83 protein-coding genes, 5 tRNA genes and 3 pseudogenes are annotated in these 90407 nt (G+C 53.2%); 69 read left to right on the top strand and 22 right to left on the bottom strand.

The features are described from left to right. Nucleotides 1–84 precede the first annotated feature (84 nt). A tRNA-Trp gene (locus ACLJPE_RS21460) sits at nt 85–160 on the top strand. Between the two features lie 102 nt (nt 161–262). On the opposite strand, the gene hdfR is transcribed toward ACLJPE_RS21460, so the two are convergent. Continuing rightward, complete coding sequence (hdfR, locus tag ACLJPE_RS21465; protein WP_001541181.1) at nt 263–1111, bottom strand: HTH-type transcriptional regulator HdfR; 849 nt, start codon at nt 1109–1111, stop codon at nt 263–265. 106 nt (nt 1112–1217) lie between these two features. Between hdfR and maoP the strand changes: the two genes are divergently transcribed. Then, nucleotides 1218–1556, top strand: coding sequence for a macrodomain Ori organization protein MaoP (gene maoP / locus ACLJPE_RS21470; RefSeq protein WP_000840996.1), 339 nt, complete (start codon nt 1218–1220; stop codon nt 1554–1556). Between the two features lie 24 nt (nt 1557–1580). Here the strand turns inward: maoP and ACLJPE_RS21475 are convergent, their stop codons facing one another. Next, nucleotides 1581–3101, bottom strand: a complete 1521-nt coding sequence (locus ACLJPE_RS21475; RefSeq protein ID WP_000050218.1) for a YifB family Mg chelatase-like AAA ATPase — start codon at nt 3099–3101, stop codon at nt 1581–1583. Nucleotides 3102–3452: 351 nt separating this feature from the next. Here ACLJPE_RS21475 and ilvL point away from each other — a divergent pair, with 351 nt between their 5' ends. The 9 genes and pseudogenes from ilvL (at nt 3453) to ACLJPE_RS21520 (ending at nt 11035) form a co-directional block, all read left to right on the top strand. Next, nucleotides 3453–3551, top strand: a complete 99-nt coding sequence (gene ilvL / locus ACLJPE_RS21480) for an ilv operon leader peptide (protein ID WP_001311244.1) — start codon at nt 3453–3455, stop codon at nt 3549–3551. Between the two features lie 86 nt (nt 3552–3637). Beyond that, a complete protein-coding gene (gene ilvX / locus ACLJPE_RS21485) occupies nt 3638–3688 on the top strand; it encodes a peptide IlvX (protein ID WP_192930503.1) in 51 nt (16 codons plus the stop codon). 2 nt (nt 3689–3690) lie between these two features. After that, nucleotides 3691–5337 carry an acetolactate synthase 2 catalytic subunit gene (gene ilvG / locus ACLJPE_RS21490; protein ID WP_023233058.1) on the top strand — a complete coding sequence of 549 codons (1647 nt, stop codon included), beginning with the start codon at nt 3691–3693 and terminating at the stop codon, nt 5335–5337. Then, the gene (gene ilvM, locus ACLJPE_RS21495) at nt 5334–5597 is read left to right on the top strand and encodes an acetolactate synthase 2 small subunit (RefSeq protein ID WP_000983260.1); all 264 of its coding nucleotides are present in this window, start codon (nt 5334–5336) and stop codon (nt 5595–5597) included. Before ilvG ends, ilvM begins: the two co-directional genes overlap by 4 nt. Nucleotides 5598–5614: 17 nt before the next feature. Then, the gene (ilvE, locus tag ACLJPE_RS21500; RefSeq protein WP_000208528.1) at nt 5615–6544 is read left to right on the top strand and encodes a branched-chain-amino-acid transaminase; all 930 of its coding nucleotides are present in this window, start codon (nt 5615–5617) and stop codon (nt 6542–6544) included. A gap of 157 nt (nt 6545–6701) precedes the next feature. Continuing rightward, nucleotides 6702–8552, top strand: coding sequence for a dihydroxy-acid dehydratase (gene ilvD / locus ACLJPE_RS21505; RefSeq protein WP_023213942.1), 1851 nt, complete (start codon nt 6702–6704; stop codon nt 8550–8552). Between the two features lie 2 nt (nt 8553–8554). Further along, entirely contained in the window at nt 8555–10099 is a 1545-nt protein-coding gene (gene ilvA, locus ACLJPE_RS21510) for a threonine ammonia-lyase, biosynthetic (protein ID WP_023213943.1), read from the top strand. A 281-nt stretch (nt 10100–10380) separates the two neighbouring features. Then, a pseudogene (locus ACLJPE_RS21515) lies at nt 10381–10697 on the top strand (type II toxin-antitoxin system RelE/ParE family toxin). Then, complete coding sequence (locus ACLJPE_RS21520; protein WP_000560831.1) at nt 10694–11035, top strand: helix-turn-helix domain-containing protein; 342 nt, start codon at nt 10694–10696, stop codon at nt 11033–11035. The pseudogene ACLJPE_RS21515 and the gene ACLJPE_RS21520 overlap by 4 nt, the downstream one beginning before the upstream one ends. A gap of 2 nt (nt 11036–11037) precedes the next feature. Here the strand turns inward: ACLJPE_RS21520 and ilvY are convergent, their stop codons facing one another. Beyond that, on the bottom strand, nt 11038–11925 hold the full coding sequence (ilvY, locus tag ACLJPE_RS21525) for an HTH-type transcriptional activator IlvY (protein WP_000365797.1): 888 nt from the start codon (nt 11923–11925) through the stop codon (nt 11038–11040). 164 nt (nt 11926–12089) lie between these two features. Between ilvY and ilvC the strand changes: the two genes are divergently transcribed. Next, entirely contained in the window at nt 12090–13565 is a 1476-nt protein-coding gene (gene ilvC, locus ACLJPE_RS21530; protein WP_023233060.1) for a ketol-acid reductoisomerase, read from the top strand. Nucleotides 13566–13656: 91 nt separating this feature from the next. Here the strand turns inward: ilvC and ppiC are convergent, their stop codons facing one another. Next, nucleotides 13657–13938: a peptidylprolyl isomerase PpiC gene (ppiC, locus tag ACLJPE_RS21535; RefSeq protein ID WP_001096806.1), complete on the bottom strand. Its 282-nt coding sequence runs from the start codon at nt 13936–13938 to the stop codon at nt 13657–13659. A 193-nt stretch (nt 13939–14131) separates the two neighbouring features. Between ppiC and ACLJPE_RS21540 the strand changes: the two are divergent. From ACLJPE_RS21540 to rep, 3 genes and pseudogenes are all read left to right on the top strand, one after another. Further along, a pseudogene (locus tag ACLJPE_RS21540) lies at nt 14132–14287 on the top strand (Crp/Fnr family transcriptional regulator); the annotation flags it as partial. Next, nucleotides 14239–14363, top strand: a pseudogene (locus ACLJPE_RS21545) (nicotinamide riboside transporter PnuC); the annotation flags it as partial. The pseudogenes ACLJPE_RS21540 and ACLJPE_RS21545, both read left to right, overlap by 49 nt. Before the next feature lie 99 nt (nt 14364–14462). Then, entirely contained in the window at nt 14463–16487 is a 2025-nt protein-coding gene (gene rep / locus ACLJPE_RS21550) for a DNA helicase Rep (RefSeq protein ID WP_023233062.1), read from the top strand. Between the two features lie 39 nt (nt 16488–16526). Here the strand turns inward: rep and gppA are convergent, their stop codons facing one another. Both gppA and rhlB read right to left on the bottom strand, forming a co-directional pair. Continuing rightward, the gene (gene gppA / locus ACLJPE_RS21555; RefSeq protein WP_001089447.1) at nt 16527–18008 is read right to left on the bottom strand and encodes a guanosine-5'-triphosphate,3'-diphosphate diphosphatase; all 1482 of its coding nucleotides are present in this window, start codon (nt 18006–18008) and stop codon (nt 16527–16529) included. A gap of 118 nt (nt 18009–18126) precedes the next feature. Continuing rightward, the gene (gene rhlB, locus ACLJPE_RS21560) at nt 18127–19392 is read right to left on the bottom strand and encodes an ATP-dependent RNA helicase RhlB (RefSeq protein WP_000047524.1); all 1266 of its coding nucleotides are present in this window, start codon (nt 19390–19392) and stop codon (nt 18127–18129) included. Nucleotides 19393–19535: 143 nt separating this feature from the next. On the opposite strand from rhlB, the gene trxA reads away from it, so the two are divergent. The 20 genes from trxA to ACLJPE_RS21660 all read left to right on the top strand — a co-directional run bounded on the left by trxA (nt 19536) and on the right by ACLJPE_RS21660 (nt 36039). Further along, nucleotides 19536–19865, top strand: a complete 330-nt coding sequence (trxA, locus tag ACLJPE_RS21565; protein ID WP_001280776.1) for a thioredoxin TrxA — start codon at nt 19536–19538, stop codon at nt 19863–19865. Nucleotides 19866–20112: 247 nt separating this feature from the next. Beyond that, entirely contained in the window at nt 20113–20196 is an 84-nt protein-coding gene (locus ACLJPE_RS21570; protein WP_134820045.1) for a rho operon leader peptide, read from the top strand. Nucleotides 20197–20283: 87 nt separating this feature from the next. Beyond that, nucleotides 20284–21543, top strand: coding sequence for a transcription termination factor Rho (rho, locus tag ACLJPE_RS21575; RefSeq protein ID WP_001054532.1), 1260 nt, complete (start codon nt 20284–20286; stop codon nt 21541–21543). A gap of 229 nt (nt 21544–21772) precedes the next feature. Continuing rightward, on the top strand, nt 21773–22876 hold the full coding sequence (gene wecA, locus ACLJPE_RS21580) for a UDP-N-acetylglucosamine--undecaprenyl-phosphate N-acetylglucosaminephosphotransferase (protein ID WP_000771937.1): 1104 nt from the start codon (nt 21773–21775) through the stop codon (nt 22874–22876). Between the two features lie 11 nt (nt 22877–22887). Further along, nucleotides 22888–23934: an ECA polysaccharide chain length modulation protein gene (gene wzzE / locus ACLJPE_RS21585; protein WP_000193413.1), complete on the top strand. Its 1047-nt coding sequence runs from the start codon at nt 22888–22890 to the stop codon at nt 23932–23934. A 55-nt stretch (nt 23935–23989) separates the two neighbouring features. Beyond that, complete coding sequence (gene wecB / locus ACLJPE_RS21590) at nt 23990–25120, top strand: non-hydrolyzing UDP-N-acetylglucosamine 2-epimerase (protein WP_000866682.1); 1131 nt, start codon at nt 23990–23992, stop codon at nt 25118–25120. After that, nucleotides 25117–26379: a UDP-N-acetyl-D-mannosamine dehydrogenase gene (gene wecC / locus ACLJPE_RS21595; RefSeq protein ID WP_000011234.1), complete on the top strand. Its 1263-nt coding sequence runs from the start codon at nt 25117–25119 to the stop codon at nt 26377–26379. Before wecB ends, wecC begins: the two co-directional genes overlap by 4 nt. After that, nucleotides 26379–27446 (top strand): dTDP-glucose 4,6-dehydratase, encoded by a 1068-nt coding sequence (rffG, locus tag ACLJPE_RS21600; protein ID WP_000822143.1) that lies wholly within the window; start codon nt 26379–26381, stop codon nt 27444–27446. The genes wecC and rffG overlap by 1 nt, the downstream gene beginning before the upstream one ends. Next, a complete protein-coding gene (locus tag ACLJPE_RS21605; RefSeq protein ID WP_223148968.1) occupies nt 27389–27703 on the top strand; it encodes a sugar phosphate nucleotidyltransferase in 315 nt (104 codons plus the stop codon). The genes rffG and ACLJPE_RS21605 overlap by 58 nt, the downstream gene beginning before the upstream one ends. Further along, nucleotides 27681–28358: a dTDP-4-amino-4,6-dideoxy-D-galactose acyltransferase gene (rffC, locus tag ACLJPE_RS21610; RefSeq protein WP_001145152.1), complete on the top strand. Its 678-nt coding sequence runs from the start codon at nt 27681–27683 to the stop codon at nt 28356–28358. Before ACLJPE_RS21605 ends, rffC begins: the two co-directional genes overlap by 23 nt. A 4-nt stretch (nt 28359–28362) precedes the next feature. After that, nucleotides 28363–29493: a dTDP-4-amino-4,6-dideoxygalactose transaminase gene (gene rffA, locus ACLJPE_RS21615; protein ID WP_000612080.1), complete on the top strand. Its 1131-nt coding sequence runs from the start codon at nt 28363–28365 to the stop codon at nt 29491–29493. 1 nt (nt 29494) lies between these two features. Beyond that, nucleotides 29495–30745, top strand: a complete 1251-nt coding sequence (gene wzxE / locus ACLJPE_RS21620) for a lipid III flippase WzxE (protein WP_023233063.1) — start codon at nt 29495–29497, stop codon at nt 30743–30745. Next, nucleotides 30742–31821 carry a TDP-N-acetylfucosamine:lipid II N-acetylfucosaminyltransferase gene (locus ACLJPE_RS21625; RefSeq protein ID WP_023233064.1) on the top strand — a complete coding sequence of 360 codons (1080 nt, stop codon included), beginning with the start codon at nt 30742–30744 and terminating at the stop codon, nt 31819–31821. Before wzxE ends, ACLJPE_RS21625 begins: the two co-directional genes overlap by 4 nt. Continuing rightward, nucleotides 31818–33176: an ECA oligosaccharide polymerase gene (gene wzyE / locus ACLJPE_RS21630; protein WP_000055605.1), complete on the top strand. Its 1359-nt coding sequence runs from the start codon at nt 31818–31820 to the stop codon at nt 33174–33176. Before ACLJPE_RS21625 ends, wzyE begins: the two co-directional genes overlap by 4 nt. Further along, the gene (gene wecG / locus ACLJPE_RS21635; protein WP_000183617.1) at nt 33173–33913 is read left to right on the top strand and encodes a lipopolysaccharide N-acetylmannosaminouronosyltransferase; all 741 of its coding nucleotides are present in this window, start codon (nt 33173–33175) and stop codon (nt 33911–33913) included. The genes wzyE and wecG overlap by 4 nt, the downstream gene beginning before the upstream one ends. 206 nt (nt 33914–34119) lie before the next feature. Further along, nucleotides 34120–35505, top strand: a complete 1386-nt coding sequence (gene thrP / locus ACLJPE_RS21640) for a bifunctional threonine/serine APC transporter ThrP (protein WP_000818378.1) — start codon at nt 34120–34122, stop codon at nt 35503–35505. 102 nt (nt 35506–35607) lie between these two features. Then, nucleotides 35608–35684 (top strand) — tRNA-Arg (locus ACLJPE_RS21645). A gap of 54 nt (nt 35685–35738) precedes the next feature. After that, nucleotides 35739–35814, top strand: a tRNA-His gene (locus ACLJPE_RS21650). Nucleotides 35815–35834: 20 nt separating this feature from the next. Next, nucleotides 35835–35921 (top strand) — tRNA-Leu (locus tag ACLJPE_RS21655). Between the two features lie 41 nt (nt 35922–35962). After that, a tRNA-Pro gene (locus ACLJPE_RS21660) sits at nt 35963–36039 on the top strand. Nucleotides 36040–36620: 581 nt separating this feature from the next. On the opposite strand, the gene hemY is transcribed toward ACLJPE_RS21660, so the two are convergent. Genes hemY through hemC form a run of 4 tightly spaced genes read right to left on the bottom strand, consistent with a single transcriptional unit; the run spans nt 36621 to nt 40689 of the window. Beyond that, nucleotides 36621–37817, bottom strand: coding sequence for a protoheme IX biogenesis protein HemY (hemY, locus tag ACLJPE_RS21665; RefSeq protein WP_001546072.1), 1197 nt, complete (start codon nt 37815–37817; stop codon nt 36621–36623). Nucleotides 37818–37819: 2 nt separating this feature from the next. Next, nucleotides 37820–38989, bottom strand: a complete 1170-nt coding sequence (gene hemX, locus ACLJPE_RS21670) for a uroporphyrinogen-III C-methyltransferase (RefSeq protein WP_039514526.1) — start codon at nt 38987–38989, stop codon at nt 37820–37822. Between the two features lie 21 nt (nt 38990–39010). After that, nucleotides 39011–39751, bottom strand: coding sequence for a uroporphyrinogen-III synthase (gene hemD, locus ACLJPE_RS21675; protein ID WP_000025495.1), 741 nt, complete (start codon nt 39749–39751; stop codon nt 39011–39013). Next, the gene (gene hemC / locus ACLJPE_RS21680) at nt 39748–40689 is read right to left on the bottom strand and encodes a hydroxymethylbilane synthase (RefSeq protein ID WP_001521319.1); all 942 of its coding nucleotides are present in this window, start codon (nt 40687–40689) and stop codon (nt 39748–39750) included. The genes hemD and hemC overlap by 4 nt, the downstream gene beginning before the upstream one ends. A 376-nt stretch (nt 40690–41065) precedes the next feature. Here hemC and cyaA point away from each other — a divergent pair, with 376 nt between their 5' ends. Next, a complete protein-coding gene (gene cyaA, locus ACLJPE_RS21685; protein ID WP_000281719.1) occupies nt 41066–43612 on the top strand; it encodes a class I adenylate cyclase in 2547 nt (848 codons plus the stop codon). 77 nt (nt 43613–43689) lie between these two features. Here cyaA and cyaY read toward each other — a convergent pair whose 3' ends face one another. The 3 genes from cyaY to ACLJPE_RS21700 all read right to left on the bottom strand — a co-directional run bounded on the left by cyaY (nt 43690) and on the right by ACLJPE_RS21700 (nt 46460). After that, the gene (gene cyaY / locus ACLJPE_RS21690) at nt 43690–44010 is read right to left on the bottom strand and encodes an iron donor protein CyaY (protein WP_000999926.1); all 321 of its coding nucleotides are present in this window, start codon (nt 44008–44010) and stop codon (nt 43690–43692) included. A gap of 69 nt (nt 44011–44079) precedes the next feature. Next, nucleotides 44080–44469, bottom strand: a complete 390-nt coding sequence (locus tag ACLJPE_RS21695; protein WP_001528941.1) for a DUF3021 family protein — start codon at nt 44467–44469, stop codon at nt 44080–44082. Beyond that, on the bottom strand, nt 44448–46460 hold the full coding sequence (locus ACLJPE_RS21700) for a hypothetical protein (RefSeq protein WP_031602114.1): 2013 nt from the start codon (nt 46458–46460) through the stop codon (nt 44448–44450). The genes ACLJPE_RS21695 and ACLJPE_RS21700 overlap by 22 nt, the downstream gene beginning before the upstream one ends. Nucleotides 46461–46645: 185 nt before the next feature. On the opposite strand from ACLJPE_RS21700, the gene lptM reads away from it, so the two are divergent. The 8 genes from lptM to corA all read left to right on the top strand — a co-directional run bounded on the left by lptM (nt 46646) and on the right by corA (nt 53749). Further along, complete coding sequence (gene lptM / locus ACLJPE_RS21705) at nt 46646–46849, top strand: LPS translocon maturation chaperone LptM (RefSeq protein WP_000799903.1); 204 nt, start codon at nt 46646–46648, stop codon at nt 46847–46849. Nucleotides 46850–46885: 36 nt separating this feature from the next. Further along, a complete protein-coding gene (gene dapF, locus ACLJPE_RS21710; protein WP_001160671.1) occupies nt 46886–47710 on the top strand; it encodes a diaminopimelate epimerase in 825 nt (274 codons plus the stop codon). Beyond that, nucleotides 47707–48414 (top strand): DUF484 domain-containing protein, encoded by a 708-nt coding sequence (locus ACLJPE_RS21715; protein WP_039514524.1) that lies wholly within the window; start codon nt 47707–47709, stop codon nt 48412–48414. The genes dapF and ACLJPE_RS21715 overlap by 4 nt, the downstream gene beginning before the upstream one ends. Next, nucleotides 48411–49313: a tyrosine recombinase XerC gene (gene xerC / locus ACLJPE_RS21720; RefSeq protein ID WP_031602147.1), complete on the top strand. Its 903-nt coding sequence runs from the start codon at nt 48411–48413 to the stop codon at nt 49311–49313. Before ACLJPE_RS21715 ends, xerC begins: the two co-directional genes overlap by 4 nt. After that, nucleotides 49313–50029: a 5-amino-6-(5-phospho-D-ribitylamino)uracil phosphatase YigB gene (gene yigB, locus ACLJPE_RS21725; RefSeq protein ID WP_001213560.1), complete on the top strand. Its 717-nt coding sequence runs from the start codon at nt 49313–49315 to the stop codon at nt 50027–50029. Before xerC ends, yigB begins: the two co-directional genes overlap by 1 nt. A 135-nt stretch (nt 50030–50164) precedes the next feature. After that, complete coding sequence (uvrD, locus tag ACLJPE_RS21730) at nt 50165–52327, top strand: DNA helicase II (RefSeq protein ID WP_000383436.1); 2163 nt, start codon at nt 50165–50167, stop codon at nt 52325–52327. A gap of 259 nt (nt 52328–52586) precedes the next feature. Further along, nucleotides 52587–52643, top strand: a complete 57-nt coding sequence (gene ysgD / locus ACLJPE_RS21735; RefSeq protein WP_213083418.1) for a YsgD/CorL family protein — start codon at nt 52587–52589, stop codon at nt 52641–52643. A 155-nt stretch (nt 52644–52798) separates the two neighbouring features. Next, nucleotides 52799–53749 (top strand): magnesium/cobalt transporter CorA, encoded by a 951-nt coding sequence (gene corA / locus ACLJPE_RS21740; protein WP_000947139.1) that lies wholly within the window; start codon nt 52799–52801, stop codon nt 53747–53749. Nucleotides 53750–53796: 47 nt separating this feature from the next. Here corA and ACLJPE_RS21745 read toward each other — a convergent pair whose 3' ends face one another. Continuing rightward, nucleotides 53797–54177: a hypothetical protein gene (locus tag ACLJPE_RS21745; RefSeq protein ID WP_000619299.1), complete on the bottom strand. Its 381-nt coding sequence runs from the start codon at nt 54175–54177 to the stop codon at nt 53797–53799. Nucleotides 54178–54351: 174 nt separating this feature from the next. Here ACLJPE_RS21745 and ACLJPE_RS21750 point away from each other — a divergent pair, with 174 nt between their 5' ends. After that, on the top strand, nt 54352–54648 hold the full coding sequence (locus tag ACLJPE_RS21750) for a hypothetical protein (protein WP_031602145.1): 297 nt from the start codon (nt 54352–54354) through the stop codon (nt 54646–54648). Between the two features lie 39 nt (nt 54649–54687). Here the strand turns inward: ACLJPE_RS21750 and rarD are convergent, their stop codons facing one another. Together rarD and yigI are read right to left on the bottom strand one after the other, a co-directional pair. Continuing rightward, nucleotides 54688–55575 carry an EamA family transporter RarD gene (gene rarD / locus ACLJPE_RS21755; RefSeq protein WP_000339081.1) on the bottom strand — a complete coding sequence of 296 codons (888 nt, stop codon included), beginning with the start codon at nt 55573–55575 and terminating at the stop codon, nt 54688–54690. Between the two features lie 43 nt (nt 55576–55618). Beyond that, nucleotides 55619–56086 carry an acyl-CoA thioesterase YigI gene (gene yigI, locus ACLJPE_RS21760; protein WP_001277136.1) on the bottom strand — a complete coding sequence of 156 codons (468 nt, stop codon included), beginning with the start codon at nt 56084–56086 and terminating at the stop codon, nt 55619–55621. Nucleotides 56087–56250: 164 nt separating this feature from the next. On the opposite strand from yigI, the gene pldA reads away from it, so the two are divergent. The 3 genes from pldA (at nt 56251) to rhtC (ending at nt 59717) form a co-directional block, all read left to right on the top strand. Further along, entirely contained in the window at nt 56251–57120 is an 870-nt protein-coding gene (pldA, locus tag ACLJPE_RS21765) for a phospholipase A (protein WP_001201692.1), read from the top strand. 83 nt (nt 57121–57203) lie between these two features. Further along, a complete protein-coding gene (gene recQ, locus ACLJPE_RS21770; RefSeq protein WP_039514528.1) occupies nt 57204–59033 on the top strand; it encodes an ATP-dependent DNA helicase RecQ in 1830 nt (609 codons plus the stop codon). A gap of 63 nt (nt 59034–59096) precedes the next feature. After that, a complete protein-coding gene (rhtC, locus tag ACLJPE_RS21775) occupies nt 59097–59717 on the top strand; it encodes a threonine export protein RhtC (RefSeq protein WP_039514522.1) in 621 nt (206 codons plus the stop codon). A 39-nt stretch (nt 59718–59756) separates the two neighbouring features. Here rhtC and rhtB read toward each other — a convergent pair whose 3' ends face one another. Then, the gene (rhtB, locus tag ACLJPE_RS21780) at nt 59757–60377 is read right to left on the bottom strand and encodes a homoserine/homoserine lactone efflux protein (RefSeq protein ID WP_000142520.1); all 621 of its coding nucleotides are present in this window, start codon (nt 60375–60377) and stop codon (nt 59757–59759) included. Between the two features lie 110 nt (nt 60378–60487). Between rhtB and pldB the strand changes: the two genes are divergently transcribed. The 3 genes from pldB (at nt 60488) to ACLJPE_RS21795 (ending at nt 63300) form a co-directional block, all read left to right on the top strand. Then, the gene (gene pldB, locus ACLJPE_RS21785) at nt 60488–61504 is read left to right on the top strand and encodes a lysophospholipase L2 (RefSeq protein WP_000487685.1); all 1017 of its coding nucleotides are present in this window, start codon (nt 60488–60490) and stop codon (nt 61502–61504) included. 15 nt (nt 61505–61519) lie between these two features. After that, on the top strand, nt 61520–62320 hold the full coding sequence (gene yigL, locus ACLJPE_RS21790; RefSeq protein ID WP_000285334.1) for a sugar/pyridoxal phosphate phosphatase YigL: 801 nt from the start codon (nt 61520–61522) through the stop codon (nt 62318–62320). A gap of 80 nt (nt 62321–62400) precedes the next feature. Beyond that, complete coding sequence (locus ACLJPE_RS21795) at nt 62401–63300, top strand: carboxylate/amino acid/amine transporter (RefSeq protein WP_001196255.1); 900 nt, start codon at nt 62401–62403, stop codon at nt 63298–63300. Here ACLJPE_RS21795 and metR read toward each other — a convergent pair. Further along, nucleotides 63188–64141 (bottom strand): HTH-type transcriptional regulator MetR, encoded by a 954-nt coding sequence (gene metR / locus ACLJPE_RS21800; RefSeq protein WP_000569786.1) that lies wholly within the window; start codon nt 64139–64141, stop codon nt 63188–63190. The genes ACLJPE_RS21795 and metR overlap by 113 nt on opposite strands. Before the next feature lie 248 nt (nt 64142–64389). Here metR and metE point away from each other — a divergent pair, with 248 nt between their 5' ends. Continuing rightward, nucleotides 64390–66654 carry a 5-methyltetrahydropteroyltriglutamate--homocysteine S-methyltransferase gene (metE, locus tag ACLJPE_RS21805; RefSeq protein ID WP_000154178.1) on the top strand — a complete coding sequence of 755 codons (2265 nt, stop codon included), beginning with the start codon at nt 64390–64392 and terminating at the stop codon, nt 66652–66654. 334 nt (nt 66655–66988) lie between these two features. Next, entirely contained in the window at nt 66989–68332 is a 1344-nt protein-coding gene (locus ACLJPE_RS21810; protein ID WP_023377101.1) for an anaerobic sulfatase maturase, read from the top strand. Nucleotides 68333–68411: 79 nt separating this feature from the next. On the opposite strand, the gene ACLJPE_RS21815 is transcribed toward ACLJPE_RS21810, so the two are convergent. After that, entirely contained in the window at nt 68412–69224 is an 813-nt protein-coding gene (locus ACLJPE_RS21815; RefSeq protein WP_000213959.1) for a dienelactone hydrolase family protein, read from the bottom strand. 258 nt (nt 69225–69482) lie between these two features. Here ACLJPE_RS21815 and udp point away from each other — a divergent pair, with 258 nt between their 5' ends. From udp to tatD, 9 genes are all read left to right on the top strand, one after another. Continuing rightward, complete coding sequence (gene udp / locus ACLJPE_RS21820; protein WP_000045169.1) at nt 69483–70244, top strand: uridine phosphorylase; 762 nt, start codon at nt 69483–69485, stop codon at nt 70242–70244. Between the two features lie 139 nt (nt 70245–70383). Further along, nucleotides 70384–71814: a DNA recombination protein RmuC gene (gene rmuC, locus ACLJPE_RS21825; RefSeq protein ID WP_000355562.1), complete on the top strand. Its 1431-nt coding sequence runs from the start codon at nt 70384–70386 to the stop codon at nt 71812–71814. Nucleotides 71815–71909: 95 nt separating this feature from the next. After that, the gene (gene ubiE / locus ACLJPE_RS21830; protein ID WP_000229009.1) at nt 71910–72665 is read left to right on the top strand and encodes a bifunctional demethylmenaquinone methyltransferase/2-methoxy-6-polyprenyl-1,4-benzoquinol methylase UbiE; all 756 of its coding nucleotides are present in this window, start codon (nt 71910–71912) and stop codon (nt 72663–72665) included. A 9-nt stretch (nt 72666–72674) separates the two neighbouring features. After that, nucleotides 72675–73280 (top strand): ubiquinone biosynthesis protein UbiJ, encoded by a 606-nt coding sequence (ubiJ, locus tag ACLJPE_RS21835; RefSeq protein ID WP_023212417.1) that lies wholly within the window; start codon nt 72675–72677, stop codon nt 73278–73280. Continuing rightward, on the top strand, nt 73277–74917 hold the full coding sequence (gene ubiB / locus ACLJPE_RS21840) for a ubiquinone biosynthesis regulatory protein kinase UbiB (protein WP_000187559.1): 1641 nt from the start codon (nt 73277–73279) through the stop codon (nt 74915–74917). The genes ubiJ and ubiB overlap by 4 nt, the downstream gene beginning before the upstream one ends. 206 nt (nt 74918–75123) lie before the next feature. Next, complete coding sequence (gene tatA, locus ACLJPE_RS21845) at nt 75124–75378, top strand: Sec-independent protein translocase subunit TatA (protein ID WP_000508972.1); 255 nt, start codon at nt 75124–75126, stop codon at nt 75376–75378. A 3-nt stretch (nt 75379–75381) separates the two neighbouring features. Further along, nucleotides 75382–75930: a Sec-independent protein translocase protein TatB gene (tatB, locus tag ACLJPE_RS21850; RefSeq protein WP_000459615.1), complete on the top strand. Its 549-nt coding sequence runs from the start codon at nt 75382–75384 to the stop codon at nt 75928–75930. 2 nt (nt 75931–75932) lie between these two features. Continuing rightward, entirely contained in the window at nt 75933–76712 is a 780-nt protein-coding gene (gene tatC / locus ACLJPE_RS21855; protein WP_000257554.1) for a Sec-independent protein translocase subunit TatC, read from the top strand. A 41-nt stretch (nt 76713–76753) separates the two neighbouring features. After that, nucleotides 76754–77536 (top strand): 3'-5' ssDNA/RNA exonuclease TatD, encoded by a 783-nt coding sequence (tatD, locus tag ACLJPE_RS21860; RefSeq protein WP_000459642.1) that lies wholly within the window; start codon nt 76754–76756, stop codon nt 77534–77536. Nucleotides 77537–77543: 7 nt separating this feature from the next. On the opposite strand, the gene rfaH is transcribed toward tatD, so the two are convergent. Then, nucleotides 77544–78032, bottom strand: a complete 489-nt coding sequence (gene rfaH / locus ACLJPE_RS21865) for a transcription/translation regulatory transformer protein RfaH (RefSeq protein ID WP_001192410.1) — start codon at nt 78030–78032, stop codon at nt 77544–77546. Between the two features lie 185 nt (nt 78033–78217). Between rfaH and ubiD the strand changes: the two genes are divergently transcribed. From ubiD to ACLJPE_RS21880, 3 genes are all read left to right on the top strand, one after another. After that, a complete protein-coding gene (ubiD, locus tag ACLJPE_RS21870) occupies nt 78218–79696 on the top strand; it encodes a 4-hydroxy-3-polyprenylbenzoate decarboxylase (protein ID WP_000339760.1) in 1479 nt (492 codons plus the stop codon). Between the two features lie 85 nt (nt 79697–79781). Then, complete coding sequence (gene fre, locus ACLJPE_RS21875; protein ID WP_000209831.1) at nt 79782–80483, top strand: NAD(P)H-flavin reductase; 702 nt, start codon at nt 79782–79784, stop codon at nt 80481–80483. Nucleotides 80484–80736: 253 nt separating this feature from the next. Next, the gene (locus tag ACLJPE_RS21880; protein WP_000669888.1) at nt 80737–82560 is read left to right on the top strand and encodes an aryl-sulfate sulfotransferase; all 1824 of its coding nucleotides are present in this window, start codon (nt 80737–80739) and stop codon (nt 82558–82560) included. A gap of 196 nt (nt 82561–82756) precedes the next feature. On the opposite strand, the gene fadA is transcribed toward ACLJPE_RS21880, so the two are convergent. After that, nucleotides 82757–83920, bottom strand: a complete 1164-nt coding sequence (gene fadA / locus ACLJPE_RS21885; protein WP_000438778.1) for an acetyl-CoA C-acyltransferase FadA — start codon at nt 83918–83920, stop codon at nt 82757–82759. A gap of 9 nt (nt 83921–83929) precedes the next feature. Then, complete coding sequence (gene fadB, locus ACLJPE_RS21890) at nt 83930–86119, bottom strand: fatty acid oxidation complex subunit alpha FadB (protein WP_039514519.1); 2190 nt, start codon at nt 86117–86119, stop codon at nt 83930–83932. Nucleotides 86120–86308: 189 nt separating this feature from the next. Between fadB and pepQ the strand changes: the two genes are divergently transcribed. From pepQ to hemG, 4 genes are read left to right on the top strand one after another with little or no spacing between them, the layout of a single operon-like run. Continuing rightward, nucleotides 86309–87640: a Xaa-Pro dipeptidase gene (pepQ, locus tag ACLJPE_RS21895; RefSeq protein ID WP_023233071.1), complete on the top strand. Its 1332-nt coding sequence runs from the start codon at nt 86309–86311 to the stop codon at nt 87638–87640. Further along, on the top strand, nt 87640–88254 hold the full coding sequence (locus tag ACLJPE_RS21900; protein ID WP_023233072.1) for an IMPACT family protein: 615 nt from the start codon (nt 87640–87642) through the stop codon (nt 88252–88254). The genes pepQ and ACLJPE_RS21900 overlap by 1 nt, the downstream gene beginning before the upstream one ends. 38 nt (nt 88255–88292) lie before the next feature. After that, on the top strand, nt 88293–89744 hold the full coding sequence (gene trkH, locus ACLJPE_RS21905) for a Trk system potassium transporter TrkH (RefSeq protein ID WP_000545688.1): 1452 nt from the start codon (nt 88293–88295) through the stop codon (nt 89742–89744). Between the two features lie 11 nt (nt 89745–89755). Continuing rightward, nucleotides 89756–90301: a menaquinone-dependent protoporphyrinogen IX dehydrogenase gene (gene hemG, locus ACLJPE_RS21910; RefSeq protein WP_000853983.1), complete on the top strand. Its 546-nt coding sequence runs from the start codon at nt 89756–89758 to the stop codon at nt 90299–90301. Nucleotides 90302–90407: the final 106 nt, after the last annotated feature.

A 90407-nucleotide genomic window follows, 5' to 3' on the forward strand; every position in this document is an offset into this window, starting at 1 on the left:
GAGCGGTAGTTCAGTTGGTTAGAATACCTGCCTGTCACGCAGGGGGTCGCGGGTTCGAGTCCCGTCCGTTCCGCCACCCTAATTAGGGGCGTAGTTCAATTGGTAGAGCACCGGTCTCCAAAACCGGGTGTTGGGAGTTCGAGTCTCTCCGCCCCTGCCAGAAATAATCCTTAGCATCTGCTAAGGATTTTTTTTTTGCCTGAAATTACCTGATTATCTGATCAGGTAATCGTAAGTTCCCTTCTTTTTCTTTTCATCATTTTCATTGTTCATCCAGCACATCCGTTTTTAACAGATCGCAGATCAGCGAGTATTTATCGCTGTTTTGCAGCCAAATGGCGTATAGCGGCCGTGAAAGCGTTGCGCTGTCGGCAACGGTATGTAATCCGCCCTTTTCATTTGCCCAGTTTACAGGAAGCCAGCTACAGCCATTTAATGCGCTAAGCTGCTGTCGGGCGAGTTCGGCTGAGCTGGTTGTTAATACCGGCACTTCATCTGCTGCGATCAACCCGGTTTCATGCTGTTGGAAGTCTGGGCCCCACTCCAGCCGCAGATAATTGAGTTCTGATTTCTTACGGGCAGGGCTGCTGCAATATAACGCCAAAGTGAAGTGCCCTAACAGCTGACTGCTGAACTCATCCATTTTGGGCGCTTCGGTAGTAATGAGGAGATCAAGCTGGCGTTCATGAAGTTGCTTCACAAGCGATTGCCGTTGAGCGATTCTGGCTTCGAATTGCAGGCCGCTTTGCGGCTCCTGTAGTTGGTACAGTCGCCCCAGCCAGGCGTTAAGCATACACTCCCATAAAGACGCGCTGGCGCCGATGGAAAACTCGTTATGGCGTGAGGTATGCGCCACCTCTTTACGTGCCGCCTGCCACGTATTCATCAGCGTTTCCGCATACGGTAAAAGTTTTTCGCCAGCCGTGGTTAAACGGATATTGTTTCTGTGCCGCGTAAAAAGGTTTACGCCCAGTTGATTCTCCAGTTGCCTGATACGAAAGCTCACCGCGGATTGCGTCAGGTAAAGTGCTTCTGCGGCCCGCCCGAAATGGCGTGTCCGGCTAACTTCCAGGAAAGTTTTTAACAATTCCGTATCCACTGTGCTCTCCACAAAATTATTTGTCGTTATGATTTAAATGTTTTGTTTTACACTCTGTCAAGCGTAACTAATACTCCGCGCCATAAATAGCTCAGACAAAGAATTAGGAGCGTGCAGGATGGCGGAAAGCTTTACGACGACTAATCGATATTTTGACAATAAACATTATCCACGTGGATTCTCTCGTCACGGTGATTTCACGATTAAAGAGGCACAACTGCTTGAGCGTCATGGTCATGCCTTTAATGATCTGGATCTTGGCAAGCGTGAGCCTGTGACTGAAGAAGAGAAGCTGTTTGTAGCGGTATGTCGCGGCGAACGCGAGCCGGTAACGGATGCAGAACGCGTCTGGTCCAAGTATATGACGCGTATCAAGCGTCCAAAACGCTTCCACACCTTGTCTGGCGGCAAGCCGCAAGTTGAAGGCGCAGAAGACTACACCGAAGCTGATGATTAATAAAAAGGGCGTAATGCCCTTTTTTTACGCCAACAGCTTTTGCAAATGAATTAACAATCTGTCTATCGCCCGATAGCTTACCGCCTCCTGCAAATGCTGACGCGAGATCTGGTCAGCCAGTTCTATGTCGGCAATGGTTCTGGCCACTTTTAGTAAACGCTGCCAGGCGCGAATGGATAATCCAAGATGCACCAGCGTGTCTTCAAGCCAGCGGGCGTCATCGTGATGCAAAATACAATATTTTTGGATTTCGCGACCCTCCAGACGCGCGTTTAACTTCTTCTGCCGTCGGTACTGCCGTTCATGGGCGGCGATGACCCGCTTTTTTACCGTAGCGCTGCTCTCACCCTTTGAGGCGTGTTGGCTAAGAATCCCGGGCGGTGGAAGCGGTATCTCAAGCGAAAGGTCAAAACGATCAAGAAACGGGCCTGACAACCGATTAAGGTAACGTAGTGTCTGTTCTGGCGTGCAGCGATTATGGTTTCCCTGATAATGTCCGGTCGGGCTGGGATTCATTGCGGCGATTAACTGGAACCTGGCAGGGTACGTTATTTTCGCTCTGGTACGGGATAAATGAATTTGACCGGATTCTATAGGTTCACGTAGCGCATCCAGTGTGCGTCGTTCAAATTCAGGCAATTCATCAAGGAACAAAATTCCGTTGTGCGCCAGCGATATCTCTCCCGGGGCGGGTATTGCGCCGCCGCCGACCATAGCAGTAAGTGAGGCGCTATGATGAGGTGAGCGAAAGGGACGTTGCTGCCATCGTTTTTGTACCGTATCGGCATTAACCAGACTGAGGATCGCGGCGCTTTCCAACGCCTCTTCATTGCTTAATGGTGGAAGAATCCCGCTCAGTCGACTGGCCAGCATGGTTTTACCCGTACCCGGCGGGCCGATCAATAGCAGATTATGTCCCCCTGCCGCTGTAATCTCCAGGCCGCGTTTACCCTGCTCCTGACCGATCACATCGCGAAGATCGGCAGTTGCGGTAGACGATGCCATATCCTGAGCTAAAGGTCTTTCCAGGGCGTGTTTCCCTTCCAGAAAGGCGCAGACGGTTTGTAGATGATCGGCGATAAAACATCCTTCTTTGCTGATAAGCCCAACCTCCGCCGCGTTCTCTGTTGCGACGATAATATTTCTGCCGGCCCTGATGGCTTCCGTTGCACTTGATATTGCGCCAGGAACGCCGCGTAATGCGCCTGTAAGCGCTAACTCACCCACCAGCTCATATGCCTCAAGATTCGACGCTGTAAGCTGCTCAGACGCGGCCAGAAGCGCAACAGCAATAGGCAGGTCATACCTTCCGCCCTCTTTCGGTAGATCGGCTGGAGCAAGGTTAATGGTTATTTTTTTAGCCGGAAATTCATATCCGCTATTAATAATCGCACTACGTACCCGGTCACGCGCCTCTTTTACCGTGGTTTCCGGTAGGCCAACCATGGTTAATCCCGGTAATCCATTACTGATATGCACCTCTATAGTGATAGGCGGCGCATTGACGCCAAGTGCGGCGCGAGTATGAACAATCGCCAGTGACATAATCCCTCCTGTTACGTGGATTATGCGGGATAGAAGAGAAAATCGAATTACTGACTTTTTGTTTTTTAGCGGCTGCTTCCTGAATTTTGGCGTCATTTTCAGGTAAGAAACATCAAACTGGAAGAACGCTCGCAGAAGCGAAAAGAAGGAAAACAGGGTGTAAAGCGCGCCAAAAGGGGGAGGAAAACGTGAAAATTTTTCAGTTGCTAATTTTTCTTATAAAAAACAAAGCACTTTTAGGCATTCACCTGCATTATCTGAAACGTGGTTAAAAAAATATCTTGTGCTATTGGCAAAACCTATGGTAACTCTTTAGGTATTCCTTCGAACAAGATGCAAGAATAGACAAAAATGACAGCCCTTCTACGAGTGATTAGCCTGGTCGTGATTAGCGTGGTGGTGATTATTATCCCACCGTGCGGGGCTGCACTTGGACGAGGAAAGGCTTAGAAATCAAGCCTTAACGAACTAAGACCCCCGCACCGAAAGGTCCGGGGGTTTTTTTTGGCCTGAAAAACTTAAGCGAGGAGCAGAATGTGAATAACAGCATAAAATTCTGTTTCTCAAGATTTACGACGGGGATGTAACTATGAACGGGGCACAGTGGGTGGTACATGCTTTGCGAGCGCAGGGGGTGAAAACCGTATTTGGTTATCCTGGCGGAGCAATTATGCCGGTTTACGACGCGTTGTATGACGGTGGTGTGGAGCATTTGTTGTGCCGACACGAACAGGGTGCGGCAATGGCGGCAATCGGTTATGCCCGTTCTACCGGCAAAACCGGTGTTTGTATCGCCACTTCCGGCCCTGGCGCCACTAACCTGATCACTGGCCTGGCGGATGCGTTGTTAGATTCGGTCCCCGTCGTCGCGATCACGGGTCAGGTTTCCGCCCCGTTCATCGGCACTGATGCGTTCCAGGAGGTGGATGTGTTAGGCCTGTCGCTGGCCTGTACCAAACACAGCTTCCTGGTGCAGTCGCTGGCAGAGCTGCCTCGTATCATGGCAGAGGCTTTTGAAATTGCCAACGCTGGCCGTCCTGGCCCGGTTCTGGTGGATATCCCGAAAGATATCCAGTTGGCCAGCGGTGAGCTGGAACCCTGGTTTACTACCGTTGCTAACGAAGCGACCTTCCCGCAGGCTGATGTGGAACAGGCGCGCCAGATGCTGGAACAGGCGAAAAAACCCATGCTGTACGTCGGCGGTGGTGTTGGTATGGCGCAGGCGGTTCCGGCGCTGCGTAAATTTATCGCGGTAACGCAAATGCCAGTTACCTGCACGCTGAAAGGGCTGGGGGCTGTTGAAGCTGATTATCCGTACTATCTGGGCATGCTGGGAATGCACGGTACTAAAGCGGCTAATTTCGCGGTGCAAGAGTGTGATTTACTGATCGCAGTGGGTGCGCGTTTTGATGACCGGGTGACCGGTAAGCTGAATACTTTCGCTCCTAACGCCAGCGTAATCCATATGGATATCGACCCGGCGGAAATGAACAAACTGCGTCAGGCACACGTCGCGTTGCAGGGCGATTTAAATTCGCTGTTGCCGGCATTACAGCAACCGCTGAAGATCGACGCATGGCGTCAGTCCTGTGCAGAGCTGCGCGCAGAACACGCCTGGCGCTATGACCATCCTGGCGAGACTATCTATGCGCCGTTGTTGTTGAAGCAATTGTCGGAACGCAAACCCGCAGACAGTGTGGTGACGACGGATGTTGGGCAGCATCAGATGTGGTCAGCCCAGCATATGACTTACACCCGCCCGGAGAATTTCATCACTTCCAGCGGTCTGGGGACGATGGGATTCGGCTTACCGGCGGCCGTTGGCGCACAGGTAGCGCGACCGAATGATACCGTTATCTGTATCTCCGGTGACGGCTCCTTCATGATGAATGTTCAGGAGTTGGGCACCGTAAAACGCAAGCAGTTACCGTTGAAGATAGTCTTACTCGACAACCAGCGGTTAGGGATGGTTCGACAATGGCAGCAACTGTTTTTCCAGGAGCGATATAGCGAAACCACCCTGACCGATAACCCCGATTTCCTCATGCTGGCCAGCGCCTTCGGCATTCCAGGCCAGCACATTACTCGTAAAGACCAGGTTGAAGCGGCACTCGACACGATGTTGGCAAGCGAAGGGCCGTACCTGCTTCACGTCTCAATCGACGAACTTGAAAATGTCTGGCCGTTGGTGCCGCCTGGCGCCAGTAACTCTGAAATGCTGGAGAAATTATCATGATGCAACATCAGGTCAATGTATCGGCACGCTTTAATCCAGAAACCTTAGAACGTGTTTTACGCGTGGTGCGCCATCGTGGTTTTCAGGTGTGCTCCATGAATATGGAAGCCGCCACCGATGCGCAGAATATAAATATTGAATTGACCGTTGCCAGTCCCCGGTCGGTCGACTTACTGTTTAGTCAGTTAAGTAAACTGGTAGATGTTGCGCATGTCGCAATCTGCCAGAGCGCTGCCACATCACAACAAATCCGCGCCTGAGCGCAAAAGGAAGAAAAATGACGACGAAAAAAGCTGATTACATTTGGTTCAATGGCGAGATGGTGCGCTGGGAAGACGCGAAGGTTCACGTAATGTCTCACGCGCTGCACTACGGTACGTCGGTATTTGAAGGGATTCGGTGCTACGACTCTCACAAAGGCCCGGTAGTGTTTCGTCATCGTGAACATATGCAGCGCCTGCGCGACTCAGCAAAGATTTATCGTTTTCCGGTTTCCCAGAGTATTGATGAGCTGATGGAAGCCTGCCGCGACGTAATTCGTAAAAATAATCTGACCAGCGCCTATATCCGTCCGTTGGTATTTGTAGGCGATGTCGGTATGGGCGTTAACCCGCCCCCGGGATACACCACTGACGTCATCATCGCCGCGTTCCCGTGGGGGGCATACCTGGGCGCCGAAGCGCTGGATCAGGGGATCGATGCGATGGTTTCTTCCTGGAATCGCGCTGCGCCGAACACCATTCCGACCGCCGCGAAAGCGGGCGGGAACTATCTTTCCTCACTGCTGGTGGGTAGCGAAGCGCGCCGCCACGGCTATCAGGAAGGCATCGCCCTGGATGTAAACGGCTATATCTCCGAAGGCGCAGGCGAAAACCTGTTTGAGGTAAAAGATGGCGTGCTGTTTACTCCGCCGTTTACCTCTTCCGCGCTGCCAGGCATTACTCGCGACGCGATCATCAAACTGGCGAAAGAGCTGGGTATTGAAGTGCGCGAGCAGGTGCTGTCCCGTGAATCGCTGTATCTGGCCGACGAAGTGTTTATGTCCGGAACCGCGGCAGAAATTACTCCGGTACGCAGCGTTGATGGTATCCAGGTAGGTGAAGGCCGTTGCGGCCCTGTTACCAAGCGTATTCAACAAGCCTTCTTTGGTCTCTTCACTGGAGAAACCGAGGATAAATGGGGCTGGTTGGATCCGGTAAATTCATAATAAATAAAATTAATATTTTCCTAAATAATTTGCGTCACAGGAAGGCGGCAACGCAGCGAATCCCCAGGAGCTTACTGTAGAGTGACTGGGGTGAGTGAGGCAGCCAACGCACCTGTGGCGTGAAGTATGAAGGGAAAAGATGGGGAGTAAATAAAGCATGCCTAAGTACCGTTCCGCCACCACCACCCATGGTCGTAATATGGCGGGTGCCCGCGCGCTGTGGCGCGCCACCGGAATGACCGACAGTGATTTTGGCAAACCGATTATCGCCGTGGTGAACTCATTCACTCAGTTTGTGCCGGGTCACGTTCATCTGCGCGATCTCGGTAAGCTGGTCGCCGAACAGATTGAAGCTTCCGGCGGTGTGGCGAAAGAGTTCAACACTATTGCCGTGGATGACGGGATCGCCATGGGGCACGGGGGTATGCTCTATTCACTGCCGTCGCGCGAGCTGATCGCCGACTCCGTGGAGTACATGGTGAACGCTCACTGCGCTGACGCGATGGTGTGTATCTCTAACTGCGACAAAATCACCCCAGGGATGCTCATGGCCTCGCTGCGCCTGAATATTCCGGTGATCTTTGTTTCCGGCGGACCGATGGAAGCCGGGAAAACCAAACTGTCCGATCAGATCATCAAGCTCGATCTGGTTGATGCCATGATTCAGGGCGCGGACCCGAAAGTCTCTGACGATCAAAGTAACCAGGTTGAGCGCTCCGCGTGTCCAACCTGCGGCTCCTGCTCCGGCATGTTTACCGCTAACTCCATGAACTGCCTGACCGAAGCGCTGGGCCTGTCGCAGCCGGGCAACGGCTCGCTGCTGGCAACTCACACTGACCGGAAGCAGTTGTTCCTCAATGCCGGTAAGCGGATTGTTGAACTGACTAAACGCTATTACGAGCAAAACGACGAAAGTGCACTGCCGCGTAACATCGCCAGCAAAGCCGCGTTTGAAAACGCCATGACGCTGGATATTGCGATGGGCGGTTCGACCAATACCGTTCTGCATCTACTGGCGGCGGCGCAGGAAGCGGAAATCGACTTCACCATGAGTGATATCGACAAGCTGTCCCGCAAGGTGCCGCAGTTGTGTAAAGTGGCGCCAAGTACCCAGAAATACCATATGGAAGACGTTCACCGTGCCGGCGGTGTGCTGGGTATTTTAGGCGAGCTGGATCGCGCCGGGCTGCTGAACCGCAACGTGAAAAACGTATTAGGCCTGACGCTGCCACAAACGCTGGAACAGTACGACATCACGATTACGCAGGACGAAGCGGTTAAAAAAATGTTCCGTGCTGGTCCTGCCGGTATCCGTACTACCCAGGCATTCTCGCAGGATTGCCGCTGGGATTCGCTGGATGACGACCGCGCAGCGGGTTGCATCCGCTCGCTGGAATATGCCTATAGCAAAGACGGCGGTCTGGCGGTGCTGTATGGCAACTTCGCCGAAAACGGCTGCATCGTTAAAACCGCGGGCGTGGATGACAGCATCCTTAAATTCACCGGCCCGGCGAAAGTGTATGAAAGCCAGGACGACGCGGTAGAGGCGATTCTTGGCGGCAAAGTAGTGGAAGGCGATGTAGTCGTGATCCGCTACGAAGGGCCGAAAGGCGGGCCGGGAATGCAGGAAATGCTCTATCCGACCAGTTTCCTGAAGTCGATGGGGCTGGGCAAAGCCTGCGCGCTCATCACCGATGGGCGTTTTTCCGGCGGTACTTCGGGTCTTTCCATCGGCCACGTCTCGCCGGAAGCGGCCAGCGGCGGCACTATTGCGCTGATTGAAGATGGCGACACCATTGCGATTGATATCCCGAACCGCAGCATTCAGTTGCAGTTGAGCGAGGCTGAAATCGCCGCACGTCGCGAGGCGCAAGAAGCTCGCGGCGATAAAGCCTGGACGCCGAAAAATCGTCAGCGTCAGGTTTCGTTTGCCCTGCGTGCCTACGCCAGCCTGGCGACCAGCGCCGATAAAGGCGCGGTGCGCGATAAATCGAAACTGGGAGGTTGATGATGGCGGAATCTCAACCTCTGTCAGTCGCGCCGGAAGGGGCGGAGTATCTGCGCGCGGTGCTACGCGCGCCAGTATACGAAGCGGCGCAGGTGACGCCGCTGCAAAAAATGGAAAAGCTCTCGTCACGTCTGGATAACGTTATTCTCGTCAAACGCGAAGACCGGCAGCCGGTACATAGCTTTAAGCTGCGCGGCGCTTACGCGATGATGGCCGGATTGACCGAAGAACAAAAAGCCCACGGCGTGATTACCGCGTCGGCGGGGAACCATGCACAGGGCGTGGCGTTCTCCTCCGCGCGGCTTGGCGTGAAGGCGCTGATCGTCATGCCAAAAGCAACGGCGGATATTAAAGTCGATGCGGTACGCGGTTTTGGCGGCGAAGTGCTGTTGCACGGCGCTAATTTTGATGAAGCGAAAGCGAAAGCTATTGAGCTGGCGCAGCAGCAGGGTTTTACCTGGGTGCCGCCGTTTGATCACCCAATGGTGATCGCCGGGCAGGGCACGCTGGCGCTGGAGCTGCTTCAGCAGGATTCGCATCTCGATCGTGTCTTTGTGCCGGTTGGCGGCGGCGGCCTGGCGGCGGGCGTAGCGGTGCTGATCAAACAATTGATGCCGCAAATCAAAGTGATTGCCGTCGAAGCGGAGGACTCCGCCTGCCTGAAAGCGGCGTTGGAAGCCGGTCATCCAGTGGATCTCCCGCGCGTTGGGTTGTTTGCTGAAGGCGTGGCGGTAAAACGCATCGGCGACGAAACCTTCCGCCTGTGCCAGGAATATCTCGACGACATTATTACAGTCGATAGCGACGCGATCTGCGCGGCGATGAAAGATCTGTTTGAAGATGTGCGTGCGGTGGCGGAGCCCTCCGGCGCGCTGGCGCTGGCTGGGATGAAAAAATATATCGCTCAGCACAATATTCGCGGCGAACGCCTGGCGCACGTCCTTTCCGGCGCCAACGTCAACTTCCACGGCTTGCGCTATGTGTCTGAACGCTGCGAGCTGGGGGAACAGCGCGAAGCGTTACTGGCGGTGACCATTCCGGAAGAAAAGGGGAGCTTCCTCAAATTCTGCCAGTTGCTTGGCGGGCGTATGGTCACTGAATTTAACTACCGTTTTGCCGACGCGAAAAATGCCTGTATTTTTGTCGGCGTCCGCGTCAGTCAGGGGCTGGAGGAGCGAAAAGAGATTATCACCCAACTGTGCGACGGCGGTTATAGCGTAGTGGATCTCTCCGACGATGAAATGGCGAAGCTGCATGTGCGCTATATGGTCGGCGGACGCCCCTCCAAGCCATTACAGGAGCGTTTGTATAGTTTCGAATTTCCGGAGTCGCCCGGTGCGTTGCTCAAATTCCTGCATACGCTTGGCACGCACTGGAATATTTCGTTATTCCATTACCGCAGCCACGGTACCGATTATGGCCGCGTGCTGGCGGCGTTCGAGTTAGGCGATCATGAGCCGGATTTCGAAACCCGGCTGCATGAGCTGGGCTATGAATGCCATGATGAGAGCAATAACCCGGCGTTCCGGTTCTTTTTGGCGGGTTAATTCAGCGTTTAGTTTTTCAGGCCCACAAAGTAAAGTGGGCCTGATATCCAGATATTATCTTCCCTCAGTTATTGGGCTTTTCTGCCAGTCCGGAGCATCCACTCATTTAATTTTGCGAGACGTTTTCCAGAAGGCGCCCAATCTGCTTGTGGTGAAACTCGGCTCACCATATCGTTAGCACCGCCATCACTCGCACCTGTTAAAAACAATGTATAAAATTTTATACACAAGGATGTTATGTTACTCATCGAACTCTCTCAAATGAAAAAGAAATTCGATGAGTGGGATCTTCTCTGGAGGACCTCCTGGCTTTTCCCATAACGGTACGTAAAGCAGTCGGTTATCAGCTTCATAAAATTCAATATGGAATTGAACCGGATGACTGGAAACCGTTTTCAGAAATTGGGGCTGGGGTAAATGAAATTCGGATTCGTGACAACAATGGTATCTATCGCGTTATGTATGTCGCTAAGTTTGAAGAAGCACTCTACGTTTTGCATAGTTTCCAAAAACAGACGCAACAAACCAGCAGCACGATAAAAACATCGCCAGAACGCGTTATAACCGGGTGGTACAACAACGGAGAAACAGCTTGTGATTGCCAAAACTGATAGTGATATTCGCCATGTGACGCCATCTGGCGGTAATGTTTTTGCTGATTTGGGGGTTCATAAGCAGGACGCAGAAAAGTTTTACATTGATTCCCTGAGTGAAATCGAAAACACGTTAGCCATTAAAGAACAGCTCATGGAAGAAATTACCCTCTGGATTACGCGAAACCAGATGAAGCAAGCCGAGGTTGCTACAGTTTTGCATATATCCCGACCGCGCGTTTCTGATGTCGTCAACAAGAAATGCAGCAAATTCACCATTGATGCTCTGGTGAATATGCTTAGCCGTATTGGGAAGCCTGTTCGGGTAATGGTAGGGCCGTAAAACTAATTCGGTAAAATCTTCCAGAACGCATCAATTAGCGGCTCATGCAGCCGCTTTTTTTGCGCGCAGACGCCAAGCTCAAACGGCGTTTTTTCATCACTACGTTCTAAAATCATTACCCGGTTGCGCACCGGTTCCGGGCTGTTTTCCAGCACCACTTCCGGCAGCAGCGCCACGCCGCAGCCCAGCGCCACCATTGAAACCATCGCTTCATGACCGCCGACGGTGGCGTAAATCTGCGGATTGCTGATTTTATGGCGGCGAAACCACAGCTCAATGCGGCGGCGTACCGGCCCCTGATCGGCCATGATAAACGGCACCGTCGACCAGTCGGGCTTATCAACCGAAACCTGATTACGCACCGGGCAGGGCAGCGCCGGGGCGATCAGCACCACCGCCAGATTTTCCAGCATCGAAAACGCCACCGCGCCGGGTAGCGTTTCCGGCTTACCAGCAATCGCCAGATCGGCCTCGCCGGTGACCACTTTGTCCATGGCATCGGCGGCGTCGCCGGTGGTGAGCTTAATTTCCACCGAGGGATGTTCGGCGCGAAAACGGTCGAGGATCGGCGGCAGATGACTGTATGCCGCGGTCACCGAGCAGAAAATATGCAGTTCGCCGGAAAGGGATGGCCCCTGCTGATCGAGGGTATGGCGCAACTGCTGATATTGCAAAAGTGTCTGTTGGGCAAACACTCGCAGCTCTTCACCCGCTTCGGTCAGCGTGACCGTGCGGTTATCACGCACAAACAGCGGCTGGCCGAGATCTTCTTCCAGCCGCTGAATCTGCCGGGAGAGCGTGGAGGGGCTGACGTGCATCGCCCGCGCGCTGCGGCCAAAGTGGCGGCTTTCCGCCAGATGCAGGAAGGTTTTTAGATCGCGTAAATCCACAGACAGACCTCCGGTTTTTGACGTTGCATAAACCGCAACATAACGTTGTGAATATATCAATTTCCGCAATAAATTTCCTGTTGTAATGTGGGTTCATTCGCACAGATAGCAATCTGTAAACCGAACAATAAGCGCGACAACACAACATCACGGAGTACACCATCATGGCTAACTACTTTAATACACTGAATCTGCGCCAGCAGCTGGCGCAGCTGGGTAAATGTCGCTTTATGGGCCGCGACGAATTCGCCGATGGTGCGAGCTACCTGCAGGGTAAAAAAGTGGTCATCGTCGGCTGTGGCGCTCAGGGGCTGAACCAGGGCCTGAACATGCGTGACTCCGGTCTGGATATTTCCTACGCCCTGCGTAAAGAAGCCATTGCTGAGAAGCGTGCTTCCTGGCGTAAAGCGACCGAAAACGGCTTCAAAGTGGGTACCTACGAAGACCTGATCCCGCAGGCTGACCTGGTGGTTAACCTGACGCCAGACAAACAGCACTCCGACGTGGTGCGCTCCGTACAGCCGCTGATGAAAGACGGCGCGGCGCTGGGCTACTCCCACGGCTTTAACATCGTGGAAGTGGGCGAGCAGATCCGTAAAGACATCACCGTGGTGATGGTAGCGCCGAAATGCCCGGGTACCGAAGTGCGTGAAGAATACAAACGTGGTTTCGGCGTGCCGACGCTGATCGCCGTTCACCCGGAAAACGACCCGAAAGGCGAAGGCATGGCGATTGCTAAAGCCTGGGCGGCAGCCACCGGCGGTCACCGTGCGGGCGTACTGGAATCTTCTTTCGTGGCGGAAGTGAAATCCGACCTGATGGGCGAGCAGACTATTCTGTGCGGTATGTTGCAGGCCGGTTCTCTGCTGTGCTTCGACAAGCTGGTGGCAGAAGGCACCGACCCGGCATACGCCGAAAAACTGATTCAGTTTGGCTGGGAAACCATCACCGAAGCGCTGAAGCAGGGCGGCATCACCCTGATGATGGACCGTCTGTCTAACCCGGCGAAACTGCGTGCTTACGCGCTGTCCGAACAGCTGAAAGAGATCATGGCGCCGTTGTTCCAGAAACACATGGATGACATCATCTCCGGCGAATTCTCGTCCGGCATGATGGCTGACTGGGCTAACGACGATAAGAAACTGCTGACCTGGCGTGAAGAGACCGGTAAAACCGCGTTCGAAACCGCGCCGCAGTTTGAAGGTAAAATCGGCGAGCAGGAGTACTTCGATAAAGGCGTGCTGATGATTGCGATGGTGAAAGCGGGCGTTGAGCTGGCGTTCGAAACCATGGTCGATTCCGGCATCATCGAAGAGTCCGCTTACTACGAATCACTGCACGAACTGCCGCTGATCGCCAACACCATCGCCCGTAAGCGTCTGTACGAAATGAACGTGGTTATCTCCGATACCGCAGAATACGGTAACTACCTGTTCTCTTACGCTTGCGTACCGCTGCTGAAACCGTTTATGGCGGAATTGCAACCGGGCGATCTGGGTAGTGCTATCCCGGAAGGCGCGGTAGACAACGCACAGCTTCGCGACGTGAACGATGCGATTCGTAGTCATGCGATTGAGCAGGTAGGTAAGAAACTGCGCGGCTATATGACGGATATGAAGCGTATTGCGGTAGCGGGTTGATATACCTTGTCGGGTGGCGCTAGCGCTTACCCGACCTACAAAATCAAGCAGACGATGTAGGCCGGGTAAGGCGTAGCCGCCACCCGGCTTTTTATTTGCGATACAATACTTTAATGATGTGGTAACCGAACTGGGTATGCAGCGGGCCGGTTGGCTCCAGTACCGGGCAGGAAAAGACTACTTTATCGAATGCCGGAACCATCTGGCCCTGACGAAATTCGCCTAAATGACCGCCTTTTTTACCGGATGGGCAGATAGAATGCTTCTTCGCCAGCTTCTCAAAATCGCCGCCGTTTTTAATTTGCTCCAGAAGATCTAAAGCCAGTTTCTCTTCTTTTACAAGGATATGCAGTGCTGCTGCCATTTTTGCCATTATTGTGTTCTCACGTCGCAAAGATTGGCCGTCACTTTATCACTCCTTAGGCCGTCAGACATATACTCTTCGCCATTACAGGACAGATGTCCCGCCTGATTTAATGAACCGGGAGATAAGCGGCATTTTTAGCGGGCGTATTTCGGATGTGCGGGACGACGGTCCTGTCCTTTCTGACAAGGGGCGAGATACCATGAACATAATGAAAAACGCAGAATTTCCAGACGACTGGCTTTTAGGGCTACGCCAGGTCGTACGCGACCCAGTGCTCTATGAATTACTCAAATACTGCCCGTTGGAAATCATGCAGTACAGGGCGTTTATGCGATGTCGCTTGAGTATGTTCTGCTGACGGGGGTTCTTACAGTTGGATCAAGAGCGCACAGCGTAATGGCTATACGCCGCTTGCCGCCAGAGCCTGCTGATTGACCTTTTCCAGGCTGCCTGAAAAAGCAGCCTGGTCTTCTCTGGGCCTCGCTTTCTGCTACAATCCCTCCCCCGTTCGAAGATTGAGCACTATTCCCATGCGTTTAAATCCCGGCCAACAACACGCTGTCGAATTCGTCACCGGACCCTGCCTGGTGCTGGCAGGAGCGGGTTCTGGTAAAACTCGCGTAATTACCAATAAAATCGCCCACCTGATCCGCGGATGCGGCTATCAGGCCCGGCATATTGCGGCGGTGACGTTTACCAACAAGGCAGCGCGTGAGATGAAAGAACGCGTCGGGCAGACGCTCGGCCGTAAGGAAGCGCGCGGTTTGATGATCTCCACCTTTCATACGCTAGGGCTGGATATTATTAAGCGCGAGTACGCTGCGCTGGGGATGAAATCGAACTTTTCATTGTTTGACGATACCGACCAGGTCGCCTTGCTCAAAGAGCTGACCGAAGGCCTGATCGAAGACGACAAGGTTCTGTTGCAACGGCTGATCTCCACGATTTCCAACTGGAAAAACGATCTCAAAACGCCTGCACAGGCAGCGGCGGGGGCGAAAGGTGAACGCGATCGTATTTTTGCCCACTGCTACGGGCTTTACGACGCCCATATGAAGGCATGCAACGTTCTCGATTTTGATGATTTGATTTTGCTGCCGACGCTGCTGCTGCAACGCAATGACGAGGTGCGCGAGCGCTGGCAGAATAAAATTCGTTATCTGCTGGTGGATGAATATCAGGATACTAACACCAGCCAGTATGAGTTGGTTAAGCTGCTGGTCGGGCAACGCGCGCGCTTTACGGTCGTAGGCGATGACGATCAGTCTATCTACTCCTGGCGCGGGGCGCGTCCGCAAAACCTGGTGTTACTGAGCCAGGACTTTCCGGCGCTGCAGGTGATTAAACTGGAGCAAAACTATCGTTCTTCGGGCCGCATCCTGAAAGCGGCGAATATTCTCATCGCCAACAATCCGCACGTCTTTGAAAAGCGCCTCTTTTCCGAGCTCGGTTACGGCGCGGAACTCAAAGTGTTAAGCGCAAACAATGAAGAGCATGAAGCTGAGCGCGTTACCGGCGAACTGATTGCCCATCACTTTGTGAACAAGACCCAGTACAAGGATTACGCCATTCTGTATCGCGGGAATCATCAGTCGCGGGTATTTGAAAAATTCCTCATGCAGAACCGTATTCCGTACAAAATTTCCGGCGGCACCTCATTTTTCTCCCGTCCGGAGATTAAAGACCTGCTGGCCTACCTGCGGGTGTTGACCAACCCGGATGATGACAGCGCTTTCCTGCGCATCGTGAATACGCCAAAACGCGAAATCGGTCCGGCCACGCTGCAAAAGCTGGGTGAATGGGCAATGACGCGTAATAAGAGCCTGTTTACCGCCAGCTTTGATATGGGACTTAGTCAAAAGCTGACCGGACGTGGTTACGATTCATTGACGCGTTTTACCCACTGGCTGGGGGAAATCCAGCGTCTGGCCGAACGCGAGCCTGTCGCCGCCGTGCGCGATCTCATCCACGGTATTGACTATGAATCCTGGTTGTACGAAACCTCGCCGAGCCCCAAAGCGGCGGAAATGCGTATGAAAAACGTTAACCAGCTCTTTAGCTGGATGACTGAGATGCTGGAAGGCAACGAACTCGATGAGCCGATGACGCTCACCCAGGTGGTTACACGCTTTACGCTGCGCGATATGATGGAGCGTGGCGAGAGCGAAGAAGAGCTGGATCAGGTACAGTTGATGACGCTTCATGCGTCGAAAGGACTGGAATTCCCGTATGTCTATATGGTGGGAATGGAAGAAGGATTTTTGCCGCATCAAAGCAGCATTGACGAAGATAATATTGAGGAAGAGCGTCGGCTGGCCTATGTCGGGATCACTCGCGCGCAAAAAGAGCTTACCTTTACATTATGTAAAGAGCGCCGTCAGTATGGGGAACTGGTGCGCCCGGAACCCAGCCGCTTCCTGTTAGAACTCCCGCAGGATGATTTAATCTGGGAGCAGGAGCGCAAAGTGGTAAGCGCTGAGGAGCGAATGCAAAAAGGGCAAAGTCACCTGGCTAATCTGAAAGCCATGATGGCGGCAAAGCGAGCGAAATCGTAGGCCGGATAAGCGAAGCGTCATCCGGCAATCAGACTACGGTTAGCGAACGTCCAGCGGCCAGTGTACATAGCTTTGCCACTGGCTTTCCTGATCAATCAACTCTTTACCCAGCGGGTGATGCGCCAGCCAGTCGCCAGGCAAGGTTAACGTCAGATTTTCATTTAGCGCCTGTAGCGTAATTTCTGGTACCAGATCGTCACGACGGCGACCGGCAAAAAGAATCGCCAGTCGCAGCAAACGGCATAGCTGTTCCGCAACACGGGGCGGTACCGCGTTTTGCTGATGAAGCGAAGAGAGATCGACCGGATTGGTCTGATTCAGTAAGAGGGTGGCGAGCAACTTTTTCTGCGCGGGCGTATAGCCAGGCAGATCCAAATGGCGTACTAAATAGGCGGCATGATAGGGTGCCTGTTTAAAATCAACGCTCAAACCGATCTCATGCAATTGGCAAGCGCTCAGCAACAGTTCACGACTGATAGGCTCAATATGCCAGGCATTTTCTACCTGTTTGAGGAAGTTATCTGCCAGCTTCGCCACGCGATTTGCCTGATCGGTATCGACGATAAACCGACGCTGAATGTTTCGCAGCGTGCGGCTGCGGATATCCTGATCTACCGCCAGATGCAACATCCCATACACCAGCCCTTCGCGTAACGCGCCGCCTGCCAGCGTCATGCTCTGGATGTTCAGCTCGGTAAATATCGCGATCAGAATAGCCAGCCCGCTTGGGAAAACCAGCGCGCGCTCCAGCGTCAGGCCTTCGATTTCCAGCTCTTCCAGACGCCCGCACTGTATCGCGCGTTGTTTTAGCTGCTGCAGTTTGGCGAGCGTAATGCGCTCGTCCATCCCCTGCGCCATCATGATTTCCTGCAATGCCTGTACGGTGCCGGAGGCACCCACGCAGACCTTCCAGCCATGAAAACGCAGTTCATCGGCGACCGGACGCAGTACATCGCGCGCGGCCTTCTCCGCATCATCAAAGTTTTCTTGCGCCAGATTACGATCGCTAAAATAGCGTTCAAGCCACGTTACGCAGCCCATCGACAGGCTAAACAGCGACGTGGTTTGCGCGCCAGTGCCGGTAACCAGTTCAGTGCTGGCGCCGCCGATATCCACCACCAGCCGCTGATCTGCGCCACCGGTGGTATGAGCGACCCCCTGATAAATCAGCCGCGCCTCTTCTTCGCCGCTGATAACCTGCACCGGACAACCAAGGATAGTCTGCGCTTTCGCGATAAATTCACCCGCATTGACGGCGAGACGCAATGTTGCGGTGGCAACCACGCGGATTTGCGGCTGCGGAATATCCTGCAAACGTTCAGCAAACAGGCGCAGACATTGCCAGCCGCGTTCCATCGCTTCAGCTGAAAGGTGGTTGTCGTTGTTCAGACCTGCGGCCAGACGCACCTTGCGTTTTATTCGGGTCAGCGTCTGGATGCTTCCCGCCGCCTCGCGCACGACCAGCATATGAAAACTATTGGAACCGAGATCAATAGCGGCATACAACGAGGTGGAATTCATACACTTCATCCTTCAACCTGTATCCGTGTTGGCTGCGTACTCTTCCTAAGCTCATCGGGATTTGTTTTCTTGCCGCCTTGATACAGGCTAAATGATTTTGTGTATGGCATAACTTTTCTTAACCTGAACGACGACGATTACGCGGAGCGCCAGCGCGGCGCGGACCATTGCCAGGACGCGCACGCGTCAGGCGCAACGGCTTGGGTAGATCGTTCATGAGCGCTTCCGGATTGTATTTGCTGACCGGAATCGAGTGGCCGATATAGCTCTCAATGGCGGGCAGATTCAGCGCATACTCTTCGCAAGCCAGGCTGATGGAATGTCCGCTGGCGCCAGCGCGACCGGTACGACCGATACGGTGAACATAGTCTTCACAATCATCTGGCAGATCGTAGTTAAAGACGTGCGTTACGGCGGGGATATGCAACCCGCGCGCCGCGACATCGGTCGCCACAAGAATATCCAGATCGCCGCGGGTGAACTCATCCAGAATCCGTAGGCGCTTTTTCTGCGCGACGTCACCGGTCAGCAGACCAACACGATGGCCATCTGCCGCCAGATGTCCCCAGATATCTTCGCAACGATGCTTGGTGTTGGCGAAAATAATGGCGCGATCCGGCCACTCTTCTTCGATCAGCGTTTGCAGTAAACGCATTTTCTCTTCATTAGAGGGGTAGAAAAGCTCTTCTTTAATGCGGTGGCCGGTCTTTTGCTCCGGTTCCACTTCAACATATTCGGCGTTGTTCATCTGTTCAAACGCCAGTTCGCGAACCCGATAAGACAGGGTGGCGGAGAACAACATGTTCAGACGCTGCGCAGCCGGCGGCATACGACGGAACAGCCAGCGGATATCTTTAATAAAGCCCAAATCGTACATGCGATCGGCTTCATCGAGTACGACGACCTGAATGGCGCCGAGGTTAATGTGATTTTGTTTGGCGTAGTCGATCAGTCGGCCCGTCGTACCAATAAGAATATCAACGCCGCTTTCCAGCACTTTAAGCTGCTTGTCGTAACCATCGCCGCCGTAAGCCAGGCCTAATTTTAAGCCAGTCGCTTGCGCCAACGGCTCCGCGTCTGCGTGAATTTGTACGGCTAATTCACGCGTCGGCGCCATGATCAGCGCGCGCGGCTGGTTCACCTTGCGATCGTCGATCGCGGGATGAGAAAGTAAATAATGAAACGTTGACGTCAGAAACGCCATCGTTTTCCCGGTACCGGTTTGCGCCTGCCCTGCAACGTCACGACCCGCCAGCGTTAGCGGAAGGGCCAGTGCCTGAATGGGCGTACAATTATAAAACCCTTTTTTTTCAAGGGCTTCAACCACCTGAGGGTGCAGGGCGAAGTCGGAAAACTTCTGTTCTGTTAAATGTGTTTTGCTCATAGTGTGGTAGAATATCAGCTTACTATTGCTTTACGAAAGCGTATCCGGTGAAATAAAGTCAACCTTTGTTGGCGAAGTTAACATCAGCACCTCGTTGGTTAATGCTACACCAACACGCCAGGCTTATTCCTGTGGAGTTATATATGAGCGATAAAATTATTCACCTGACTGACGACAGTTTTGACACGGATGTACTCAAAGCGGACGGGGCTATCCTCGTTGATTTCTGGGCAGAGTGGTGCGGGCCGTGTAAAATGATCGCTCCGATTCTGGATGAAATCGCTGACGAATATCAGGGCAAATTGACCGTTGCCAAACTGAACATTGACCAGAACCCAGGTACTGCGCCTAAATATGGCATCCGCGGTATTCCGACTCTGCTGCTGTTTAAAAACGGCGAAGTGGCGGCAACCAAAGTAGGCGCACTGTCTAAAGGTCAGTTGAAAGAGTTTCTCGACGCCAATCTGGCGTAATACCTTTTATACGTCGAATGACAAAGGCGCTGTATGGTCAGGCGTCTGTCATTCGACGAATGATTAAGGTATCAGGCAGTTTCGTGGCGTCTGTTGTCCTTACGTTATTCTTAAATTGTCAGGATCTCTGGACGCCCGGTCTGAGTCGTGCTAAGTTAGTATTGACTTCGAATTAAACATACCTTATTAAGTTTGAATCTGGTTTTATCCGTCACTTCCCGTTTTTTCTCGCACGAGAAGTGGAAAGATTCCTGGCTCTTCGCTCATTCCGTCTTGTCGTTTCAGTTCTGCGTACTTTCCTGTGACCAGACAGCGAACAGACATGAGTTGATAGCCGTAAACAGGCATGGATGACCCTGCCATACCATTCACAACATTAAGTTCGAGATTTACCCCAAGTTTAAGAACTCACACCATTATGAATCTTACCGAATTAAAGAATACGCCGGTTTCTGAGCTGATCACTCTCGGCGAAAGTATGGGGCTGGAAAACCTGGCCCGTATGCGCAAGCAGGACATTATTTTTGCCATCCTGAAGCAGCACGCAAAGAGTGGCGAAGATATCTTTGGCGACGGTGTGCTGGAGATATTGCAGGATGGATTTGGTTTCCTCCGTTCTGCAGACAGCTCCTACCTCGCCGGTCCTGATGATATCTACGTTTCCCCCAGCCAAATCCGCCGTTTCAACCTCCGCACTGGTGATACCATTTCTGGTAAGATTCGCCCGCCGAAAGAAGGTGAACGCTATTTTGCGCTGTTGAAAGTTAACGAAGTTAACTACGACAAACCGGAAAACGCCCGTAACAAAATCCTCTTTGAGAACTTAACCCCGCTGCACGCAAACTCTCGTCTGCGTATGGAGCGTGGTAACGGTTCTACCGAAGACTTAACGGCACGCGTTCTGGATCTGGCTTCGCCGATCGGTCGCGGCCAGCGCGGTCTGATTGTCGCGCCGCCGAAGGCGGGTAAAACCATGCTGCTGCAGAACATCGCGCAGAGCATCGCGTATAACCACCCAGACTGCGTGCTGATGGTGCTGCTGATTGACGAACGTCCGGAAGAAGTAACCGAGATGCAGCGTCTGGTGAAAGGCGAAGTGGTTGCGTCTACCTTTGACGAACCGGCATCCCGCCACGTTCAGGTTGCTGAAATGGTTATCGAGAAGGCGAAACGTCTGGTTGAACACAAGAAAGACGTTATCATTCTGCTCGACTCCATCACCCGTCTGGCGCGTGCCTACAACACCGTGGTGCCGGCTTCCGGTAAAGTATTGACCGGTGGTGTGGACGCTAACGCCCTGCATCGTCCGAAGCGTTTCTTCGGCGCGGCGCGTAACGTGGAAGAGGGCGGTAGCCTGACGATCATCGCGACGGCGCTGATCGATACCGGTTCCAAGATGGACGAAGTTATCTACGAAGAGTTTAAAGGTACCGGTAACATGGAGCTGCATCTTTCGCGTAAGATCGCTGAAAAACGTGTCTTCCCGGCTATCGACTACAACCGTTCCGGTACCCGTAAAGAAGAGCTGCTCACCACTCAGGAAGAGCTGCAGAAAATGTGGATCCTGCGTAAAATCATCCATCCGATGGGTGAAATTGACGCGATGGAATTCCTCATTAACAAACTGGCGATGACCAAAACTAATGACGACTTTTTCGAGATGATGAAGCGCTCATAACCTGGTCTTTACCTGAAAACGCCACGTTTTTACGTGGCGTTTTTGTTTTGCGATTCATCTTAGCGTCATGTCATATAAACTGGTCATCGGGATATGCGCTACAGAGTAACACCATGCACAATACACATTGTTTGCGGTAAAAAGTGTAATGTTCTAACAGGTCTCTTCTAGGAGCTGGCGTAACGCATTATACTTTAAGGAAATGATATATGCTGAGAGCACATACACTGTGAAGTTACTCACCGCTTTATCTGAGCTAATCAGTATTTTTTTATTCACGACCATTTTTATTTTTCTTGCGCGAAAAGTAGCCATAAAAATTGGTTTAGTGGATAAACCAAACTTTCGTAAACGACATCAGGGTGTTATCCCATTAGTCGGCGGGATTTCTGTGTTTGCAGGAATCTGCTTTATGTTTGGCCTCTCGGATTACTACATACCGCACTTATCGCTATATCTTATTTGCGCTGGTGTATTGGTTTTTGTTGGTGCGATGGATGACCGTTTTGATATCAGTGTAAAAATTCGTGCTGTGGTTCAGGCCGTTATTGCGGTTGTAATGATGGTTATCGCAAAACTTCACTTAGGTAGCCTTGGTTACATCTTTGGGCCTTGGGAGTTAGTGCTTGGCCCCTTTGGCTATTTCCTTACCCTGTTTGCGGTATGGGCGGCGATCAACGCTTTCAATATGGTGGACGGTATTGACGGCCTGCTGGGGGGGTTATCCAGCGTCTCATTTGCGGCGATGGGGCTGATTTTATGGTTTGATGGTCAGACTAGCCTGGCAATGTGGTGCTTTGCCATGATCGCCGCGATTCTGCCTTACATTATGCTTAATCTCGGTATTTTGGGGCGGCGTTATAAAGTCTTTATGGGCGATGCCGGTAGTACACTGATTGGCTTTACCGTCATCTGGCTCTTACTGGAAACGACGCAGGGGAAAACTCACTCTATCAGCCCGGTTACTGCGCTATGGATTATCGCTATTCCATTGATGGATATGGTGGCAATTATGTATCGCCGTCTGCGTAAAGGGATGAGCCCCTTTTCCCCTGATCGCCAACATATTCATCATTTGGTTATGCGAGCAGGGTTTACTTCCCGCCAGGCATTTGTTCTTATTACGCTCGCAGCGGCGATTCTGGCGGGAGTAGGCGTAACGGCAGAATACTCTCATTTTGTTCCTGAATGGGTTATGTTGGTGCTCTTTTTGCTAGCATTCTTCCTCTATGGCTACTGCATTAAGCGGGCCTGGAAGGTGGCGAGATTTATTAAGCGTGTAAAGCGTCGCCTGCGCAGGCAACGTGAGAACCGGCCAAACTTAACCAAGTAAATGAGGATACGATGACACAACCATTACCGGGGGCACGCGCGGTGAGCGCTGAAAATGAACTGGATATTCGCGGGTTGTTTCGTACTTTATGGGCTGGCAAATTCTGGATTATCGGCATTGGCCTGCTATTTGCCCTTATCGCGTTAGCCTATACCTTTTTTGCTCGTCAGGAGTGGAGTGCGACGGCGATCACCGATCGCCCAACCGTAAATATGTTGGGCGGTTATTACTCCCAGCAGCAGTTTCTGCGCAACCTGGATATTAAGACCGATCCTGCTTCTTCCGATAAACCCTCGGTGATGGATGAAGCGTATAAAGAGTTCATCATGCAACTTGCCTCCTGGGATACGCGTCGCGATTTCTGGTTACAGACGGACTATTACAAGCAGCGAATGGTCGGGAATAGCAAAGCTGATGCGGCGATGCTTGATGAACTGATCAATAACATACAGTTTACGCCCGGCGATTTTACACGCGCCATCAACGACAATGTGAAGCTGATTGCTGAAACTGCGCCGGACGCCAATAATCTGCTGCGTCAGTATGTCGCATTCGCCAGCCAGCGGGCGGCGAGCCATCTGAATGATGAATTAAAAGGCGCCTGGGCTGCGCGTACCGTGCAGATGAAAGCGCAGGTCAAACGGCAGGAAGAGGTTGCGAAAGCGATCTATTCGCGTCGTGTAAACAGTATTGAGCAGGCGCTCAAAATTGCGGAACAACATAATATTTCTCGTAGCGCGACAGATGTCCCGGCGGATGAATTACCGGACTCAGAGCTTTTTTTACTCGGTCGCCCTATGTTGCAGGCGCGTCTTGAAAATCTGCAAGCGGTTGGCCCTGCGTTCGATTTGGACTACTTTCAAAATCGGGCAATGTTGAATACGCTTAATGTGGGGCCGACCCTGGACCCTCGTTTTCAGACCTATCGTTATTTGCGTACGCCGGAAGAACCGGTAAAACGTGATAGCCCACGCCGAGCCTTCCTGATGATTATGTGGGGTATCGTTGGGGCGCTAATCGGTGCGGGCGTTGCCTTAACCCGTCGCCGCACGATTTAGCAACACCTCTGCAGTAGGGGGCTGGGCCCCTACTGTCTATTCGAAGAGAATCGATGTGAAAGTACTGACTGTATTTGGTACACGACCGGAGGCCATTAAGATGGCGCCTCTGGTCCATGCGCTGGAAAAAGATCCTCATTTCGAGGCCAAAGTATGCGTTACTGCGCAGCATCGGGAGATGCTTGATCAGGTATTAACTCTTTTTTCTATTGTGCCTGATTACGATCTCAACATTATGCAGCCGGGACAGGGGTTGACGGAAATTACCTGCCGAATTCTGGAGGGATTAAAGCCGATCCTGGCAGATTTTAAACCTGATGTGGTGCTGGTTCATGGCGATACCACCACTACGATTGCTACCAGCCTGGCGGCTTTCTATCAACGAATTCCGGTAGGGCACGTAGAAGCCGGGTTGCGAACCGGCGATCTTTATTCCCCCTGGCCGGAAGAGGCAAACCGCACGCTGACCGGACATCTGGCGATGTACCACTTTGCGCCGACGGAAAACTCGCGGCAGAATCTGTTGCGGGAGAACATTCCGGATGAGCGCATTTTTGTCACTGGCAATACCGTTATCGACGCGCTGATCTGGGTACGCGATCGCGTTCTGGCGAGCGATACATTACAGGCTGAACTGGCCGAGCAGTATCCTTTCCTCAATGTGAATAAGAAGATGATTTTGGTGACCGGTCATCGGCGTGAAAGCTTTGGTCAGGGCTTTGAGCATATCTGCCAGGCGCTGGCGGAAATCGCCGCCGCGAACCAGAATGTGCAAATTGTCTATCCGGTGCACCTCAATCCCAACGTCAGCGAACCTGTCAACCGTATCCTCGGCCATGTTGAAAACGTGGTGCTGATTGAGCCGCAGGACTACTTACCTTTTGTCTGGCTGATGAATCACGCCTGGCTCATTCTGACCGATTCCGGCGGTATTCAGGAAGAAGCGCCGTCATTAGGTAAGCCGGTATTGGTCATGCGTGAAACCACAGAGCGTCCGGAAGCCATTACCGCTGGTACGGTAAGACTGATCGGCACGGACTCCCGGCGCATTGTGGCGGAAGTTATGCGTCTGCTGCACGACGAAAATGAATATCAAACTATGAGCCGCGCCCATAATCCTTATGGTGACGGGCAATCATGCGCGCGCATTTTACAGGCGTTAAAAAGTTATCGGGTATCGTTATGAGTTTTACGACCATTTCTGTTATTGGGCTGGGGTATATCGGATTACCGACTGCGGCCGCTTTTGCTTCCCGCCAGAAGCAGGTTATCGGCGTGGATATCAACCAACATGCGGTAGACACCATAAATCGCGGTGAAATTCACATCGTGGAGCCGGCGTTGGGCAATGTGGTGAAGATGGCGGTGGAAGGCGGCTTTCTGCGTGCGACGACGACACCTGTCGAGGCCGATGCGTACCTGATTGCCGTGCCGACGCCATTCAAAGGCGATCACGACCCTGACATGGCCTATGTGGAAGCCGCGGCGAAATCCATTGCGCCGGTATTAAAAAAAGGGGCACTGGTGATTCTGGAATCAACATCGCCGGTCGGCGCAACGGAGCAAATGGCCGGCTGGCTGGCCGGGATGCGCCCGGATCTGACCTTTCCCCAGCAGGCGGGCGAGCAGGCCGACGTGAATATCGCCTATTGTCCGGAGCGTGTGCTGCCGGGTCAGGTGATGGTGGAACTCATTAAAAATGACCGCGTGATTGGCGGTATGACGCCAGTATGTTCGGCTCGCGCCAGCGCTCTGTACAAAATTTTCCTTGAGGGCGAATGCGTTGTCACCAACTCGCGCACCGCAGAGATGTGCAAGCTGACGGAAAATAGCTTCCGTGATGTGAATATCGCCTTTGCGAATGAATTGTCGCTGATTTGCGCCGAACAGGGGATTAACGTCTGGGAATTGATCCGCCTGGCGAACCGCCATCCGCGCGTCAATATTTTGCAGCCGGGCCCAGGCGTTGGCGGGCACTGCATTGCGGTCGATCCGTGGTTTATTGTGGCGCAAAATCCGCAGCAGGCGAGACTGATTCGCACCGCGCGTGAAGTGAACGACGGCAAACCGCACTGGGTAGTCGATCAGGTAAAAGCCGCGGTCGCAGATTGCCTGGCGGCCACCGATAAACGCGCCAGCGAAGTGAAAATCGCCTGTTTTGGGCTGGCCTTTAAGCCGAATATCGACGATCTGCGCGAAAGCCCGGCGATGGGGATCGCGCAAAGTATCGCCCGCTGGCACAGCGGCGAAACCTTGGTCGTCGAACCGAATATCCATCAGTTGCCGAAAAAATTGGACGGACTTTGCACGCTGGCGAAACTGGACGCGGCGCTGGCCGCCGCCGATGTGCTGGTGATGCTGGTCGATCATGACGAATTTAAAGCGATTCCCGGCGATGCGGTTAATCAACGTTATGTGGTTGATACCAAAGGAGTCTGGCGCTGATGAAACGGATTCTGGTGACCGGCGGCGCAGGCTTTATCGGATCTGCGGTGGTGCGGCATATCATCCATGAAACGGCAGACGCGGTGGTGGTGGTGGATAAACTCACCTATGCGGGCAACCTGATGTCTCTGGCGTCGGTGGCGCAAAGCGACCGTTTCGCCTTTGAGAAGGTGGATATCTGCGATCGGGCATCACTGGAGCGAGTTTTCCAGCAGTATCAGCCCGATAGCGTGATGCACCTGGCGGCGGAAAGCCATGTAGACCGTTCCATCGACGGCCCCGCGGCGTTTATTGAAACGAATATCGTTGGTACTTACACCTTGCTGGAAGCCGCTCGCGCTTACTGGTCCGCGCTTGACGCGGACGCTAAAGCGGCGTTCCGCTTCCACCATATCTCCACCGATGAAGTGTATGGCGATCTGCATACTGCAGACGATTTCTTCACCGAAACCACGCCATATGCGCCAAGCAGCCCTTATTCCGCCTCCAAAGCCAGCAGCGACCATCTGGTACGCGCCTGGTTACGTACCTACGGTTTGCCTACGCTTGTCACCAACTGCTCTAATAACTACGGGCCCTACCATTTCCCGGAAAAACTGATCCCGCTGATGATTCTGAACGCGCTGGCGGGTAAACCATTGCCGGTCTATGGCAACGGCCAGCAAATTCGCGACTGGCTGTATGTGGAAGATCATGCCCGTGCGTTGTATCACGTGGTGACGAACGGCGCGGTGGGCGAAACGTATAATATCGGCGGTCATAACGAACGTAAAAATCTGGATGTGGTCAGGACGATTTGCGCTCTGCTGGAGGAACTGGCCCCGCAAAAACCGCAGGGTGTGGCGAATTATCACGATCTGATTACCTTCGTCGACGATCGACCCGGCCATGACTTACGTTATGCCATCGACGCGTCGAAAATCGCCCGCGAGCTGGGCTGGACGCCGCAGGAAACCTTCGAAAGCGGGATGCGAAAAACCGTTCAGTGGTATCTCGCCAATGAGGCCTGGTGGAAACCCGTGCAGGATGGCAGTTATCAGGGCGAACGCTTAGGTCTGAAACGCTAAACGGCAGGTTCTTACTCCTGGAGGAGAAACGAATGAAAGGCATCATTCTGGCCGGAGGTTCCGGTACCCGGTTGCATCCCATTACGCGCGGCGTATCAAAGCGCCAGGGCTTCAAAATTGCCTGTCTGGAGGAGATTGCCTGGCGCAACGGCTGGCTGGATGATGATGGTTTGAAACGCGCCGCCAGTCAGCTTGAAAAAACCGGCTATGGCCAATATTTACTGGAGTTGCTCCGTGCCCGTCCGCGCCAGTATTGAACCGTTACTCTGGGAAAATACGTTCTTTGGCGTGAATAGCGGCATTGTGCGTATCGATGCCTCAGCGCCCGAATTAACGCCAGAAGCGCTGCAGGCGTGGCAACGCGTGCAGGTAAAAGTGCCGGCTTGCAACATCGCCTGGCTGTCGGCGTTGCAAGCGCTGGGATTCTCTTTGGTTGAAGGCGAAGTGGATTTTGCGTTGCCGGTAAAAGGGCATCGCGACCAGCATGGCGCGGAAATTGCACACCTTAAAGACATTCCTGCTTTGCGTCAGTTGGCCGGAGAGGCGTTTACGCAGAGTCGTTTTCGCGCGCCGTGGTATGCGCCCGACGCCAGCGCCCGTTTTTACGCCCAGTGGATTGAGAATGCGGTACGCGGCACGTTTGATCACCAATGCCTGGTGCTTCGCACAGAGACAGGCGCTATCCGCGGTTACGTCTCGCTGCGGGAATTGAATGATACCGACGCGCGCATTGGCCTGTTGGCCGGACGCGGCGCGGGAGCGGAACTTATGCAGGCGGCGATCTGTTGGGCACAGAGTCGCGGCAAAGCAACATTGCGGGTGGCGACCCAGTTGGGCAACACCGCCGCGCTTAAACGTTACATACAAAGCGGTGCCAACATCGAAAGCACTGCGTACTGGTTATACAGGTGACAACATGATTCCTTTTAATGCGCCGCCGGTGGTGGGAACCGAACTCGAATACATGCAGTCTGCAATGAGCAGCGGCAAACTGTGCGGCGACGGCGGCTTTACGCGCCGTTGCCAGCAGTGGCTGGAGCAACATTTCGGCAGCGCGAAGGTGTTGCTGACGCCTTCCTGTACCGCATCACTCGAGATGGCGGCTCTGTTGTTGGATATTCAGCCCGGCGATGAAGTGATCATGCCGAGCTTTACGTTTGTCTCCACCGCTAACGCTTTTGTCCTGCGCGGCGCGAAAATTGTGTTTGTCGATATTCGTCCGGATACGATGAATATTGACGAAACGCTGATTGAGGCGGCGATTACTGATAAAACCCGCGCTATCGTGCCGGTACATTACGCTGGCGTCGCTTGTGAAATGGATGTCATCATGGCGCTGGCGGATAAGTATAATCTGTTCGTTGTCGAGGATGCCGCCCAGGGCGTGATGTCCACGTACAAAGGGCGCGCGTTAGGAACGATCGGTCACATCGGCTGTTTTAGCTTCCATGAAACCAAAAATTACACCGCTGGCGGCGAAGGCGGCGCGACGCTGATCAACGATCGTACGCTGATTGAACGCGCGGAGATCATCCGCGAAAAAGGCACCAACCGCAGCCAGTTCTTCCGTGGTCAGGTGGACAAATACACCTGGCGGGATATCGGCTCCAGTTATTTGATGTCCGATCTGCAGGCTGCCTACCTGTGGGCGCAACTGGAGGCCGCCGATCGTATCAATCAACAGCGTCTGTCGCTGTGGCAGACTTACTACGATGCGTTAACGCCGCTGGCGCGCGCCGGGCGTATCGAGCTGCCTTCTATTCCGGAAAACTGCGGGCATAATGCCCACATGTTTTACATCAAACTGCGGGATATCGCCGATCGCAGCGCGCTGATTAATTTCCTGAAAGAGGCGGAAATCATGGCGGTATTCCATTACATTCCGCTGCATGATTGTCCGGCGGGCGATAAATTTGGCGAGTTTATCGGGGACGATGTCTACACCACAAAAGAGAGCGAACGTTTGTTGCGTCTGCCGCTGTTTTATAACCTTGCGCCCGTCGATCAACGAACGGTGATTACTACCTTGCTAAATTATTTCTCCTGATATGTCGCTTGCTAAAGCCTCCCTGTGGACGGCGGTCAGTACGCTGGTAAAAATTGGCGCCGGACTGCTGGTGGTGAAACTACTGGCCGTCTCTTTTGGTCCGGCGGGCGTCGGACAAGCGGGTAACTTCCGCCAGATGATCACCGTGCTGGGCGTATTGGCTGGTGCGGGGATATTTAACGGCGTTACCAAACTCGTCGCACAACATCATGATAACCCGGCGCAGTTACGTACCGTGGTGGGAACCTCCTCCGCGATGGTATTGGGGTTCTCTACGCTGCTGGCGCTGGTCTTCCTGCTGGCGGCGGCGCCGATTAGCCAGGGACTGTTCGGTCATACGGACTATCAAGGGCTGGTGCGTCTGGTTGCGCTGGTACAAATGGGGATCGCCTGGGCGAACCTGCTGCTGGCGCTAATGAAGGGCTTTCGTGACGCGTCGGGTAATGCCTTATCGTTAATTGTCGGCAGCTTTTTGGGCGTCGTCGCCTGGTATCTCTGCTATCGTGTCGGCGGCTATGAAGGCGCTCTGCTTGGCCTGGCGCTGGTGCCGGCGCTGGTGGTAGTGCCTGCCGGTATAATACTGATTAAGCGCGGCACCGTCCCGCTACGCTATCTCAAGCCCTCCTGGGACAACGGTCTGGCAGGGCAGCTCAGTAAATTTACCCTGATGGCGCTGATTACCTCCGTTACGATGCCGGTCGCCTATGTGATGATGCGAAACCAACTGGCCGCGCACTATAGCTGGAGCGATGTCGGGATCTGGCAGGGCGTAAGCAGCATTTCTGATGCCTATCTGCAATTTATCACCGCCTCTTTCAGCGTTTACCTGTTACCCACGCTCTCACGCCTGACGGAAAAACAGGACATTACGCGTGAAGTGGTAAAAGCGCTGAAATTTGTTTTACCGGCGGTCGCGGCGGCGAGTTTTACCGTCTGGCTACTGCGCGATTTTGCTATCTGGCTGCTTTTTTCCGCCAAATTCACCGCGATGCGCGATCTGTTCGCCTGGCAGTTAGTGGGCGACGTGCTGAAAGTCGGCGCCTATGTTTTCGGTTATCTGGTGATTGCCAAAGCGTCGTTGCGATTTTACATTCTGGCCGAAATTAGCCAGTTCATTCTGTTAACGGCGTTCGCTCACTGGCTGATTCCCGCTCACGGCGCGCTGGGTGCGGCACAGGCTTATATGGCCACCTATATTGTCTATTTTTCACTTTGTTGCGGCGTATTTTTACTCTGGCGTAGGCGAGCATGACTGTACTGATTCACGTCCTGGGATCGGATATCCCTCACCATAACCACACCGTGTTGCGGTTTTTCAATGATACGCTGGCCGCCACAAGCGAGCACGCGCGTGAATTTATGGTTGCTGGCGAAGATAACGGCTTCACGGAAAGCTGCCCGGCGCTCTCGCTTCGTTTTTATGGCAGTAAGAAAGCGCTGGCGCAGGCGGTCATCGCCAAAGCGAAAGCAAATCGTCGACAGAGATTCTTCTTTCACGGTCAGTTCAACACCAGCCTGTGGCTGGCGCTGTTAAGCGGCGGTATTAAGCCAGCTCAGTTTTACTGGCATATCTGGGGCGCGGATCTCTACGAAGTGTCCCACGGGCTGAAATTCCGCCTTTTCTACCCGCTTCGTCGTATCGCGCAGGGACGAGTAGGGGGCGTATTCGCGACGCGCGGCGATCTCAGCTATTTTGCGCGCCAGCACCCGGGCGTACGCGGCGAGTTGCTCTATTTCCCGACGCGCATGGATCCTTCCCTGAACTCTATGGCAAAAGAGCGCCAACGTGCGGGGAAATTGACCATTTTAGTAGGGAACTCCGGCGATCGCAGTAACCAACATATTGCGGCGTTACGGGCGGTGTATCAGCAGTTTGGCGACACGGTAAACGTGGTGGTGCCGATGGGCTATCCGGCCAATAACCAGGACTATATTGATGAGGTTCGTCAGGCCGGTCTGGCGCTATTTAGCGCCGAAAATCTACAAATTCTTAGCGAAAAAATGGAATTTGATGCCTATCTTGCGCTGTTGCGCCAGTGCGACCTCGGTTATTTTATTTTTGCCCGCCAACAGGGGATCGGGACGTTGTGCCTGCTAATTCAGGCCGATATCCCGTGCGTACTGAATCGCGACAATCCTTTCTGGCAGGATATGGCGGAACAGCATCTGCCCGTTCTGTTTACCACGGACGATCTTAATGAGCAGGTCGTGCGCGAGGCGCAGCGTCAGCTCGCATCGGTAGATAAAAGCGGCATTACCTTCTTTAGCCCCAACTACCTGCAACCGTGGCATAATGCGTTGAGAATCGCCGCAGGAGAAGCCGAATGAGTTTAATGCAATTCAGCGGGCTGCTGGTGGTCTGGCTGCTCTCTACGCTGTTTATCGCCACGCTGACCTGGTTTGAATTCCGCCGCGTGCGTTTTAACTTCAACGTTTTCTTTTCGTTGCTGTTTTTGTTGACCTTCTTTTTTGGTTTTCCGCTAACCAGCGTGCTGGTATTTCGTTTCGACGTTGGCGTCGCGCCGCCGGAAATCTTATTGCAGGCTCTATTATCCGCCGCCTGTTTCTACGGCGTGTATTACGTGACCTATAAAACGCGTTTACGCAAACGCGTTGTGGATGTACCACGCAAGCCGCTATTTACCATGAACCGGGTGGAAACCCACCTTACCTGGGTGATCCTGATGGGCATCGCGCTGGTGAGCGTGGCGATTTTCTTTATGCATAACGGCTTTTTGCTGTTCCGGCTGCACTCCTACAGCCAGATCTTTTCCAGCGAAGTCTCCGGCGTGGCGTTAAAACGGTTCTTCTATTTCTTCATTCCGGCGATGCTGGTGGTCTATTTCCTGCGCCAGGACAGCAAAGCGTGGCTGTTTTTTCTGGTGAGTACCGTCGCGTTTGGCCTGTTGACCTACATGATTGTCGGCGGCACGCGCGCCAACATCATTATTGCGTTTGCTATCTTCCTGTTTATCGGCATTATTCGGGGCTGGATCAGCCTGTGGATGCTGGCGGCGGCGGGCGTGCTGGGGATTGTCGGTATGTTCTGGCTGGCGCTCAAACGCTACGGATTAAATGTGAGCGGCGATGAGGCGTTCTATACGTTTCTTTATCTAACGCGCGATACCTTTTCGCCGTGGGAGAATCTGGCGCTGCTGTTGCAAAATTACCACAATATCGATTTTCAGGGGCTGGCCCCTATCGTGCGTGATTTCTACGTCTTTATTCCCACCTGGTTATGGCCGGGACGACCCAGTATCGTGCTGAACTCTGCGAATTACTTCACCTGGGAAGTCCTGAACAACCATTCTGGCCTGGCGATATCGCCAACGCTTATTGGATCGCTGGTGGTCATGGGCGGGGCGCTGTTTATTCCGCTCGGCGCGATCGTCGTCGGGCTGATTATCAAATGGTTCGACTGGCTGTATGAACTGGGTAACCGGGAGCCCAATCGCTATAAGGCGGCGATTCTGCACAGTTTCTGCTTTGGCGCCATCTTTAATATGATTGTGCTGGCGCGAGAAGGGCTGGATTCGTTTGTTTCGCGCGTGGTTTTCTTCCTGGTGGTTTTTGGCGCCAGCCTGCTGGTCGCTAAGCTTCTGTTCTGGTTATTTGATAGCGCCGGACTGATTCATAAACGTACAACTTCGCTCCCTCAGGCACAGGTGGAAGGAAAACTATGACCAATAATGCCGCTGCGCCCCTTTACTCGCTGCGTGGATTACCTCTGATTGGCTGGCGCGACATGTCACATGCGCTGAATTATCTGTTTGCCGATGGTCAACTGAAGCAAGGCACGTTGGTGGCGATCAACGCCGAAAAGCTGCTGACGGCGGAAGATAATCCGGAAGTCCGCGCGTTGATAGCAGCGGCGGAATTTAAATATGCCGATGGCATCAGCGTGGTGCGTTCAATACGTAAAAAATTTCCGCAGGCGCAGGTTTCTCGTGTGGCTGGCGCCGACCTTTGGGAAGCGTTAATGGCGCGCGCGGGGAAAGAAGGCACGCCGGTATTTCTTGTCGGCGGCAAGCCTGAGGTGCTGGCGCAGACGGAAGCAAAACTGCGGACGCAGTGGAACGTCAATATTGTGGGTAGCCAGGACGGTTACTTTACGCCGGAGCAGCGTCAGGCGCTATTTGCGCGTATCCATGCCAGCGGCGCGAAAATTGTCACCGTCGCGATGGGATCGCCAAAACAGGAATTACTCATGCGCGATTGTCGGGAAGTGCATCCCCATGCGTTATATATGGGGGTGGGCGGGACCTATGATGTGTTTACTGGTCACGTCAAACGCGCTCCAAAAATATGGCAGAACCTGGGGCTGGAGTGGTTGTATCGTCTGCTTTCGCAACCGAAGCGTATTACCCGCCAGATGCGTCTGCTGCGCTACCTTCGCTGGCACTATACTGGCGATCTCTAATTCTCCCTTCTGATGACTTGAGCAGCGGATTGTGCTTATGGCGCTGCTCATTTACAACATAATCGATGATTTCTTACACAATAAGTGCATTTTTTTAATGCTCCATTTGCCATTTGTCCAAATTTAAGAAAATATTCGCAACAATCGATGTACCCATAACAATAACCGGTACTACCGGAACCGTTGCAAACACGACATGAGGATTTATGGCAGAGAAAAAACCGGAGCTACAGCGTGGGCTGGAAGCTCGTCATATTGAATTGATTGCCCTCGGGGGCACCATCGGCGTCGGACTCTTTATGGGCGCCGCCAGTACGCTTAAATGGGCGGGCCCGTCAGTGCTGCTGGCGTATATCATCGCCGGATTGTTCGTCTTTTTCATTATGCGTTCGATGGGGGAGATGCTCTTTCTGGAACCTGTTACCGGCTCCTTTGCCGTGTACGCCCACCGGTATATGAGTCCTTTTTTTGGCTATCTTACCGCCTGGTCATACTGGTTTATGTGGATGGCGGTCGGGATCTCGGAAATTACCGCCATTGGGGTCTACGTCCAGTTCTGGTTTCCGGAGATGGCGCAGTGGATACCGGCGCTGATTGCCGTCGGACTGGTCGCGTTGGCGAATCTGGCTGCGGTGCGCCTGTATGGTGAAATCGAATTCTGGTTTGCGATGATCAAAGTCACCACGATTATTGTGATGATCATCATCGGCCTGGGGGTGATTTTCTTCGGCTTTGGTAACGGCGGCCAGGCGATTGGCTTTGGTAATCTGACCGAGCATGGCGGTTTTTTTGCTGGTGGCTGGAAAGGCTTTCTGACCGCATTATGTATCGTGGTGGCCTCTTATCAGGGGGTTGAGTTGATCGGTATTACCGCCGGTGAAGCGAAGAATCCGCAGGTGACGTTGCGTAGCGCGGTGGGTAAAGTGCTGTGGCGTATCCTGATTTTTTATGTTGGCGCGATTTTCGTGATCGTCACCATTTTCCCGTGGAATGAGATTGGCAGCAACGGCAGTCCCTTTGTGCTCACCTTCGCGAAAATCGGCATCACCGCCGCGGCGGGCATTATCAACTTTGTCGTGCTGACGGCGGCGCTCTCCGGCTGTAACAGCGGAATGTATAGCTGTGGGCGTATGCTTTACGCGCTGGCGAAAAACCGTCAACTGCCGGCGGCAGTCGCGAAAGTCTCTCGCCACGGCGTGCCGGTCGCGGGCGTGGCGCTCTCTATTTTGATTTTGCTGGTAGGTTCTTGCCTGAACTACATCATCCCCAATCCGCAGCGCGTCTTTGTTTACGTTTATAGCGCCAGCGTACTGCCGGGGATGGTGCCGTGGTTTGTCATTCTGATTAGCCAACTGCGCTTTCGTCGGGCGCATAAAGAAGCGATTGCGGATCATCCTTTTCGTTCCATTATGTTCCCGTGGGCGAACTATTTGACGATGGCGTTTCTGGTTTGCGTTTTAATCGGCATGTACTTTAATGAAGATACGCGCATGTCGCTGTTTGTCGGCGTCATCTTCCTGCTGGCCGTCACGCTGGTCTACAAAGTTTTCGGTCTGAATCGTCACGGAACCGCCCACAAGGTGGGGGAATAAGCGCCAAAATGCGCAAAGCATAACCAAACACGCATTTTATTTAAAAAGGCACTGGACAGCGGGGTGTGAAGTCCGTATTATCCACCCCCGCAACGGCGCTAAGCGCCCGTAGCTCAGCTGGATAGAGCGCTGCCCTCCGGAGGCAGAGGTCTCAGGTTCGAATCCTGTCGGGCGTACCATTTATTTAGGTGCTTGAGCTGCGGTGGTTTAATACCGCGTAAAAAGTTTCAGTGGTGGCTATAGCTCAGTTGGTAGAGCCCTGGATTGTGATTCCAGTTGTCGTGGGTTCGAATCCCATTAGCCACCCCATTAATATAGAGTTGTGAAACGCGAAGGTGGCGGAATTGGTAGACGCGCTAGCTTCAGGTGTTAGTGTCCTTACGGACGTGGGGGTTCAAGTCCCCCCCCTCGCACCACGACTCAATGAATTGAACTAAAAATTCAAAAAGCAGTATATCGGCGAGTAGCGCAGCTTGGTAGCGCAACTGGTTTGGGACCAGTGGGTCGGAGGTTCGAATCCTCTCTCGCCGACCAATTTTGAACCCCGCTTCGGCGGGGTTTTTTGTTTTCTGTTCATTTTCAACCGTTTATCCCGCACGTGTTGCCATTATGGTTTATTGGCGATATCCCAGACTTTATTTGTCGCTATTCGGTGACGAATAATCTATTGATTTATAATCACTTTATAAAAAGCATCCTGTTCTGTCTCCGCCGGGCGACACGCTAAAACCTCGCCAGCGGCGGGGGGATGACAATCGCGTGAATTCTCTACGTTTTTTTAACGCCTGCGCCTGTTTTTTAGCGGTGCAAAGATGGCACGTTATGTGCAATAATGTACGGGTAGATGCTCATTCCATCTCTTATGTTCGCCTTCTGGCCTCATAAACTCAGGAATGATGCAGAGCCGTTTACGGTGCTTATCGTCCACTGACAGATGTCGCTTACGCCTCATCAAACACCCTGGACACAACGTTGAGTGAAGCACCCCTTTATGTTGTCATACAGACCTGTTTTGACGCCTGCCCCTTAACCGGGCAGGCGTTTTTTTATGCATCCCGAATGATTTTGTGTAAGCGGTAGGCCCGGTAAGCGAAGCGCCACCGGGCAAGAGGGAATTACTGCGGGGGATTGTTCTGTAATGTCAGCATCAGGCCATCGCGCCGCATGGCGGCGGCCTCTTCCGGTTGATGCAGTCGATCAAGCGCATCGGCAAGCCAGGCATAATCATACGCGTCCGGGCGTTGTTTCAGCGCGGCGCGGAAAGCCAGAGTCGCCTCCTGCCATTCACCGTGTTTCATTAGCGACTGACCGAGTGTGCTCCATAACAGCGGGCGATCGCCTACTGTCTTAATTTGCTGGCGCAGCACTTTCTCCAGTTGTTCCGGATTATTGGTTCTGAGGCGAGGAATGGGCAGCACCAGTCGATCGTCATACTGGCGTTTCAGACCGTCGATGATAATCTGCTGCGCCATATCATGATCGTCACATTCGATCAGATGCTCGGCCATCGCGACCTGCAGCGCCACCTGATGGCGGGTTTTACGGCTTTGGTTTTTCCACCAGGTGCGTAATCCTTCGCTGCCCTGCTCGGCGCGCGCCTGATCCATGAGTCCTATCCACGCCTGTTGTTCGAGCATGGCGCGATGCGCTTCATCGCCGACGTGCGCTTTCGCCATGGATGGGATGATATCCAGTAAAGAACTCCATGCGCTGGTGCGAATATAGGCCTGCTCCGCCAGACGCAGAACTTCCGGGTGACGCGGCGTGACCTCCAGCAGTTTGTCCACGCCGTGACGCGCCGCGTGATTTTCATTGCGCGCCAGCTGTAAGCGCACGCGTGTGATCTCGACCGGGATGGTGTCGTTCCCCGCCAGCTCTGCCGCACGTTCAAGGTGCTGATTAGCGCGTGCTTCATCGCCGCGCTGCTGCGCCGCTTCTGCCGCCAGCAGATAATTTACCACCGGTTGTTCAGCATGGTCGGCATTTTTTGACATCAGCTTTTCAACCTGCTGATAGTCGCCCTCCGCCAGCTTCAGCAGCGCCTGTTCGGTCTGCTTGCGGGCGCGACGGCGTTTACGGCCGGCAAACCAACCGCGGGTGTGCGCGCCGGTACGAAACAGACGGCGTAGCAACCACTCAATGGCGAATAGCACCACCATAGCGACGATGAGAATGATCGCCAGTCCGGTGACGCTGGTTTCAATGTTGTAGTTATCGGTCTGGATTAACACATAGCCCTGGTGACCGGCTATCATCGGGCCGACCACGATACCCGCGAGCAACAACACAAAGAGCAATAATACTTTTAGCATCATTATTCTCCTTGCGGCGCGGCTGCCGGAGCGTCTGTCTGCGTGGCAGGCGCTGCCGTAGAGACTGTCGGTTGCGCCAGCAGATTACGCACGCGGGTTTGCATCAGTTTTTCAAGAATCGCCTGGCTTTCCAGGGTTTCCGGCAGATCCATCGTGATATTTTGCTGGCTTAATTTATCGACCTCCTCCAGGAAGGCTTTTGTCGCGGCGTCGTCAGTATCGTAATAAGCGCGAACCCAGGTCGAAACGTTATCCAGCGCCTGACGGTATGTTTCTTCCTGATGGCGTGGCACGGCCTGCGCGGCGACTAACAGGCGGGAGCGAATATTTTCGCGTAAATAGATGTCCTGGTTGGGCGCCAACAGCGGTACGGCGGTATCATCGCGGCGGCGAATGGTAATAAAGCTGTCCATAAAGTTCTGCCAGCTTTTTTGCAGGTTAACGCGCCATTCGCTTAGCGAGCTGGACAGCTCGCTGCTGTCTGAATCCATCGGCGAACCATCGGTATCGTTATCCGCCAGACGCAAGTTATCGATTTGGTTAGAGAGCTGATTGAGCTTGAGAATAATGCCGTCGTAGTCGATCTGCGCAACGGATGACAGGCTGGCGATATCGTCAGTAATCGCGCGTCGTGCGGTAATCAGGCTGGGGTCATTCATGTCCGCCAGACTGGCGTCAGCGCTTTTGAGCAGCGCAGCGGCGGTAGTGACGTCCTGATCGCTCCACAGCTTGCGTCCGGCGAGTTTCACCAGGAAATCAGCCTGCGCCAGCAGCCAGGTTTTAGCATCGCTGCCGGAAATAGTGGCGACTTTTTGTTGTACTTCATCAAGCTGTTTCGCCAGCGCCGCCTGTTGGCGATTCGCGTCATCTAACTGCGCCGCTTGTTTTTTGATAATCCCTTCCAGCTCCGCTTTTTGGCTCTCCTGCGCCTTTTGCAAGGCGGTCAGTTGCGTCGCCAGCGCATCGCTGGTTTCCGTTTGCGCGGTTGCTTGCTGTTTCCCCCAGCCATAAAGCCCAATACCTGCCGCCAGGGCAATCGCGATCGCCACCGCGCTTAATACCAGCGCGGCGCCGTTCTTACTTTTTTTCTCGGTATTAACTGGCTGTGGCGTGGTTTCCACGCTCTCCCTGGTCTCATCAACCACGGCGGAGGATTTTTCTTGTTCCGTCATTATGGCATCCCATTATGAGAGTTATTGTAATGCGCGCAACAGCGCATCGTTGTCGGCGTTATCAGCGACCTTAATATCTTGCCAGCCCAGTTCCCGGGCGAGGTGCGCCAGACGCTCACTGACGACCAATAGCCGACAGCGTAGTAACCAGTGCTCACGATACCACTGGGGAGTCAGCGACCAGAGCCGTTGCAACATCTCGCCGCTGGTAACAACAAGCGTTGTTACGCCGCGAGTATGCCAGCGCATCGCTTCTTCCGCGCCATCGTAATGTTTTGCACATCGTTGATAACATTCACAAAAACTGACTTCGGCTCCGCGAGCTGTCAGGGTTTCGCCCAGCAGTTCGCGGCCGCCATTGCCACGCAAAATCAGCGCGCGTTTGCCCGCAATATTTTGTAATTCAGGTAATTGTAGCAAGGCTTCGCTGATTTCCCGATCCAATGGATAACGAATATCGAACCCGCTAACGGTATGAAGGGCGAGCGCCGTGGTGCGGCCAATCGCGAAATAGCGCGGCGACGCAGGCCAGTTTCGACCATCCCGCTGGAGCTGGGCGTGAGCAAAGGCGACGGCGTGCTGTGAAAGGGCAAAAACCAGATCGTTTTCCGTCAGAGTCGCCAGGCGGTCGGCCAGGGTGGGTAGCTCCCGACCGGCGACAAATTCAATCAGTGGAAAACTCCAGGCCACCTGCCCCAGTGCGCGCAGACGGCTCACTAACGCTTCCCCTGCGGGAGAGGGGCGGGTGATCAGAATACTCATGCGGGCGTCTCGCCGTTATAAACTTCCGTCAGAATCGCGCGCGCGCCGTTTTCCAGCAGTTCCTCTGCAAGCGAGATGCCCATTTGCTCCGCCTGCTCGGGAGAACCACGACGTTCGCCGCGCACCATCACCGAACCGTCCGGCGCGCCAACCAGCGCGCGTAGCCAAATTTCACCGTTGATGATTTCTGCATAGCTGCCAATCGGCACCTGACAACCGCCTTCCAGGCGGGTGTTCATAGCGCGTTCCGCCGTTACGCGCAGCGCGGTTTGCGAGTGATTCAACGGTGCGAGCAGCGCCTGCGTTCGCGCGTCGTCAAGACGACACTCAATCCCGACGGCGCCCTGGCCTACGGCAGGAAGCGAAACGTCGGGCGGCAAGGCTGTGCGAATGCGCGACTCCAGACCTAAGCGTTTCAGACCGGCCACGGCCAGGATAATGGCGTCATAGTCGCCGTTGTCCAGCTTGCCGAGACGTGTGCCGACGTTGCCGCGCAACGAACGGATAATGAGGTCCGGACGGCGTTCCGCCAGTTGACACTGGCGACGCAAACTGGACGTCCCGACGATACTACCCGCGGGCAGATCGTCCAGACTGTGATATTTATTCGAGACAAACGCGTCGCGCGGATCTTCGCGCTCGCAAATGGTCACCAGACCGAGACCATCCGGGAAGGCCACCGGAACGTCTTTCATAGAGTGCACGGCGATATCAGCGCGTTTTTCCAGCAGCGCGATTTCAAGCTCTTTAACAAACAGTCCCTTACCGCCCACTTTCGCCAGGGGAGTATCAAGGATCACGTCGCCGCGTGTGACCATCGGCACCAGTTCTACTGTCAGTCCCGGATGGGTTGCCATCAATGCGTCTTTGACATAATGTGCCTGCCAAAGCGCAAGGGGACTTTGGCGTGTGGCAATTCTTAAAACATTGTCTAACATGCTTGTTACCGTCATTATCAATCATTGACCATCCTAACATCCTTATAGAGAGTATGTTAGTTTTCCGGTCACCGTGAGTGAGAGGATAAGGCGCAGTGTCGTCAATGACAGTGAATAATGACGAGAAACCGCCAGCCCGTATTTAAGAATTTACACGCAGCGAACGGTGCTACACTTGTATGTAGCGCATCTTTCTTTACGGTCAATGAGCAAGGTGTTAAATTGATCACGTTTTAGACCATTTTTTCGTCGGTATTGGATAAAAATATGCAGGCGAGAAAGGGTAACGGTTATTTTTGACATACGGTTTATCCCGAATGGCGACGGTCAAGTACTGACCTGCACCATGACGGGTAGCAACATCAGGCGATACGTCTTGTACCTCTATATTGAGACTCTGAAACAGAGACTGGATGCCATAAATCAACTGCGTGTGGATCGCGCGCTTGCTGCCATGGGACCCGCTTTTCAGCAGGTTTACAGTCTTCTGCCGACATTATTGCACTATCACCATCCACTGATGCCGGGTTACCTTGATGGTAACGTTCCCAGCGGTATTTGCTTCTACACGCCTGATGAAACCCAACGCCACTATCTGAACGAACTTGAGCTGTACCGCGGTATGACGCCGCAGGACCCGCCGAAGGGCGAGCTGCCGATTACCGGCGTTTACACCATGGGCAGCACCTCCTCGGTCGGGCAGAGCTGCTCGTCCGACCTGGATATCTGGGTGTGCCATCAGTCCTGGCTCGACGGTGAAGAGCGTCAGTTGCTGCAACGTAAGTGTAGCCTGCTGGAAAGCTGGGCCGCCTCGCTTGGCGTTGAGGTGAGCTTCTTCCTGATCGACGAGAACCGTTTCCGCCATAACGAAAGCGGCAGTCTGGGCGGGGAAGACTGTGGTTCTACGCAGCATATCCTGTTGCTTGATGAGTTTTATCGTACCGCTGTGCGCTTGGCCGGGAAGCGTATCCTGTGGAGTATGGTGCCGTGCGACGAAGAAGAGCATTACGACGACTATGTCATGACGCTCTACGCGCAGGGCGTATTAACGCCAAATGAATGGCTGGATCTGGGGGGCTTAAGCTCGCTCTCCGCCGAAGAGTACTTTGGCGCCAGCCTGTGGCAGCTATACAAGAGCATTGACTCGCCGTACAAAGCGGTGCTGAAAACGCTGCTGCTGGAAGCCTACTCATGGGAATATCCCAACCCACGTCTGCTGGCGAAAGATATTAAACAACGTCTGCATGACGGTGAAATCGTATCGTTTGGACTCGATCCCTACTGCATGATGCTGGAACGGGTCACTGAATACCTGACGGCGATTGAAGATCCGACGCGGCTGGATTTAGTCCGCCGCTGCTTTTACCTGAAAGTGTGCGAGAAATTAAGTCGCGAGCGTGCCTGCGTAGGCTGGCGTCGGGAAGTATTAAGCCAGTTAGTCAGCGAGTGGGGATGGGACGACGCGCGTCTGACCATGCTCGATAATCGCGCAAACTGGAAAATCGATCAGGTGCGCGAAGCCCACAACGAATTGCTCGACGCAATGATGCAGAGCTATCGTAATCTGATTCGCTTTGCGCGGCGCAACAACCTCAGCGTGAGCGCCAGCCCGCAGGATATCGGCGTACTGACGCGTAAGCTGTACGCCGCTTTTGAAGCGTTGCCGGGTAAAGTCACGCTGGTGAACCCGCAGATATCGCCGGATCTGTCCGAGCCGAATTTAACCTTTATCCATGTGCCGCCGGGACGCGCCAACCGTTCAGGCTGGTATCTCTACAACCGCGCGCCGAACATGGATTCTATCATCAGCCATCAGCCGCTGGAATATAACCGTTATCTTAATAAGCTGGTCGCGTGGGCGTGGTTCAACGGCCTGCTGACGTCGCGAACGCATCTGTTTATTAAGGGCAACGGTATTGTCGACCTGCCTAAGTTACAGGAGATGGTCGCCGATGTTTCGCACCATTTCCCGCTGCGCTTGCCTGCTCCGACGCCGAAAGCGCTCTACAGCCCCTGTGAAATTCGCCATCTGGCGATTATCGTTAACCTCGAATATGACCCGACGGCGGCGTTTCGCAATAAAGTGGTCCATTTTGACTTCCGTAAGCTGGACGTTTTCAGCTTTGGCGAAGAGCAAAACTGTCTGATAGGCAGTATCGACTTGTTATATCGCAACTCGTGGAATGAAGTGCGTACTCTGCACTTTAACGGCGAGCAGGCGATGATCGAAGCGCTGAAAACGATTCTGGGGAAAATGCACCAGGATGCCGCGCCGCCGGATAGCGTGGAGGTGTTCTGCTACAGTCAGCATCTTCGCGGTCTGATTCGCACCCGCGTGCAGCAACTGGTCTCCGAATGTATCGAGCTACGTCTTTCCAGCACCCGTCAGGAGACCGGTCGATTCAAGGCGCTGCGGGTTTCCGGGCAGACGTGGGGACTATTCTTCGAACGCTTGAATGTCTCGGTGCAGAAGCTGGAGAACGCTATCGAATTCTACGGCGCGATTTCGCATAACAAGCTGCACGGGCTGTCGGTACAGGTGGAAACCAACCAGGTGAAATTGCCGTCAGTGGTGGATGGCTTCGCCAGCGAAGGGATTATCCAGTTCTTCTTTGAAGAAACGGGCGATGAGAAAGGCTTTAATATTTATATTCTGGATGAAAGTAACCGGGCGGAAGTGTATCACCACTGCGAGGGTAGCAAGGAAGAACTGGTGCGCGACGTCAGCCGCTTCTATTCGTCATCGCACGATCGCTTCACGTATGGCTCCAGTTTTATCAACTTTAACCTGCCGCAGTTCTACCAGATAGTGAAAACTGATGGCCGCGAGCAGGTGATCCCATTCCGTACGCAGCCTATCAACACCGTGCCGCCAGCAAACCAGGATCATGACGCGCCGCTATTGCAGCAGTATTTTTCCTGAGGATTTTTGCCCGGTGGCGGCTACGCCTTACCGGGCCTACAGTAAGCCGGATAAGAAAAGCGCATCCGGCAAATAAATCAACGGAAGCTCACCGCTTCACCCGCCTGCTGCGTTGCCGCCTGCTCCAGCAGATCCCAGAAGGTTTCGCCGCTGCGATCGCAAATCCACTCGTCGCCTTTCAGGTCAAAGTGATAGCCGCCCTGTTTGGTCGCCAGCCATACCTGATGCAGCGGCTCCTGACGGTTAATAATGATTTTACTGCCGTTCTCAAAGCTGAGGGTCAGTACGCCGCCGTTGATTTCGCAGTCGATATCGCTGTCGCCGTCCCAGCTATCGAGGCGTTCTTCAATGGTGAGCCACAGGGCGTCAGCCAGGCGATGAAATTCACTGTCGTTCATTGTTTTATCCCGCTATTGAGTGATAGCGCCAGTATAAGGGGAAGCGTCAGCTTCTGGAACCGATACGCCTTAGCGTTGTGAGCGGTAAAGAATAAAACCCAGCGGTAGATAAATGGCGATAAATAGCGCACTGGCAATGAGGATGACGGACGCATTAACCGGGAAATGGTTCAGAGCCGACAGCATTGCTACCATCAGCACGACGCAGCTGCCGCAAAGGAGAAAATGCAACAGGATTAAGGGGGCGCGCGGCTTTGCTTTGATATCCAAAAGAGCGCTAAGCAGACCGAGTACCGCGCTTATCGTCAGAACCCCGGCAGCTTCAACACCGTTTATCGTGCCGTGCATAACGCTTTCAATAATGACGTAAATGCATGAACCGATCCCCACGCCCCGAAGGGCGTTTTTCAAATGTTTATCCAAGCGCGCAAAACGGCTTAGCGGCGTGATTTTTGGCATTCCTGTGCCTGCGTTATGATGATGATGTCTTTATTGTTGGTGTACCTGACGTTCCTATTCAGAGTATGCGTCTTATCCGGGCAGGGGGATGCTGTTCGGTAAAGCTGGCTGCCAATCCACGTATAAACATAGCGGTTGTCATACGCAAAACGCTCGGTGACTTTTAGCGGCCCATTGATGCTAAAGATCTGAATACCCTGACCTTGTTGGCTATCACGCATAAAATAGCCGTGCTCTTTTCCGGCGTTAATTTTCCGGTTCAGGAAGGGGGTTGCGCTATCCAGTTCCAGCGTTTCCAACTGGTCTTCGCCAAAAGGTGAGAGCCTCGCAATGTATAGCCGGTTCTTATATTGCGCGATGCGATCGTTAACCAGATGAAACTGACTCGGGTCAACGTTGGGAATGGTTTGCCAACGACCCCACTCGCCGTCAGGTGACAGAACCTTGCGCCAGCGAACCGCTGTTTTGCCGATGTCAAAGGTACCATCGGTTTTAACATAGGCTGTTTTTACGGAAGGATCGCGCGGGATACCCGTGGCGATAAAAGAGCCATCCTCCATGAGAGCGCCATCTAACTGGGCTATGCGGTAATCCACCCAATAGCCGTATCCTGAGTACGCTGTTTGCCATTTCATGCGTAGAGCTTTGGGATTGGGCGTGGGATAGCGCCACAGTTGAGCGCCATCAAACGCGTAAACATAGCGATCGTCGCGCGCGTACCATTTTTTGTAATGTGGGCTGTCGCCCAGATGCGCTTCTGTCTCGCCCGGAACGTGATAGTCCATCAGAATAAGCGGGCCAGCCGACTCGAATACCTGCAATCCGTCTTCTTCCTTAAAGTCGGATCGCGTTTTAGTGAGTAAATAACCGTGATGCCGCCCGGCATTAAAACGCTTGTCTATCACCAGATTTGGGTTATCCAGCGTGACGACATCCAGTTGGTTTTCGCCGAATTCTGTTTTCCTGATGACATAAAGCCGATCCTGATACTGCGCCACCGCATTACTGAGCGGATGAAATTGTTCCGGGTCAAGGCCGGGGATTTCGGCAAATTTACATCCCGGACCTTTACGCCACAGAACGCGTTTTTCCTGCAGGTTGAACGCATCACAGTGTTTTTCAATTTGCATGTCCCAATCCAGGTTGTTCTGGTTGAGAACGTAACGGTGCAAGCCGTTTTTATCGCGCCAGGTCAATAGAGAACCGGGCATCCAGCGCACCACGGAAAAGGTATCCGGATCGGCATCCAATAGTTCGCCATTGAGCATTATTTTTGTACGCGTGCGGGCCAGCGTATCCCAGGGACCAAAGGGGACAGCGACACACGGATTAAATGTGGCGGAAAATTTACCGCGCTGATCCCAGGGCTTTTGCGCCAGAACGGTGAAACTGTCCGGGTCGCTCAGGCGATGCCCTTCGACATAAAGAAAGCGATCGTCGCGCAGCGTCAAGCCCATCAGGTCTGGTTTCCACTGGCTGCTGAATTCAACTTTGCGCAATGACTGTAAATTAACGCGGTTTTCGCCGCCGTTGTCATCCGTTCGTTTGCCTTCGTAATAGAGACTATTTTTATCAACACCGATTTTGCCAAAGGCGCGAAATGAGGCGACATCTACCGATGGCGTCCCCGGCGGATTACGCATGATTTTTCCACCGTACAGAATAACGCGTCCGTCGCTGTAGTAGGAAAAGTGCGGGAAGATAGCCTGTGCACCGGTATGAACGTGATCGGTCGTCAGGTCGGTGAGCGGTGGTTCCCTGTCCCACTCATCCTGAGTTGCCGGGTTAATCAATGAATTGGGTAACCGACGCAGGTGTTTGAAATTCACCTCCGGCAACGAAAGATTATTCTCCTCTTCTGACTGGAGATAAACCACGCCGCTGCCTTGCCGTTGATAAACATTGTGCGGAGGTTCACTCAGCCGGCATCCCCAGGCGGGAGGCAGCAGAAGTGAAAGCGAAAAAAGGCAAAACAAATTACGATATTGCATAAGGTCATCCGGACGTGGTACGTAAACCTAAAGTGATTAGCAAAGCATGTTTCCTGATGTAAATGCGCAATAATCATGGCAACGCGCCGCTTTTCAGATTTTATAAAGAGCCCCTAAACGCTTGCTTTTACGCCTTCTCCTGCGATGATAGAAAATAGAAAGCATGAACTTACAGGCAATCCATAATGAAAAACGTGTTTAAGACACTCGCTGTACTTCTGACTCTGTTCAGCCTGACGGGCTGCGGTTTGAAAGGGCCGCTTTATTTCCCGCCAGCCGATAAAAATGCGCCGCCGCCGACGAAAAAAGTCGATTCGCAAACGCAGTCCACGATGCCCGATAAGAACGATCGCGCAACGGGAGATGGCCCGTCCCAGGTCAATTACTGAGGATAGTTTTCTGTCCCCGCGTGAACGGAGTGAATGATGCAATTCTCTAAAATGCATGGCCTTGGCAACGATTTTATGGTCGTCGACGCGGTAACGCAGAATGTCTTTTTTTCGCCGGAACTGATTCGTCGGCTATCCGACAGACACCTGGGCGTAGGGTTCGATCAGCTGCTGGTAGTTGAGCCGCCCTATGATCCTGAGCTGGACTTTCATTACCGCATCTTCAACGCCGACGGCAGTGAAGTCTCACAGTGCGGCAATGGCGCGCGCTGTTTCGCGCGATTTGTTCGCCTGAAAGGGCTAACCAATAAACGCGATATTCGGGTCAGTACCGCGAATGGCCGGATGGTACTGAGCGTCACGGAAGATGAACTGGTGCGGGTGAATATGGGGGAGCCAAACTTTGAACCCGCGCAGGTGCCTTTTCGCGCCAACAAAGCGGAAAAGACGTATATTATGCGAGCGGCGGAACAGACCATACTGTGCGGCGTGGTTTCAATGGGCAATCCGCACTGTGTCATCCAGGTTGATAATGTCGACACGGCGGCTGTTGAAACACTGGGGCCGGTTCTGGAAAGCCATGAGCGTTTTCCGGAACGCGCCAACATTGGTTTTATGCAGGTTGTAAGACGTGAGCATATCCGGCTGCGAGTCTATGAACGCGGCGCAGGGGAGACCCGCGCGTGCGGCAGCGGCGCGTGCGCTGCCGTTGCCGTGGGGATTCAGCAGGGGCTGCTGGCTGAAGAAGTACGCGTGGAATTACCGGGCGGTCGGCTGGATATCGCCTGGAAAGGTCCGGGCCATCCGTTATACATGACTGGTCCGGCGGCACATATCTACGACGGATTTATCCATTTATGAAGCAACCAGAGGAAGAACTACAGGAAATGCTCACGGAACTGGACGATCGAGCGGTCGTCGATTACCTGCGCCACCACCCTGAGTTTTTTATCCGTAACGCCCATGCCGTGGAAGCGATGCGTGTTCCACATCCCGTGCGGGGAACGGTTTCGCTCGTTGAGTGGCATATGGCCCGCGCGCGTAATCACATCAATGTGCTTGAAGAAAATATGACGCTGCTGATGGAACAGGCTCATGCCAATGAAAGCCTGTTTTATCGCTTGCTGCATCTGCAAAGCCGTCTGGTCGCCGCGGATAGTCTGGATGAGATGCTGGTGCGGTTTCACCGCTGGGCGCGCGATTTGGGGCTTGCCGGCGCGACGCTGCGTTTGTTCCCGGATCGGTGGCGTCTTGGCGCGCCATCGCGCTATACGCATCTGGCTTTAAACCGTCAGGCCTTTGAGCCGCTGCGTATTCAACGACTGGGACAGTCGCAGCATTATCTTGGCCCGCTAAACGGCCCGGAACTGCTGGTGGTCTTGCCGGAGGCGAAAGCTGTAGGCTCGGTAGCTATGTCGATGATGGGCAGCGATGGCGACCTCGGGGTGATTCTCTTCAGCAGCCGTGACCCGCACCACTATCAGCCTGGGCAGGGGACGCAGCTTTTACAGGAGATCGCGCTGATGCTGCCGGAACTGCTGGAACGCTGGATTAAACGCGTATGACGGATGTCGCGCTTTCTCTGGATGTCTCGCGGTTCCTGCGCTATTTAGGCGTGGAGCGCCAGCTTAGCCCCATTACCCTGCTGAACTACCAGCGTCAGCTTGATGCCATTATCGCTTTAGCCGGAGAAGCCGGGCTGAAAAGCTGGCAACAATGTGACGCTGCGATTGTGCGCAGTTTTGCGGTGCGCAGTCGGCGCAAAGGGCTTGGCCCTGCCAGTCTGGCGCTACGTCTCTCGGCATTGCGAAGCTTTTTTGACTGGTTAGTCAGTCAGGGCGAATTGAAAGCTAACCCGGCGAAGGGCGTCTCCGCACCGAAAGCGCCGCGTCATCTGCCGAAAAATATTGATGTCGACGACGTTAACCGCCTGCTGGACATCGATCTTAACGATCCGCTTGCCGTACGTGATCGGGCGATGCTGGAGGTCATGTACGGCGCGGGACTGCGTTTATCCGAACTGGTTGGCTTGGATATAAAGCACCTCGATCTCGATACCGGCGAAGTGTGGGTAATGGGTAAAGGCAGCAAAGAGCGACGCCTGCCGATTGGCCGTAACGCGGTGACGTGGATTGAGCACTGGCTGGATCTGCGCGGACTGTTCGCCAGCGATGAAGAGGCGTTATTCCTGTCGAAGCTCGGCAAGCGTATCTCCGCGCGCAATGTCCAAAAACGGTTCGCTGAATGGGGCATAAAGCAGGGGCTAAACAGCCACGTGCATCCACATAAGCTGCGCCATTCGTTTGCGACCCATATGCTGGAATCGAGCGGCGATCTGCGCGGCGTGCAAGAGCTGCTGGGTCATGCCAACCTTTCCACCACCCAAATTTATACTCATCTTGATTTTCAACATCTTGCTTCAGTGTACGACGCGGCGCATCCGCGCGCTAAACGGGGGAAATAATGCGTTTTTACCGGCCTTTGGGGCGTATTGCCGCGCTCACCTTTGACCTGGATGATACCCTTTATGATAACCGTCCGGTGATTTTGCGTACTGAGCAGGAAGCGCTCGCTTTTATGCAGAATTATCACCCGTCGCTACGTTCGTTTCAAAACGTCGATTTACAGCGGATACGGCAGGCGGTGCGTGAAGCGGAGCCGGAAATCTATCATGACGTTACCCGCTGGCGCCATCGCGCGATAGAGCAGGCCATGCGGGATGCGGGATTATCGGCGCAGGAGGCCATTGCCGGCGCGAATGCGGCGATGATGCATTTTGCCAAATGGCGCAGCCAGATTGAGGTTCCGCAGGCTACCCATGAGACGTTACAGCAGCTTGCGAAAAAATGGCCGCTGGTGGCGATCACTAACGGCAACGCCCAGCCGGAACTGTTTGGCCTCGGCGATTACTTTAAGTTTGTACTGCGCGCCGGCCCGGATGGACGTTCCAAGCCGTTTAGCGACATGTATTTCCTGGCGGCGGAAAAACTGCATGTGCCGATCGGCGAGATCCTGCATGTCGGCGACGATCTGACTACCGATGTGGCTGGCGCTATTCGCTGTGGGATGCAGGCCTGCTGGATTAAACCTGAAAATGCCGACCTGATGCGGACGCAGGACAGCCGTTTACTGCCGCATATCGAAATTTCGCGGTTGGCATCTCTCACCTCGCTGATATAATCACCAGTAGTTCTGTATAAATTCCCAGTTATTCTGGCGGATGGCGTTATGCTTATCCGCCCTACGATAAGTAGCCCCGGTAAGCGAAGCGCCACCGGGCGTTTTTAGTTTTCATGTTTTTACGCGGCGGTGCCAATGGACGTTTCTTACCTGCTCGACAGCCTTAATGATAAACAGCGCGAAGCGGTGGCCGCGCCACGTAGCAACATGCTGGTGTTGGCGGGCGCGGGAAGCGGGAAAACCCGCGTGCTGGTGCACCGTATCGCCTGGTTACTGAGCGTAGAAAACAACTCGCCATACTCCATCATGGCGGTGACCTTTACCAACAAAGCGGCGGCGGAAATGCGCCATCGTATTGGCCAGTTGATGGGGACCAGCCAGGGCGGAATGTGGGTAGGGACGTTCCACGGTCTGGCGCACCGCCTGCTGCGCGCGCATCATATGGACGCTAATTTGCCGCAGGATTTCCAGATTCTCGACAGCGAAGATCAGATGCGTTTGCTTAAACGCCTGATTAAGGCGATGAATCTTGATGAGAAGCAGTGGCCGCCGCGTCAGGCGATGTGGTACATCAATAGCCAGAAAGACGAAGGGCTACGCCCGCACCATATTCAAAGCTATGGCAACCCGGTGGAGCAGACCTGGCAGAAGGTGTATCAGGCCTATCAGGAAGCGTGCGATCGCGCTGGTCTGGTGGATTTCGCCGAGCTACTGCTGCGCGCTCATGAACTATGGCTGAACAAGCCGCACATCCTGCAACACTATCGCGAGCGGTTTACTAACATCCTGGTGGACGAATTCCAGGATACCAACAACATTCAGTACGCCTGGGTTCGTCTGCTGGCGGGCGATACCGGTAAAGTGATGATTGTCGGCGACGATGACCAGTCGATCTACGGCTGGCGCGGGGCCCAGGTGGAGAACATCCAGCGTTTCCTCAATGATTTCCCCGGTGCGCAGACCATTCGTCTGGAGCAGAATTACCGCTCGACCAGCAACATTCTTAGCGCGGCGAACGCTCTGATTGAGAATAACAATGGGCGTTTGGGTAAAAAGCTGTGGACTGACGGCGTTGATGGCGAACCGATATCGCTGTACTGCGCTTTCAACGAACTGGATGAAGCGCGCTTTGTGGTTAACCGTATCAAAACCTGGCAGGACAACGGCGGCGCGCTTGCGCAATGCGCCATCCTTTATCGCAGCAACGCCCAGTCGCGCGTGCTGGAAGAAGCGTTATTACAGGCCAGTATGCCGTACCGGATTTACGGCGGTATGCGCTTCTTCGAACGCCAGGAGATCAAAGATGCGCTCTCTTATCTGCGTTTGATTGCCAATCGCAACGATGATGCCGCCTTTGAACGCGTGGTGAACACCCCGACGCGCGGCATCGGCGACCGCACGCTGGACGTGGTGCGCCAGACCTCGCGCGATCGCCAGCTAACATTGTGGCAAGCGTGCCGTGAATTGTTACAGGAAAAAGCCCTGGCCGGGCGTGCGGCCAGCGCGCTACAACGCTTTATGGAACTGATCGATGCCCTGGCGCAGGAAACCGCCGACATGCCGCTGCATGTGCAGACTGACCGGGTGATCAAAGATTCCGGCCTGCGCACCATGTATGAGCAAGAAAAAGGCGAGAAAGGCCAGACGCGCATCGAAAACTTAGAGGAACTGGTGACGGCGACGCGGCAGTTCAGCTACAACGACGAAGATGAAGATTTGATGCCGTTGCAGGCCTTCCTCTCTCACGCGGCGCTGGAAGCGGGCGAGGGGCAGGCGGATACCTGGCAGGATGCGGTACAGCTGATGACGTTGCACTCGGCCAAAGGCCTGGAGTTTCCACAGGTGTTTATCGTCGGCATGGAAGAGGGCATGTTCCCCAGCCAGATGTCGCTGGATGAGGGCGGGCGTTTGGAAGAGGAGCGTCGTCTGGCCTACGTCGGCGTTACCCGTGCCATGCAGAAGCTGACACTAACCTATGCCGAAACTCGCCGTCTGTACGGTAAAGAGGTCTACCATCGCCCGTCGCGTTTTATCGGCGAACTGCCGGAGGAGTGCGTGGAAGAGGTCCGTCTGCGCGCCACCGTCAGTCGTCCGGTGAGCCATCAACGAATGGGAACGCCGCTGGCGGAAAACGACACAGGCTACAAACTCGGCCAACGCGTGCGCCATGCGAAGTTCGGCGAGGGAACTATTGTCAACCTGGAGGGCAGCGGCGAGCATAGCCGGTTGCAGGTGGCTTTTCAGGGGCAAGGGATCAAATGGCTGGTTGCCGCGTATGCGAAGCTGGAAACGGTTTGACCGGCTCTCATATTGCCGGATGGCACCTCTTATCCGGCCTACGCACTGGCTAACATTTTGATTTGTAGGCCGGATAAGGCGAAGCCGCCATCCGGCGATATAGTGATGTTAATATTCTGAAATCATAGATAAATACTCTCACTCTGCTAACCTTTCTGCATAAGGGGAAATTATTGCTTTTTCGCGTTTCGTTGCGTGTTGACGGCAAATTTTTGCTGGCGTAACATGCGCCCACGATTACGCTAAGAGGACATTCGCCTTGGACACACCCAGTAGATACTGGCTCATTATCCTGTTATCCAGGATCAACTCCTAAGGCTATCCCTTTTTGCTGATAGCCTTAGCGGTTGTCAGCGACCTTTCATTTTTTCCCGTCGCGTTGAGTCAGGCTGTTTAATGGTCTGAAACCCAATTTGTTTCTGTGTGCCCATCTGAACTGTCCGATATTTTTACGCATTGGGAGTCCCGGTCATGCTGAGCGCATTTCAACTGGAAAAAAACCGACTGACCCGGCTGGAAGTCGAGGAGTCACAAAGCCTGATTGATGCCGTATGGGTTGATTTGGTCGAACCGGACGACGACGAGCGATTGCGCGTACAATCTGAGCTGGGCCAGAGTCTGGCGACGCGTCCTGAACTGGAAGATATCGAAGCATCCGCGCGCTTCTTTGAAGACGAAGACGGATTACATATCCACTCCTTCTTCTTCTTCGAAGATGCGGAAGATCATGCCGGTAACTCTACGGTGGCATTCACTATTCGCGATGGCCGTCTGTTTACGCTGCGTGAACGCGAACTGCCCGCCTTCCGTCTGTATCGTATGCGCGCCCGCAGCCAGGCGATGGTCGACGGTAATGCATACGAATTACTGCTCGATCTGTTCGAAACCAAAATTGAACAGTTAGCGGATGAAATCGAAAACATCTACAGCGATCTGGAAAAACTGAGCCGCGTCATTATGGAAGGGCATCAGGGCGATGAATACGACGAAGCGCTCTCCACGCTGGCGGAACTGGAAGATATCGGCTGGAAGGTACGCCTGTGTCTGATGGATACCCAGCGCGCGCTGAACTTCCTGGTGCGCAAGGCGCGCTTACCGGGCGGGCAGCTGGAGCAGGCGCGTGAGATCCTGCGCGATATCGAATCTCTGCTGCCGCACAATGAATCGCTGTTCCAGAAGGTGAACTTTCTGATGCAGGCGGCGATGGGTTTTATCAACATCGAGCAGAACCGCATTATCAAAATCTTCTCGGTGGTTTCCGTGGTGTTCCTGCCGCCGACGCTGGTCGCTTCCAGCTATGGGATGAACTTCGAGTTTATGCCGGAACTGAAGTGGAGCTTTGGTTATCCAGGCGCGATTATCTTTATGATTCTGGCGGGGCTTGCGCCGTATTTGTACTTTAAGCGCAAGAACTGGCTGTAAAATCAACGGACTGGCGATTTAACCGCCAGTCCGTTGGAAGTTCGTCATCATGAGGAAAGTTCTTGTTTTGAAGAAGCGATGAAAGATAGCAGTAGTGTTGTGAGTATTACCCAGGCAATATTGAGTTGTATACCAATATTATCGCAATCAGCCCCATTGAGTGCGACACTGACTGTACAGAAGACATTTACACCTATAGACAATGCGATGAAATAAAGTGCCCTGCAACCTGAATCTCTGATTCTCTTCGCGCCAATATTAATATGGATATAGGTATTGACAATAATAAATATTAAATCAAGATATTGGTTTTTAGGCATTATAGTAAATAATATTATCCATGATGATAATGTATAAATAACAAACTTTGCTCGCTTTAATGTATCCTTGGGGGAAGGCTGAAAAATATCTTTAATAATCCTAATCATATTATTTTTTCCATATTGATAACCAACTTCAGGTCTCACATGTAAATATATCACACTGAATTTTCTAATGACAGTAATGGTAAATAATGGCATGATAATTACGTTGCACAGCAATAGATAATAATTAAATATATTATCTGGTAATTAACAATTTCAATGAATGGATTTCATAAAATGCAACAGAAAAATTTCTGGCAAGTTTATTTTGGTAAAGACCCTTTTTCTAAAGCCGAATTCATTAAAGCCTGGATTGGATGGTGGGTGATTGCTATTGTCCTGCTCGTTGTACTGTCGATTTGTACTTCATTAAATTTGAGGGGGATTGGAATAGCGTTGGGATTCGGCTTTTGCCAGATCCATGCCCGTTATTTAACGTTTGTTGGTTGGAATAAGTTTATTGGTGTGTTGGGCGTGTTTCCAGTAACAAATATTATATTATTTATTGTATTGCTATTTACTAAAAAGAAATAACATAAAATGGCAGCCAGATAATAGCTGCCATTTTATTATTTAATGCTTACGCCGTTGCGTATAAATCGCATCCATCACGAAAATCGCCAGCGCGACCCAGATAAACGCAAATGTCACCATCTTATCCGCGCCCGGCACTTCGCCATAAAACGTCACCGCCAGTAAAAACATCAGCGTTGGGCCGATATACTGAAAGAAGCCCAGTGTAGAAAGACGCAGACGCGTAGCCGCTCCGGTGAAGCACAGCAGCGGAATCGTAGTGACCACACCCGCCGCCATTAACAGCAAGTTCAACGATAGTGCGTTTTGCCCCATATGGCTGGTAGGGCTATCGGCGATGCCAAACAGATAAATTGCCGCGACCGGCAACAGCCATAGCGTTTCGACCAGCATACCCGTCTGCGCTTCAACGGCGATCTTCTTACGCACCAGGCCGTAAAACGCAAAACTAAACGCCAGCCCCAGCGCGATAATCGGCAGCGAGCCAAAGGTCCAGAGTTGCACCAGCACGCCGCACACCGCCAGAATCACCGCCAGCCACTGCATTCGACGGAAGCGTTCGCCAAGAAAAATCATCCCCAGCAAGATGTTAACCAGCGGATTAATGAAATAACCCAGACTGGCCTCCAGCATATGGTGATTATTTACCGCCCAAATGAACAATAGCCAGTTACCGCCGACCAGTACGGCGGACAGGGCCAGCAGAAAAATCTTCTTTGGCGTTTTCAGTAAGCGCTTAACCTGTCGCCACTGCCGGCTGACGCTAAGCAGCGCCACCATAAAGAAAAATGACCAAATCACGCGGTGCGTCAGGATCTCATCTGCGGGAACGTAATAGATCAGCTTGAAATACGCGGGGGCGATCCCCCAAATAAAATAGGCGGCAAGAGCGAGTAATACGCCCTGCCGTGTTTGTTTTGCGTCCATCCGGAAAACTCGTATCTGAAGTGTAACAACAGTTTACCTGCTTTTATCCCACCATATAAGTAGCGGTGGCGCTGGCGATGTACAGCTGATCTTCATTGTGTAATTCCACGCGGGCGACGGCCACTTTATTCCCTGCACGCAGCAGGCTACTGGTGGCCGTAAAGCGGTTGCCTCTGCCCGGACGCAGGTAATCGACGCGCAGGTCAATCGTTCCCATCCGCGACAGGCGCTGGCGTAGTTCATCTTCGCTGATGGTTTCGTGGCGAGTTAGCGTGCTGCCGACGCATACCAGTCCGGCGGCGACATCCAGCGCAGAGGCGATCACGCCGCCGTGTAAAATGCTTTGCGCCCAGTTGCCGACCATCATCGGCTGGTTGTTAAAGGCCAGTTGGGCGAACGCTTTTTCATAGCGTTCCAGCTCCAGCCCTAACGCCCGATTAAACGGCATGTGGTAGACAAACATTTCACCCACTAATTTCAGAGCTTGTTCAGCGGTAAGTACAGCGGACATAGATTCCTGACACTCCATTGGTTAATGAAATGTTGATATTATGCTTCTTAATTGTTGTTTTCTACTTTAAGAAGGGATAACTAACGGCTATGTGTGTAAATATGTAAAAATGGTTGGCAGAGAATGATTCAAGCTGAAAATACTTCGTCAGGAGAACGTCAAGAATGCGGGCGATTTTGAGAGGGTTGTTGCCAGCCACGCTACTGCCATTAGCGGCATATGCACAAGAAGCTACGATAAAAGAGGTTCATGATGCGCCTGCAGTACGGGGAAGTATCATCGCTAACATGCTACAGGAGCATGATAACCCTTTTACGCTTTACCCTTATGACACGAACTACTTGATCTACACGAACACCAGCGATCTGAACAAAGAGGCCATAAGTACCTACAACTGGTCTGAAAACGCACGTAAAGATGAAGTGAAATTTCAGTTGAGCCTGGCGTTTCCGCTGTGGCGCGGAATACTGGGGCCGAACTCGGTACTGGGTGCTTCCTATACGCAGAAATCCTGGTGGCAGCTTTCCAACAGTAAAGAGTCTTCGCCGTTTCGCGAAACCAACTACGAACCGCAGCTTTTTCTTGGTTTTGCTACCGATTATCGCTTTGCCGGCTGGACGTTGCGCGACGTAGAGATGGGCTACAACCATGACTCTAACGGACGTTCGGACCCCACCTCGCGTAGCTGGAACCGTCTGTATACCCGTCTGATGGCCGAAAACGGTAACTGGCTGGTAGAGGTCAAACCGTGGTACGTGATTGGCAGTACCGACGATAATCCGGACATCACCAAATATATGGGTTATTACCAGCTTAAAATCGGTTATCACCTGGGCGAGGCGGTATTAAGCGCCAAAGGCCAGTACAACTGGAATACAGGCTACGGCGGCGCGGAAGTTGGATTAAGCTATCCGGTCACTAAACATGTCCGGCTTTATACCCAGGTGTACAGCGGCTATGGCGAATCGCTGATCGACTATAATTTTAATCAGACACGTGTCGGCGTCGGCGTGATGCTTAACGATATCTTCTGATTGGATTGTGTTTTAAACATTGCAGTTTCTCTCGCAGGCGCTGAAAATAGCGCCTGTTTTGATTTATGGTGAACGGGGTTAATGTGGCGCAGGCGGAAGTGTTGAATCTGGAATCAGGGGCCAAACAGGTTTTGCAGGAAACCTTTGGCTACCAACAGTTTCGCCCGGGCCAGGAAGCGATTATTGATACTGCGCTCTCCGGTCGCGACTGTCTGGTCGTCATGCCCACCGGCGGCGGCAAATCTCTGTGCTATCAAATCCCCGCGTTGTTGCTGGACGGATTGACCGTCGTCGTTTCGCCCCTAATCTCGTTGATGAAAGACCAGGTCGATCAGCTACTGGCGAACGGTGTGGCGGCGGCCTGTCTGAACTCCACTCAAAGCCGCGAGCAGCAGCTTGAGGTGATGGCGGGGTGCCGTACCGGACAGGTTCGTCTGCTGTATATTGCGCCGGAACGCCTGATGCTGGACAACTTTCTTGATCATCTGGCGCACTGGAATCCGGTATTGCTGGCGGTGGATGAAGCGCACTGTATTTCGCAATGGGGACATGATTTCCGTCCGGAATATGCGGCTCTCGGTCAGCTTCGCCAGCGTTTTCCCGCTTTGCCGTTTATGGCATTGACCGCCACCGCCGACGACACCACGCGCCAGGATATTATTCGTCTGCTTGGGCTTAACGATCCGTTAATCCAGATCAGTAGCTTTGACCGACCGAATATCCGCTACATGCTGATGGAGAAGTTTAAGCCGCTCGACCAGCTAATGCGCTATGTTCAGGAGCAACGCGGCAAATCGGGTATCATCTACTGCAACAGTCGGGCGAAAGTGGAAGATACCGCCGCGCGCTTGCAAAGTCGTGGCATTAGCGCGGCGGCCTATCATGCGGGGCTGGAAAACGCTATTCGCGCCGATGTGCAGGAAAAATTTCAGCGCGACGATCTGCAAATCGTGGTGGCGACCGTCGCTTTTGGAATGGGCATAAACAAACCTAACGTACGTTTCGTCGTGCATTTCGATATCCCGCGCAATATTGAATCCTACTATCAGGAAACGGGCCGCGCCGGGCGCGACGGACTGCCTGCGGAAGCCATGCTATTTTACGATCCGGCTGACATGGCCTGGCTACGTCGTTGTCTGGAAGAGAAACCAGCCGGACAGCTTCAGGATATTGAACGGCATAAACTGAATGCGATGGGCGCTTTTGCCGAAGCGCAAACCTGCCGCCGCCTGGTATTGCTTAATTACTTTGGCGAAGGCCGACAAGAACCGTGCGGCAACTGCGATATCTGTCTTGATCCGCCCAAACAATATGATGGCTTAAACGATGCCCAGATTGCGCTTTCTACCATTGGTCGGGTTAACCAGCGTTTTGGCATGGGCTACGTTGTCGAGGTGATCCGCGGCGCGAATAACCAACGCATCCGCGATTTCGGTCATGACAAACTCAAGGTTTATGGCATGGGGCGCGAAAAGAGCCATGAGCACTGGGTGAGCGTGATTCGCCAGCTCATTCATCTGGGGCTGGTAATGCAAAATATTGCGCAGCACTCTGCATTACAGTTGACGGATGCCGCGCGTCCGGTACTCCGTGGAGACGTTCCGCTAAAGCTTGCGGTGCCGCGCATCGTCGCCCTCAAACCCCGCGTGGTGCAGAAATCGTTCGGCGGTAATTACGATCGCAAATTGTTCGCTAAGTTGCGCAAGCTGCGTAAAGCTATCGCTGATGAAGAGAATATCCCGCCGTATGTGGTCTTTAACGACGCCACGCTGATAGAGATGGCGGAACAGATGCCGGTTTCCGCCAGCGAGATGTTAAGCGTTAACGGGGTTGGGATGCGCAAACTGGAGCGCTTCGGGAAAGAATTCATGGCGCTCATCCGCGCGCATGTCGATGGTGATGACGAAGAGTAGTCAGCCCGGCAAAAAAGTGCCAGGATGGTGACTCACTGAACTATTTCCCCGCGAGCCATTTTTATGATGATGCTATTTTTCACCGTGGCAATGGTGCACATTGTTGCGCTAATGAGCCCCGGCCCCGACTTTTTCTTCGTGTCTCAAACTGCTGTCAGCCGTTCGCGTAAAGAAGCGATGATGGGCGTACTGGGCATTACCTGCGGCGTGATGGTATGGGCGGGCGTGGCGCTGCTTGGCCTGCATCTCATCATCGAAAAAATGGCCTGGCTGCATACGATCATTATGGTAGGTGGCGGCCTGTACCTGTGCTGGATGGGCTATCAGATGCTGCGCGGCGCGCTGAAAAAACAGGATGCGGTGGCGTCTTCTCCGCATATTGAACTGGCGCAGAGCGGGCGCAGCTTTCTCAAAGGGCTGTTGACCAATCTGTCGAATCCGAAAGCGATTATCTATTTTGGTTCCGTTTTTTCACTGTTTGTCGGCGATAACGTCGGCGCTGCGGCGCGCTGGGGTATTTTCGCGTTAATCACCCTGGAAACACTGGCCTGGTTTACCGTAGTCGCCAGCCTGTTCGCGCTGCCGAAAATGCGCCGCGGCTATCAGCGTCTGGCGAAATGGATTGATGGCTTTGCCGGCGCTTTGTTTGCGGGCTTTGGTATTCACCTGATTATTTCGCGCTAATTTACCTCCGGGCCGGATAAACATCATCCGGCACGACTATCACGCGTGTCTTGCCGACGCCAGGAGCGCGCCTACCAGCATAAACAACGAACCAAACGCTTTATTCAGCGCCTTCATCTGCTTTGGTCCTTTAATCCAGGCGGCAATGCGCTGCGCCAGTGTGGCGTAACCGGTCATCACAATCATATCCACCACAATCGTGGTGACGCCGAGAATGAGGTACTGCGCCAGTTGCGGTTGCTGCGGCATGATGAATTGCGGAAACAGGGCGGCAAGAAAGACAATGCTTTTGGGATTGGTTAGATTGACAAATATCGCCCGTTTGAACAGTCGACCCCGCGATTGCGTCTGGGCGAGGGTATGCAGATCGATAGCGCCTGCGGCGCGCCATTGCTGGATACCCAGCCAGATAAGATAAGCCGCACCAGCCCATTTCAGAATTTCAAAAGCGATGAGCGAGCGCGAAAAGAGCGTACCCAGTCCGACGCCCACCAGTACGATATGTATCCCCAGCCCGGTCTGGAGTCCGGCGATAGAAGCCGCTGCGCCACGATATCCATGGTTGATAGACGTCGTCATGGTATTGATGGCGCCTGAACCCGGAGAAAGACTCAGCAGAGTTGAGGTCAGTAGATAGGCGAACCACCATTCAAAGGTCATGCGAAACTCCCTGGTTGTCTGTTTTTGTGCCACAATACGCTACTGCCGCTGTGTTGTGTCAGGCACGACGCAAAAAACGATTTTACCTGGTAAACGAGGCCGAAAACCCGATGTTTCAGCAGCAAAATGACTGGGAAACAAGAGAAAATGCGTTTGCCGCTTTTGCTATGGGGCCGCTGACCGATTTCTGGCGTCAGCGGGAAGAGGCGGAGTTTATCGGCGTGGGTAACATTCCGGTGCGCTTTGTCCGTTTTCGGAATGATTCTAACGATCGGACGATCGTCATTTGTCCTGGCCGCATTGAGAGTTATGTAAAATACGCTGAACTGGCGTATGACCTTTTTCATCTCGGTTTTGATATCTTCATCATCGACCACCGTGGTCAAGGGCGCTCCGGGCGGATGTTATCGGACCCGCATCGGGGTCATGTCGATCATTTTAACGATTATGTTGAGGACTTAGCGGCGTTCTGGCAGCAGGAAATTGAGCCGGGGCCGTGGCGTAAGCGTTATATCCTGGCGCACTCAATGGGGGGCGCGATAGCCACTCTGTTCCTGCAACGCCATCGTGTGCGGTGCGACGCTATTGCGCTCACCGCGCCGATGTTTGGTATTGTGATACGCTTGCCTTCCTTTATGGTGCGCCATATTCTCGACTGGGCCGAAGGGCACCAGCGTATCCGTGAAGATTACGCTATTGGTACCGGTCAGTGGCGGGCGTTGCCGTTTGGGATGAATGCGCTGACCCACAGCCGCCAGCGTTATCAGCGCAACTTACGATTTTATGCCGACGAGCCGCAGCTGCGCGTTGGCGGCCCCACCTGGCATTGGGTACGCGAAGGCATTCTGGCGGGTGAGCAGGTTCTGGCTGGGGCGAGCGATGACACGACGCCTACGCTACTGATTCAGGCGGAAGAAGAGCGGGTAGTGGATAACCGCACCCACGATCGTTTTTGTGAAATTCGCGCCGCGGCGGGATACCCTTGTGAAGGGGGAAAACCGCTGGTTATCAAAGGCGCGTACCATGAGATCCTTTTTGAAAAGGACGCCATGCGCTCAGTCGCGCTTAACGCCATTGTTGAATTTTTCAACAAGCCTAATTTATCCAGCGGAAATCGCTTTGCTTAGAGGTTAAATTTTATTATGTATCAGGTTGTTGCGTCTGATTTAGATGGCACGCTGCTCTCCCCCGACCATACGTTGTCCCCTTATGCCAAAGAGACTCTGAAGCTGTTGACCGCACGCGGCATCCATTTTGTCTTTGCCACTGGTCGTCATCATGTCGATGTAGGGCAAATCCGCGATAATCTTGAAATCAAGTCTTACATGATCACCTCCAACGGCGCGCGAGTGCACGATACCGACGGGAATTTGGTTTTTACGCATAATCTGGACAGCGACATTGCCAGAGACCTGTTCGGAGTGGTGAATGCGAACCCGGACATCGTGACTAACGTTTATCGCGACGACGAATGGTTTATGAATCGTCATCGCCCCGATGAAATGCGTTTTTTCAAAGAGGCGGTATTTAACTATTCGCTGTTTGAGCCTGCGCTGCTGGAGCCGGAGGGCGTCAGCAAAGTGTTTTTCACCAGCGACACTCATGAAAAGTTGTTGCCGCTGGAGCAGGCGATTAACGCGCGCTGGGGCGATCGGGTAAACGTGAGCTTCTCTACGCTAACCTGTCTGGAAGTGATGGCGGGCGGAGTGTCGAAAGGTCATGCGCTGGAAGCGGTCGCTCATGCGATGGGGTACAGCCTGAAAGAGTGTATCGCCTTTGGCGACGGAATGAACGACGCTGAAATGCTCACGATGGCGGGCAAAGGCTGCATCATGGGCAATGCGCACCAGCGTCTGAAAGACCTGTATCCCGAACTTGAGGTGATCGGCATCAACGCGGATAACGCCGTGCCGCATTACCTGCGCGATCTTTTCTTACGCTGATGTGATTGTTTGTTAGTTGACCAGTTGTCAACTTCACTCTCCGCTACAATGGGTGTTCCCTGTTTTAAGAGACATCCATTGTGGCGCTACTCATCATTACCACTATCCTGTGGGCTTTCTCCTTTAGTCTATTTGGCGAGTATCTTGCCGGGCATGTCGATAGCTATTTCGCGGTGCTGATACGCGTTGGGCTGGCGGCGCTCGTTTTTCTGCCGTTTTTGCGTTCTCGCGGGCACAACTTAAAAACCATCAGCCTGTATATGCTGGTGGGGGCGATGCAGCTTGGCATCATGTATATGTTGAGCTTCCATGCTTACCTCTACCTGACCGTATCCGAACTGCTGCTGTTTACCGTTCTGACGCCGCTCTATATCACGCTGATTTACGATGTGATGAGTCAGCGTCGTTTGCGCTGGGGCTATGCATTTAGCGCGTTGCTGGCGGTGATTGGCGCCGGGATTATTCGCTACGATCGCGTGACCGACCATTTTTGGGTCGGTTTGCTCCTGGTGCAGCTTTCTAATATCAGTTTCGCTATCGGAATGGTGGGGTATAAACGTCTGATGGAGACCCGTCCCATGCCGCAGCACAACGCCTTTGCGTGGTTCTATCTGGGGGCGTTTTTGGTGGCGGTGGTGGCGTGGTCGCTGTTGGGGAACGCGCAAAAGCTGCCGGAAACCACGCTGCAATGGAGCATTCTGGTGTTTCTCGGCGTGGTGGCGTCCGGCATTGGCTACTTTATGTGGAACTATGGCGCTACCCAGGTAGACGCCGGGACGCTGGGTATCATGAATAATATGCATGTTCCCGCAGGACTGCTGGTTAATCTTGCCATCTGGCATCAGCAGCCCCACTGGCCAAGCTTTATTACAGGCGCGGCTGTGATCCTGGCTTCGCTGTGGGTGCATCGAAAATGGGTCGCTCCGCGCTCCGCACAAACGGCAGATGATCGCAGGCGTGATCCCGCGTCGAGCGAATAAACGCCTCGGTCACCGCCTGACGCTGGTCGCCGTCGCGCACGGCGGCATACAGGCGGCTCCACAGACCATCGCCCAGGGTTTTGGTCACCACCAGACCCTGGCGCTCAACGCTTTCCACCACCCAGTGCGGCAGGGCGGCAATACCCATTCTGGCCGCCACCATCTGAATCAGCAGTAGCGTATTATCCACGCTTTTCAGCAGCGGACTGATACCCGCCGGTTGCAGGAAATGTCGCCAGACATCCAGTCGGCTGCGCTGCACCGGGTAAATCAACAGCGTTTCGCTGGCTAAATCTTCCGGCGTAATCTGCGTTTTGCTGGCCAGCGGATGGTCGGGCGCCAGCACCAGTCGGACTTCAAAATCAAACATCGGCGAATAATGCAGCCCGCTGCGCGGCAAAATATCCGACGTCATCACCAAATCCAGCTCGCCTTGTTGCAAGGCTGGTTGCGGATCAAAAGTGACGCCGGATGTGAAATCCATTTCTACCTGCGGCCAGCTTGCACGGAAGTTTTCCAGCGCCGGGGTCAGCCACTGAATACAGCTATGACATTCAATAGCGATGCGCAGACGAGTTTGCTGCGGTTCGTTGCACGCCTGCAGCGCACGGCTGATTTGCGGCAGCACCTGGTTTGCCAGTTGCAGCAGAACTTCCCCCTGCGGCGTAAAGCGCAGCGGCTGGCTTTTACGCACGAACAGGCGGAAGCCAAGGCGTTGTTCCAGATCGCTGAACTGATGAGACAGAGCGGATTGGGTCTGGTGCAGCACCGCCGCCGCGGCAGCCAGCGATCCACTATTCCGCAATGCCTGGAGTGTTTTCAGATGTTTAATTTCGATCATGAAAGTCCTTCACTTCGCCATGAACAAATTGCGCTTGAGGAATATACAGTACCTTTACATTATGGATGTGTAAACATCCAGACGTCTAAAACTCGTCATATTTCGACTTGCAGATGCGTTGGCTTCCTTGCTTACCCCAGTCACTTACTTCAGTAAGCTCCTGGGGATGCGCTGTGTCGCCGCCTTCCTGCAAGCCGAACTATTTAGAGTTTTACTTTCAGATTCAATAAAATAAGAGAGGAAGTAAAATGACAATATTGACTCACACCCTCGGTTTTCCTCGCGTTGGCCTGCGTCGCGAGTTGAAAAAAGCGCAAGAGAGCTACTGGGCGGGGAACTCAACGCGTGAAGCGTTACTGGCGGTGGGGCGCGAACTGCGCGCGCGTCACTGGGAGCAGCAGAAACAAGCGGGTATTGACCTGTTACCGGTAGGCGACTTTGCCTGGTACGACCATGTTCTGACCACCAGCCTGCTGTTAGGCAATGTGCCGGCTCGTCATCAGAACAACGACGGTTCCGTGGACATCGACACTCTGTTCCGCATTGGCCGCGGTCGCGCGCCAACCGGCGAACCGGCGGCGGCAGCGGAAATGACCAAATGGTTTAATACTAACTATCACTACATAGTACCGGAGTTCAGCAAAGGCCAGCAGTTCAGACTCACCTGGACACAGTTGCTGGAGGAAGTGGACGAAGCGCTGGCGCTGGGGCATAAGATCAAACCCGTACTGCTGGGGCCTGTCACGTATCTGTGGCTGGGTAAAGTGAAAGGCGAGCCGTTTGACCGCCTGACGTTGCTGAAAGACATTTTGCCAGTGTATCAGCACGTGCTGGCTGAACTGGCGAAGCGTGGTATTGAGTGGGTCCAAATTGATGAGCCAGCGCTGGTGCTGGAACTGCCGCAGGCGTGGCTGGATGCCTTCAAACCGGCTTACGACGCGCTCGCCGGCCAGGTGAAGCTGTTGCTGACGACCTATTTTGAAGGCGTGACGCCAAACCTGGACACTATTATCGCGCTACCGGTACAGGGGCTACATGTTGACCTCATTCATGGCAAAGATGATGTAGCGGAACTGCATCAACGTCTGCCGGTCGACTGGCTGCTTTCTGCAGGCTTGATTAACGGGCGTAATGTCTGGCGCGCCGATTTGACCGAAAAATATGCGCAGATTAATGCCATTGTGGGCAAACGCGCGCTGTGGGTAGCATCCTCCTGCTCTTTACTGCACAGCCCGATCGATCTCAGCGTTGAAACGCGTCTGGATACGGAAGTAAAAAGCTGGTTTGCCTTTGCGCTGCAAAAATGCGGTGAACTGGCGTTGCTGCGCGATGCGCTGAACAGCGGCGAAACGGCGGCGCTTGAGGAATGGAGCGCACCGATTCAGGCTCGTCGTCACTCCCGCCGCGTACATAATGCCGCGGTAGAAAAACGCCTGGCGGCGATCACTGCGCAGGACAGCCAGCGTGAGAATCCGTATGAGGTGCGCGCTGAAGCGCAACGCGCCCGCTTTAAACTTCCCGCCTGGCCGACGACGACTATCGGTTCGTTTCCGCAAACCACGGAAATTCGCGGTCTGCGTCTGGACTTCAAAAAGGGCAACCTCGACGCGAACCACTACCGCACCGGCATCGCCGAACATATCAAACAGGCTATCATTGAGCAGGAGCGTTTAGGGCTGGATGTGCTGGTACACGGCGAAGCCGAGCGAAACGACATGGTGGAATACTTCGGCGAGCATCTGGACGGCTTCGTCTTTACCCAGAATGGTTGGGTGCAAAGCTATGGCTCCCGCTGTGTGAAACCGCCGGTAGTGATTGGCGATATCAGCCGTCCGGCACCGATTACCGTGGAGTGGGCGAAATATGCCCAGTCGCTGACCGACAAGCCGGTAAAAGGGATGTTGACTGGCCCGGTGACTATTCTTTGCTGGTCATTCCCCCGCGAAGACGTGACCCGCGAAACGATTGCGAAACAGATTGCGCTGGCGCTGCGTGATGAAGTCGCGGATCTGGAGGCGGCGGGGATTGGGATTATTCAGATCGACGAACCGGCGCTGCGCGAAGGTCTACCGCTGCGTCGCAGCGACTGGGACGCCTATCTGGAATGGGGTGTGGAAGCCTTCCGCATCAACGCGGCGGTGGCGAAGGATGAAACCCAGATCCACACCCACATGTGTTACTGCGAGTTCAACGACATTATGGATTCGATCGCCGCGCTGGATGCGGATGTGATCACCATTGAGACCTCCCGCTCGGATATGGAGTTGCTGGAGTCGTTCGAAGCGTTCGACTACCCGAACGAAATCGGGCCGGGCGTGTACGATATTCACTCGCCGAACGTGCCGAGCGTCGAGTGGATTGAAGCCCTGCTGAAGAAGGCGGCACAGCGTATTCCGGCACAACGCCTGTGGGTGAATCCGGACTGCGGTCTGAAAACTCGCGGTTGGCCGGAAACCCGCGCGGCGTTAGCGAATATGGTCAAAGCGGCGCACAATCTGCGTCAGGCGAAATAACCCATCCTGGCCGCTGCGTTTATCCGACAGCAATGCGGCGCTACCTTTTGACGGGTAGCGCCCGTGTCTGACCTGATTAACAGCGCCTCTTTCTTCTCATTTCCCTTTTTCTTATTTTCCGCGCTGTCTTTTTCAGGATCTGGCTATTTGGCGATCTTGATAATAAAAAGGTTCTCCGTATGAATGACAACCAGGCGGATAGCGTCCCCGGAAGCAGCGCGGCGGATTTTATTGCCTCGCAGATCGTTTTTCCTGTCATGATCGCCCAGCGCTCTCATAGCACAAAACGAGGTTTTCCATTCTGTTATGTTCCCTGGCGACGATAAACGTCGCATTGTCTCATGGCGCTGGTGAACCTTATTTTTTAACGGAGATGTCTGACATGGCGGTAGCAGGTTGTCACGTAATGGCCAAACCCGGCGGCGCGATCTGCAATATTGATTGCACATATTGCTTCTATCTTGAAAAAGAGGCGCTGTACCCGGAACGCAATAAAAACTGGCGAATGTCGGACGAGACGCTGGAACAGTTTATACGCCAGCATATTGTCGCGCAGAGTGGTGACCGCATTGACTTTGCCTGGCAGGGCGGCGAACCGACCATGATGGGGCTACCGTTTTTCCGCCGGGTTGTCGCATTATGTGAAAAGTACGGCGATGGGCGAAAAATCACTCATGCGTTGCAGACGAACGGCATCCTGGTGAATGACGAGTGGGCGCGCTTTTTCGCTGAACAGCATTTTCTCATCGGTCTCTCTATCGACGGCCCGGCGTCGTTACACAACCACTATCGGCTTAATCGCGCTGGAAAAGGAACTCATGAACAGGTCGTCGCAGCAATGGCGCGGCTTAAAGCGCACCATGTCGACTTTAATACCTTAACCGTCGTGGGAAAACATAACGTCGGTCATGCAGCAGACGTCTACGAATTTCTTCTGGCGGCGGGATCGCGTTTTATTCAGTTTATCCCGCTGGTAGAGCGAATGAGCACCGATAACTCATCGGTACTTAATCTGGTGATGCCCGGCGAAAGCGCGGCGACGCTGGCGCCATGGACGGTACCGTCGTGGCAATATGGCGAATTTCTCAACCAGATCTTTGATATCTGGGTTCGTCGCGACGTAGACCGCGTCTATGTGCAGATGTTTGACGTGGCGTTAGCCGCCTGGACGGCGCAGCAGCCGGTACTGTGTGTACATTCCGAGACTTGTGGACATGCCTTCGCGTTGGAGTCGAACGGCGATCTCTACAACTGCGACCACTTTGTCTACCCGGAGCATCTGCTGGGGAATATCCACCAGCACAGCATCAAAGCCTTAAATAATAGCGAGCGGGCTATTGCGTTTGGCGAAGCCAAGCGGGAGACCCTGACCGCCGATTGTCGTCGCTGTGACTACCGCTTTGCGTGTCATGGCGGCTGTCCGAAGCATCGCTTTGCCGTCTCGCCGTCTGGTCATCCTGCGCATAATTACTTGTGTGCGGGCTATAAGCATTTTTTCCAGCACGTTACGCCGTATATGAATGTCTGGCGGGAGCTGCTGGCGCAAGGCTATCCGATGGCATCGATCATGCGCTGGCTGGCGCAGGACGCGCGTAAAGACACAGGAGCCGTCAGTCGTAACCATCTCTGTCCCTGCGGCAGCGGCAAAAAATATAAAAAATGCTGTGGTAAAGCATAGCTAACGTGGCGATGACGCTTTGTTGAGCCTATACCGACTCCGGTCTCGTAGGCCCAACAAACATCGTAATGCGCTGTGGTTAGCCTTTTTTCCCGCCGTACTGAGCGAACCATTCCAGCATTCTTTGCCAGCCGTCTTTCGCCGAGGCTTCGTGGTATCCCGGACGATAATCGGCATTAAACGCGTGCCCTGCATCGGGATAGACCACGATTTCCGCCTTCGCATTAGCGGCGCGTAGCGCCTGACGCATGGTTTCCACGCTCTCCTGTGGAATACTGGTATCCTGCCCGCCGTATAAACCCAGCACCGGCGCGTTAAGATCGGTGGCGATATCAACGGGATGCTTCGGCGAATTGAGTGACGTGTCGCCCACCAGCTTGCCGTACCACGCTACCGCTGCTTTTAACTGTGGGTTGTGCGCGGCGTATAGCCAGGTAATCCGGCCTCCCCAACAAAAACCGGTGATCATCAGCCGATGCGCATCCCCGCCGTTGCGCGAAGCCCAACTGGCGACGTGATCCAGGTCGGCAAGGACTTGCGAATCGGGTACTTTAGCCACCAGCCCGCTCAATAATGTGGGTATATCGGCGAAATCATTGGGGTCGCCTTCGCGGAAATAGAGTTCCGGCGCGATAGCGAGATAGCCTTCCAGCGCCAGTCGTCGGCAAATATCGCGAATGTGTTCATGTACGCCAAAAATTTCCTGTACCACAATGACCACAGGCAATGCGCCGTCGCTCGCTTTTGGTCTGGCGTAATAGGCGGGCATATCGTCGCCCTGAGAGGGGATCGACGTTATCCCCGCGCTAATGGCCCCATCAGGCGTATGAATCATCGTAGGGGCAAGTGGGGAGGCTGCAGGTGCAAAGCCGGATGGATGTGTCGTTGTCATGGTATTCTCCGTACCCTTAAAAAATAGCGCAATCTTAACTATAGACAGTGTGTAACAAACCACATTGCCTTAAAGCGGCTATCTTTTGTGCAATGCCTGGCGATATTGATTATTTATTGTGATGTGAATCACTTTTTAATGGTAAACGAGTGCAATTGTTTTACACCATAGTGATGGCTGTCACGAAAATATCTTTATGCCTTAGGTAAAGTGTCTTTTTGCTTCTTCTGACAAACCCGATTCACAGAGGAGTTTTATATGTCCAAGTCTGATGTTTTTCATCTCGGCCTCACCAAAAACGATTTACAAGGGGCCCAGCTCGCCATCGTCCCTGGCGATCCTGAGCGTGTGGAAAAGATCGCCGCGCTGATGGATAAGCCGGTTAAGCTGGCATCTCACCGCGAATTCACCTCCTGGCGCGCTGAGCTGGATGGCAAAGCAGTTATCGTTTGCTCTACCGGTATCGGCGGCCCGTCTACTTCTATTGCCGTGGAAGAACTGGCGCAACTGGGTATTCGTACCTTCTTGCGTATCGGCACCACGGGGGCTATTCAGCCGCACATCAACGTCGGCGACGTTCTGGTAACGACCGCATCCGTACGTCTGGATGGGGCGAGCCTGCATTTTGCGCCGATGGAATTCCCGGCGGTTGCCGACTTTGCCTGCACCACCGCGCTGGTTGAAGCCGCGAAATCGATTGGCGCCACGACTCACGTTGGCGTAACCGCCTCTTCCGACACTTTCTATCCGGGTCAGGAACGTTACGACACCTATTCTGGCCGCGTTGTTCGTCGCTTCAAAGGTTCTATGGAAGAGTGGCAGGCGATGGGCGTGATGAACTACGAAATGGAATCCGCTACGCTGTTAACCATGTGCGCAAGCCAGGGTTTACGCGCAGGTATGGTGGCGGGCGTTATCGTTAACCGTACCCAACAAGAGATTCCGAATGCGGAAACGATGAAACAAACTGAAAGCCACGCGGTGAAAATCGTCGTGGAAGCGGCCCGTCGTCTGCTGTAATTCTCCTCTCTTTTGCAAAGGCCGACGCGTTCGGCCTTTTCTTTTTGCGTGGCGCCTCGCAGGAAATTCCTTTTAAACTGGACGTTTATACAGCACAATTCTATTTTGTGCAGGACAGTGTGGTTCCAGGAGAGGTGTTGTGGATATTACTCTTATGATAAGCGCCGTCGTGGCGCTGGCGGCTGGGGCGGTGATTGGCTGGCTGGCGACGAAAGCGCACGCCGATCAAATCCGCGCCGATCTTATCGAAGAACGGCGTGAGCTGGATATCGAACTTAGCGCGGCCCGGCAGCAATTAGCGCAAGAAGCGCACTGGCGTAGTGAATGCGAGTTACTTAATAACGAACTGCGTAGCCTGCACAGTATCAATACCTCTCTGGAAGCCGATCTGCGTGAAGTCACGACCCGTCTGGAAGCGACTCAACAACACGCGGAAGACAAAATCCGTCAGATGATCAACAGCGAACAGCGTTTAAGCGAGCAGTTTGAAAATCTGGCGAACCGTATCTTTGAACACAGTAATCGTCGCGTAGACGAACAAAACCGACAAAGCCTGAATAGCCTGCTAACGCCGCTGCGTGAGCAACTGGACGGTTTTCGCCGCCAGGTTCAGGAGAGTTTTGGCAAAGAAGCGCAGGAGCGGCATACGCTGGCGCACGAAATTCGTAATTTGCAGCAGCTTAACGCGCAAATGGCGCAGGAAGCGATCAACCTGACGCGCGCCCTGAAAGGGGACAATAAGGCGCAAGGAAACTGGGGCGAAGTTGTGCTGGCGCGGGTGCTGGAGGCATCCGGACTGCGTGAAGGCTACGAATACGAAACCCAGGTCAGTATTGAGAACGATGCGCGCTCGCGGATGCAGCCGGATGTCATCGTCCGCTTGCCGCAGGGCAAAGATGTGGTCATCGACGCTAAAATGACGTTGGTCGCCTACGAGCGTTACTTTAACGCTGAAGATGACTACACGCGCGAGGCCGCTTTACAAGAGCACATCGCCTCGGTGCGCAATCATATTCGCTTACTGGGGCGTAAAGACTACCAGCAGCTTCCCGGCCTCCGCTCGCTGGACTATGTTCTGATGTTTATCCCCGTAGAACCCGCTTTCCTGCTGGCGTTAGATAAACAGCCCGAACTGATAACCGAGGCGCTAAAAAATAACATTATGCTGGTAAGCCCCACGACGCTGCTGGTGGCGTTACGGACAATCGCCAACCTGTGGCGCTATGAACACCAGAGCCGCAATGCGCAGCACATCGCAGACAGAGCCAGTAAGCTCTACGATAAAATGCGGTTGTTCGTTGATGATATGTCAGCGATCGGTCAGAGTCTGGATAAAGCGCAGGATAACTACCGCCAGGCGATGAAAAAACTTGCGTCGGGGCGTGGCAACGTTTTGGCGCAGGCAGAGGCCTTCCGGGGGCTAGGCGTGGAAATCAAACGCGAGATTAATCCGGATTTAGCGGAACAGGCCGTTACGCAAGATGAAGAATATCGTTTACGATCGATCCCTGAAGGGCGGCAGGATGAACATTATCCCAATGATGAACGGGTGAAGCAGCAGTTAAGTTAACCCATACGGAGTAGTTTAGTCCTGGCGCAGAGTAGGGCAAATTGGCCCAATCTGTTACACTTCTTGAACATTTTTATCGATAAGCAGGCACTGAGATGGTGGAAGATTCACAAGAAACGACGCACTTTGGCTTTCAGACCGTCGCTAAAGAGCAGAAAGCTGACATGGTGGCCCACGTTTTTCATTCTGTGGCGTCAAAATACGATGTGATGAATGATTTAATGTCATTTGGCATTCATCGTTTGTGGAAGCGCTTCACCATTGATTGCAGTGGCGTGCGTCGTGGACAAACCGTTCTCGATTTAGCGGGCGGTACGGGCGATCTTACCGCGAAATTTTCACGTATGGTCGGGGAAACTGGCAAAGTTATCCTGGCGGATATTAATGATTCTATGCTCAAAATGGGGCGTGAGAAGCTGCGTAATATCGGCGTGATCGGCAACGTAGAGTATGTGCAGGCGAATGCCGAAGCTCTGCCTTTCCCTGATAATACGTTTGATTGCATTACCATTTCGTTTGGTTTGCGCAATGTAACGGAAAAAGAAAAAGCGCTGCGGTCAATGTTCCGTGTGTTGAAACCCGGAGGACGTTTACTGGTGCTTGAATTTTCCAAGCCTATCATTGAGCCGCTGAGTAAAGCGTATGACGCCTATTCTTTCCATATTTTACCGCGTATTGGCTCGATGGTCGCGAACGATGCGGATAGCTATCGGTATCTCGCGGAATCCATCCGTATGCATCCCGATCAGGATACCTTAAAAGCCATGATGCAGGACGCCGGATTTGAGAGCGTGGATTATTACAATCTGACGGCGGGCGTTGTGGCATTGCACCGTGGTTATAAATTCTAGGAGGGTGGAATGCCTTTTAAACCCTTAGTGACCGCAGGAATTGAAGGTCTCCTCAATGCGTTTCTGTATCGTTCGCCAGCGCTGAAATCAGCCAGAACGCGCTTACAGGGAAAAGTACTGTGTGTGAAGCTAAAGGGATTTTCGACGCCATTAGTCCTGGTATTCAGCGAACGCCAGGTTGATGTGCTGGGGGCATGGGAAGGCGAAGCGGACTGTACGGTAATCACTCAAGCTAGCGTTTTGCCAAAACTACGCGATCGTCAGCAGTTGGCCGCGCTTATTCGCAGCGGCGAACTGGAAGTGCAGGGCGATATTCAGGTCGTGCAAAATTTTGTGGCGCTCGCCGATCTCGCCGAATTCGATCCTGCGGAGCTGTTGGCGCCATACACGGGTGATATTGCGGCGGAAAGTATCGGTAAGGTCGTGCGTGGCGGGGCTAAATTCCTGCGCCACGGGTTTCAACGCCAGCAGCGTTATGCCGCTGAAGCGATCACTGAAGAGTGGCGTATGGCGCCTGGCCCGCTGGAAGTCGCATGGTTTGCCGAAGAAACCGCGGCTGTTGAGCGCGCCGTAGATGCTCTGACCACACGGCTGGAAAAACTGGAGGCCAAATGACGCCAGGTGAAGTACGGCGCCTATATTTCATCATCCGCACGTTTTTAAGCTACGGCCTTGATGAACTCATCCCCCGAATGCGTCTTACACTGCCACTCCGATTATGGCGCTATTCGCTGTTCTGGATGCCAAACCGGCATAAAGATAAATTGCTGGGTGAACGATTAAGACTGGCGTTGCAAGAGCTGGGACCGGTCTGGATCAAATTTGGTCAGATGCTCTCCACACGCCGTGACCTGTTCCCGCCGCAAATCGCCGATCAGCTCGCTTTGCTCCAGGATAAAGTCGCGCCATTCGATGGTCGGCTGGCGAAAGCCCAGATTGAAGAGGCGATGGGGGGGCTACCTGTCGAAGCCTGGTTTGACGACTTTGATATCCAGCCTTTAGCGTCGGCGTCAATCGCCCAGGTACATACCGCGCGATTGAAATCAAACGGTAAAGAAGTGGTTATTAAGGTCATTCGCCCGGATATTTTGCCGGTAATTCAGGCAGACCTGAAACTGATTTATCGCCTTGCTCGCTGGGTACCACGCCTGTTGCCGGATGGGCGTCGTCTGCGCCCGACGGAAGTGGTGCGTGAGTATGAGAAAACGCTGATCGATGAGCTGAATCTGCTGCGGGAATCGGCCAACGCGATTCAGTTACGCCGCAATTTTGAAAATAGTCCCATGCTGTATATCCCGGAGGTGTACTCCGATTACTGTAGCCAGAACATGATGGTGATGGAGCGGATATACGGCATTCCGGTTTCGGATGTGGCGGCGCTGGAAAAGAACGGCACCAACATGAAACTGCTGGCGGAACGCGGGGTTAAAGTTTTCTTCACCCAGGTTTTCCGCGACAGCTTTTTCCATGCGGACATGCATCCGGGAAATATTTTTGTCAGCCATGAACACCCTGAAAATCCGCAATATATCGGCATTGACTGCGGTATCGTCGGGTCGCTAAACAAAGAAGATAAGCGCTATCTGGCAGAAAACTTTATCGCGTTTTTTAACCGCGATTACCGAAAGGTGGCGGAGCTGCATGTCGATTCAGGTTGGGTTCCGCCAGATACCAACGTTGAAGATTTTGAGTTTGCCATCCGCACCGTCTGTGAACCTATCTTTGAAAAGCCGCTCGCGGAAATCTCGTTTGGTCATGTGTTGTTAAACCTTTTCAATACAGCGCGTCGATTTAACATGGAAGTCCAGCCGCAACTGGTGTTGTTGCAGAAAACATTATTGTATGTTGAAGGGGTTGGGCGGCAACTTTATCCTCAGCTTGATTTGTGGAAAACGGCGAAGCCGTTTCTTGAGTCCTGGATCAAAGATCAGGTGGGTATTCCGGCTCTCACGCGGGCTCTTAAAGAAAAAGCGCCGTTCTGGGTCGAAAAAATGCCAGAAATACCTGAACTGGTGTACGACAGTTTGCGCCAGGGCAAATATTTACAGCACAGTGTTGATAAGATTGCGCGCGAGTTACAGGTAAACCATGTGCGCCAAAGTCAGTCTCGTTATTTATTGGGAATTGGCGCAACGCTGTTACTGAGCGGGTCATTCTTACTCGTCAACCGCCCTGAATGGGGATTGATGCCTGGCTGGCTCATGGTCGGCGGCGTAGTTGTCTGGCTGGTTGGCTGGCGTAAAACTCGTTGAGATTTTTTTATCGCTCAACGCCGGTTGTGTCACGCAGGTACATATTATCACTCGAGGCAGTACTCAGGCCGCAAGTCAATGTCGTCCCGGTCGTATGTAAAAGTATGTGAATAGGGCGGGCGAAAGCGGTTAACAAAGAGGCAGCGCGAAGGATAATGTGTATAATGCGGCCCTAATAATTCATCATCTATCACAGAGGAACATGTATGGGTGGTATCAGTATTTGGCAGTTGTTGATTGTTGCCGTTATCGTCGTACTGCTGTTCGGCACCAAAAAACTCGGTTCCATCGGTTCCGATCTTGGCGCGTCTATCAAAGGCTTTAAAAAGGCCATGAGCGATGATGATGCCAAACAGGATAAAACCAGTCAGGACGCTGATTTTACCGCTAAATCTATCGCGGATAAGCAAGGCGAAGCGAAAAAGGAAGACGCTAAAAGCCAAGATAAAGAGCAGGTATAATCCGTGTTTGATATCGGTTTTAGCGAACTGCTGTTAGTGTTCGTTATCGGCCTCATTGTGTTGGGGCCGCAACGATTGCCAGTAGCGGTAAAAACGGTAGCGGGCTGGATTCGCGCGTTGCGATCCCTTGCGACAACGGTTCAGAATGAACTGACTCAGGAACTGAAACTTCAGGAGTTCCAGGACAGTCTGAAAAAAGTCGAAAAGGCGAGCCTGGAAAATCTGACTCCCGAACTGAAAGCCTCTATGGATGAACTGCGTCAGGCGGCGGAGTCGATGAAACGCACCTACAGCGCTAACGATCCCGAACAAGCGAGCGATGAAGCGCATACCATCCATAATCCGGTGGTAAAAGGGAACGAAACGCAGCATGAGGGCGTCACCCCTGCCGCCGCTGAAACACAGGTGAGCGCGCCGGAACAAAAGCCGGAGCCCGTTAAAGATAACGTGCCTGAGTCGACGGAAACCGCTTCCGTAGCCACGATAGACGCCGAGAAGAAATCCGCTGCGCCTGTTGTCGAATCTTCCCCCTCGTCGAGTGATAAACCGTAAACATGGCTGTAGAAGATACTCAACCGCTTATCACGCATCTGATCGAGTTGCGTAAGCGCCTGCTAAACTGCATCGTCGCAGTACTTCTGATTTTTCTGGCGTTAATTTATTTCGCCAATGATATTTATCATTTAGTCGCCGCACCGCTGATTAAACAGATGCCGCAAGGGGCGACAATGATTGCGACGGATGTGGCGTCGCCGTTTTTTACGCCTATCAAACTCACCTTCATGGTGTCTTTGATCTTATCCGCGCCTGTCATTTTGTACCAGGTTTGGGCCTTTATCGCCCCGGCGCTATATAAGCATGAGCGTCGTCTGGTCGTACCGCTGCTGGTATCCAGCTCGCTGCTTTTCTACATTGGTATGGCCTTCGCCTATTTTGTCGTATTCCCTTTGGCCTTTGGTTTCCTGACGCATACGGCGCCGGAAGGGGTACAGGTTTCGACAGATATCGCCAGCTATCTTAGCTTTGTCATGGCGCTTTTTATGGCCTTTGGAGTAGCCTTTGAAGTGCCGGTGGCGATTGTGTTGCTGTGCTGGATGGGCATCACCACGCCAGAAGATTTGCGTAAAAAACGGCCTTATATCCTGGTCGGGGCATTCATTGTGGGAATGCTGCTTACGCCGCCAGATGTTTTCTCGCAAACGTTGCTGGCGATACCGATGTACTGCCTGTTTGAAATTGGCGTTTTCTGCTCACGCTTTTATGTCGGTAAGCGACGGACGCGCGACGAAGATAACGAGGCCGAAACCGAAAAGGCCGAGCACACTGAAGACTAAACACAACCGCCCGCCAGGGCGGTTGTCATATGGGGGCAAGCATGTTTGATATTGGCGTTAATTTAACCAGTAGCCAGTTTGCAAAAGATCGTGATGATGTGGTCGCCCGTGCGTTTGCGGCGGGAGTAAAAGGTATGCTACTGACCGGAACGAACATCCATGAAAGCCAGCAGGCGTTAAAACTGGCGCGGCGCTACCCCCATTGTTGGTCGACGGCTGGCGTCCATCCCCATGACAGCAGTCAGTGGTCATCCGCGTCTGAAGACGCCATTATTGCGCTGGCGAACCAGCCGGAAGTCGTCGCTATCGGTGAGTGCGGGCTGGATTTCAATCGCAATTTTTCCACGCCGCAGGAGCAGGAGCGTGCCTTTCAGGCGCAGCTACAAATTGCCGCCGAATTGCAGATGCCAATCTTTATGCACTGCCGGGACGCGCATGAGCGATTTCTGGCATTGCTTGATCCCTGGCTGGATAGTCTTCCTGGTGCAATACTGCACTGCTTTACCGGTTCACGCCAGCAAATGCAGGCCTGTGTGGACAGAGGGCTCTATATCGGTATTACCGGGTGGGTTTGCGACGAACGACGCGGGCTTGAGCTACGTGAACTCTTACCGTTTATTCCAGCGGAAAAGCTACTGATAGAAACCGACGCGCCGTATCTGTTGCCTCGCGATCTTACGCCGAAACCAACGTCACGACGCAACGAGCCCGCGTATCTGCCTCACATCCTGGAGCGCATTGCGCTATGGCGTGGTGAAGATCCGCAATGGTTAGCGGCGATGACAGATGCCAACGCCAGAACCTTATTTGAGGTCGTATTCTGAACGATCGCTAAATCTTGCGAAAACCGGTGTTTTTTACGCTCTGCTTCACTTCTTTATTGAGTAAATTAAGCAGTAACATCGAACGCGTTTCGCCATCCGGTTCGGTAAAAATCGCTTTCAGCCCTTCAAATGCGCCTTCCGTGATGATGACGCTATCGCCGGGATAGGGGGTTTCAGGATCGACAACGCCTTCGGGCTTGTAGATAGAAAGCTGATGAATAACGCTGGAAGGCACGATCGCAGGATGCGCGCCAAAGCGCACAAAATGGCTGACGCCGCGCGTGGCGTTGATTGTAGTGGTATGTATCACTTCCGGATCAAATTCAACGAACAGATAATTAGGAAAGAGCGGTTCGCTGACGGAGGTACGTTTTCCGCGTACCATTTTTTCCAGGGTGATCATCGGTGTCAGGCAACTTACCGCTTGTCTTTCGAGGTGTTCCTGAGCACGCTGAAGTTGCCCGCGTTTGCAGTACAGTAAATACCAGGATTGCATAATGACTCTTATCCGCTTGTTCGGGGCGCAAGCATAGCAAAAGCCATGCGCGAAGTTAATTATACACTTCATCCTTTAAGCCGTATCTGGATTAGCGTTGGTTGCCAGAGTTCACGCTAATTTAACAAAAATACAGCATCCCGATGATGAACGCCGTATAATGATGCGCTTACCAAGAGGCTACAATGGACGCCATGAAATATCACGATTTACGCGACTTCCTGACGCTACTTGAGCAGCAGGGGGAACTAAAACGCATCACGCTACCTGTGGATCCTCATCTGGAAATCACGGAAATCGCTGACCGCACGCTGCGTGCCGGTGGACCGGCGTTGCTGTTTGAAAATCCTAAAGGTTACGCCATGCCGGTGCTGTGCAACCTTTTTGGCACGCCAAAACGCGTGGCGATGGGCATGGGGCAGGATGATGTTTCCGCATTACGGGAAGTGGGTAAATTATTAGCGTTTCTGAAAGAACCTGAGCCGCCGAAAGGCTTTCGCGATCTGTTTGACAAGCTGCCGCAGTTTAAGCAAGTGCTGAATATGCCGACGAAACGGTTACGCGGCGCGCCTTGCCAGCAGAAAATCGCGTCTGGCGATGATGTCGATTTAACGCGTCTTCCTGTCATGACCTGTTGGCCGGACGACGCCGCGCCGCTGATTACCTGGGGACTGACGGTAACGCGTGGTCCGCACAAAGAGCGGCAAAACCTGGGCATTTATCGTCAGCAGTTGATAGGTAAAAATAAGCTGATTATGCGCTGGCTGTCTCATCGCGGCGGCGCGCTGGATTTTCAGGAGTGGTTAGCCGCGCGTCCGGGTGAACGTTTCCCGGTCTCCGTCGCATTGGGCGCCGATCCGGCGACGATTCTTGGCGCCGTGACTCCTGTTCCCGATACTCTGTCGGAGTATGCCTTTGCGGGCTTGCTGCGCGGCACGAAAACTGAAGTGGTTAAATGCCTTTCTAACGATCTGGAAGTGCCTGCCAGCGCCGAGATTATCCTTGAAGGTTACATTGAGCCGGGAGAGATGGCGCCGGAAGGACCGTATGGCGATCATACGGGCTATTATAATGAAGTGGATAACTTTCCGGTCTTTACCGTCACGCATATTACGCAGCGTGAGGATGCCATCTATCACTCCACCTATACCGGGCGTCCGCCCGATGAGCCTGCGGTATTAGGGGTGGCGCTCAATGAAGTCTTCGTGCCTATTCTGCAAAAACAGTTTCCGGAAATCGTCGACTTTTATCTGCCGCCGGAAGGGTGTTCTTACCGCCTGGCGGTAGTGACGATGAAAAAGCAGTACGCTGGTCATGCGAAACGCGTCATGATGGGCGTCTGGTCGTTTTTGCGCCAGTTTATGTATACGAAATTTGTTATCGTTTGCGATGATGACGTTAACGCACGCGACTGGAATGATGTGATCTGGGCGATTACCACCCGTATGGACCCTGCGCGGGATACGGTGCTGGTTGAAAATACGCCGATTGACTACCTGGATTTTGCCTCGCCGGTCTCCGGGCTGGGTTCAAAAATGGGGCTGGATGCCACAAACAAATGGCCGGGCGAAACCCAACGCGAGTGGGGTCGTCCTATTGTTAAAGATCCTGAAGTTACCGCGCGTATTGATGCGATTTGGGATGAGCTGGCTATCTTTAAATAACTGAAAGCGGACATCGACATTTCAGGCTGTGGCGACTCGGCTTGAAAAATGTCGGTATTGACCCGACACCCGACAGAGGGAGCGCATGACAACCTTAAGCTGTAAAGTGACCTCGGTAGAAGCTATCACCGATACCGTATATCGGGTTCGTTTAGTGCCGGACGCGGCGTTTTCATTCCGCGCTGGTCAGTATTTGATGGTCGTAATGGACGAGCGTGACAAACGCCCGTTTTCGATGGCCTCAACGCCGGACGAGAAAGGGTTTATTGAATTACACATTGGCGCTTCCGAGCTCAATCTGTATGCGATGGCGGTCATGGATCGGATTCTAAAAGACCGGGAAATCGTCGTCGATATTCCGCATGGCGACGCCTGGCTACGTGATGATGAAGAGCGTCCGTTGATTCTGATCGCGGGCGGCACGGGCTTTTCTTATGTGCGCTCCATCCTGTTGACGGCGTTAGCGCGCAACCCGGCCCGTGATGTTACCATTTACTGGGGCGGTCGCGAAGAAAAGCACCTCTATGATCTCTCTGAGCTGGAAGCACTCTCTGTTAACCATCCGAATTTGCGTATTGAACCTGTTGTCGAGCAGCCGGAAGAAGGCTGGCGTGGACGTACAGGAACGGTACTTACGGCGGTATTGCAGGATTATGGTACGCTGGCGGGGCACGATATTTATATTGCCGGACGTTTTGAGATGGCGAAGATCGCCCGCGATCTGTTCTGTCATGAGCGTAACGCGCGGGAAGATCGTCTGTTTGGCGATGCGTTCGCATTTATTTAACTATTTTATGGGACGCAGTAGCGTCCCTTTTTACGTTAGCCTACCTAAAAGTCCTCTTAAATATTAATTAATCGTCAACTATAAAACCTTATGATATTGAATATCTACAGGCTTTGTATTGCGTGTAATAAATTAAGTAATATTATGTCCTGAGGCTATCAATAAAAATAGTTAATTATATATGCTTCATTTATTTTTATAAAAGAAACATAAAATGGAAAGTTAGTTATTTATTTATAAGATGGAGAGTGTTATGAAATTTAAATATGCTTTAACTTCTCTCGCATTATCTGTTGCAATTTTGTCATCAGTACCTTCTACTGCTTTCGCCATCGGCGGCGCCAGCGGCGCTAAAGTGGACTATCAGGTCCAGGGAAAAATTGGCGAAGTTGTTATGAACCCCTATGATATCGCGCCGCTAACCGCCGTTATTCGTAATGGCGGTTACCAGTTACGTGACGTGCATGTACGGATTGTCCCCAAAGAAAATGGCCAGGAGATCGCGTATAAAGTTAATAATAAATACCTTTTAACGTATGGCGGTATTCCCGTCTTTGGTCTTTACCCGGATTATGTCAATACCGTTGAAGTTGAATATACAAGAATCCAGGGTAGTAAAACCGAAAATATAAAAGAAAGCTATAAAATGTATGCACCGCCTGCCTATATTGAATCAGCGGGTACAAAAGAAGAACAATCAGCACTCTTTACTATCGATGTTAAAAAGGTTTCCCCAGAATTTAAAGATCGCTTGTATCTTTTGAATAATACGAAAGATAAGTCTGGGAATGGAACGCGTACTGTCTGGAACAACCCTACTGGGGGTGCATTAGAATGGAACTTCACTACAGCTAACGCTATTATCGACACCTCCGGTGATATTCGTTGGTTTATGAATCCAAGTTCAATTTATGATTTAAAGTCAATTTATCGTGCTGGCGTTATGATGGGCTTTAAACAAAACCAGGATGGCGCACTATCGTGGGGCTACGGTCAGCGTTATGTGAAATACGATATCATGGGGCGTGAAATCTTTAACCGCCGCCTGCCGGATAATTATAACGATTTTTCACACTCAATGGATAACGCGGCCAACGGTCACTACTTCCTGCGTGTAGCCAGCTCTAACTATAAACGTCCTGATGGAAAAAATGTTCGTACCGTGCGTGATGTGATTGCCGAAGTTGATCAGAACGGCGTGGTAGTGGATGAATGGCGTCTGTTTGATATCCTCGATCCTTATCGTGATGTGATAATGAAAACCCTCGATCAGGGCGCTGTGTGCCTGAATATCGACGCCAGCCAGTCCGGCCATACGTTGAGCGAAGAAGATCTGGCGGCGCTGGACTCCTCCGACAAATTCGGGGATATCGTGGGTAGTGGGGCTGGCCGCAACTGGGCGCATGTCAACAGCGTCGACTATGACAGTGAAGATGATTCCATCATCATCAGCTCCCGCCACCAGAGTGCGATTATCAAAATCGGCCGCGATAAGAAAGTGAAGTGGATACTGGGTACGCCTGCTGGCTGGAAAGCGCCATTTAATGCCGCAATTCTGACGCCAGTGGATAGCAAAGGCCAAAAAATCGCCTGCCAGGACAGTGGCTGCGAGGGTGACTTCGACTGGACATGGACGCAACATACGGCCTTTAAAATTGATAGTAAGAGTAAAGGCGATATCTTATACCTTTCCGCTTTCGACAATGGCGATGGCCGCGGCTTAGAACAGCCTGCTATGCAGAGTATGAAATACAGCCGCTCCGTGATTTACAAAATCGACCAGAAAAACAAGACAGTCCAACAGATCTGGCAATACGGTAAAGAGCGCGGGAACGAGTGGTTTAGCCCGGTAACCTCTATCACCGAGTACCAGACTGACAAGAATTCTGTGTTCGTGTATTCCGCAACAGCAGGTGGTGCGTTTGATTTGTCGGTAGGCGCATTTACCAGCTTGCCTAATCCGTATCTGGAAGAGTTCAAATGGGGAGAAAAAGAGCCTGTGGTCGAAATGCAAATACATGGTGCGCGTGGATATCAGGCTATGCCATTTAGCCTGACCAAAGCGCTTACTGAGTAGAGCGGGCCATACGGTGAAAAAACCCGCCCCTGACGGGCGGGAAAAACGGCAACTAAACTGTTTCCCGTCATAATTCGCGCAGCCTCTTTGTTGGCTGCCTTTGCTTACCCCGGGCACATAGTTATCTATGTTCCCGGGGATTCGCTCAGTTGCCGCTGCGCTGCAATGCGAGTTATTTAGGGGATATTATCTTTGATTAAACCCGCTCAAACACCGTGGCGATGCCCTGACCCAGACCAATACACATCGTCGCCAGACCAAACTGCGCGTCTTTGCGCTCCATCAGGTTGATAAGCGTGGTGCTGATACGTGCTCCGGAGCAGCCGAGCGGATGACCAAGCGCGATCGCGCCGCCGTTGAGGTTGATCTTCTCGTCTATCTGCTCCATCAATCCCAGATCCTTAATGCATGGCAGGATCTGTGCGGCAAACGCTTCGTTCATCTCAAACACATCGATATCGCTGGCCGACAGTCCCGCTTTTTTCAACGCCAGTTTTGACGCCGGAACCGGCCCGTAACCCATAATTGACGGATCACAACCCACCACTGCCATTGAACGAATACGGGCGCGAGGTTTTAGACCCAGCTCACGGGCACGACTTTCGCTCATTACCAGCATGGCAGCTGCGCCATCGGAAAGCGCGGATGAGGTGCCCGCCGTGACCGTGCCACTAACCGGATCAAATGCCGGACGCAGTGTTGATAGCGCTTCGACCGTGGTTTCCGGGCGGATCACTTCATCGTAGTTAAACTGCTTCAACACGCCGTCTGCATCATGACCGCCAGTCGGGATAATCTCCGTTTTGAATGCGCCAGACTGGGTGGCGGCCCAGGCGCGAGCGTGAGAACGCGCGGCGAACTGGTCCTGCATTTCCCGGCTAATGCCGTGCAGGCGGGAGAGCATTTCCGCCGTTAGCCCCATCATCCCTGCCGCTTTGGCGACGTTGCGACTCAGACCCGGGTGAAAATCCACACCGTGACTCATCGGCACGTGCCCCATATGCTCCACGCCGCCAACCAGACAAACCTGCGCATCGCCGGTCATGATCATTCGCGCTGCATCGTGTAACGCCTGCATCGAGGAACCACACAGACGGTTGACGGTGACCGCCGGTACCGAATGGGGAATTTCTGCCAGCAGCGCGGCGTTACGGGCAATGTTGAAGCCTTGCTCCAGCGTTTGTTGTACGCAGCCCCAGTAAATATCATCGAGGGTCGCCGCTGTAAGCGACGGATTACGCGCCAGCAGGCTACGCATTAAGTGGGCGGAGAGATCTTCTGCCCGCACGTTGCGAAACGCGCCGCCCTTCGAACGGCCCATCGGGGTGCGAATAGCATCGACAATGACAACCTGTTCCATTGTGACTCCTTAAGCCGTTTTCAGAGAACCAACCGGACGGGCTGGTTCAACCGGGGGATAATACGGTTCGTTATGGCGCGCTTTATTACGCAGCCCTTCCGGCACTTCATACAGCGGGCCGAGGTGTTGATACTGCTGCGCCATATCAAGATATTTCGCGCTGCCCTGTGTATCCAGCCAGCGGAATGCGCCGCCGTGGAACGGAGGGAAGCCCAGGCCGTAGACCAGCGCCATATCGGCTTCCGCCGGGCTTGCGATAATGCCTTCTTCCAGACAGCGAACCACTTCGTTAATCATCGGGATCATCATACGGGCGATTATCTCGTCGTCGCTGAAGTCGCGTTTCGGCTGGCTGACGCTTGCCAGCAGGTCATCCACCGCGGCATCTTCTTCTTTCTTCGGCTTACCCTTGTTGTCTTCTTTATAGCGCCAGAAGCCCAGACCGTTTTTTTGCCCAAAACGGCTGGCGTCAAACAATGCGTCGATCGCGTCGCGATACTCTTTCTGCATCCGTTGCGGGAAGCCTGCCGCCATTACCGCCTGCGCGTGATGCGCGGTATCAATGCCGACAACATCCAGCAGATAGGCCGGGCCCATCGGCCAGCCGAACTGTTTTTCCATCACTTTATCGACTTTGCGGAAATCCGCGCCGTCGCGCAGCAGTTGACTGAAACCGGCGAAATAGGGGAACAGCACGCGGTTAACAAAGAAGCCGGGGCAGTCGTTGACTACAATCGGCGTCTTGCCCATTTTGCTTGCCCAGGCGACGACTTTGGCAATGGTTTCGTCTGAACTCTTCTCACCGCGGATGATTTCAACCAGCGGCATCCGGTGTACCGGGTTGAAGAAGTGCATTCCGCAAAAGTTTTCCGGACGTTCCAGGGCGCTTGCCAGTTCGCCAATCGGGATGGTAGAGGTATTTGAGGCCAGCACGGTTTCCGGGCGCACTTTCTGCTCGGTTTCCGCCAGTACCGCTTTTTTGACTTTCGGATTTTCGACCACCGCTTCGACAACAACATCTACGCGATCGAAACCGGCATAATCGAGAGTCGGGTGGATGGTCGAAATGACGCCCGCCAGCTTCAGACCGTCGATCTTGCCGCGCTCCAGCTGTTTGTTCAGCAGCTTGGCCGCTTCGGTCATGCCGAGGTTCAACGATTTATCGTTGATATCTTTCATGATGACCGGTACGCCTTTCCAGGCCGACTGGTAAGCGATACCGCCGCCCATAATGCCCGCGCCCAGTACGGCTGCCTGTTTCGGCGTCTCAATATCTTTGGTCAGCTTTTTGGCTTTACCTTTTACATATTGATCGTTGAGGAAGATACCGACCAGCGCACGAGCTTCATTGGTATGCGCCAGCGGAACAAAGCTTTTATTTTCCAGATTCAGCGCTTCTTCACGACCAAAACGCGCGGCGGCTTCAATGGTTTTCACTGCGGTCATCGGCGCCGGATAATGTTTACCCGCCGTTTGTGCGACCATGCCTTTAGCGATGGTAAAGCTCATCGCTGCTTCAATTTTGCTGAGTTTCAACGGTTCCAGTTTCGGCTGGCGTTTAGCTCTCCAGTCGAGATCGCCGGTAATGGCCTGGCGTAACACCGCTATCGCGCCTTCAATTAGCTTCTCTTGTTTGACCACGCCGTCCACAAGGCCGATTTTCAGCGCGTGTTCAGCACCGACATCTTTCCCGGCGGCAATGATCTCCAGCGCGCTGTCCGCGCCCAGCATACGCGGCAGACGAACGGAGCCGCCGAAACCCGGCATGATGCCCAGTTTAGTTTCCGGCAGACCGATACGGAGGTCTGGCGTCGCCAGACGGTAATCGGTGGCCAGCACGCATTCGCACCCGCCGCCCAGCGCATAGCCGTTTACGGCGGCAAGGGTCGGTACGGGTAAATCTTCCAGACGGTTAAAGACGCTGTTAGCGAAATGTAGCCATTGGCTTAACTGCTCTTCGGGGACGAGGAACAGTGAAAGAAATTCGGTGATGTCCGCGCCGACAATAAAGGCCGCTTTATTCGAGCGCAGCAGCAGCCCTTTTAAATCGTGTTCCTTTTCCAGCACCTCAAGCGCCTGGCCGAGGCTGGCGACGGTTGCGGTGTCGAGTTTATTGACCGAGCCTGGAGCATCGAACACCAGTTCGGCGATGCCATCTTCCAGCCAGTCGAGGTACAGGGTGTCGCCTTTATAAAGCATGTCAGTCTCCTGAATCCACAAGGTGATCTGGTCGTACCAGATGAAGCGAAGTGTGTATTTTGTGTTAATAAAATGCAAATAAATGATTAAAGAAATGCCGATGTGATCACGCTCGGCAGAGATCACGCTCTCGTGGGGCGATGTGCTAAGATGCGGGAACTTGAGGTCAAAAAAACAGAAGGGTAAAAAATGGAATCACTGGCCGCGCTCTATAAAAATCATATTGTTACCTTACAAGAACGGACGCGCGATGTTCTGGCGCGCTTTAAGCTGGATGCGTTACTTATTCATTCCGGCGAGCTTTTCAACGTCTTTCTCGACGATCACCCTTATCCGTTTAAGGTCAATCCGCAGTTTAAAGCGTGGGTGCCGGTAACTCAGGTTCCAAATTGCTGGCTGTTGGTCGATGGCGTCAACAAACCCAAATTGTGGTTTTATCTGCCGGTCGATTACTGGCATAACGTTGAACCGCTGCCAACGTCCTTCTGGACAGAAGAAATCGAGGTCGTCGCCTTACCGAAAGCGGATGGCATCGGCAGCCAACTGCCTGCCGCGCGTGGCAATATCGGCTATATCGGCCCGGTTCCTGAGCGCGCGCTACAATTGGGTATCGCTGCCAGCAACATCAACCCGAAAGGTGTTATCGACTATCTGCATTACTACCGCGCCTATAAAACGGATTATGAACTGGCCTGTATGCGCGAAGCGCAGAAAATGGCGGTGAGCGGTCATCGGGCGGCGGAAGAGGCCTTCCGTTCCGGCATGAGCGAGTTTGACATCAACCTGGCGTACCTGACCGCCACGGGACATCGCGATACTGATGTTCCATACAGCAACATTGTGGCGCTGAACGAACATGCCGCCGTGCTGCATTACACGAAACTGGATCATCAGGCACCGTCTGAAATGCGCAGTTTCCTGCTGGATGCGGGCGCGGAATACAACGGCTACGCGGCGGATCTGACGCGAACTTGGTCGGCGAAAAGCGATAACGACTACGCCCACCTGGTGAAAGATGTTAACGACGAACAGTTGGCGCTGATCGCTACCATGAAGGCGGGCGTTAGCTATGTGGATTATCATATTCAGTTCCATCAACGCATCGCGAAGCTGCTGCGTAAACATCAAATCATTACCGACATGAGTGAAGAGGCGATGGTGGAAAATGATCTCACCGGGCCGTTTATGCCGCACGGTATTGGTCATCCGTTGGGTCTGCAGGTACACGATGTGGCCGGGTTTATGCAGGATGATTCCGGTACGCATCTCGCCGCGCCGTCCAAATACCCGTATCTGCGCTGCACGCGTGTGTTACAGCCGCGAATGGTGTTGACTATCGAACCGGGGATTTACTTCATCGAATCGCTGTTAGCGCCGTGGCGCGAAGGGCCGTTCAGCAAGCACTTCAACTGGCAGAAAATTGAAGCGCTCAAGCCTTTCGGCGGTATCCGCATTGAAGATAACGTGGTCATCCACGAAAACGGCGTGGAAAACATGACGCGGGATTTAAAACTGGCGTAATGGACAGTTGGTTAATCCCTGCAGCGCCGGTCACCGTTGTTGAAGAGATCAAAAAAAGCCGCTTTATTACGCTATTGGCGCATACCGATGGCGTAGACGCGGCGAAAGCGTTTGTTGAGTCAGTCAGAGCTGAGCGCCCTGATGCGCGCCACCATTGTGTGGCGTGGGTGGCGGGTGCGCCGGACGACTCACAGCAACTGGGCTTTTCAGACGATGGCGAACCGGCGGGAACGGCAGGCAAGCCGATGCTTGCGCAATTGATGGGCAGCGGCGTCGGAGAGATTACTGCCGTCGTCGTGCGCTACTATGGTGGTATTCTGCTGGGTACGGGCGGGCTGGTAAAAGCCTATGGCGGCGGTGTGAATCAGGCATTACGTCAGCTTGCCACACAACGCAAGACGCCATTAACCGAATATACTTTGCAGTGTGAGTACGGTCAGTTGGCCGGAATCGAAGCATTATTAGGACAGTTTGCCGGGAAGATCGTTTCCAGCGATTATCAGGCGTCTGTTCGGCTCAGGGTGGCGCTTCCTTTTGCTCATGTGAATGCATTTTCCACAAAACTGGCGGATTTTAGCCGTGGTTCATTGCAATTGTTAGCGATTGAAGAATAATCCCCACCTCATTTTTAAGAATAAAGGAAGCGGCAGAGATGCATTTTCGCGCCATTACCCGAATCGTTGGACTACTGGTTATCTTATTTTCGGGGACAATGATTCTCCCGGGACTGGTAGCGCTAATATATCGTGATGGCGCAGGAAGAGCGTTCACGCAGACCTTTTTTGTCGCGCTGGCGATCGGTTCCATACTGTGGTGGCCGAACCGTAGGGAAAAGGGCGAGCTGAAATCCCGCGAAGGATTTCTTATCGTGGTGCTGTTCTGGACCGTGCTGGGCAGCGTGGGTGCGCTGCCGTTTATTTTCTCGGAAAGCCCAAACCTCACCATTACCGATGCTTTTTTTGAATCGTTCTCCGGGTTAACCACCACGGGCGCCACTACGCTGGTGGGACTGGATTCATTACCGCACGCCATTCTCTTTTATCGTCAGATGCTGCAATGGTTTGGCGGTATGGGGATCATTGTGCTGGCGGTGGCGATTCTCCCTATCCTCGGCGTCGGGGGGATGCAGCTCTATCGGGCAGAAATGCCGGGGCCGTTGAAAGATAACAAAATGCGCCCGCGTATTGCCGAGACGGCGAAAACGCTGTGGCTTATCTATGTCTTGCTAACGGTAGCCTGCGCGCTGGCGCTATGGTTTGCAGGGATGCCCGCGTTTGATGCTATCGGACACAGCTTCTCCACTATTGCTATCGGCGGCTTCTCAACGCATGACGCCAGCGTAGGCTATTTTGACAGTCCCACTATTAATACCATCATCGCTATTTTCCTGCTGATCTCCGGTTGTAACTATGGCCTGCATTTCTCTTTATTAAGCGGGCGTAGCCTGAAAGTATACTGGCGCGATCCGGAATTCCGCATGTTCATCGGCGTACAGTTGACGCTGGTGGTGATCTGCACGCTGGTACTGTGGTTCCATAATATCTACGACTCGGCGCTGACAACGCTAAATCAGGCGTTCTTCCAGGTTGTGTCGATGGCGACAACGGCAGGGTTTACCACGGACAGCATTGCGCGCTGGCCGCTGTTTTTGCCCGTCTTGCTGCTATGTTCCGCGTTTATTGGCGGTTGCGCCGGGTCAACGGGCGGGGGGTTAAAGGTCATCCGTATTCTGTTGTTGTTTAAACAGGGGAACCGCGAACTCAAACGTCTGGTGCATCCGAATGCCGTTTACAGTATTAAGCTGGGGAACCGGGCGCTGCCAGAACGTATTCTGGAAGCCGTCTGGGGATTCTTTTCTGCCTACGCGCTGGTATTTATCGTCAGTATGCTGGCCATTATCGCTACAGGCGTAGATGATTTCTCGGCTTTCGCCTCGGTAGTGGCTACGCTTAATAACCTGGGACCGGGGCTGGGGGTGGTTGCTGATAACTTCGCCAGTATGAATCCGGTTGCGAAATGGATACTCATCGCCAACATGCTATTTGGTCGTCTGGAAGTATTCACTTTGCTGGTACTTTTTACCCCGACTTTCTGGCGTGAATAATGGAGTAACACGTGAAAACATTGATTCTTTTCTCTACCCGGGACGGACAAACGCGCGAAATTGCCTCTTATCTGGCTTCTGAACTCAAAGAGATGGGGATCTGGGCCGATGTCGTTAATCTGCATCGCGCAGAAGAGCCGGACTGGGATAGCTATGATCGCGTAGTGATTGGCGCGTCTATTCGTTATGGCCATTACCACAGCGCCTTTCAGGAGTTCGTTAAGAAATACGCCACGCGGTTGAACGGAATGCCGAGTGCCTTTTATTCCGTTAACCTGGTGGCGCGTAAAGCTGAAAAACGGACGCCGCAGACTAACAGCTACGCGCGTAAGTTTTTAATGAGCTCTCCGTGGCGACCTGACTACTGTGCCGTCATTGCAGGCGCGCTTCGCTATCCCCGCTATCGCTGGTATGACCGTCTGATGATCAAGCTTATTATGAAGATGTCGGGCGGCGAAACGGATACCAGTAAAGAGGTGGTGTACACCGACTGGGAGCAGGTTACGCACTTTGCCCGTGAAATAGCCCATTTAACCAACAAATCGTCGGCAAAATAAACGCAAAGAATAAAAAGTGCGCACTCAGAAAATTATTTTAAATTTCCTCTTGTCAGGCAGAAATAACTCCCTATAATGCGCCACCACTGACACGGAACAACGGCAT

Origin of the sequence: Salmonella sp. SAL04196, from assembly GCF_046550835.1 — a bacterium.
GTDB lineage: Bacteria > Pseudomonadota > Gammaproteobacteria > Enterobacterales > Enterobacteriaceae > Salmonella > Salmonella enterica.

Bases quoted from the DNA above. Each gene is read 5' to 3' on its own strand.
- maoP (WP_000840996.1), top strand. From the start codon at position 1,218: ATGGCGGAAAGCTTTACGACGACTAATCGATATTTTGACAATAAACAT.
- ACLJPE_RS21475 (WP_000050218.1), bottom strand. From the start codon at position 3,101: ATGTCACTGGCGATTGTTCATACTCGCGCCGCACTTGGCGTCAATGCG.
- ilvL (WP_001311244.1), top strand. From the start codon at position 3,453: ATGACAGCCCTTCTACGAGTGATTAGCCTGGTCGTGATTAGCGTGGTG.
- ilvG (WP_023233058.1), top strand. From the start codon at position 3,691: ATGAACGGGGCACAGTGGGTGGTACATGCTTTGCGAGCGCAGGGGGTG.
- ilvM (WP_000983260.1), top strand. From the start codon at position 5,334: ATGATGCAACATCAGGTCAATGTATCGGCACGCTTTAATCCAGAAACC.
- ilvE (WP_000208528.1), top strand. From the start codon at position 5,615: ATGACGACGAAAAAAGCTGATTACATTTGGTTCAATGGCGAGATGGTG.
- ilvD (WP_023213942.1), top strand. From the start codon at position 6,702: ATGCCTAAGTACCGTTCCGCCACCACCACCCATGGTCGTAATATGGCG.
- ilvA (WP_023213943.1), top strand. From the start codon at position 8,555: ATGGCGGAATCTCAACCTCTGTCAGTCGCGCCGGAAGGGGCGGAGTAT.
- ilvC (WP_023233060.1), top strand. From the start codon at position 12,090: ATGGCTAACTACTTTAATACACTGAATCTGCGCCAGCAGCTGGCGCAG.
- ppiC (WP_001096806.1), bottom strand. From the start codon at position 13,938: ATGGCAAAAATGGCAGCAGCACTGCATATCCTTGTAAAAGAAGAGAAA.
- rep (WP_023233062.1), top strand. From the start codon at position 14,463: ATGCGTTTAAATCCCGGCCAACAACACGCTGTCGAATTCGTCACCGGA.
- gppA (WP_001089447.1), bottom strand. From the start codon at position 18,008: ATGAATTCCACCTCGTTGTATGCCGCTATTGATCTCGGTTCCAATAGT.
- rhlB (WP_000047524.1), bottom strand. From the start codon at position 19,392: ATGAGCAAAACACATTTAACAGAACAGAAGTTTTCCGACTTCGCCCTG.
- trxA (WP_001280776.1), top strand. From the start codon at position 19,536: ATGAGCGATAAAATTATTCACCTGACTGACGACAGTTTTGACACGGAT.
- rho (WP_001054532.1), top strand. From the start codon at position 20,284: ATGAATCTTACCGAATTAAAGAATACGCCGGTTTCTGAGCTGATCACT.
- wzzE (WP_000193413.1), top strand. From the start codon at position 22,888: ATGACACAACCATTACCGGGGGCACGCGCGGTGAGCGCTGAAAATGAA.
- wecC (WP_000011234.1), top strand. From the start codon at position 25,117: ATGAGTTTTACGACCATTTCTGTTATTGGGCTGGGGTATATCGGATTA.
- rffG (WP_000822143.1), top strand. From the start codon at position 26,379: ATGAAACGGATTCTGGTGACCGGCGGCGCAGGCTTTATCGGATCTGCG.
- rffA (WP_000612080.1), top strand. From the start codon at position 28,363: ATGATTCCTTTTAATGCGCCGCCGGTGGTGGGAACCGAACTCGAATAC.
- wzxE (WP_023233063.1), top strand. From the start codon at position 29,495: ATGTCGCTTGCTAAAGCCTCCCTGTGGACGGCGGTCAGTACGCTGGTA.
- ACLJPE_RS21625 (WP_023233064.1), top strand. From the start codon at position 30,742: ATGACTGTACTGATTCACGTCCTGGGATCGGATATCCCTCACCATAAC.
- wzyE (WP_000055605.1), top strand. From the start codon at position 31,818: ATGAGTTTAATGCAATTCAGCGGGCTGCTGGTGGTCTGGCTGCTCTCT.
- wecG (WP_000183617.1), top strand. From the start codon at position 33,173: ATGACCAATAATGCCGCTGCGCCCCTTTACTCGCTGCGTGGATTACCT.
- thrP (WP_000818378.1), top strand. From the start codon at position 34,120: ATGGCAGAGAAAAAACCGGAGCTACAGCGTGGGCTGGAAGCTCGTCAT.
- hemY (WP_001546072.1), bottom strand. From the start codon at position 37,817: ATGCTAAAAGTATTATTGCTCTTTGTGTTGTTGCTCGCGGGTATCGTG.
- hemX (WP_039514526.1), bottom strand. From the start codon at position 38,989: ATGACGGAACAAGAAAAATCCTCCGCCGTGGTTGATGAGACCAGGGAG.
- hemD (WP_000025495.1), bottom strand. From the start codon at position 39,751: ATGAGTATTCTGATCACCCGCCCCTCTCCCGCAGGGGAAGCGTTAGTG.
- hemC (WP_001521319.1), bottom strand. From the start codon at position 40,689: ATGTTAGACAATGTTTTAAGAATTGCCACACGCCAAAGTCCCCTTGCG.
- cyaY (WP_000999926.1), bottom strand. From the start codon at position 44,010: ATGAACGACAGTGAATTTCATCGCCTGGCTGACGCCCTGTGGCTCACC.
- ACLJPE_RS21695 (WP_001528941.1), bottom strand. From the start codon at position 44,469: ATGCCAAAAATCACGCCGCTAAGCCGTTTTGCGCGCTTGGATAAACAT.
- ACLJPE_RS21700 (WP_031602114.1), bottom strand. From the start codon at position 46,460: ATGCAATATCGTAATTTGTTTTGCCTTTTTTCGCTTTCACTTCTGCTG.
- lptM (WP_000799903.1), top strand. From the start codon at position 46,646: ATGAAAAACGTGTTTAAGACACTCGCTGTACTTCTGACTCTGTTCAGC.
- dapF (WP_001160671.1), top strand. From the start codon at position 46,886: ATGCAATTCTCTAAAATGCATGGCCTTGGCAACGATTTTATGGTCGTC.
- ACLJPE_RS21715 (WP_039514524.1), top strand. From the start codon at position 47,707: ATGAAGCAACCAGAGGAAGAACTACAGGAAATGCTCACGGAACTGGAC.
- xerC (WP_031602147.1), top strand. From the start codon at position 48,411: ATGACGGATGTCGCGCTTTCTCTGGATGTCTCGCGGTTCCTGCGCTAT.
- yigB (WP_001213560.1), top strand. From the start codon at position 49,313: ATGCGTTTTTACCGGCCTTTGGGGCGTATTGCCGCGCTCACCTTTGAC.
- uvrD (WP_000383436.1), top strand. From the start codon at position 50,165: ATGGACGTTTCTTACCTGCTCGACAGCCTTAATGATAAACAGCGCGAA.
- corA (WP_000947139.1), top strand. From the start codon at position 52,799: ATGCTGAGCGCATTTCAACTGGAAAAAAACCGACTGACCCGGCTGGAA.
- ACLJPE_RS21745 (WP_000619299.1), bottom strand. From the start codon at position 54,177: ATGATTAGGATTATTAAAGATATTTTTCAGCCTTCCCCCAAGGATACA.
- ACLJPE_RS21750 (WP_031602145.1), top strand. From the start codon at position 54,352: ATGCAACAGAAAAATTTCTGGCAAGTTTATTTTGGTAAAGACCCTTTT.
- rarD (WP_000339081.1), bottom strand. From the start codon at position 55,575: ATGGACGCAAAACAAACACGGCAGGGCGTATTACTCGCTCTTGCCGCC.
- yigI (WP_001277136.1), bottom strand. From the start codon at position 56,086: ATGTCCGCTGTACTTACCGCTGAACAAGCTCTGAAATTAGTGGGTGAA.
- pldA (WP_001201692.1), top strand. From the start codon at position 56,251: ATGCGGGCGATTTTGAGAGGGTTGTTGCCAGCCACGCTACTGCCATTA.
- rhtC (WP_039514522.1), top strand. From the start codon at position 59,097: ATGATGATGCTATTTTTCACCGTGGCAATGGTGCACATTGTTGCGCTA.
- rhtB (WP_000142520.1), bottom strand. From the start codon at position 60,377: ATGACCTTTGAATGGTGGTTCGCCTATCTACTGACCTCAACTCTGCTG.
- pldB (WP_000487685.1), top strand. From the start codon at position 60,488: ATGTTTCAGCAGCAAAATGACTGGGAAACAAGAGAAAATGCGTTTGCC.
- yigL (WP_000285334.1), top strand. From the start codon at position 61,520: ATGTATCAGGTTGTTGCGTCTGATTTAGATGGCACGCTGCTCTCCCCC.
- metR (WP_000569786.1), bottom strand. From the start codon at position 64,141: ATGATCGAAATTAAACATCTGAAAACACTCCAGGCATTGCGGAATAGT.
- metE (WP_000154178.1), top strand. From the start codon at position 64,390: ATGACAATATTGACTCACACCCTCGGTTTTCCTCGCGTTGGCCTGCGT.
- ACLJPE_RS21815 (WP_000213959.1), bottom strand. From the start codon at position 69,224: ATGACAACGACACATCCATCCGGCTTTGCACCTGCAGCCTCCCCACTT.
- udp (WP_000045169.1), top strand. From the start codon at position 69,483: ATGTCCAAGTCTGATGTTTTTCATCTCGGCCTCACCAAAAACGATTTA.
- ubiE (WP_000229009.1), top strand. From the start codon at position 71,910: ATGGTGGAAGATTCACAAGAAACGACGCACTTTGGCTTTCAGACCGTC.
- ubiJ (WP_023212417.1), top strand. From the start codon at position 72,675: ATGCCTTTTAAACCCTTAGTGACCGCAGGAATTGAAGGTCTCCTCAAT.
- ubiB (WP_000187559.1), top strand. From the start codon at position 73,277: ATGACGCCAGGTGAAGTACGGCGCCTATATTTCATCATCCGCACGTTT.
- tatA (WP_000508972.1), top strand. From the start codon at position 75,124: ATGGGTGGTATCAGTATTTGGCAGTTGTTGATTGTTGCCGTTATCGTC.
- tatC (WP_000257554.1), top strand. From the start codon at position 75,933: ATGGCTGTAGAAGATACTCAACCGCTTATCACGCATCTGATCGAGTTG.
- tatD (WP_000459642.1), top strand. From the start codon at position 76,754: ATGTTTGATATTGGCGTTAATTTAACCAGTAGCCAGTTTGCAAAAGAT.
- rfaH (WP_001192410.1), bottom strand. From the start codon at position 78,032: ATGCAATCCTGGTATTTACTGTACTGCAAACGCGGGCAACTTCAGCGT.
- ubiD (WP_000339760.1), top strand. From the start codon at position 78,218: ATGGACGCCATGAAATATCACGATTTACGCGACTTCCTGACGCTACTT.
- fre (WP_000209831.1), top strand. From the start codon at position 79,782: ATGACAACCTTAAGCTGTAAAGTGACCTCGGTAGAAGCTATCACCGAT.
- ACLJPE_RS21880 (WP_000669888.1), top strand. From the start codon at position 80,737: ATGAAATTTAAATATGCTTTAACTTCTCTCGCATTATCTGTTGCAATT.
- fadA (WP_000438778.1), bottom strand. From the start codon at position 83,920: ATGGAACAGGTTGTCATTGTCGATGCTATTCGCACCCCGATGGGCCGT.
- fadB (WP_039514519.1), bottom strand. From the start codon at position 86,119: ATGCTTTATAAAGGCGACACCCTGTACCTCGACTGGCTGGAAGATGGC.
- pepQ (WP_023233071.1), top strand. From the start codon at position 86,309: ATGGAATCACTGGCCGCGCTCTATAAAAATCATATTGTTACCTTACAA.
- ACLJPE_RS21900 (WP_023233072.1), top strand. From the start codon at position 87,640: ATGGACAGTTGGTTAATCCCTGCAGCGCCGGTCACCGTTGTTGAAGAG.
- trkH (WP_000545688.1), top strand. From the start codon at position 88,293: ATGCATTTTCGCGCCATTACCCGAATCGTTGGACTACTGGTTATCTTA.